At 34.9% G+C, this 115343-nt stretch carries 117 protein-coding genes (2 of these 117 cut by a window edge); 62 read left to right on the forward strand and 55 right to left on the reverse strand.

Going from position 1 to position 115343, the window contains the following annotated elements; all coding sequences use genetic code 11:
• The 4 genes in view from NG806_RS08870 to NG806_RS08885 are tightly spaced (at most 17 nt apart) and all read right to left on the reverse strand, a layout consistent with a single transcriptional unit that may run on beyond the window.
• On the reverse strand, positions 1–399 hold the start of the coding sequence (locus NG806_RS08870; protein WP_214826236.1) for a hypothetical protein. Its footprint begins 411 nt before the window's first position; only the first 399 of its 810 coding nucleotides appear in the window; the start codon lies at positions 397–399; its stop codon lies beyond the left edge, outside the window.
• Positions 377–628: a hypothetical protein gene (locus tag NG806_RS08875; protein WP_214826238.1), complete on the reverse strand. Its 252-nt coding sequence runs from the start codon at positions 626–628 to the stop codon at positions 377–379. Before NG806_RS08875 ends, NG806_RS08870 begins: the two co-directional genes overlap by 23 nt.
• Positions 625–1125 (reverse strand): hypothetical protein, encoded by a 501-nt coding sequence (locus NG806_RS08880; protein ID WP_261512750.1) that lies wholly within the window; start codon positions 1123–1125, stop codon positions 625–627. The genes NG806_RS08875 and NG806_RS08880 overlap by 4 nt, the downstream gene beginning before the upstream one ends.
• 17 nt (positions 1126–1142) lie before the next feature.
• On the reverse strand, positions 1143–1358 hold the full coding sequence (locus NG806_RS08885) for a RebB family R body protein (protein ID WP_047400697.1): 216 nt from the start codon (positions 1356–1358) through the stop codon (positions 1143–1145).
• A gap of 617 nt (positions 1359–1975) precedes the next feature.
• On the opposite strand from NG806_RS08885, the gene NG806_RS08890 reads away from it, so the two are divergent.
• The 8 genes from NG806_RS08890 (at position 1976) to NG806_RS08925 (ending at position 9350) form a co-directional block, all read left to right on the forward strand.
• Positions 1976–2422 (forward strand): hypothetical protein, encoded by a 447-nt coding sequence (locus NG806_RS08890; RefSeq protein WP_261512751.1) that lies wholly within the window; start codon positions 1976–1978, stop codon positions 2420–2422.
• Between the two features lie 184 nt (positions 2423–2606).
• Positions 2607–3416, forward strand: coding sequence for a hypothetical protein (locus NG806_RS08895; RefSeq protein WP_261512752.1), 810 nt, complete (start codon positions 2607–2609; stop codon positions 3414–3416).
• 198 nt (positions 3417–3614) lie between these two features.
• Positions 3615–4919, forward strand: coding sequence for a spondin domain-containing protein (locus NG806_RS08900; protein ID WP_261512753.1), 1305 nt, complete (start codon positions 3615–3617; stop codon positions 4917–4919).
• A gap of 91 nt (positions 4920–5010) precedes the next feature.
• Entirely contained in the window at positions 5011–5484 is a 474-nt protein-coding gene (locus NG806_RS08905; protein WP_214833857.1) for a thioredoxin family protein, read from the forward strand.
• A gap of 52 nt (positions 5485–5536) precedes the next feature.
• On the forward strand, positions 5537–6406 hold the full coding sequence (locus tag NG806_RS08910) for a helix-turn-helix transcriptional regulator (RefSeq protein WP_261512755.1): 870 nt from the start codon (positions 5537–5539) through the stop codon (positions 6404–6406).
• A gap of 369 nt (positions 6407–6775) precedes the next feature.
• The gene (locus NG806_RS08915) at positions 6776–7429 is read left to right on the forward strand and encodes a hypothetical protein (protein WP_214833863.1); all 654 of its coding nucleotides are present in this window, start codon (positions 6776–6778) and stop codon (positions 7427–7429) included.
• A 111-nt stretch (positions 7430–7540) separates the two neighbouring features.
• Positions 7541–8560, forward strand: coding sequence for a S1 family peptidase (locus tag NG806_RS08920; protein ID WP_261512756.1), 1020 nt, complete (start codon positions 7541–7543; stop codon positions 8558–8560).
• A gap of 256 nt (positions 8561–8816) precedes the next feature.
• Positions 8817–9350, forward strand: a complete 534-nt coding sequence (locus NG806_RS08925) for a hypothetical protein (RefSeq protein WP_214833869.1) — start codon at positions 8817–8819, stop codon at positions 9348–9350.
• A gap of 97 nt (positions 9351–9447) precedes the next feature.
• On the opposite strand, the gene NG806_RS08930 is transcribed toward NG806_RS08925, so the two are convergent.
• Positions 9448–10356, reverse strand: a complete 909-nt coding sequence (locus NG806_RS08930) for a CPBP family intramembrane glutamic endopeptidase (RefSeq protein WP_261512757.1) — start codon at positions 10354–10356, stop codon at positions 9448–9450.
• A 222-nt stretch (positions 10357–10578) separates the two neighbouring features.
• On the opposite strand from NG806_RS08930, the gene NG806_RS08935 reads away from it, so the two are divergent.
• Positions 10579–11145, forward strand: coding sequence for a helix-turn-helix domain-containing protein (locus tag NG806_RS08935; protein WP_261512758.1), 567 nt, complete (start codon positions 10579–10581; stop codon positions 11143–11145).
• An 88-nt stretch (positions 11146–11233) separates the two neighbouring features.
• On the forward strand, positions 11234–12304 hold the full coding sequence (locus tag NG806_RS08940; RefSeq protein WP_315941770.1) for a serine hydrolase domain-containing protein: 1071 nt from the start codon (positions 11234–11236) through the stop codon (positions 12302–12304).
• A 315-nt stretch (positions 12305–12619) separates the two neighbouring features.
• Here NG806_RS08940 and glsA read toward each other — a convergent pair whose 3' ends face one another.
• The 8 genes from glsA to NG806_RS08980 all read right to left on the reverse strand — a co-directional run bounded on the left by glsA (position 12620) and on the right by NG806_RS08980 (position 21178).
• Entirely contained in the window at positions 12620–13630 is a 1011-nt protein-coding gene (gene glsA / locus NG806_RS08945; RefSeq protein ID WP_261512759.1) for a glutaminase A, read from the reverse strand.
• Positions 13631–13643: 13 nt separating this feature from the next.
• Positions 13644–14192 (reverse strand): hypothetical protein, encoded by a 549-nt coding sequence (locus NG806_RS08950; protein WP_261512760.1) that lies wholly within the window; start codon positions 14190–14192, stop codon positions 13644–13646.
• A 117-nt stretch (positions 14193–14309) separates the two neighbouring features.
• Positions 14310–17105, reverse strand: a complete 2796-nt coding sequence (locus NG806_RS08955) for a COG1470 family protein (protein WP_261512761.1) — start codon at positions 17103–17105, stop codon at positions 14310–14312.
• A 3-nt stretch (positions 17106–17108) separates the two neighbouring features.
• Positions 17109–18137 (reverse strand): hypothetical protein, encoded by a 1029-nt coding sequence (locus NG806_RS08960; protein ID WP_261512762.1) that lies wholly within the window; start codon positions 18135–18137, stop codon positions 17109–17111.
• Complete coding sequence (locus NG806_RS08965) at positions 18130–18933, reverse strand: fimbrial biogenesis chaperone (protein WP_261512763.1); 804 nt, start codon at positions 18931–18933, stop codon at positions 18130–18132. The genes NG806_RS08960 and NG806_RS08965 overlap by 8 nt, the downstream gene beginning before the upstream one ends.
• Before the next feature lie 83 nt (positions 18934–19016).
• The gene (locus NG806_RS08970; RefSeq protein WP_214833891.1) at positions 19017–19541 is read right to left on the reverse strand and encodes a hypothetical protein; all 525 of its coding nucleotides are present in this window, start codon (positions 19539–19541) and stop codon (positions 19017–19019) included.
• Positions 19542–19860: 319 nt separating this feature from the next.
• A complete protein-coding gene (locus NG806_RS08975; protein ID WP_214833894.1) occupies positions 19861–20268 on the reverse strand; it encodes a hypothetical protein in 408 nt (135 codons plus the stop codon).
• Between the two features lie 79 nt (positions 20269–20347).
• Entirely contained in the window at positions 20348–21178 is an 831-nt protein-coding gene (locus tag NG806_RS08980; RefSeq protein WP_261512765.1) for a helix-turn-helix domain-containing protein, read from the reverse strand.
• Between the two features lie 413 nt (positions 21179–21591).
• Here NG806_RS08980 and NG806_RS08985 point away from each other — a divergent pair, with 413 nt between their 5' ends.
• Together NG806_RS08985 and NG806_RS08990 are read left to right on the forward strand one after the other, a co-directional pair.
• The gene (locus tag NG806_RS08985) at positions 21592–22734 is read left to right on the forward strand and encodes a vWA domain-containing protein (protein WP_261512766.1); all 1143 of its coding nucleotides are present in this window, start codon (positions 21592–21594) and stop codon (positions 22732–22734) included.
• A gap of 88 nt (positions 22735–22822) precedes the next feature.
• A complete protein-coding gene (locus NG806_RS08990) occupies positions 22823–24277 on the forward strand; it encodes a sigma 54-interacting transcriptional regulator (RefSeq protein ID WP_214833903.1) in 1455 nt (484 codons plus the stop codon).
• 78 nt (positions 24278–24355) lie between these two features.
• Here the strand turns inward: NG806_RS08990 and NG806_RS08995 are convergent, their stop codons facing one another.
• The 4 genes from NG806_RS08995 to NG806_RS09010 all read right to left on the reverse strand — a co-directional run bounded on the left by NG806_RS08995 (position 24356) and on the right by NG806_RS09010 (position 31422).
• On the reverse strand, positions 24356–27229 hold the full coding sequence (locus NG806_RS08995) for a glycosyl hydrolase (RefSeq protein WP_261512767.1): 2874 nt from the start codon (positions 27227–27229) through the stop codon (positions 24356–24358).
• Between the two features lie 203 nt (positions 27230–27432).
• Entirely contained in the window at positions 27433–28488 is a 1056-nt protein-coding gene (locus NG806_RS09000) for a serine hydrolase domain-containing protein (RefSeq protein ID WP_261512768.1), read from the reverse strand.
• Positions 28489–28671: 183 nt separating this feature from the next.
• On the reverse strand, positions 28672–30138 hold the full coding sequence (locus tag NG806_RS09005) for a serine hydrolase domain-containing protein (RefSeq protein ID WP_261512769.1): 1467 nt from the start codon (positions 30136–30138) through the stop codon (positions 28672–28674).
• Positions 30139–30291: 153 nt separating this feature from the next.
• Positions 30292–31422 (reverse strand): helix-turn-helix domain-containing protein, encoded by a 1131-nt coding sequence (locus tag NG806_RS09010; RefSeq protein ID WP_261512770.1) that lies wholly within the window; start codon positions 31420–31422, stop codon positions 30292–30294.
• Between the two features lie 225 nt (positions 31423–31647).
• Between NG806_RS09010 and NG806_RS09015 the strand changes: the two genes are divergently transcribed.
• Entirely contained in the window at positions 31648–32004 is a 357-nt protein-coding gene (locus NG806_RS09015) for a response regulator (RefSeq protein ID WP_214833918.1), read from the forward strand.
• A 77-nt stretch (positions 32005–32081) separates the two neighbouring features.
• A complete protein-coding gene (locus NG806_RS09020) occupies positions 32082–32648 on the forward strand; it encodes a GNAT family N-acetyltransferase (RefSeq protein WP_214833921.1) in 567 nt (188 codons plus the stop codon).
• Between the two features lie 91 nt (positions 32649–32739).
• Here NG806_RS09020 and NG806_RS09025 read toward each other — a convergent pair whose 3' ends face one another.
• Positions 32740–33357, reverse strand: coding sequence for a phosphatase domain-containing putative toxin (locus tag NG806_RS09025; RefSeq protein ID WP_214833924.1), 618 nt, complete (start codon positions 33355–33357; stop codon positions 32740–32742).
• 827 nt (positions 33358–34184) lie between these two features.
• Between NG806_RS09025 and NG806_RS09030 the strand changes: the two genes are divergently transcribed.
• The 8 genes from NG806_RS09030 to NG806_RS09065 all read left to right on the forward strand — a co-directional run bounded on the left by NG806_RS09030 (position 34185) and on the right by NG806_RS09065 (position 40955).
• Positions 34185–35456 carry a T9SS type A sorting domain-containing protein gene (locus tag NG806_RS09030; RefSeq protein ID WP_261512771.1) on the forward strand — a complete coding sequence of 424 codons (1272 nt, stop codon included), beginning with the start codon at positions 34185–34187 and terminating at the stop codon, positions 35454–35456.
• 222 nt (positions 35457–35678) lie between these two features.
• Positions 35679–36095, forward strand: coding sequence for an acyl-CoA thioesterase (locus NG806_RS09035; RefSeq protein ID WP_214833929.1), 417 nt, complete (start codon positions 35679–35681; stop codon positions 36093–36095).
• 171 nt (positions 36096–36266) lie between these two features.
• A complete protein-coding gene (locus tag NG806_RS09040; RefSeq protein ID WP_261512774.1) occupies positions 36267–36965 on the forward strand; it encodes a DUF1826 domain-containing protein in 699 nt (232 codons plus the stop codon).
• A 134-nt stretch (positions 36966–37099) separates the two neighbouring features.
• Positions 37100–37570 (forward strand): cupin domain-containing protein, encoded by a 471-nt coding sequence (locus NG806_RS09045; protein WP_214833934.1) that lies wholly within the window; start codon positions 37100–37102, stop codon positions 37568–37570.
• Between the two features lie 106 nt (positions 37571–37676).
• On the forward strand, positions 37677–39128 hold the full coding sequence (locus NG806_RS09050) for an MBL fold metallo-hydrolase (RefSeq protein WP_261512776.1): 1452 nt from the start codon (positions 37677–37679) through the stop codon (positions 39126–39128).
• A gap of 59 nt (positions 39129–39187) precedes the next feature.
• Entirely contained in the window at positions 39188–39535 is a 348-nt protein-coding gene (locus tag NG806_RS09055) for a VOC family protein (RefSeq protein ID WP_261512778.1), read from the forward strand.
• A 107-nt stretch (positions 39536–39642) separates the two neighbouring features.
• Entirely contained in the window at positions 39643–39948 is a 306-nt protein-coding gene (locus NG806_RS09060) for an ArsR/SmtB family transcription factor (protein WP_261512779.1), read from the forward strand.
• A 44-nt stretch (positions 39949–39992) separates the two neighbouring features.
• Complete coding sequence (locus tag NG806_RS09065; RefSeq protein ID WP_261512780.1) at positions 39993–40955, forward strand: zinc-binding dehydrogenase; 963 nt, start codon at positions 39993–39995, stop codon at positions 40953–40955.
• Positions 40956–41205: 250 nt separating this feature from the next.
• On the opposite strand, the gene NG806_RS09070 is transcribed toward NG806_RS09065, so the two are convergent.
• Positions 41206–41559, reverse strand: coding sequence for a winged helix-turn-helix transcriptional regulator (locus NG806_RS09070; protein ID WP_214833948.1), 354 nt, complete (start codon positions 41557–41559; stop codon positions 41206–41208).
• 93 nt (positions 41560–41652) lie between these two features.
• Here NG806_RS09070 and NG806_RS09075 point away from each other — a divergent pair, with 93 nt between their 5' ends.
• From NG806_RS09075 to NG806_RS09105, 7 genes are all read left to right on the forward strand, one after another.
• Entirely contained in the window at positions 41653–42390 is a 738-nt protein-coding gene (locus tag NG806_RS09075) for an SDR family oxidoreductase (RefSeq protein ID WP_261512781.1), read from the forward strand.
• A 371-nt stretch (positions 42391–42761) separates the two neighbouring features.
• Positions 42762–43688, forward strand: a complete 927-nt coding sequence (locus tag NG806_RS09080) for a sensor histidine kinase (RefSeq protein WP_251040658.1) — start codon at positions 42762–42764, stop codon at positions 43686–43688.
• The gene (locus NG806_RS09085) at positions 43685–44440 is read left to right on the forward strand and encodes a LytR/AlgR family response regulator transcription factor (protein WP_214833957.1); all 756 of its coding nucleotides are present in this window, start codon (positions 43685–43687) and stop codon (positions 44438–44440) included. The genes NG806_RS09080 and NG806_RS09085 overlap by 4 nt, the downstream gene beginning before the upstream one ends.
• A gap of 255 nt (positions 44441–44695) precedes the next feature.
• Positions 44696–45616, forward strand: coding sequence for a DUF6268 family outer membrane beta-barrel protein (locus NG806_RS09090; protein WP_261512782.1), 921 nt, complete (start codon positions 44696–44698; stop codon positions 45614–45616).
• A gap of 3 nt (positions 45617–45619) precedes the next feature.
• Positions 45620–46495, forward strand: a complete 876-nt coding sequence (locus tag NG806_RS09095) for a lysophospholipid acyltransferase family protein (protein WP_261512784.1) — start codon at positions 45620–45622, stop codon at positions 46493–46495.
• Positions 46496–46716: 221 nt separating this feature from the next.
• The gene (locus NG806_RS09100; RefSeq protein WP_261512785.1) at positions 46717–47133 is read left to right on the forward strand and encodes a hypothetical protein; all 417 of its coding nucleotides are present in this window, start codon (positions 46717–46719) and stop codon (positions 47131–47133) included.
• A 79-nt stretch (positions 47134–47212) separates the two neighbouring features.
• Positions 47213–47698, forward strand: coding sequence for a hypothetical protein (locus NG806_RS09105; RefSeq protein WP_261512787.1), 486 nt, complete (start codon positions 47213–47215; stop codon positions 47696–47698).
• A 132-nt stretch (positions 47699–47830) separates the two neighbouring features.
• On the opposite strand, the gene NG806_RS09110 is transcribed toward NG806_RS09105, so the two are convergent.
• Positions 47831–48625: a phosphatase PAP2 family protein gene (locus NG806_RS09110; RefSeq protein WP_261512788.1), complete on the reverse strand. Its 795-nt coding sequence runs from the start codon at positions 48623–48625 to the stop codon at positions 47831–47833.
• Between the two features lie 507 nt (positions 48626–49132).
• Between NG806_RS09110 and NG806_RS09115 the strand changes: the two genes are divergently transcribed.
• Positions 49133–49735, forward strand: a complete 603-nt coding sequence (locus NG806_RS09115) for a hypothetical protein (protein WP_261512789.1) — start codon at positions 49133–49135, stop codon at positions 49733–49735.
• Positions 49736–49890: 155 nt separating this feature from the next.
• Here the strand turns inward: NG806_RS09115 and NG806_RS09120 are convergent, their stop codons facing one another.
• On the reverse strand, positions 49891–50298 hold the full coding sequence (locus NG806_RS09120) for a hypothetical protein (protein ID WP_214833978.1): 408 nt from the start codon (positions 50296–50298) through the stop codon (positions 49891–49893).
• A gap of 402 nt (positions 50299–50700) precedes the next feature.
• Here NG806_RS09120 and NG806_RS09125 point away from each other — a divergent pair, with 402 nt between their 5' ends.
• The 6 genes from NG806_RS09125 to NG806_RS09150 all read left to right on the forward strand — a co-directional run bounded on the left by NG806_RS09125 (position 50701) and on the right by NG806_RS09150 (position 58749).
• Positions 50701–51105 carry a hypothetical protein gene (locus NG806_RS09125; RefSeq protein ID WP_214833981.1) on the forward strand — a complete coding sequence of 135 codons (405 nt, stop codon included), beginning with the start codon at positions 50701–50703 and terminating at the stop codon, positions 51103–51105.
• Between the two features lie 164 nt (positions 51106–51269).
• On the forward strand, positions 51270–51758 hold the full coding sequence (locus NG806_RS09130; protein ID WP_261512790.1) for an RNA polymerase sigma factor: 489 nt from the start codon (positions 51270–51272) through the stop codon (positions 51756–51758).
• Positions 51759–51841: 83 nt separating this feature from the next.
• Complete coding sequence (locus NG806_RS09135; protein WP_261512791.1) at positions 51842–52672, forward strand: FecR family protein; 831 nt, start codon at positions 51842–51844, stop codon at positions 52670–52672.
• 88 nt (positions 52673–52760) lie between these two features.
• A complete protein-coding gene (locus NG806_RS09140) occupies positions 52761–55883 on the forward strand; it encodes a SusC/RagA family TonB-linked outer membrane protein (protein ID WP_261512792.1) in 3123 nt (1040 codons plus the stop codon).
• 10 nt (positions 55884–55893) lie between these two features.
• Positions 55894–57627 carry a RagB/SusD family nutrient uptake outer membrane protein gene (locus NG806_RS09145; protein ID WP_261512793.1) on the forward strand — a complete coding sequence of 578 codons (1734 nt, stop codon included), beginning with the start codon at positions 55894–55896 and terminating at the stop codon, positions 57625–57627.
• 18 nt (positions 57628–57645) lie between these two features.
• Positions 57646–58749: a metallophosphoesterase gene (locus NG806_RS09150; RefSeq protein ID WP_261512794.1), complete on the forward strand. Its 1104-nt coding sequence runs from the start codon at positions 57646–57648 to the stop codon at positions 58747–58749.
• Positions 58750–58889: 140 nt separating this feature from the next.
• Here the strand turns inward: NG806_RS09150 and mnmE are convergent, their stop codons facing one another.
• From mnmE to NG806_RS09180, 6 genes are all read right to left on the reverse strand, one after another.
• The gene (gene mnmE, locus NG806_RS09155) at positions 58890–60275 is read right to left on the reverse strand and encodes a tRNA uridine-5-carboxymethylaminomethyl(34) synthesis GTPase MnmE (RefSeq protein WP_261512795.1); all 1386 of its coding nucleotides are present in this window, start codon (positions 60273–60275) and stop codon (positions 58890–58892) included.
• A gap of 90 nt (positions 60276–60365) precedes the next feature.
• Entirely contained in the window at positions 60366–61292 is a 927-nt protein-coding gene (locus tag NG806_RS09160) for a DUF4421 family protein (protein ID WP_214826734.1), read from the reverse strand.
• A gap of 172 nt (positions 61293–61464) precedes the next feature.
• Positions 61465–62043 carry an NAD(P)H-dependent oxidoreductase gene (locus tag NG806_RS09165; protein ID WP_261512796.1) on the reverse strand — a complete coding sequence of 193 codons (579 nt, stop codon included), beginning with the start codon at positions 62041–62043 and terminating at the stop codon, positions 61465–61467.
• Positions 62040–63056, reverse strand: a complete 1017-nt coding sequence (locus tag NG806_RS09170; RefSeq protein WP_261512797.1) for a saccharopine dehydrogenase family protein — start codon at positions 63054–63056, stop codon at positions 62040–62042. The genes NG806_RS09165 and NG806_RS09170 overlap by 4 nt, the downstream gene beginning before the upstream one ends.
• Before the next feature lie 55 nt (positions 63057–63111).
• Complete coding sequence (locus NG806_RS09175; protein ID WP_261512798.1) at positions 63112–63678, reverse strand: Crp/Fnr family transcriptional regulator; 567 nt, start codon at positions 63676–63678, stop codon at positions 63112–63114.
• 881 nt (positions 63679–64559) lie between these two features.
• Positions 64560–66329 carry an aminopeptidase P family protein gene (locus NG806_RS09180; protein WP_261512800.1) on the reverse strand — a complete coding sequence of 590 codons (1770 nt, stop codon included), beginning with the start codon at positions 66327–66329 and terminating at the stop codon, positions 64560–64562.
• A 432-nt stretch (positions 66330–66761) separates the two neighbouring features.
• On the opposite strand from NG806_RS09180, the gene NG806_RS09185 reads away from it, so the two are divergent.
• From NG806_RS09185 to NG806_RS09195, 3 genes are read left to right on the forward strand one after another with little or no spacing between them, the layout of a single operon-like run.
• The gene (locus tag NG806_RS09185; RefSeq protein WP_214826743.1) at positions 66762–67199 is read left to right on the forward strand and encodes a DUF6526 family protein; all 438 of its coding nucleotides are present in this window, start codon (positions 66762–66764) and stop codon (positions 67197–67199) included.
• A 25-nt stretch (positions 67200–67224) separates the two neighbouring features.
• Complete coding sequence (locus tag NG806_RS09190; RefSeq protein ID WP_214826745.1) at positions 67225–67392, forward strand: phosphatidate cytidylyltransferase; 168 nt, start codon at positions 67225–67227, stop codon at positions 67390–67392.
• A 12-nt stretch (positions 67393–67404) separates the two neighbouring features.
• Complete coding sequence (locus NG806_RS09195) at positions 67405–68508, forward strand: DNA topoisomerase IB (protein WP_214826747.1); 1104 nt, start codon at positions 67405–67407, stop codon at positions 68506–68508.
• Positions 68509–68805: 297 nt separating this feature from the next.
• Here the strand turns inward: NG806_RS09195 and NG806_RS09200 are convergent, their stop codons facing one another.
• The 13 genes from NG806_RS09200 to NG806_RS09260 all read right to left on the reverse strand — a co-directional run bounded on the left by NG806_RS09200 (position 68806) and on the right by NG806_RS09260 (position 80205).
• The gene (locus tag NG806_RS09200; protein WP_214826751.1) at positions 68806–69690 is read right to left on the reverse strand and encodes a helix-turn-helix domain-containing protein; all 885 of its coding nucleotides are present in this window, start codon (positions 69688–69690) and stop codon (positions 68806–68808) included.
• Between the two features lie 200 nt (positions 69691–69890).
• The gene (locus NG806_RS09205) at positions 69891–72143 is read right to left on the reverse strand and encodes a TonB-dependent receptor (RefSeq protein WP_261512802.1); all 2253 of its coding nucleotides are present in this window, start codon (positions 72141–72143) and stop codon (positions 69891–69893) included.
• Between the two features lie 19 nt (positions 72144–72162).
• Positions 72163–73056: an urea transporter gene (locus NG806_RS09210; protein WP_261512803.1), complete on the reverse strand. Its 894-nt coding sequence runs from the start codon at positions 73054–73056 to the stop codon at positions 72163–72165.
• A gap of 123 nt (positions 73057–73179) precedes the next feature.
• Positions 73180–73881, reverse strand: a complete 702-nt coding sequence (locus NG806_RS09215; RefSeq protein ID WP_214826759.1) for a hypothetical protein — start codon at positions 73879–73881, stop codon at positions 73180–73182.
• A gap of 10 nt (positions 73882–73891) precedes the next feature.
• Positions 73892–74680, reverse strand: a complete 789-nt coding sequence (locus NG806_RS09220) for an urease accessory protein UreD (RefSeq protein WP_261512806.1) — start codon at positions 74678–74680, stop codon at positions 73892–73894.
• The gene (gene ureG / locus NG806_RS09225) at positions 74681–75319 is read right to left on the reverse strand and encodes an urease accessory protein UreG (protein ID WP_261512807.1); all 639 of its coding nucleotides are present in this window, start codon (positions 75317–75319) and stop codon (positions 74681–74683) included. It lies immediately after the preceding gene.
• A gap of 40 nt (positions 75320–75359) precedes the next feature.
• Positions 75360–76049: an urease accessory protein UreF gene (locus NG806_RS09230; RefSeq protein WP_261512808.1), complete on the reverse strand. Its 690-nt coding sequence runs from the start codon at positions 76047–76049 to the stop codon at positions 75360–75362.
• A 1-nt stretch (position 76050) separates the two neighbouring features.
• On the reverse strand, positions 76051–76563 hold the full coding sequence (ureE, locus tag NG806_RS09235; RefSeq protein WP_261512809.1) for an urease accessory protein UreE: 513 nt from the start codon (positions 76561–76563) through the stop codon (positions 76051–76053).
• Positions 76553–77218 (reverse strand): hypothetical protein, encoded by a 666-nt coding sequence (locus NG806_RS09240; RefSeq protein WP_214826774.1) that lies wholly within the window; start codon positions 77216–77218, stop codon positions 76553–76555. The genes ureE and NG806_RS09240 overlap by 11 nt, the downstream gene beginning before the upstream one ends.
• 69 nt (positions 77219–77287) lie before the next feature.
• The gene (ureC, locus tag NG806_RS09245) at positions 77288–79009 is read right to left on the reverse strand and encodes an urease subunit alpha (RefSeq protein ID WP_214826778.1); all 1722 of its coding nucleotides are present in this window, start codon (positions 79007–79009) and stop codon (positions 77288–77290) included.
• Position 79010: 1 nt separating this feature from the next.
• Positions 79011–79379, reverse strand: coding sequence for an urease subunit beta (gene ureB, locus NG806_RS09250; protein WP_261512810.1), 369 nt, complete (start codon positions 79377–79379; stop codon positions 79011–79013).
• A gap of 9 nt (positions 79380–79388) precedes the next feature.
• Positions 79389–79691, reverse strand: coding sequence for an urease subunit gamma (gene ureA / locus NG806_RS09255; RefSeq protein WP_261512811.1), 303 nt, complete (start codon positions 79689–79691; stop codon positions 79389–79391).
• A 151-nt stretch (positions 79692–79842) separates the two neighbouring features.
• Positions 79843–80205, reverse strand: coding sequence for a hypothetical protein (locus tag NG806_RS09260; protein ID WP_261512813.1), 363 nt, complete (start codon positions 80203–80205; stop codon positions 79843–79845).
• 391 nt (positions 80206–80596) lie between these two features.
• On the opposite strand from NG806_RS09260, the gene pruA reads away from it, so the two are divergent.
• Entirely contained in the window at positions 80597–82222 is a 1626-nt protein-coding gene (pruA, locus tag NG806_RS09265) for an L-glutamate gamma-semialdehyde dehydrogenase (protein WP_261512814.1), read from the forward strand.
• A gap of 491 nt (positions 82223–82713) precedes the next feature.
• The gene (locus NG806_RS09270) at positions 82714–82935 is read left to right on the forward strand and encodes a cytochrome C551 (protein ID WP_214826785.1); all 222 of its coding nucleotides are present in this window, start codon (positions 82714–82716) and stop codon (positions 82933–82935) included.
• Between the two features lie 191 nt (positions 82936–83126).
• Here the strand turns inward: NG806_RS09270 and NG806_RS09275 are convergent, their stop codons facing one another.
• Positions 83127–83939 carry a helix-turn-helix domain-containing protein gene (locus NG806_RS09275; protein ID WP_261512815.1) on the reverse strand — a complete coding sequence of 271 codons (813 nt, stop codon included), beginning with the start codon at positions 83937–83939 and terminating at the stop codon, positions 83127–83129.
• A 563-nt stretch (positions 83940–84502) separates the two neighbouring features.
• Between NG806_RS09275 and NG806_RS09280 the strand changes: the two genes are divergently transcribed.
• The 3 genes from NG806_RS09280 (at position 84503) to NG806_RS09290 (ending at position 87049) form a co-directional block, all read left to right on the forward strand.
• A complete protein-coding gene (locus NG806_RS09280; protein WP_261512816.1) occupies positions 84503–85213 on the forward strand; it encodes a hypothetical protein in 711 nt (236 codons plus the stop codon).
• Positions 85214–85486: 273 nt separating this feature from the next.
• Positions 85487–85699: a hypothetical protein gene (locus NG806_RS09285; protein WP_214826789.1), complete on the forward strand. Its 213-nt coding sequence runs from the start codon at positions 85487–85489 to the stop codon at positions 85697–85699.
• Between the two features lie 189 nt (positions 85700–85888).
• Positions 85889–87049, forward strand: a complete 1161-nt coding sequence (locus tag NG806_RS09290; RefSeq protein WP_261512817.1) for a thioredoxin family protein — start codon at positions 85889–85891, stop codon at positions 87047–87049.
• A gap of 68 nt (positions 87050–87117) precedes the next feature.
• Here NG806_RS09290 and NG806_RS09295 read toward each other — a convergent pair whose 3' ends face one another.
• Positions 87118–88140: a 3-oxoacyl-ACP synthase III family protein gene (locus tag NG806_RS09295; RefSeq protein WP_214826792.1), complete on the reverse strand. Its 1023-nt coding sequence runs from the start codon at positions 88138–88140 to the stop codon at positions 87118–87120.
• A gap of 73 nt (positions 88141–88213) precedes the next feature.
• On the opposite strand from NG806_RS09295, the gene NG806_RS09300 reads away from it, so the two are divergent.
• From NG806_RS09300 to NG806_RS09330, 7 genes are all read left to right on the forward strand, one after another.
• Positions 88214–89113: a magnesium transporter CorA family protein gene (locus tag NG806_RS09300; protein WP_214826795.1), complete on the forward strand. Its 900-nt coding sequence runs from the start codon at positions 88214–88216 to the stop codon at positions 89111–89113.
• Positions 89114–89313: 200 nt separating this feature from the next.
• Positions 89314–90900, forward strand: a complete 1587-nt coding sequence (locus NG806_RS09305; RefSeq protein WP_261512820.1) for a patatin-like phospholipase family protein — start codon at positions 89314–89316, stop codon at positions 90898–90900.
• Positions 90901–90944: 44 nt separating this feature from the next.
• A complete protein-coding gene (locus tag NG806_RS09310) occupies positions 90945–91199 on the forward strand; it encodes a DUF2199 domain-containing protein (protein WP_261512821.1) in 255 nt (84 codons plus the stop codon).
• Positions 91183–91443, forward strand: a complete 261-nt coding sequence (locus tag NG806_RS09315) for a DUF2199 domain-containing protein (RefSeq protein WP_261512822.1) — start codon at positions 91183–91185, stop codon at positions 91441–91443. The genes NG806_RS09310 and NG806_RS09315 overlap by 17 nt, the downstream gene beginning before the upstream one ends.
• Before the next feature lies 1 nt (position 91444).
• Positions 91445–91918, forward strand: a complete 474-nt coding sequence (locus NG806_RS09320; RefSeq protein WP_214826804.1) for a hypothetical protein — start codon at positions 91445–91447, stop codon at positions 91916–91918.
• A 246-nt stretch (positions 91919–92164) separates the two neighbouring features.
• Positions 92165–92635, forward strand: a complete 471-nt coding sequence (locus NG806_RS09325) for a hypothetical protein (RefSeq protein ID WP_261512823.1) — start codon at positions 92165–92167, stop codon at positions 92633–92635.
• Positions 92636–92674: 39 nt separating this feature from the next.
• On the forward strand, positions 92675–93178 hold the full coding sequence (locus tag NG806_RS09330) for a TlpA family protein disulfide reductase (protein WP_261512824.1): 504 nt from the start codon (positions 92675–92677) through the stop codon (positions 93176–93178).
• A 152-nt stretch (positions 93179–93330) separates the two neighbouring features.
• Here NG806_RS09330 and NG806_RS09335 read toward each other — a convergent pair whose 3' ends face one another.
• Positions 93331–93861 carry an NAD(P)H-dependent oxidoreductase gene (locus NG806_RS09335; protein ID WP_261512825.1) on the reverse strand — a complete coding sequence of 177 codons (531 nt, stop codon included), beginning with the start codon at positions 93859–93861 and terminating at the stop codon, positions 93331–93333.
• Positions 93862–93953: 92 nt separating this feature from the next.
• On the opposite strand from NG806_RS09335, the gene NG806_RS09340 reads away from it, so the two are divergent.
• Both NG806_RS09340 and NG806_RS09345 read left to right on the forward strand, forming a co-directional pair.
• Entirely contained in the window at positions 93954–94325 is a 372-nt protein-coding gene (locus NG806_RS09340) for a winged helix-turn-helix transcriptional regulator (RefSeq protein ID WP_214826814.1), read from the forward strand.
• Between the two features lie 76 nt (positions 94326–94401).
• Entirely contained in the window at positions 94402–94911 is a 510-nt protein-coding gene (locus NG806_RS09345) for an LptA/OstA family protein (RefSeq protein WP_261512827.1), read from the forward strand.
• A 96-nt stretch (positions 94912–95007) separates the two neighbouring features.
• Here the strand turns inward: NG806_RS09345 and NG806_RS09350 are convergent, their stop codons facing one another.
• From NG806_RS09350 to NG806_RS09365, 4 genes are all read right to left on the reverse strand, one after another.
• Positions 95008–95559, reverse strand: coding sequence for a DNA-3-methyladenine glycosylase I (locus tag NG806_RS09350; RefSeq protein WP_214826821.1), 552 nt, complete (start codon positions 95557–95559; stop codon positions 95008–95010).
• Positions 95556–95876, reverse strand: a complete 321-nt coding sequence (locus NG806_RS09355) for a nucleoside triphosphate pyrophosphohydrolase family protein (RefSeq protein ID WP_214826824.1) — start codon at positions 95874–95876, stop codon at positions 95556–95558. The genes NG806_RS09350 and NG806_RS09355 overlap by 4 nt, the downstream gene beginning before the upstream one ends.
• A gap of 4 nt (positions 95877–95880) precedes the next feature.
• A complete protein-coding gene (locus tag NG806_RS09360) occupies positions 95881–96795 on the reverse strand; it encodes a helix-turn-helix domain-containing protein (RefSeq protein ID WP_214826827.1) in 915 nt (304 codons plus the stop codon).
• Positions 96796–96927: 132 nt separating this feature from the next.
• The gene (locus tag NG806_RS09365; RefSeq protein WP_214826830.1) at positions 96928–97755 is read right to left on the reverse strand and encodes an SDR family oxidoreductase; all 828 of its coding nucleotides are present in this window, start codon (positions 97753–97755) and stop codon (positions 96928–96930) included.
• A 126-nt stretch (positions 97756–97881) separates the two neighbouring features.
• On the opposite strand from NG806_RS09365, the gene NG806_RS09370 reads away from it, so the two are divergent.
• The 3 genes from NG806_RS09370 to NG806_RS09380 all read left to right on the forward strand — a co-directional run bounded on the left by NG806_RS09370 (position 97882) and on the right by NG806_RS09380 (position 100281).
• On the forward strand, positions 97882–98796 hold the full coding sequence (locus NG806_RS09370; protein WP_261512829.1) for an alpha/beta hydrolase: 915 nt from the start codon (positions 97882–97884) through the stop codon (positions 98794–98796).
• 85 nt (positions 98797–98881) lie between these two features.
• Entirely contained in the window at positions 98882–99217 is a 336-nt protein-coding gene (locus NG806_RS09375) for a hypothetical protein (protein WP_261512831.1), read from the forward strand.
• Positions 99218–99270: 53 nt separating this feature from the next.
• Entirely contained in the window at positions 99271–100281 is a 1011-nt protein-coding gene (locus tag NG806_RS09380) for a TQO small subunit DoxD (RefSeq protein WP_261512833.1), read from the forward strand.
• Between the two features lie 48 nt (positions 100282–100329).
• Here the strand turns inward: NG806_RS09380 and NG806_RS09385 are convergent, their stop codons facing one another.
• The 6 genes from NG806_RS09385 to NG806_RS09410 form a co-directional block, all read right to left on the reverse strand.
• Positions 100330–101907: a DHA2 family efflux MFS transporter permease subunit gene (locus NG806_RS09385; protein ID WP_214826840.1), complete on the reverse strand. Its 1578-nt coding sequence runs from the start codon at positions 101905–101907 to the stop codon at positions 100330–100332.
• A gap of 155 nt (positions 101908–102062) precedes the next feature.
• Entirely contained in the window at positions 102063–103175 is a 1113-nt protein-coding gene (locus tag NG806_RS09390) for an HlyD family secretion protein (RefSeq protein ID WP_214826842.1), read from the reverse strand.
• Between the two features lie 15 nt (positions 103176–103190).
• Positions 103191–104510, reverse strand: a complete 1320-nt coding sequence (locus NG806_RS09395; protein ID WP_214826844.1) for a TolC family protein — start codon at positions 104508–104510, stop codon at positions 103191–103193.
• A complete protein-coding gene (locus NG806_RS09400; protein WP_214826846.1) occupies positions 104494–105120 on the reverse strand; it encodes a TetR/AcrR family transcriptional regulator in 627 nt (208 codons plus the stop codon). The genes NG806_RS09395 and NG806_RS09400 overlap by 17 nt, the downstream gene beginning before the upstream one ends.
• 375 nt (positions 105121–105495) lie before the next feature.
• Positions 105496–106716 (reverse strand): tail fiber domain-containing protein, encoded by a 1221-nt coding sequence (locus NG806_RS09405; RefSeq protein WP_261512836.1) that lies wholly within the window; start codon positions 106714–106716, stop codon positions 105496–105498.
• Positions 106717–106949: 233 nt separating this feature from the next.
• Positions 106950–108068, reverse strand: a complete 1119-nt coding sequence (locus NG806_RS09410; RefSeq protein ID WP_261512837.1) for a DNA polymerase III subunit — start codon at positions 108066–108068, stop codon at positions 106950–106952.
• 217 nt (positions 108069–108285) lie between these two features.
• Here NG806_RS09410 and NG806_RS09415 point away from each other — a divergent pair, with 217 nt between their 5' ends.
• The 5 genes from NG806_RS09415 (at position 108286) to NG806_RS09435 (ending at position 113421) form a co-directional block, all read left to right on the forward strand.
• Positions 108286–108714, forward strand: coding sequence for an organic hydroperoxide resistance protein (locus tag NG806_RS09415; protein WP_261512839.1), 429 nt, complete (start codon positions 108286–108288; stop codon positions 108712–108714).
• 104 nt (positions 108715–108818) lie between these two features.
• Complete coding sequence (mdlD, locus tag NG806_RS09420; protein WP_261512840.1) at positions 108819–110138, forward strand: NAD(P)-dependent benzaldehyde dehydrogenase MdlD; 1320 nt, start codon at positions 108819–108821, stop codon at positions 110136–110138.
• A 308-nt stretch (positions 110139–110446) separates the two neighbouring features.
• Positions 110447–111775, forward strand: a complete 1329-nt coding sequence (locus NG806_RS09425; RefSeq protein ID WP_390882585.1) for a hypothetical protein — start codon at positions 110447–110449, stop codon at positions 111773–111775.
• A 1-nt stretch (position 111776) separates the two neighbouring features.
• Entirely contained in the window at positions 111777–112370 is a 594-nt protein-coding gene (gene lptC / locus NG806_RS09430; protein ID WP_214826865.1) for an LPS export ABC transporter periplasmic protein LptC, read from the forward strand.
• 7 nt (positions 112371–112377) lie between these two features.
• A complete protein-coding gene (locus NG806_RS09435) occupies positions 112378–113421 on the forward strand; it encodes an anhydro-N-acetylmuramic acid kinase (RefSeq protein ID WP_261512842.1) in 1044 nt (347 codons plus the stop codon).
• 29 nt (positions 113422–113450) lie between these two features.
• On the opposite strand, the gene NG806_RS09440 is transcribed toward NG806_RS09435, so the two are convergent.
• Complete coding sequence (locus tag NG806_RS09440; RefSeq protein ID WP_214826871.1) at positions 113451–113840, reverse strand: SRPBCC family protein; 390 nt, start codon at positions 113838–113840, stop codon at positions 113451–113453.
• 29 nt (positions 113841–113869) lie between these two features.
• Here NG806_RS09440 and NG806_RS09445 point away from each other — a divergent pair, with 29 nt between their 5' ends.
• On the forward strand, positions 113870–114481 hold the full coding sequence (locus NG806_RS09445) for an NUDIX hydrolase (RefSeq protein ID WP_214826874.1): 612 nt from the start codon (positions 113870–113872) through the stop codon (positions 114479–114481).
• Here NG806_RS09445 and NG806_RS09450 read toward each other — a convergent pair.
• On the reverse strand, positions 114474–115343 hold the 3' portion of the coding sequence (locus NG806_RS09450) for a UDP-N-acetylmuramoyl-tripeptide--D-alanyl-D-alanine ligase (RefSeq protein ID WP_261512843.1). 402 nt of this gene lie beyond the right edge of the window; the window shows 870 of its 1272 coding nt (coding positions 403–1272); its start codon lies beyond the right edge, outside the window; it ends in the stop codon at positions 114474–114476. The two genes, NG806_RS09445 and NG806_RS09450, sit on opposite strands and share 8 nt — an antisense overlap.

The raw sequence follows: 115343 nt of genomic DNA on the forward strand, positions 1-115343 counted from the left end.
CAGATTTACTGTAAGCAGCTTTGATTCCGTTTCGGGCTCTGCAATATCTGAGAGGGTACTCAGTGGAAGAATTCTTACGTTGCATAGAAAAGTGTGATGCTCTTCGAGCTTGATCATGATCACAGCTATTCCCGTAGATTTGTCTTTCGGCTCTATCACAAATGACTGATAACTATTAGACCTTCTCCCTTTGGTACAGATCACCTGTCTTAAAATAGGTTGTATATTGATACTTGATGTTCCCAGACTAAATACCGCACGGTCATTGTTATTTTCCAGTTTCTTAACACTGAAATAGGCATTGTCATTGGTTCTTGTCAGATAAATACTTTCGTTCAATTCTTTTAGGGAACGTAAGTTTAAAATTTTGGCAGGTTTAATTTCGCTTGAATAATTCATCTCTTATTTTTTTAAGTTTATCGATTAGTTTTGTTGTTATCGTTTTCTTGGTATGTTCACTTATATGTTGTTCTACAGGAACCACCGCTTCTTTAATCTCAGGTTTTACAAGGGGTTGGGTTAATTTTACAGATTTAAGCACAATTCCATCCCCATGGTCAGCCGCGGTTACATTTTTTCTCATACTATCTTTCTGTGATGAGGTTTCTTCCGTAACCGGTAGGGTCAATCGTTTTTTTTTTCCATATCCTCCTCTTCAGCGGAAACATCTGTAAAAGAGGGCGGACTCTGGATCATGCCGGGCATCGGTGAAGCACTGCCATTAAAGATCGCACCGGAAATTTTCGTTTTTGCTTCAGCATAATCACTTACTATCTTAAATAAGTCCTTCATGATTTCATTTCCGTTTCCTCCCATTGGATCCTGGGCAGAAGCCCCTTCAGCCTTCGCTCCGACACCTCCCGTTGGTGGAAAATAATTTCCATAGGTTAAGAAATTATGAGCTAATTTGCTTAATGCGACTAAACCCACCTGTTCAAATCCTTTTAAAAAGGACTGTAAATCCTGAACCATCATTCCGGTAGACTGATCAATCATAATTTTCGCAGCTCCGGTCATGGGATCGGCCTTCGGCGGCGATAGTACTTCGGTGTTCACAAACACTACCGCTTTCTCTGCCGGAGTGGTAGGATTGGCTTCCTGTTTCTCAATGTTGTTCTCATCCATCGTTGTAAGGTTTTAGATTATCCTTTTAAAATCTTAATGGCATCTGCAACAATCGCAGGGTTAAGCTGATTCAAGTTTTGCTGATTCGTCACCGAATTCTGAATGGAAATCCCACTTGCATGGGTGGCCATCTGATAAAGCATACTCATGGCCTGTGCCGGAGACTCACCAAGCACGGTAACATTAGTCTGCGTAACTGCATCTGTAGTCTGATTGTTTACTGTATCTGCCATATTTTTTGTTTAAATGGTTATTTTAGTTTTAGTTTTTTCTGACATTCTCTAAGATTTCTCCCATCTCAATTCAATCTTTTATTTTATATTGTGATTGTAATCGCAAGTGCATCGTTACTTTCTCTCTTTTGTCTGTTACAAATGTCTTAAACTAAAACAAGTCAACACTCGGGGAAAAAACTGATTTTCAAAAACTAGGGAATTCTCCTAAAGGTGAAATGAATGGTAAAATAAAGAAGCGCTCATAAACTTGGATCTCCCTCTGGGTGGGCTTTTGCTGAAAAAAGCACCTCATAAAAAAAGACCATCAATCCCTAAATTGACGGTCTTTTTATTCTTTTATTTACAAAATAACGAGCATAACATACTGTAAAACAGTTTAATAATGTTTTTATACATTCAAAATACAGATTTTATTTTAAAAAATATGCCCTTCAAAATAAGATTTTCATCCTCCAAATAAAAAATTTTTTTCTCATAAACATCGTATTAACCAAGCAGATACCACATTTATTTTTTTATTTATTAAAAAAATAAAATTTAACATATTAAATATAAAATAATCTTATTATTTTTGTTGAATAAACAAAAAATTTGGATAAATTAATACTAATTTCATGATTGTAACAAATAAACAAAAAATTGTCTTTAAGATGAGGCTTCTTTTGACACTTTTGATACTGAATATCTTCTTAATGATAGCAGGATATGTCTTAAGGTCATTGATCCATGAAGATTTACAATTACCTTTATTGGGTGCCTCACTTGTATTTCTGTTACTGATCATAAGCCGTATCATCCGTTTAAGGGTATTTCATTTTGAAAATACGGGAGCTGTATTTTCAATTAAATCCTACCATCCTGTAAAAAGAGGGATTATATTTCCATCGGTAGATTATCCTGTTAATCGATTACGGGCTTTTAAGATCGAAAAGTCTCTTATGGCAAAGAATATCGTTGTCGAGGTGAACACCCAGCAAAAAGAAAATCCACTCAGAGTAAAGCTTAAAGCTTCAAACATCACTGATAAAGACTATATGCGTATGATCAATTCCTTTACTTAATATTATTTATTTTAAACCACTGATATTTATTTAAATAGAAGTGGTTATTTAATTTTACACCCTTTTTTCGTAAGTTAGCCTCCATAAGAGCACTTCCATTTCAGTGATTATTGAATATGCATAAAGAGTGAAATATAAAGTAATATTTCCACGTGTATTAATTTCCTTACCCATAATTCTGTTTATGGGTTGCAGCACCTCGGGTAACTTTGTCAGATATTCGAGAAGTTATGTTGAGGTTGGAAAGATCATGGATTCGGTTCATCTACCCTATATTATTGATTTAGAACAAGGTGACAAGCACCTTATCGCGATGGGTGTTTCCCATACTTACAATGATAATGATCCTCAGATATCCGAAATAAAACAGACTTATCTTCAATTCAAGCCAGATATTACAATCAATGAAGGTGGGCAGATCACAAAGAAATTTGATTCTGAAAAAGAAGCTGTAGAGCAAAATGGAGAAGTAGGCTTGCTGAAATATTTAAGTGACATAGATCATAAACCATTAATAAATGGAGATATTGAGGACTCACTTGAATTTAAACTGATGTTAAAAAAATATTCAAAGGAAGATCTCCTACTCTACTATATCATGGAACGCCTCGTAATCCCACATCTAAATGGTGCTTATGGCAATAAGACAATTGAAGAGCTGTATACAAAAGCGATCCAAAAATGGTTTATTCAGGAAGGTTTTCCCGTTAATAAGGAATTACAAAACTTTGAAGGATATAAAAAATTGTATCAATCTAAAATGGGTCATCCTTTTCAATTGAGTATGAATCCTGATATTGAACTTTTTGACTATGTAAATCCAAACTGTACCTATTGTACAATAGGCAGAAACTCTAAAATACTCCGCGATTCTATATTACTGGAAAAAATCTCTTCTGAATTGAAAACACACGGTAAGGTGATGGTAGCATTCGGGCACGGTCATATCTTAGCCATTGAACCGGCTTTAAAAAAAATGATGAAAAAGTTATAATACTTCATCACTCAATTTCAACTTTCAACTTTCATTTTTACATTCTATTGTAACAGATCACCTTTTTATGATCAGGCTTTTATAAGAGTTCATTCACATTCGGGAAATATCGTCAACACAACGGGAAATGCAGGTACTTATAATAATAGGGCACAACGATACCTTTGCTCTACAATATAAATATCTAAACAGATGAAAATGAATAAATTAAAATCGAGCTGGTTGGTACTGGCTGCCATACCGTTTTTTTTATTGTCGTGCGACGACAATGATGATAATCCTATGGAAACCGGAATGCCGTCAACGATTACCATAGAAAATGTACTCGACTCTAAGCCTTTAGTGGAATCGGGCGTTTTTCAACACAACGGAGCTTCTCCTGTTATTATGCCTGGAGAATCTACTTCTTTTCAGTTTTCTGCAGCAAAAGGACAGGCGATAAGCTTTGCAACCATGTACGGCTGGTCAAATGACCTTTTCTTCGCTCCTGAAAATCCGGGAATAAAATTATACCAGGATAATGGCACCCCTATTGAAGGTGATGTTTCTTCTCAGATCAAATTATGGGACAACGGAACAAGAATTAACCAGACTCCGGGATCTACAGTAATGCATCCTGGAACAGCAGAAACAACGGCTCAGAATATCACTGAAGTATCGGGAACTGATGCGCAAGGTCATACCTATGCAGCTGCCTCATCATTAATGAAAGTAAATCTGCATTACGAAGGCAATTCAATGTTTACCTTAACCATTACCAATACATCGGGTAATACCTCTAATCCAACCCCCTTCAGTCCGGGAGTATGGGCTATTTCATATATTGCAGGTGGGAATCTTCTTAATCCAGCGCCTCTTTATAAAAAAGGAAGCCCTTCTGTTAACGGTTTGACCAAAATTGCTGAAGCCGGTGATCCTATGGATCTGGGAAATTATATCAAAGGACAAACAGGAATTTTCACTCCACTTTCTCCAATACTGGTGGTCGTTTACAATGGAATCGATAACCCGATTTATAAAACCGGAGAAAATGACAAAGGACAGGGATTAAAAGAACTGGCTCAAAAAGGAGATGCCAGTATATTAGCGGAATATTTAAAGAAAGTTCAGGGAGTTAAACAGGTTTATGTTCTTCCGGCAGCAGGTTCTACGGTATTACTACCAAAAATTGCAGGCCAGTCCGGAGGTAAAGTTTCCCAACAGCTTAATGTAACACCTGGTGATAAAATTGCCATTGCCACCATGTATGGTTTCTCCAATGACTGGTTTTTTGCAACAAAAGGAAGTGGTATAGATGCAACTCAGAAAGGAGATATTTCATCTTCAATCGCTCTATACGATAACGGAACAGCACTTAATCAGTTTCCCGGTGCCGGAATCACTCAATTTAATTTAGCAGGTACGCCATTAACGGAAAGTAAACCTATACAAGAGGTTCCAAACCCAAATGCATTTACCACATTGCCTGCTATTTCAAATATAATAAAGGTAAATCTTCAGTAAACGAAACTGATTATTAATAAAAGATACCTAACAATTGGACATTCAAAAAGTGTCCAATTTTCTCCTAATAAATTGTAAAAATTTAATTCAGATGAAAAATCCAATACGACAAATAAAAACAACCGGCATAGTTGCTTCATTATTCTTTCTGATGCTCACTTCATTGCATGTTCAGGCACAACAAAAAGCGGCTAAAAACATGATACAAAAAGAGGAAATCAGTTTCAAAAACAGCAGCTGGAAGGAAGTAACTGCTGAGGCAATGAAAAGTGGCAAATATATCTTTGTCGATGCCTACACGAGTTGGTGTGGTCCCTGTAAATTATTAAAGTCAACAACCTTTAAAGATAAAACCGCTGCAGCATATTTTAATAAGAACTTCATTAATTATACCGTAGATATGGAAAAAGGAGAAGGTATTCCGCTTGCTAAAGAATGGATGATCAACTCCTACCCTTCCTTGATTTTCTTTAAACCAGATGGTAAGATGGCATTAAAGCAGATAGGATATGTAGACGGTAAAAATCTGATTGAACTGGGACAACAGGCGATCGCAAAAAAATAGTTAATTTTAAGTCATCGGTATGACAGTTTAAATAATTTACCAAAGGAAAAAAATGATCCGGAAATACGAAGAAAAATCAACCCTCGCCCGTTTTATCATGCATATAAACAATGAGGATCTAAAAGGGATTGGATTACGGAATGGCATACCGGTTCCGATAAATACTTTTGTGTACAATAAAGGTGAAGCGCAAACGGTAACCATAGATGAAATCGAGTATACCATGCCCGAAGCTTCTATATTACCATTAGTTGCCAGTCTTCATTTTGTTTTTGAACATCCGGATCAACTTATCGCATGGCAGTTTAATCGCGAATTTTATTGCATTGTAGACCATGATACGGAAGTTGGATGCGTTGGTTTTCTATTTTATGGAATACAGCACCCAATGTTTATTAAACTGGGTACAGTAGAGAAAAAGGCAATGATCCAGCTTGAAAAATTATTTCATGATGAATGGAAATCGAGTGATAATTTTCAGGGAGAAATGCTGCGAACACTACTTAAACAGCTTATCATTAAAACAACACGTATCGCAAAACAGCAATGTGAGAGCTATCAGCAGTTTCCTGATGAAAAAATGGATATTGTAAGAAAATTCATGTTGGTTCTTGAGGGAAACTTTAAGAATGAACATGGTGTTAATTTCTATGCAGCTGCACTCAATAAATCTCCAAAAACACTGAGTAATATTTTTGCTATTCTAAAACAACCTGCTCCATCAAAAGTGATACAAAGCAGAATTATTTTAGAGGCGAAACGTTATCTCCATTATTCGGATAAATCGGTAAAAGAAATCGCCTATGAACTTGGATTTGAAAGCTCGGCTCATTTTAGTCGGTTTTTTAAAATGTATTCCGGAACCAATGCTTCGGAGTTTAGAAGCTCATCAATGACCTTACCCACAAAAATTAATCCTTAAATTAATTTTACAACTTTACGTCTTTCCTTTTATCATATAATTCTGAAAAATGTCTATACTATAAGTATAGTATAACTATAGAAAAACAGTCTCCAGAGGTATGCTGTCTATAAAAATCACCCTTCAGTATGCAGCAGAACTGGAATTCAAAAAAGAAATTCCCGGCAGCATAATATTAAATTCAAATAATTAATATTCAGATAATTATAATTCATAAGTATTTCTACGGACCATCTTATTTGGTTATTTCTACTCTAAAATTCACTTCTTTTTGTTTGTTACTTTGAATTGTTCAATCAGAGTAAAACACAGGCCAAGTCAAAAAAGCCTTTTCATAAAAGAATAACAATTAACCAAAAAAACAAAACCATGGACACTATTGAAATTATCAAAACCGGAGTGGGTTTCAGCGACCCTTTTGAACCTATTGTTTCAGATCTAAAAGGAGAAGCAAAAGAATCGTATTCAATCGAAGTATCAGGACAGGGACAGCTTACAGGACTTTCCTATACCATTCCTGCACACACTGAAGGAAGAATCACAGCAACGCTTCAGATATCTGCTTTATCAAGTCAGGATGTAAAAGATCTTAATAACCTGGCACTGGGTATGCTGGAAGCATCTTACCAAGAAGAAGTTAAAGAATATGAGAAAACATCGGCCAGTGCCAACCTATCCGTTTGGACCTGGTTCTTTGGCGGTGGTGGTGCTTCTGCTTCTTATGAAAAAACAAAGGATTCAATGAAATCTAAAGGCCTTACTGAAGCGCAGATCACTACTTTAATGAATGCATTCCTTGAAAAGGCAAAAAACATGTCATCAGTAAAAATTGACTTCTATGTTAATAATTCTGCGAATGACTATTCTGTTTCTGGAGACCTTTATTTATATACCGTTTCAGGATCTATCAGCACTGAAAAAGGAACATCACAATACCGTATGTTAGCTGATCAGGCTTCAGCCGGCGGTCCGCCTCCATCAGGTGGTGGGGCTCCTTCTTCAGGAACGATCAAACTGAACTAACACTCACTTTTAGTGAAAATCATTAAAATTCGGGACAGCATCAAAAAAGCTGTTCCGAATTTTGATACTGGTCATATCATCCTATCAACAACCCAATTAAAAACCAAAATCATGAAACTAAGTAACGAAGAGCTGGCATTACATGATGTAATGGCTGCAAAACTACCTGACCTTATTGAGGAATACTTCAAAAGACCTGAAATAACTTCTGTTGGCGTTTCCCTGAAAACCGTTAATGATGAACTTACCCATCAATTGAGCTATACTTTTGGTGTAAAAAAGAAACTTCCGCTAACAAAAGTATCGAACCCGATTCCGGCCACCATTTCAGGATATCCGACAGATGTTATTGAGCTTGATGTTCAACCTAATACTTTAGCTGAACCTAATCCCGTCATCGAAGCTACCCGTAATGAGAAGACCGATCCATTGATCGGAGGAATCAGCATTTCAGCCAATGGTGCACTCATGCATGGTGGAAGAGAAATAAGAGGTAATGGAACTTTAGGGGTAATGGTCAATAAAAAGAATGATGACAATCCTTATATGATGACCTGTGCCCATGTACTGGTAGGTACTACCACAAAATTGGATGCCGATGTATGTCAACAATCAAAATGGGAAACCACTTTAGACTACTGCCATGATTGTGCTGCTTTAAAGAGCTATTATCACGAAAATGTTTCTTTTCAAAGAGGCTCATCAACCATCAGCGCATGGCTAGACTGTGCCATTGCAAGAAAAGGATGGTTTAGAAATGCTACTATAGGAAAAGTGTATGGCATAGGAAATGTGATTGGAGGGTTTGCAATAATCAACGCATCTATCATCGGTGAAGAAGTTTGTAAAAGTGGGATTACTACAGAAGTTACCACAGGAGATATTACAAGCATCACAACGTCACTAAGACTTGACAATTTTGATGGAACAGAGGTAATTGCCACCAATCTGACCATGGTAAGAGGGAGATCAGGACGTTTTTCCAATTCAGGAGATTCCGGATCAGCTGTCTTTACAACAAATGGTTCTCTATTGGTAGGCATACTTGGTGGGTCAACAGTTTCCGGAGATCAGGCCTTTGTCTCTCCTTCCGATGCTATTCTCAGCAAGTGGCCAGGCCTTAGCTTTTAGAATTAAAAATCCTTTTCAATTATATCATTTATACTTTGAAGGTGAGCCAATAGGCTCACTTTTTTTGTTTAAATTTCTTTCAAAAAAATGATTCATATTCTTTTTCATTTTTAAAATAAGGGTAAACCCCCAATTTCCAAAAATGGATGTTTACCCTGTGTAATACCAAAAATTTTAATTTGAAATTTGTGATACAAGTCTATCATTTAAAAAGTTAAATCCTATACTACAGATCATCATTAAAAAATATAACCATATGCCAAATTACAAACAACTTTTAGAAACAGCCACTGCTTATTTGCCAACATCCTTATGGGGATGGATTGCCACCATTGGTGGTACTGCAGCGGCAACTATCATTCCCTCTACCATTTATGATTTTTACCAACGGTATAAGCGTTATGTTCTTCTTGCAGATAACAGTGCTGCTTTTTTGACAGGAGGTGGAATTCACGGTATGGACAATAATGCAGGCAACAATATCGAACAGCATCTTGACACATTCAGACAAATTAATGGTCTAAGGAATCAGAGACAAGATGATGCCCGGGCTCATCTTTCTCCTTTTGGATTATTCTATTCACAATTTTTAAGGGAGGGACATTCGGACATTGATGAACTTATTGCAAAAAATATAGCAACCATAGCTGCTGGAAGAGATTCCATAACGGATGAAGAGTTTGAATTAGCCCTTCAAAATGCTATTATGGGAGCAACACGCACAAGAGGATCACTTACCTATTTTGCAAGAAAAATAGGAGGACCAATATATAGATTGCTAGGAAGATAATGCTTTTTACCCTTCTATGAGAAACAGCGCTCTGTGATGGAGCGCTGTTTATTTTTATTATGGATTAAGGAAAAATCCGATAAAATCCTTGATGGTCTTAAGTCGTTATGGTGGTTTGTGATACAGGGGGTTCATTCCTTTGTTCCGGCAACTCTTTTCTTCTTCGCCAGAAATAATAGGCAACGATGACCGTTGCAATGGGTACCGCTATACCAAATTCATCCATATAATAATTCGTATGCCCTTTATCTACCGTAAGTGGTGTAAATATTGACTGTATAAAGAGATTATGACTGGCATGAAGGATCGCTGCAGTCCAGAGGCTTCCGGACTTTAACCGGAACCATGTAAAGATGAAACAACAGGCAAAGATCATTACTGTAAAACTGGTAAGGGCTAACCATTTAGGACCACCTGTATTGTAGTTTGAAAAAAGAAGAAGTGGATAATGGTAAAGAGACCATATCACTCCCATCCACAATGAGGTACCGGTATATGAATTGATCTTAGCCAATTGTGGTGTCAGAAAACCACGCCATCCAATTTCCTCACCTAAAGCTGAACCTACGGAGCGAACCATCCCAAAGCTGCTCATCAGTAAAACATAAAGGACAATGACCATTCCATCCGGTAGGTCCCATCCCATTCCTTTACCTATTTCTGCTACAAATTCATGATTATAAAAACCACCGGCTCCACTGATCCAGATAACCAGGTAAGGAACAAGAGCATATAAAAGGGGAATACAATAAGCTAAGAGCTGATATTTCGTAAGTCCCCACTTCCAACCCAATGAGGAAATAGGAATTCCTCTTAAACGACAGGTAAGCAATGCTGCTATAGCAGGACACCACATAACTATTGTAGCGTAAGATACGGCTCCACCGCCGAGTTTTCCGGTACGGATGCACATATAATAAACAGGCAGACAAAAAAGTAAAGTTAGTCCCAGATAAAGAGCAACATTCTTTCTGGTCTCGGGTTTAGAGATTGAAGTATTTTCCATAAAAATATTGATTGGTGTAGATTCATAAAAAAATGATAATTAAATAATTAATAAAAGTTTGATATGAATCATTTGAATAAAATTACATTTATTTTATTCATGTCAATCAATTTTTATATTTATATTTTTCCCGTGCTTCTGATTCTGTTTTTACTATTGAAAAAAATGTAAATTAGCCCTCGAAAATCAACTAAAAAATACCTCAGTAGAATAACCAGCGCTATGTCTAAATTAAAGGCCCTTAGAGAAAATAAAAATCTGACACAGGAAGAGTTATCAGAAAAATCAAGAATTTCTGTACGTACTATTCAGCGAATAGAGTCCGGAATTGAACCAAAAGGACACACACTAAGAGCACTGGCAAAAGCATTAGATATACGGGAAGATTTATTACAGGATACAGAGGTCATCATTGAAAAAGATGATGTAAATACAGAATTAAAAGAAGAACAACCTGACATCAATTATTCCCTGATAAAAATAATCAACCTTTCATCACTTCTGTTTATTGTAGTACCACCAATTAATGTATTGGTTCCACTGTTACTCATGTTCACCATGAAGCAAAGAAACAGTATCGCCAAACAAATCATTTCTGTTCAGATTCTATGGACCGTATTCGCTCCGATTGTATTTATGTTGGGAATCTTTTTAAAATTGGGGAGACAGTTTACATTGATCATTATGATCGCAATAGTTCTTTCCAATGTATTTATTATTCTTAGAAATGCAGCAGAAATTGACAGATATAAAAAACTTTACTATAAACTGAAATTCAATATGATATAATTCCTGTCAGGACTTTGTCGGGTTTTTGTCGGGCTCATTTTTAAAGCGAAAATATATAAAAATATAATCTTTGTCAAAAATCTTAACAATGACAAAGTATATCCAATACATCTTTTTATTATTAGTTGTTTCCATCAATAACATCTATGCACAATCAGAGAAAAAAGCTACAAATAATGATGAAATGATCTTTAGTAATGACCAGTCCATCGAAAATTGGCTAAAAGAAAATAAAATTCCAACTCTGGGATTAGGTATTATTGAGGACGGTAAACTAAAAGAGGTAAAGGTCTTTGGTGAGATAAAAAAAGGTATTTCAGCACCTAATAACACCTATTTTAATGTAGCTTCACTCACCAAACCAGTAACAGCAATGGTTGCATTACGTCTGATAAGCCTGGGAAAATGGAAACTGGACGAACCCCTTGATCAGTATTGGGTAGATCCAGATCTTGCAAACGATCCAAGACATAAAAAACTGACCACCCGAATAATTCTGAGCCATCAGACAGGTTTCCCAAACTGGAGATGGATGAACACTGATAAAAAACTGAATTTTCAGTTTGATCCCGGTACAAAATGTCAATATTCGGGAGAAGGCTTTGAATACCTAAGAAAAGCACTTGAAAAAAAATTTCAAAAATCTTTGGATCAACTCGCTCAGGAATTGATTTTCCAACCTCTCAAAATGAATGACACTAATTACATTTGGGATCAAAATATCAATGAGTCAAGATTCGCCATTGGCTATAATAAAGAAGGACAGCCTTATCCAACAGAAAAAAGGGAAACAGCTAATGCTGCAGATGACCTTCATACTACTGTAGAAGACTATGGAAATTTCCTGATTAGTGTGATGAAAGGTAAAAGCCTGAAACCTGAAATTTTTCAGGAAATGGTCAAAAAACAGGTAAAAGTAAAGGACGATCTTTATTTCGGATTAGGCTTTGCAATGTATGATTTAGGAAATGGTAACTATGCCTTATCGCACAGCGGATCTGATCCCGGTACACGATGCATTGCTTTTTTACTGCCCAATTCCGGAAAGGGAATTCTCATATTTACTAATGTAGATGAAGGACAAAAAATATATGAGAAACTAATTATTCATTACTTGGGAGAAGACGGAAAAAAGATTCTTGAAATAGAAAACAGGTAAATTGGATTTACATTAAAATCCCGAGCTAATGAAAAACAATATTTTAAAAGAAAGGACTTTTTTAAACACAAAGTTTTTGTGATTCTACTGTTTTATTTAAGCTAGCAAAGATGGCTTCGCTTATTAAGCTTGTAGATATCAAAATTCAAAGATTTTTGATAAACTGAAGTGATCTTTTTATGCGGCATTCTGGTGCTTAAAATAGCTTAGTGTTTAAAATCTTTGCGATCTTAAATAAGCGTTACCAAACTCCTTCTTTGCATTAAAAATAAAATCTGTACAACCCATGACTAGCACCTATTGGCTAAAATATTTTTAAAATATACTTAAATCATATGCTTTCACAAAGTCTAGGATCATGTGATAGCCCGCTAATGAATTTCCGTGTTGATCTAAAGCCGGACTAAAAACACCAATCCCCATTTTACCGGGAACACTTACTGTAATGCCACCTCCAACACCAGACTTACTCGGGAGACCCACAGTTCGGGAATATTCACCGCTGAATTCATACATTCCGGCAGTAAGCATTTGTGATTCTATCAATCTTGCGGTTTCTTTATTTTTATATTTAGAATCCCCATCAAACCTGGTACATTCATTAGCAAAGAAATAGCCTATTTTAGCAAGATCTTCAGCTGTCAGTTCAATGGAACACTGCTTGAAGTAATTATCCAGCTGATCTTCATTTCCAGAAATCAATCCGTTATTTTTCATCAGATAAAACATACCTCGGTTACGATTTCCAGTAGACTTTTCGGATTCAAAAACAGATCTGCTGTAATCAATTGCCTGATTTTTGGTTATATACCTTACCAAATCCAACACTTTAAGAAATGGCTTTTCGCCTTCTCCTGAAATTAAAGAAGTCGTCAGAATGGCTCCGGCATTCATCATTGGATTAAGTGGTTTACCTATTGTTTCAAGGTTTGAAAAATGATTAAAAGGCTGTTCAGATCCGAAGTATCCTATTTTATCAAAAACATTCGCTTCTCCTCTTTCATTCACAGCAATCATTAAGGCAATGATCTTTGAAATACTCTGCATGGTAAATTTCTTGCTTACATCACCACTATTAAGTACTTTACCATTTTTATCAACCACTGAGAACGCAATTGCTTTGGCATCCATTTTTCCCAGTTCAGGAATATAATCAGCTACTTTACCCTGAGAATAGTACGCCCTGTTTTTATCAAGAATATTGGTTAATGTTTTTTCGGAAATCGTTGAAATATCTTCTGTTTTCTGAGCGTAAAATACTGTATTTAAAGAAAGAAAAGCTGCAATAAAAATTCCTTTTGCAGATAACAAACCACTATTTTTCATATCGGACAGAGCTCTATTTTACTTTTTCTAAAAGATATAATTTAGCCCCTGAAAATGCCAGTTTAGGCATCAGATTTCCCTCCAGAACCATTGTTTTATTATTAACATCAATAACCGAAAGATAATTATTGGAATTATATTCTATATAGTTTTCCTTTTCTTTTGTTATAGGGTTTTTTCCAAACTCCATTGAATATTTTACCCAATCCTCATCCTTATCAGAACTGCAATGTACCGGTTTAAATTTTGATCTTTTAGCTTTAAAAATAATCTGATCGAAACTGTCGACACAGTCTGAAGTAAATGAACTTTCAGGATTCTGATCTTTTGTAAAATCTTCAAAAGAACCACGGTAAGCTCCTACCACCTTCCAGGTACCATCTATACGGTCTTCATCAATTTTCCCTTTTGCTTTGCTTACTGCCCAGCTAATTCCATTTACAGTTCCCTTTACCACTTTATAGCTTACATTTACAGCTCCTTTTACTACTTTGGCCGCAGTAGATACCACGCAAGAGTTTAATATAAGAACCGCAGAAATCAGAAATATTATTTTTTTCATCATTTTAACTGTTTACTATGGACAAAGATAATATTTTGTAAAAGACTATTTTAAAATTTCTGCTGATATTGTAGCTCAATTACTTTCTCGAGCAATAATCACTTTTCTGACAGACATTTAGTTACCAAACTTCTTAACGCGAATGTTTTTATCTTTTACTTTAATAATAAACGGTTCAAGATTGATTATTTTTCCTACTTCCACTTTAAAATCCGAGCTTATACGCTCACAGTAAGTATTCACAGGTAATGAATTCACATTAAGCTCCATTTTGTAATTACCAGATTCTAAAAAGGATACAAATTCCCCATTGTCATCGGTAATAACACGCTGTAAGAACTGATCATTATGGTAAATATTAAAAATGATCCCTCCAATTTTAGGACTGAATTCCATTGCTGTTTTTGTATCAAACTCGTAGATTACTTTTCCTCTGGAAGTTCCGTTTTGATGAAGCGGAATTTCTAAAAAATGATGGTGTTTACTGACTTCAAATTCTGCTTCATCATAATACCAGCCTTGTTGGATAATCTGTTTTAAGGTATATTTTCCAAATGGAATCGATTTGTAAACAATATTTCCTTCCTTATTCGTCCTGAAGGAAGTATTATTAAGCATAATCAAATAATCTTTTGCCTCTTTATCTCCTTCATCATAGAGGTTGTTATTGTTATGATCATAATATACAAAAGCTTTTATCTCCCCTTTTTTACCCGGATCAAGCGCAGTAGTCTGAAAATTTAAACTAACACCAACTTCAACTGTCAGAAGATTATTATTGAAACTGTTTGAAGAATAATTAAACCATGAAGAATTAAGATAGATGCCGTAACGTTCTTTCGAATATTTAAGGTTTATAAAACCGGAAGGTGATTTTCCGTATAAGACATCGTTGGTATACGAGATTCCTGAAGTTAAATTTACTTTTTCACTAAAAAAACTCTTATTGACGAAAGCAGAAAGGGAAAGTTTTTCATAAGAATTATTTGTATTTACCATTTTTGAAAAAGCATATTCAGAAAGAAAATAACTTCCATACTGATAAATGCAACTTAAATTCAGCCATTTATAATTATAATTCCCACTGATTTTCATCTGATATTCAGGATGAATAATATTAGGGTAATTAACAAGCCCTGTTTCTATTCCTATGACAGAAGAATGCTTTTTATTGGGGCTAAACCATGTGATATACTCTGTAAGCCTTTGTGCTTTCAGTTGTTTTGACTCTTGGTTTCCGGGTACATTAAAAAAATTGTTATAGGTATTGGAACTTTCTTCCTGATATTGATATCCGATACCTAACCCAAAATCACCTTTTTTAGGAAAGTTAATCCCGGTATCCAATCTTATGTTATCAGACTTCAAAGTATTATTGTAAAAATAGAATTTAGGGGAAAAGTTGGCTATGGTTATATTAGCATAAACATAGTGATCTTTAAAAATATTCGTGGAAAAGTTTTGTTGAATCTGGAGCATACCCCTCCGGTTTCCAGGATAATAATCTGTACTGTAAAAATAATTCCCATTCAGATTTACTTTTTTTATCATTCCTGAATATTGAGATTCCAAAGCTAATGAAGGTTTTGTCACATTGATCCCTTCGTAAACGCTGAGCCCACTGTATATTTTGGAATTCATTTTCCAGTCCTTACCAAAGGCATACTGTATATCGGTTCCCAACAAATTATGCTTCCCTTTATCATAAGGATCATTCCTAAAAATATAGGTTCCCGAAATACTATGGGATGCGTTCTGTGCACCAAGGATTCCTTTAGCATAAAAGCCATACCCATTTTTTAAAAATGAATTTTTTTCTATCAGGCTAAAACTTTGGTCAATAAAACCAACTTCAATTTTCTTGTTTTTATCTGAGGACGTAAAAGCATATTCTGCTCCCCTTCCAAATAGGGAAAGTTCCAGTAATTTACTTATATTTCCTAAGGTAAATTCATTATTTTCCTGGTGATAAGAAATGTAGGTATTATTGATAATAGGATCACTTTGGTTATTCATCGTGTAGATATTCCCTCTGATAAAAATGTATCCTGATGGAAGGTTAAATCCCCCTGATCCCATTAACTGGTACATATCAAGATTTTCACCGACATGTCTGTAACTTGCGGTGATGCTGTTCTTAGTGAAATTTGAAAACATATCAGATTGTATATTCTGGTAACGCTGGGTCGAAGATATATTCTGAACTGAAACCGATGCATTTCCGAATATTTCTTTATCCGGTTCCCTGAAGCCTGCAATATTAACTGTAAACTGGGAACTCCGCATCAATATTTTAGAAGGCAAAAAGCGAAATACAAACACAGAGTCTTTTTGAACCCCTATATTTCCCGTTTTTTCTACGAAAACACTTCCCTGAGAAGTTTCCGGAATTTTAAAAACGACACTAACATTCTGTTTTTTATTCCCCAGATTGGAAACTCTCGCTCTTACTTCAATAGAATCGTTAGTGTTGTTCATGTAAACCACAGGAACTTCTGCGGATATCCGCATCGCATTGTTTTCAGCGATCGTATAAGCTATCTGTTTTTGTACAACGATCGTATTTTGTGAGTCCGTAAGCTTAAAAATAATTTGAGATTCTCCAGCACCGGCATTGTTATTCACCAATATTTTTACAGGTAAAAACAGATTGTCACCGGAATTCATAGCCACTTCAATTTTGTTTCCTGAAATACTTCTGAAACCGGATGGTGTATTAATTTCAATTTTTCCCTTAAAAGAATGGTTCCCTTCATTTTTTAAAACTAAAGTAAGATCTACAATATTTCCTTTATCTGCTCTGGATTCGTTGCGGATATCCAAACTGATCCCTGCGCTGTTTTGCGCGGGGATAAAAACAAAAGCAGATATCAAAAAAATAAAAAGTACTTTTTTGAAGAGATCGTACAGCATAGGTTATTGAGGAATTATCTCGTATTGAAGTGTAGTCGAATATTCTTCCGTTCTGGCATTAATAAACCTTTCATCACCCGCATTTGTGGAATATTTGATATCGTAATAAACATTGGAGCCTTTAGTAGAGCTTCCGGTAGCGATAAGTTGTGGAGAAGCACTTAATAAAACAGGATACACATTTCCTTTATTATCTGATACCGGAGACAAGCTCATTTTTACGGTTTCCAAAGGAATGCTATTTCCTTTTGGAGAATTAAACTGACCCTGAAGAGATTTTAGTTTAATCTGATAATTGGTATTACTGCTTACAATTAAGGCATTAGAATACGTAACACTAACCCCTTTTATATAGTCTTCTATACTTTTAAATTCCAGTGAACCATTGACTGCATTGGCGGAAAACTTTAAAGAAAGTTCCGGAACTTCAGTGGGACTCCCGGAAAGGGTACCGATCTGAAACTGGAAATTATGATCCATTTTGCCAATGATATTGTTATACTGATCGTATGCCGTAAATTGAACAGGTGCAATAAAAGTGATCCATGAAGGATAGTTACCTAAATAAGCTCCACCCATAACATTCAAGCTGTATTTTATCTGAAGGTTATAATAACCGTTAGGCTGGGCAGGCTGATTGTTTAATGAGGCATTCGACTGTGGAATCAAAAAGACTTCTTGCCCTTCCTGAAGAAATACATTAAGGGGCATTCCTATCTGAGGAATTGTAGGTACCGGATCAGGATAAGCTTGTCCCGAAGAGTTGACCGGCTGAAAAGAAATTTTGTTAGCGGGCATCATATACTTACCATCATTGGAAGTGATAGGCTGCTTCAACCTCATAGATAATCTCCAATGGGGAATATTGATTTTACCATTACCTGCCAGAGTAAAAGTATAAGCATCAGGATTGGTATTGCCACTGTAAGAATTGATCTGTAAATAACTATTGACCCAGGAACTGTACGTAACCTGCGAAAAACAATTCAGGGAAATCAATAATAACAGATAATGGAATTTTTTATTATTCATAGGTGAAGCTTAATTCTCCTAATTCAAGATTGTTAGTATCTCCATAATCTATCATTACAGAAGCAGTATACTTCCCTTTTTCAAGTGCTGACGGAAGTTGAATAGTCATTTCTCTTTTATTTCCGGGCATTGTATAAAAGACAATCGGATCAACAGAGATTTTTTTTCCGTTTTGTACATTGACAAGATCTGTATATACCTTTCCATCTACCCAAATATCTCCCTGATTTTCAAAAAACAGACTGAGTATATTTTTAGATTTTTCATACACCAGATTCTGAATTTCAATTTTCTTACTTTTTGCTAAAGGTAATTTGTGAAAAAGCTTGATTCCTGAGCGTATACTCACTTTTATATTAGCTCCTTTATTGTCTACATCCTCCACGGGATTCATTTGACTTACAAACAAAACAGATGAATGAGCAGATAACTTGTCCACCAGGGTAGTTGGAGCCGTAAGGGTAACATCAATATCTTTTTTCTCTCCGGGAGCCAGTGTAAAGTAAGTATCTTCTTTTTTTACAGATGCCCAGCCGGCACAGGATATTGGACGTGTGTTTGCCCCGTACATCATATTTTCCCCTTTATCATCGTACTCCCAATCACCTAAACTTATAGCCAGATCCAGAGCATTTTTTGCACTTACATTGGTAACCGTTATTTTTTGAGTATTACTATTGCCTAAATCTGATTCAAAATACAGCCTGGGTGGAGAAACAGAAATTCCTGTCTGTGCATATCCTTGGGAAAGTAAACAACAGGTTAGGGATAAAGAGAGAAAAAACAGTTTTTTCATTACAAATACTTCATATGACAGAAAAAGATAAAGTGCAACAAAAGCCTGTAACACCTTATCTTTTTAACAGTATTTTAATTATTTTATTGGGAAATAATAGTATACGTTAATTCAGTAGTATACACTGTAGGAGCCTGACCAGCAATATAATTATCCAGGTAAGCATTAGCTCCAGCACCTTTATACTCAATACTGATTTTTTTATCTACACCTCCGTTGGGAGAAGTAACCAAGGTAGTTTCAGTGGCAGATAATTGTATATTCTGCGCATATTGCGCTCCATTTACAGCTTCAGATCCTGCACTTGCTTTGATCTGTACGGTATTGGCCTGAATATTTTTAGCTCCATTTTGTAAAGCTGCATTGGCACTTTTTACTTTTACCTGAAATCCTCCGGTACTGTAGATACTTAAATGGTCTGCATTCACAGAAGAAACTCCATTTACATAGTCATCCTTGGTCACATAGTCAAGGTTAACGATTTTCTGAGCATTGTTCACCACAAGAGTTTGAATAGGTTTCAATCTCACATTGAGTGTTACATTTTGTTGAGCTTGTAATGCTGCAAATCCTAATAGAGCAAAAGAAGCTAAGATACATTTCTTCATAATTTAAAACGGTTTTCTTGTATTAATAATTATTAATTTTTAGAATTTGCCGCAAATGTAGATAGAAAGATAGCTTATGCTTTTGTGAAAAAATACTTAAAATTTGTGATTTTATGTAGTGAATTATTTACACACGGAAAGAGCCTTTTATGAAAAAATCATAAAAAGCATCGAATGTCAACAAAAAAATACCGTTAAAAATTAAAAGATATATTATATTATTATTAAATAATTCACTTTTATACGTTTATCGGTAAAAAAGACATTATGGAAAATTTTAATCTATACATGATAATTTCCATAAAGCTTTGTATATTTTTTATTGAGAAATTAGTGTTAGCACTAAATGATCAGATTGAAAATCAACTTCGCAACCTAATTTTTTTATCACTTTTTCTATATTCTCATTTATTTTATACACTTTCTGAATAACTCCTTTCTGGTGATCTATCAGATTATATTCTTTATAACAACTGTTTTCAAGGTTTTCTTTTATATTGTTATTAGTTTCCTGGTGCGCTTTAACCTCAAAACCTGAGGGACTCGATACCGTCACAGATTGGAATTCAGGTGACCGGGATCTTTTTTTATCAGATACATCAGAATTAATTGAAAGGACTTGCACCGGATATAAGCGGACATTTAGCCTCAAAGCATCAGACATCTGAGCAAAATATTTTGCACTTGCAAAAAATAAAACAATTAATAAAAACCTTGTAAAAAGCATATAGCCTAGATTTTTCACCAATCGGTTACTTAGGTAAATATACAATAAATTCTATAACTTCATACAATAAGTTCTAGAATTATCTCAATTCTGAGGGATTTTTTCCGGTGTGCTTTTTAATGAAGTTCGTAAAATTCCCTTCATTACTGAAACCCAGTTCATAAGAGACTTCAGAGATTGTACAGTTAGAAAAAACAAGTGCTTTTTTACATTCATTCACCAACTTTTCAATAATAATATGCTTGGCAGTTTTTCCCAGAACATATTCAGTCATTTCTGTTAATTTTCTGGCAGAAATATTCAGTTCATTAGCATAATAGGAGACCTTCTTTGCCCTTTTATAATCTCTTTGTAAAATGACTTTAAACCTATTGACATAGTACATATAGTCGAATTTAAAATCTTTCTTTATCTCTTCGGTAGGTATATGTAAAAATGCATCCAGGATAAGCCTTTCTATTGCATTGTGAGCTGCAGAAATATACAGGCTCTTATCTTTACGCTGAAAACTCTCCATCCGCTCCATAAAAACTACTTTCATTTGTTCAATATTAGTGAAGGGCGCAATAAATACATCTGAATCATAATTGAAGAAAAGCTGGGAATTGATGAACAAACTGTCTTTTGTTGATCGTTCATAGAAACTTGCTGAAAAGGCAATAACAAAAATTTCATATCTTATCACTTTACCAAAAAGCACTTTCTTTTGAGGGCCTACGAATGCAATATTACCTGCCTGAATGTCATAAGATACATTCTCAACGGTTAGTTTGATATCTTCTAAAATGATATAGATACAAAAGTAATCCAGCGTGCTAAATTCTCTATTATTGTTATTTCTTTTTATAATAAGATCTAATCGATTGATACTAAATCCACTATCCTTTAACTGCTCCGTTATTATATACATACAATTGCTAATTCTATCAAGGAAAATCCCATTCAACAAACTATTATATAAATATAAAATTTTTACTAAATATTGTTCTACTAAAGGAAAAATGTACTAAAATTAACACATCACGGATTATTAACTAAAATCATTTTAGTTTTATAAACTTTACATATAAGCGAATTAAACAATCATTTACTACCCCTTGTCATGTATATTATATTTTCATTTCTTATCACTGTCATTAGTATTTTCTATTTTTCCCGATTGTATATTTTCATAACTTGTCTGTTTTAACTTAAGGAAGAAATACAAAAAATCTACAAATAAATTTGCTTAAATTTAAAGACAATAACAATCTTTAATCCATTTAATTCCAGACAAATACAACAAATATTTAAAAGCAATTAGTAGAAAAACAGCAACGTCTCATGACTAATAAAGATTTTAATTTTCACAAAGGATTTACATTCAGCAAACATATTCCGGAAGAAGTATCAAATTTTGACCGGGTTTTTGATATTTTCAAAGATTTGCTTACCCATACTTCCGGAGATATCGAAGAAGCCTTTGAATGGCTCGATATGCTGAATAAAGAATATGACATTTTCGACGATGGATATACCATTGAGGATTTTGAAGAGGATTTAAGAAAACGCGGATACATCAAAAAAGAAGATGATCCTGAAGATGGGAATTCCGGATCAGGAAAAGGTAAAAATATACTGACTGCCAAACTGGAGGCTGCTTTACGGGAATATGCTTTGGATCAGATTTTTGGAAAGCTGAAAAAAAGCGGCGTCGGAAACCATCGTACATCGAAAACGGGTGTTGGTGATGAAAGAGATGGTGAAAATCGCACCTATCAATATGGAGATGATCTGTCGTTGGTGAATATGACTGAAAGTCTAAAAAACGCACAGATCAATAACGGAATTTCTGACCTGCGCCTCACGGAAGACGACCTCATCGTAGAGGAAACCAAACATAAAGCGCAGATGAGTACCGTATTGATGATTGACATCAGCCACTCCATGATCTTATATGGTGAAGACCGTATCACGCCTGCTAAAAAAGTGGCCATGGCGCTGGTAGAATTAATTAACCGAAAATATCCAAAGGATTCCATTGATATTATTGTTTTTGGAAATGAAGCCTGGCCTATTAAAGTTAAGGATCTGCCTTACTTAAAGGTCGGCCCTTATCATACCAATACAGTCGCCGGTTTAGAGTTAGCAATGGATATTCTTCGCAGAAAAAGAAATACCAATAAGCAGATCTTTATGATCACTGATGGAAAACCAAGTTGTATTCAACTGCCTACAGGTGAGTTTTATATGAACAGCAATGGCCTGGACGAAATGATTGTTTCCCAATGCCTCAACAGAGCAGCACAAGCCAGAAAACTGAAAATTCCAATCACTACTTTTATGATTGCTCAGGATCCTTATCTGCGTCAGTTTGTGGAAGCCTTTACAGCACAAAATAAAGGGAAAGCCTTTTTAACGGGTCTTTCAGGTTTAGGGCAAATGATTTTTGAAGATTATGAAAAAAACAGAATTAAAAGAATTTAGATATAAGATGTCAGATGTTAGACATTAGATGTCAGACCTATAATTAAGATAAAAGTATCATTAAATAATTGTTATTACTTACAAGAAAATGAAAAACGATATTACATTTAAAGAATTAAAAAAATCCGGTTATACTGATAAAACGATCAATGAAGAAATTCAGGCAAACTTAATTGCAAGAATTAAAGCTAAAGAACCTGTATTTGAAGGTCTTTTAGGTTATGAAGATACGGTAGTTCCGCAATTGAAAAAAGCTATTCTTGCCGGTCATCATATTAATCTATTGGGTTTACGTGGCCAGGCAAAAACGAGGATTGCAAGAAGTATGGTCAATCTTCTTGATGAATACATGCCTATTGTAAAAGGATCCGAGATCAATGACAGTCCGTTTCAGCCTATCTCAAAATTTGCCCGGGATCTTATTGCTGAACATGGTGATGAAACCCCTATTTCATGGGTACACCGCTCCAACCGTTTCTTTGAGAAACTGGCAACACCGGATGTGAATGTTGCTGACTTAATTGGGGATATAGATCCTATTAAAGCGGCTACTTTAAAACTCCCCTATTCCGATGAGCGTGTTTTACACTATGGAATGATTCCTCGTGCCAACCGTTCGATATTTGTATTAAATGAACTTCCGGATCTACAGGCACGGATTCAGGTTTCTTTATTTAATATTTTGCAGGAAGGTGATATTCAGATTCGTGGATTTCAGTTGAGAATGCCACTTGATATCCAGTTTGTCTTTACAGCAAACCCTGAAGATTATACCAACCGTGGAAGTATTGTAACTCCTTTAAAAGATAGAATCGGATCGCAAATTTTCACCCATTATCCTCAGACGATTGCGCTTGCCAGACAGATTACAGAACAGGAAGCCAGGGTTTCAACCGAAGACCGATCAAAAATACAAATTCCAGGTCTGGCAAAAGATCTTCTGGAAGAAGTTGCTTTTGCAGCACGTGACAGTGAATATGTGGATGCAAAAAGTGGTGTAAGTGCGCGACTTACCATCAGTGCTATGGAAAATTTAATGGCGGCTGCAAAATTACGTCTGATCGAGTCTGGTGCCGAAAAAACGACAATTCGTTTGCTCGATTTTATGTCGATCATTCCATCAATTACAGGAAAAATAGAACTTGTGTATGAAGGCGAGCAGGAAGGTGCAGATTATGTAGCGAAAATATTAATCGACAAAGCGGTTATGGTACAGTTTGAAATGCTGTTCCCACGTATATCCAAGCTGGAAAAAGAGAGTATTAAAACACCATATACTGACTTGATCAAATGGTTTAACAAAAACCACCTTGAACTCAATTATGCAGATTCAGATGAGGAATTCTATGCTAAACTAAACAGCATAACCCCTCTGGTAGCAGTGGTTGAAGAAAATACTTCAGGACTCAGCCCTGAAGATCAGAATTTTTGCAAAGAATTGGTTTTATGGGCTTTAACCATTAGTAAAAAACTGGATAAATCTGAAAACCAGACTGCTTTCACTTTTGATTCAGCAGATGTAGGTCAGTTTTTCCGAAACTAAACTATACAAACAACAGAAAGTATATGCAAACAACAGCTTCAGATTTCTCTGAAGCTGTTGTTTTATTTTTAAATTTTTCTAATAAATAGTGACCGGACCTGCCAAACCCATGGATTGAAGTGGCTGGTCCTTCTTTTTTTGATTCGTCCAGTATTGTGCAACAACATTATCTTTAAGGGTTTTCATATAGTTCACCATGACGGTAACCACCTTAATTTCGATATCATTCATTCCTTCCCTGATTAAACCTTCCAAAGGATAAATTCTTCTACCAAACCACTGTGTTCCCGCTTCTACTCCATTGATACGTACCTCACAGATCCCATATACACTTCCCAGATTCAGATAATTTATTGTTGACTTATCTCCTGATTGAAACCTATTCCGGTATACTACCGTTCCTGCAAAATTTGCATATGCAGGCAGTTCTTTAAGATCAGCCAGTTTATTCAGTTCTTCTTTTTTAATGGTTCCATCATAGTGTCTGAATTCAACATCCCAGGTATTGTTAAGTTCTGTTGAGTTATTTCCAGTTAAAGGACTGTCTTTCCAGACTATTCCTTTTCTATCATGATCAAAAACAATCAGCTTGGAATCGGCAGGGCCTAAATCGATATGAAGGCGTCCTTCCGGCAGCTCCAGTCTGAAACGTTTACCTGTTGCAGCATCCCATAACCAGGCCCGTTTGTGTCTGATCACCTCTTTTTCAAATGTAATATCCAACGGCGCATTGTGTTTACTGCTGGAATTATTAAACAGGAAAAGGTCCGCTTTATCTGTCTGATAACGCACCTGGGTGACAAACGTCTTTGGGGACTGAATCTTCACATAAGGCTTAATATTATACTTTTCCTGAACAGTTTTATACCAACCCAGGAAATCAGACGCTGGCTTTTTTAAGAAAATAAAGCGGTCAGGATAAGCCTGCATTTTCGTGACCCAGTCTCTTACTTCCCGATCTCTTTTCTCATAATTATTCCAGCCTGTAGACCGGTCTGGTGTGGCTTCAATACAAAAGATTCTTCCGCCACTGCTAACAAAATCATGGAGTTTACTGGCGGTAGCTGTATCTAAACTATGTACTTCGATCAAAAATAAAGTATGGTATTTTCTCTTTCCATAAGTAAGGAAACCTTTCTTGACTTCCGAGTCGTTGATGACGCGTTCAGAGACATAATCACAGGCATTACCATTCTGATGAATAGATTCCCAGATCAATGCCTGATAAGCTGGCGATACCATAACAGGGAAAGGTTCCATCTGCGCCCCATATTCCGACCACTGATCCGCAAAAGGTGCCAAAAGTGCAATATCAGCAAACATACTTGCCTGCTGTAATACGGCTGATAATCTTGCCCGGTAATCTGTATAATGTTTAAAATACGGCCACATCGTATTCTTCTCATTGAAATATCCACCATAGGTTATCCAGCCGGGAAAAGCTGCTTCCGGTGGCGAATAATTAAATCCATGAAAAATAGGATGGGTAACTCCGGATATCGTACTCTGATCTCCGGCTATTTTAAAAATTTCCAGCGATTCATTAAAGACCATATCCGTATTGGTAAGCTCTTCTGAGCTGATCAGCTTTTTATCCTTTAAATGTGCTGCGGAGGAAACCAATTTATTGATCATCGTATTTCCCCTACCCAGATGCCAGGGATATTGCGTGAATTTTTCCTCACTGATATCTTCTCCTATTCCATATTTCAGCCAGGTCTCACATTCAGGGATATCGATATCAAAACTTCCTTCCAGTGGAAAATAACCGCGTCCATAAGCTTGTGCTCTTGATTTTATCTTATTGTCTTTACACCACTGTACAAAGGTATGTACAAATCTTTCCTCAAATATTTCAGCTTTTGTCAGTTCAAAATCGTACCGCATCCGGTCGATCATCTTTTTAAATTCCGGACCTGATTTTACGGGATAAAGGATATTCTGACCGGTCGTATTTCCCATTCCACCAATTTTAAATAAAACAAAAGGCAGATAAGGATACAGGTCATATCCCCTTCTCCGTTTAAACTCGCTCATCATATCATTGCTCCAGTTCGTTCCTTCCGTCTCCAGACTGTCGACGAAGAAAGATCTGACATTTGGAGCAAGCGGTCCTATTTTTTGCTGAATGCCGTCACTCATCCTGTTGAGGTATTTCTTTACTGCCTCAGTATCGTAATGATTCAGTACAGGTCCCATACCACCCGGAGCACCCTGGATCACACTCATAAAGCGCTGTATTTTTACCAATCCGTAAATGGCATAATCACCTTTAGGTATAGAAACTTTGATCATCCCATTTTTAATCTGATCCGACAGGTTCATTACTTCATCCATACTGTTTAAAGGATCGGGAACAAGCTTTACTTCCATCATTTCCATTGTTCTTCCGCTATATGGACTTGTAATGGCCGGATCAGCCTCTTTGTAAAGATCAAAAAGAGAGAACTCTGTGGTAAGGGGACCTTTCAATTTTTTTACAGCGATCACCACGATCTGTGAACATTCTTCCTTTTTCAGGAAATCACCACCCATAGGGAATCCGGTACCGACAAGCAAATCGCAGGTCATCCCTAATGATTTAGCTTCTTCAAGGGTGAATTTCAATAATTCAATCCACTCATCACTCATCCAGTCTACACTGGGTTTATTCATATCATCAGTTCGTGAGGGAAATGATATGGGATTGATCTCTACACCCCCTATTCCTGCATCTTTTAAAATCCTGAGTTCACGGGCAAGTTCTGATTTTTCTATTTTATCGCCGTTCCACCACCAACGGACAAATGGCCGGTAATGATTTTCCGGGTTACTGAATATTTCAAATAGTGACTTATTAAGGGGTAAATTTCCTTCTTTCAGCATTGCATGTGCATATGACGGCAATACATTCACTAAAACTAAACCGGATGCTGCAACTGAACAATGTTTCAAAAAGTCTCTTCTTTTCATGAATGGCCTGTGTATTAAAATTGATAACACTTATACAAACAGATTCCCTTGAAGGAATCAGATAAGCGGGCGAACCAAATTTAATAGATTTGCCAACAATAATACACTTTTGTTGGAAAAATAATAGGAGATATTTAATGATGATAAAAAATCCAGGAATTCTATTTTCCTGGATCAGTTAATACTTTACGTAAAGAACAGATTTATTTCAATATTTTTTGAGAAATTTCATTAAATAAGTTCTGTCTCATCTTTGAGTTTCTTTGACTTAGAAGTACGATAACGCCCCAATTTTTAACCCTGTTATAAAATATGATCGAAGATTGTCCCATAGAATCACCTGTTTTTACATATACGGTATTTTTATCATCCGCTATAATGTTTGTCCCCAGTCCCAATTCTCTATTATTATCTTTATAGAAGATCTTTTCGGTCAGCATTGCTGCCTGAGATATTTTATTTCCTTTAGTCAAAACCGCTTTCAAATAGGTGATCATATCAGAAGTATTGGACTTTATTAATCCTGCAGGTGCCGTAACATTCCATTTAAGAAATTCCTGAACACCACCATTAGGATTGTAGCCTGTTGTTTTATTTTTTACATTAAAATCTTTTGTTAGGGTATGATTCATTTTTAATGACTTGAGTATTTTCTCACGAATGATCTCATCATAAGTATTTTCATATACCTTTTCTAAGATTTGCCCCAATAAAGTGTAACCAAGGGTTGAATAACGGTATTTTCCATAATCAGTTAATTCAGTGCAATTATTGACAATATCAGTTAATGTTTTTTCAGTTACATTATTGATAGGTTGTTGCGAATCCAGCTCTACAAGTTTTGCAAAATCGACATCAGGCAAGCCAGATTGATGGGAAGCTAAATCCGATATTCTTATTTTATTTTTAAGATCCTTCTGTAATACATATTCTTTAGGAAGGTAGTTGTCTATATAATCATCTAATTTTATTTTATTTTCAATAGCTGCCTGTGCAATTAAATTTGAAGTTAAAATTTTAGTAATTGAAGCAATTTCAAACAGGGAGTTTTTATCAATATCCATTTGATTTCCCTTACTCAGTTTACCATATGCGATATAATGTTCTTTATTATTATTGATGTAACCAACACTGATCCCTACATCCGGATTATTTTTATAGTTACTTTGAATAATGGAATCGATCTTTTTAGAATAGTCCTGCCCAAAAGTAAAGTTGCTTATTAATAATACGGCTACCATTTTTAATGCGTTTTTCATAGTTTTTTATTTAGGTTAAATTTATATTGATGCAAATGTGTGAAAGAAATGATCTTCCCGCGACCGACTGAAAAAAGTCGAACGCATTTATTTAGAAGAATAGGTTTGATAGATTACAAACGGAAGTACGACTTTTTACAAACAACTGTATTACAGTATACTTAATCCCATTATAATCATTATTTATTTTTTGTTAGTGAGCTGGATTTTAGTATTCAGATGATCTCTTATTAAGGTTACAGAACTTGGTTTTCCATTGCTGAAATCGAATTTTAATACATTAGGATAATCAATTATTTTAAATAATCCATTTTTCAGATACACCAACTCATTGTCATTTTTTCCTTTAAAAAATTCCAACAATGGAGACTCAACATACAGGCGATTGTTCTTTTCTACTATTTTAGTTTCCACTCCTTGCGAATAAAGGAAATCGTCATATGTTCCGATCAGTTTCTCTTTTAAGGCTAAAGGCATTTCCTGAATATCTTCATCAGTTCCTTTTTTGTTCCAGTTCATCAGTTGCAAAATCTTTCTTTGAGCCTGAGTTATCACAGGAATACGGTTTGGCTTTTCACCATTAGCAAGAAAAACAAAGCCATTACCATCTGTCATTGTTGCGAAAGTACTCCCACCCACTCCAGTGTTAGAGCCATTACATGAAAACCAACTGTAGTTATTATAGCCAAAAGACTTCTGCCATCCATAACCCCATCCACCAACTGCATTTTTTAAAGCAGAGACTGCTGTTACTTTTTTTGCAATACGATGAGAAATCACTTTGTTATTTTTGTTACGCAGGGCATTTTGTATCTCAATAGAGAGCTTAGCCAGATCACTTGGTGTCGACCACATGCCTGATGCTCCAACCTGCGGAGTAATTGGTAAACCTGTTTTAATTACTTTTTTATCTTTATCGTGGACAAGAGCAACATTGGTCGGAAATCCATTTTCATCAGGCTGAATCATTGTCGTATTTTTCATACCAAGAGGTGAAAAAATATACTCGTTGGCAAGCTCTGCAATAGATTTATTTAAAGTATCTTCTAATGCCATTTGTACAATTACGTAACCGCCACCGCTGTACTGCCAGTCAGTTCCAGGCGTAAATAAGAATTCAATTTCTTTATCATATCTTGGAATTTGACCTAAAAGACTTTGTTGTATGCTTGGAATTGTTTCACCTTGATAATAGTCTTCAAATCCACTCTGACTTGTGCCCGCCGTATGATTAAGAAATTGTCTCCAGTTTGGACTGTTGTTTTCCGTAAACTTACTTTTTGGCAAATGCCAGCGTTTTAGATAATTGTCTATAGGATCATCTAAATTAATCAGTCCTTTCTCCTCAAGGATATGACAAAGAAGTGCAGTAATCGGTTTTGAAATAGATGCTGTAGAAAAAGCTGTGTTTTGATCTATTTTCTGTCCTGAGTTTATGGATTTTACACCAAATTGTTTTGAATAAACGATCTCATAGTTTTCAAAAACCACCATACTAAATCCGGCAAGTTTGTATTTTTCTAATTGTTGCTCAATATGTAAACTGTCGGTAAGAATGGTATAGTCTTTTCTTTGGGTCAATGCTTTGTTGCTCGTATGACAACTAGACATTATGATCATTAAAATTAATAAATAAACAGAACTTTTCATTGTATCGTTTTTTGGGTTAAAAAATTATTTCGATACAAATTTGGGATAACGATCAGCCTTGTGCGACCGACTAAAAAAAGTCGGCCCTATTTCATCAAAAAAATACGTATGATTTATGTATTACAGAAGTGCGACTTTTTACAAACAACTATATTACAACTGTTTACGATATACAGTAGGTGTAAAACCTGTATGTTTTTTAAAAGCCGTATTAAAAGATGATTTTGAATTAAAACCCACTTCATACAGGATCTCAAGAACCGTTACTTTATTTTTTGTCGGATCTTTTAAAATGGTCTTTGCATTTTCTATACGATAGGTATTGATAAAGTCAAAGAAATGTTGACCCAGCTGATGATTAATTAAAAGGGACAGATCACGAACAGGAATTTTAATCTCATTTGAAATATCCTGAATGGTTAAAGAAGGATTAAGAAATGGTTTTTCTTCTACCATGTATTTCTTTAATTTCACTAATTCTTCGTTGTATTCTTTTTCATTTACCGTTTCCGGCTCGTTCTTCTTTTCTTCTAAAATAATATCCGAAACGAGTTTTAATTTTGAATCAATATTTCTGAATAATCCGGGATTGTTGAGCGCCTTAAACAAATACCAACACACTATAAACAGCTGAAGTACCAGGATTCCGATTTTTATCCATTCAGAAATGTAGGGATAATCTGAAAATTTGAAAATGTTTTTGAAAATGACGATCACATATAAAATAGTGAGTACAAGTGTAAACTGAAACAGCCAGTTATAAGAATTAATGCTTGTACCAGCGTTGTTTTCAAGATATAGTTTTTTTGCTTTTCTCAACAGTATAAAAATAGCTACAAAATAGATAAGTACCTGAATATGGAATAGAATATGGGTTAACTGCAGTTCTATCCTGGTTTGACGATTGATAATAAAATCAATTTTAGAAGCGATATCTACTGTGTAAAAACGAGGTAACAAAATTATATTCGCTATTAAAAATGGAAGCAGATGTATGAGATATTTGGGCTTAAACTTAAAATCTGAATAACAAACCGACAGTATATAGAGGTAAAAAACAGGAATTTGTAGAAAAGCCAGAGTCGTTTTCAGCATTCCCAGATTCGAAGGACGGTCAGTTAACAGGCCTAATATTGGATCACTTGTATCAATTGCCGTGATTATAAGAAAAACCGCAAAAAGAATATTGCTGGTCTTGTGTTTTGTTTTAACGGTGAGTAGAAAGAATGCAAGAAACAATGAAATGAATAAGGAGATTACTGTTACAATAATTAATAAATTCATTTTATCCATTCTATATTCTTTTTGTTTATTGCTTTTTAGGAAATTAGTTATTTAAGGCTGACCCGTGCAAATATAGAAATTAGAATGGAGCTGTCTGTTTTTTTTATGAAAAAACCTGGTATCAAACCTCATTTTCACAAGTTCTCTGATGACACTATTTTTGTTTTACTAAACTGTTAGTCCTTCATAAAGTTTTCTTATATTTATATAACTTATTAAGAATATATGAAAAAGAAGGTTGTCCTTATTCAGGATAATGAAGAAATCCTGGAGATCATGGATGAGGTATTACAGGATGAAGGATTTGATGTCACTTCATCATTAACAACCGAACCAATTGAAAAAATTGACGAGATTGACCCCGATGTCGTCATTGTAGACGATAACATCAAAGGAGATAAGAAAGGAGCAAAAGTGATTGAAGAATTAAAGAATGATCCTCAAACAGAAGAAGTTTCTGCTGTCCTCACTTCTACATCACATGATTTACCACAAAAAGCAAAAGATTGCAAAGCTGATGACTATATCGAAAAACCATTTGATATTGATCATATGATCAATGTGGTTAAAAATAATTCCTGATCAACTTGTTAATTTTTTTTGAGTGTTCTCATCAGCATGATTAGCATTGAAATAAACAATTATATTTTAGATAACTGATGAACGTTAATTTTTCAATATTTCCAGCATTAGAAACTGAGCGTCTTAACTTAAGAAGATTGTCCCTTGAAGATGCTCAGGCAATTTATGAACTACGATCAGATCATGAAGTAGCCAAATTAACAGGGAGGGAACCTGCCAATAGCATCAGTGATGCAACAGCTTATATCCAAAAAATTGAAAATCTGTTCAATGAGAATTCGTGTATATTTTGGGCAATTTCCTATAAAGATCAATCTGCTTTAATAGGTGCCTTATGTTTTTGGAATTTTGACTTGAGCAACAAGTCTGTCGAAATAGGATATGAACTGCTTCCTGAATTTCAAAAAATGGGGATCATGGGAGAAGGCTTAAGAGCAATCATCAATTTTGGATTCGAAAATATGGGCGCTGAAACAATTACAGCCTTTCCTTCTGCTCATAACCCGTCATCAGTTAATATATTAGAAAAACTAAATTTTAAAATGGTGCATGATACCTTCCAACATACCCACGAAAATATTGAAGGGATGCTTACTTATGTTCTTCACCATTCTGAACATTCAGATTCCAAATCGGAATTTTAACTGAGAGTTTCTATTCCATTATTGGTTTACGATTAAAATAAAAAGCCCAACATCTCTGATATTGGACTTTTGCATATTCCTTAAAATCAAGTTAATTAAATACTTGTGTCTTAATATAATTAACATCCACATCCCTAATATAATTAACCAGATTGGTATATTGTGAATGGAAATTATAACCTCCCTCCTTCATCTCTTTCGTAGCATCTTGCTTGCTCCAATTCTGGAAAACAATACGGTACATTGCCATAGTAACTCCAGTCCTGTCACTCCCATGTGCACAATGTATGTCTATTGGTTTGGGAGCTGTTCTTATAATTTTTAAAGCCTGGATAATTTCTACATCCGAAACATCTGAAGCCACCATAGGAACATTGTATAAAGTGCCTGTATAGTTGGTTCCTGAAACGTTGTCTATGTGACCTGACCTCAGATTAAGAATTGAGGCTACATTCTTTTGTTCAAGGTAGTTATAGCCATCACTATCGGGCTGTTCACTTCTATAAACATCATTATTGACTTTGTACAGATTATCAAAAGGTGATCCTGTAACTTTCTGAGCCCAGTTTTGAGGTCGCGAACTTTTAGAAGCAATAGCCAGTTCAGAACTTTTGGAGCTGTAAGCTGATTTAGACAGTGAATCTTCGGAATTTTCAGGAGCACAAGCTATTGTACCCAAAGCCAAAATGATAAAAATTACTTTTTTCATGTTTTTTATTTTATTTTAAAAATGGTCTGTTTTACTGGTTACTACTATATTAATTATCGAGCTCTATTTCACTTTTTCACTTTGCTTACAATGTAGGTTAAAGTATAGTGCAAATTGCCGCAATAATTTATCATATATTCTTCGAAACAAGCGGGTACAAATCTGAATAGAATGACTTATAAATTCTTATAATCATCTAGTAATAAACAGCAAATGTATGAATAAAAGTATTATATTTCAATAAATAGGGATATATTTTTATTAATATTGCAAAAAGACAAAACATTGAGAATGTAAAATATTAATTTATATTTTAATAAGTTATTATGAAGTAAATAAAAAATCCAAATAAGATTAAAATTTAAAATGATATTATATTATTTAATGCATAATATATTATAAATTAACTATCTTTGAGTGTATTGGAAAATGAAAAATATATCCCATAAAATGGAAAACATTTGATCATTTATAGTATAGTTACCGTTTATTATAGGGTGTAAGTTTAAAATTCAGGAAGAATCTGAGGTTTAAGTTTGGAACAATTCCAATCTTTTTTGGATCTTCATATTTTCCAATCTGGCAAGATCTTTTATTTCTGTCTTACTACATTTCGGTAATTCAGCAGTTATTTCCGATATCGTTTTCGATGCGGATTATTTTTCAGAAGTATTATTTTTCTTAGTTAGAGCTATTAATTTTTTGGGGTCGTTTTACATGAAATTAAAGTAATGAATACACCCATTTATATAGGTTATTGTTATGATAGATTATTGTATGTGAACTAAAGCAGTTCAGGGTAATTTATCTTTTATTTAAAAAATAATATGAGAAAAAATCTACTTACGTGTCTATTTATATTAATAGTCACTCTGGCAAATAGCCGAACCTTTTTAGATTTAGAAACTATTCGGTTCCCGACAGCACCAACGATTGGCCAATCAGCGAATGTTCATTCTGCTGGGATTGTTCCACCACCTGCCAATGATGAATGTTCAGGTGCGGTATTGCTACCGATAAATCCTCCGCTATCCTGCACTTCTGTTACGCTTGGAAGTACTGTTGGAGCCACTCAGTCTATGCCCGCAACCTGCGGCGGAAATGGATTAGCCACTGACGATGTTTGGTTTAAATTTGTTGCAACAGCAACTACACATCTCGTTGAAGTATCGAATACTGTTCCGATAGCAACGCCTATGAATTTCCAAGTATTCTCCGGAAGTTGTGGCAGCAGTATGACAAGTCTGTTCTGTCATGTATCTGGGATTTGTGTTGGTACTGGCCCAGATCCCGGACCACCTATCTGTCCAATGAAGGGTATTCTATCAGGTTTAATCGTTGGACAAACTTATTATGTTAGGGTATATGAATCTTCTTCTATTCCCGGATACAATGTAAATTTCAATATCTGCGTACGTAACCTGCCTGTTAATGATGATTGTCAGGGAGCCTTGATCGCTTCCTCTTTTCCCTATTCTTATACTCAGGTGGATGGTCCGGCAGTAAGTGAGGCAACAACAAGTAATCCTTTCTGCTCTTCATCAGCAACTCCTGTTTTTATAAGGGATGGTACCTGGTTTAGGTTTATAGCCGATGGTAGTTTGTACAACATTACTGTTACAACACCATCTGGAAGTACTTTTGACCCTGCAATTGGTGTTTATGGTGGCGTCTGTTCAAATTTTACATGTTTAGGTACTGTGAATAACGGATCTGGAGGTCAAACTGAAATACTCACAATACAGACTAATGCTGGTACTGTTTATTATATAAACGTAGGTGGGGTTCAGTCGAGTACTGCTCCACCCGGAATATTTACCATCAACATTACCAAAGGTCCTTCTCTTGGTATTTCTGAAGCTTTACAAGCCAAAAATACCATCGATATTTATCCCAATCCTTTTATAGATCTATTAAATATTTCTGATATTAAGAATGTAAAATCTGTTTCTATAGTGGATATTTCAGGGAGATTGTTGAAAACGATTGATAAACCATCTTCAGTTCTTCAGCTAAAAGAATTAAAGTCGGGCACCTATGTAGTGGTTGTTTATATGAAAGACGGATCTAAACAAACCTTTAATACGATTAAAAAATAAGTATTATAAGTAAAGAACATTTATAATAATTATCACATAAAAGCAAAAATTGAATTGAATATTGAATAATTAAAAACCACCGCAATCGCAGTGGTTTTTGTTATTTCATGATATCAAATGGACTACATTTTATATATAATACCCCACTCAAGATAGATCGATTCAATTTTGATTTAGAAAAATTTATAATTAGATTTATCTACTAAATATAGAATGGTCATTATGAAATATTCAAAAGAATATGTGACTCAAGATGAGCACATTGACGTACAGGGAATTATGGATGGTTTATACTATCCTTTTTACATGGAAGAATGCAGACATCAGTATATTGATGAAATTTTGGGCTTCAATCTGGAAAACGAAGCAAAAAATGGCGTTAATATGGTTTTATCCGGGTACACGATCAGTTTTCTCAGATCTTTAAAACAAGGAGATACCTTCACTGTAACCTGTGAATTATTTCGCGACAAAAGTGATGCTCCTAAAATACATTTTAAGCAATCCATTATTCTGAATGGTAAGGTAACGACAAAAGCTACTTTTACAGGTACATGTGTGCCATCTACAGGTGGAAGGCCATTTCTTCCCGAGGCCATAAAAACGCTTATTGAGAATGCCCCTACTTTGGAAGATTAAGTCGTTGTAAAATTAAAATATACCATATAAAAAGCGAGTTATTAAACTCGCTTTTACTTTTTACAATAAATCAGTTATGACTTACAAAAACAAAATCAATGTTAGCATGTTCTTCTAACCTATTCCTTATTTTTGTAAAGAATTAAGCAACTAAATTATCTATCCTAAAATATGGACAATACATTTTCTGACAATGAACAAATTGGAATAGTTTCTACTTTTTCTGAACTTGTATACACCCATTTTCAGGGAGCTATGAATGCTATTTGCTGGCACAGAAATTTAGTTGGAGATTTTAACGAGATCGTATCTAAGCTTCATTTAAAAGAGAACGTCACAGAAGTTTCCATTGAAGACCTTTTAGCTCTACAACTATCAGAAAAAGGTAATGAGGCAAGGGAAATCATCTTAAGTGATATACAGTTATTAACTGATTTTGGAGCATTACCTTCTCTCAATCTGCTCAAAAGTTACGAACGGGATGAGGAGTTCGATTTCATTTCAACAGATGTATATTCGTATCATGTCGATCGATCACCGATTTTAACGGATACTTTTTTGTGTACCTATCATGGTACTGCAAGTGAAATCTTACCCAATGATCAGGTTGAACAAAAAATTCTGATCCCTGAAATCCGGGATAAGCTTAAAAAATTACACAATGGTCCGGAAGAGGAATTTGAAGACTTCCTGAAAGACTATTTCTTCGATCTGCATTATCAGCCCAAACCAAATGCTGAACCTGTCAGTTTAAAAGCTGGACATCTTTGGCGACTGGCGGTAGATCATCCAGAACAACAAGTTTTACCCTGTGTTCATAGAGCTCCTATTGAAAACGATAGTGAATACCGACTGCTTCTGATTTGTTAAGGAGTCTATTTGGTATTCCAGGCTGCTATTTGTTCACAATAAAAAGAACTCTTCAATGAAGGCAATTTTGCTTGTGTTACAATGTAATTTTTGGTACATTGATCTTTATTATTATCAATTAATATTTAACTCACATGGCTGATACCGTTATATTATCTGAAGGAGCAGAATTTGATCATGTTATACAAGAGGTTTCAAAATATATCCACCTGTATGTAATGGCCTTTGAAAAGAATGAACGAACCATTACACGAATCGATAAACGTGAAAAAATGTATGGTGGAAAAGGAACAGTATACATGTTACAAATGTTCGACCAGAATGAATTAACCAATAATCGTCTGGGAGCTTATATGGTCTTATTAAATAGAGGCGATGAATCGGGATTTCACACCCATAATGAAAGAAACGAGGAAGAATTGTATGTTGTAGTGCATGGAACCGGAGAATATCGTGAAAGAACCGGAACGCAGGGACCAGAACGTAAAAAAACGCTTCAAAAAGGAGACATTACGGCCATCAGCTCCATAGGCTATCATTCTATAGAAAACACTGGAGACGAACCTTTAATCATGTTTGTTATTACTACGAATAATCCACACTAACTTTGCAATGTTATTTGTTAATACTTTATCATAGAATTATTTACCATGTAAATTGATTACATTTGTTTCATCACATACATGTGAAAAAAATCAAACAAATTGATCTATGGAAAGAAAATTTTTATTCATCATTGGATGGTGCCTGAGTCTTACTATTTCTGCACAAACAACTACCAATGTACTTCAAAAAAGTATATCAGCATTGGGAAACTGGGAAACAGTGAATGATTTTGAATATGCGACTAACAGGATAAATATAGATAAATGGCAAGGATATGATTTCGACCATGCTCTACCGGAAAAAGATTCATTCCATCTTTTTGTTGACTTAAAAGGCAGCCATTTTTTACACCATACGCAGAATCATTATCCTGGAGGCTATGTGTTTGACACCTACAGATTGGGACGGGACTCAACCTATTATGTATATGATGGTATTGGCAGTAGAACGGGAAAAGACCTACTGAATCTGGGTTCAGCCTCTTTCGATAAAAGGAAGAATAGCCTGTTGAACAATTTCCCTTATTTTATACTTAAACAATTACTTCAGGAAATTAAAGACGAGTCCGTGCTTACAGAAGGAAAGGATTTGATTGTCTTAAAAAAGAATCCAAGTGGAACTGAAGAATACAGATTTGATACAATCACTTTTCTTTTGAAGAAAATCACCAGAATACAGGGACAAGACACCATAGTACAGCGTTTCGAAGATTACATACCGACTGATGGATTAATGATTGCGAAGAAAAGCAGCCTGGAGCGCAATGGAAATATTATTTATTCAGATTCATTAAGCTTATTTAAATACAATCAGAATTTCGCCAGTCTCGTTTTTGATTTTCCTCCAGGATATAAATCAACTAGTGAAAGCACTCCCGTACTTTCTGCAAAAATGATCGCTAAAGATGTTTACCTGATTGAAAATGTAGATGGAGACCGCAATATCATGTTTATTAATATGGGAAATTATATTGTACTTACAGAAGCACCCATATCATCAGCAACGACCAAATCTATACTGGATGTTATTCATACCACACTCCCTGATATTCCTATCAAATATGTTCATCTTTCTCACTTCCATAACGATCATATAGCCGGTATTGCTGAAGTTGTGAAAGAAGGGGCTACTATTATTTGTGCAGAAAACATGAAGCAGCCGGTTATGAGCATGCTGCAAAACAGCGATAGCAGTCTTTATAAAAATGGAAAAGTAAATTTTGAAGTATTTAATAATAAAAAGGTATTAGAAAATGATCATAAAAAGCTGGAATTTATTGAAATACCTAATAGTCATGCAAAAGGAATGTCATTTTTATATCTGCCTCAGGAGAAAATGATCTATCAGGGAGATCTGTTATCATTGCCTGCGGATTCATACACCACCCCCGCAATAGCTGTAACAAAAGAATTCAGCGATTTTTTACGTCAGAAAAAAATAACTTTTACAAAAATTATTGGCCATCATGGACTTTCTGTAATTTCTAAAGAAACGTTTAATGAGATTGTCAAAATGAAGAAGAAAGATCCGCTTTTTAAAAATACATTTGAGCATTAGAACGGGTAAACGTATCGAACAATTGCTAAATTTATCATTAATAATCCTAACTACATTATATGGACTTAAAAATACTTTCAATTGTATGGGGAGTACAGGATCTTGACAGAGCAATAACCTTTTGGTGTAAGGCATTGAATTATAAATTGAAACGGAATCCAGATCTGGATTTTGCCATTTTGATTCCCCAAAATGGTCAGGGAATGCAGTTATCGTTGAAACTCACCAGCTCCGAGGAGCCAAGAAGACACCATATTGACCTGATCACTGAGAACCAAAAAGAAGAAGTAAAACGGTTACTTAGTATAGGTGCTGTAAAAATGCAAAATTGGGATTATGAACAGGATGCTGATTATGTAGTTTTGCTTGATCCTGAAGGAAATTCTTTTTGTGTTGTCCAAGCATAAATAGGTTTGTGCAAGGTAAATCTCTTTAAATGCACAGGTGCTAATATGGCAATATAATCTTCAAATTTTAATTTCGGTATTTCGGAAAATATCGATATCTTTGTTCCATGGAATTAATTACAGTTTTTAAAGCGCTCAGTAACCAAGCTAGAATCAACATACTTGTCTGGCTTAAGCAGCCTCACCTCCACTTTACTGCTGATGAATTGAAGGACTATGATTCCAATCTTGGTGTTTGTGTAAGTGACATTACAAAAAAAGCTGGTTTATCTCCATCTACCACCTCAGACTATCTGAGTTTACTACAAAAATGTGGGCTTATCGAAGCTACAAGGATGGGTCAGTGGACCTACTACAAACGTAATGAAGGAGCGATTGAGACGCTTAACAAATTAATTCAAAAATCATTGTGAATTTTTTTAACTAAACATTTCGAAAATAAGCGAAATATCTAATTATGAAAGCAATTGTAATTAAAAATTATGGAGGACCGGAAGTTCTCCAGTTAGCGGAAGTGACGACTCCTTCCATAACAGATCCTTCTCAGGTATTAGTGAAGGTAAGAGCTACCTCAGTAAATCCCCTTGATTATCAGGTAAGGCGGGGAGATTATACGTCAGTGTTTGATTTACCAATTGTAACTGGTCACGATATCTCAGGTGATGTTGTAGCAGTAGGTGAAGCAGTAAAAAATTGGCGGCCTGGTGATAAAGTTTATTATTCACCGCGTTTTGGTGGCTCCGGCAGTTATGCTGAATATCACCTTACAGACGAAGCCTCATTATCCAGGATGCCTGATAATCTTAGCTACGAGGAAGCTGCTGCTGTTCCGCTTATTGGAGGAACGGTTTGGGAAATGCTTGTGGTACGGGCTCAACTAAAAAAAGGAGATACCATTCTCATCCTCGGAGGAGCAGGTGGTGTTGGAACATTGGCAATTCAGGTCGCTAAATCATTGGGTGCTTTTGTTTATACAACAGGACAAAGTATTTTACATGAAAAACTTCAGAATCTTGGAGCAGATATAGTCATTGACCATCATCAAAAAAACTATATTGAAGAAATACTGGCCTATACTGAGGGAAAAGGTGTAGATGTAATTATTGATACTGTAGGAGGAAGCACACTTTCGGACAGTCCCCTAGCCTTAGCGAACTATGGTAAAATTGTAACGCTTGTTGACATTCCCCAGCCACAAAACCTGATCAACGCATGGGAAAAAAACGCTACCTATCATTTTGTTTTTACGCGGCAAAACAGAGATGAGCTTCATCATATTACCCAACTAATTGAATCTGGACATGTAAAACCAATTATAGATAGTATATACCCCATTGAAGAGGTGAAAAAAGCCCATCAAAGAATAGAGGATACAAAACGGGAGCGGCCTTTATTTGGTAAAATTGTACTTTCATTGTAAAAATGCTTTTTGTAATAGAAAATTATTTGAAATCCGTATATGATCGGAATATAATAGATAGATCCCTATTTCTGGTGAAATCACAGCTTTTTCATTAAGTTAATTTTCTAAAATATATACATATTCTCTGGAATTGCTCTGGAAGCACTTTTCAACTGTGAAAAGTGCTCCCAGAGTTTTAATCAAAGTAAACAATAGAGTTAATATAGTTATAGCCTAATTAGCATTTGTAGTAGATATGATGAAATCATCACTTATTCTTGATTTTCTCACGATGTTTCAGGCCAAATTCAATTAAAGCATTGATAACAGGAAGAGTCTCTTTAGCATGATCGGTAAGTTCATAAGACACCGTTATCGGTTTTGTATTGTTTACTGTCCGGGTGATCAGTAAATTTTCTTCTAACTGTTGTAGTTCCTTTGACAATATTTTTGGTGATATGCCCTCTATGGTTTCCTGTAAATCTTTAAAGCGCATAATTCCATAAAGATATAAACTTCTCAAAAGAACTATTTTCCATTTACCACTTAATAATTCCAAAGCGTCATTCAGCGCTAATTTTCTGTTAATGTCGGGTTCTGAATTACATTTTGTTTTTCCCATAATTATAGTAACTATCCTAAAGGTAATGAATAGTAAAATTATTATGAATGATTGATAGTTTTGATATTATAAACATAAAATTTACTAAAGATTATGGAAAATAAAAGTGAAAACAGTCTGGCTGGTAAAAAAGTTGTTGTATTAGGCGGAACATCCGGTATCGGTTTAGCTTTATCACTGGCTACAGCTGCGGATGGTGCAATAGTAATTGTTGTTTCAAGTACACAACAAAAGGTAGACGAAGCATTACATTTATTACCGAAGGAAAGTACAGGTCTTGTTGCTGATCTAGGAAACGAAAAGCAGATCGAACTACTTTTTAAAAAAATAGGTGAATTTGACCACCTTATTTTTACAGCAGGCGACACCCTAAAGTTTAACGAATTAACTGACCTGAACATTCAAGAGGCAAAACAGTCTATTAATCTTCGCTTTTGGGGAGCAATAATGGCTGTAAAGCATGCTACTCCGTTGATAAAAAAAGGAGGATCGATCACTTTGACAACGGGTGCACTCGGAAGAAAGCCAAGGAAAGGGACAGCAATAATTTCAGGAATGGCAAGCGCTATTGAAGGACTTACCCGTGCACTTGCTTTTGAGCTTGCCCCTATAAGAGTTAATGCAGTTTGCGTAGGAACAGTAAGAACCAATCTCTTGACAAACGTACCTGAAGCAGATAGAGAGGCTTTCTATAGTCAGATTGGAAGTAAATTATTGACAGGAAGGGTAGGTAATGCGAATGAAATTGCCGAAGCTTATCTGTATCTGATGCGGGCCACCTTCAGCACCGGCCAGATCATAGTCGTTGATGGAGGGAGTCTGCTGGTATAATTGATACTTCTATAAGCTTTTTAATTTATTATATAACTAATTAGCCCATCAAAAATTTTAGAGTATATTGTTGGTATTCTAAGATTTATCAAAGACTATGAAGGTATTATCAAATGTTATCCTTTTGGAATAATTATTCAACATTATAACCTGTCTTTTTATTTTTAGATCTAAGATATTCCTATCTTGAAATTCATCCTTCAAAAAATGAAGTTCATCAGAAAAGTACTAGATTTATACTTAATTTCCTGTGGAAATTTTATTTTTGAAGGATGATTCAACTAAAAAAAATAGATATAAAAAGGTTATTCATTTTTTTTGCTTCCACATTGATCTATGCATTATGTCAGATGCTTTTTAGCATTATTTTAATGAAGGAAGATCTATGGAATAATTTTCACATCCAGTTATCAGCCCATTATATTGTAATCTTTACCATGTGTATCGCTGATTATGGTTTATTACTTTTATTGAACAAATATCTACCCTACTCAAAGAGTATATTACTCCGTATACTGGCTGGACTTACTGGACTTACTGTAATATGTATGATGTTGTTAGGGATATTTAATTATCTGATATACGATGTATTTCATGTTTCTAAAAATGGTATGCCTTCTTTCCTAATAAAGTTCGCATTCGGAATGGCAGCAAATATTCCGATCCTATTGGTATTTGAACTGATCTATTATTTTCAATCTGAACAAAAAGCGATTGCTGATTCTGAAAAAGCCAAACGTAAAGCCCTTTTATTTCAGCACGAAACACTGAGAGCACAGATAAACCCACATTTTTTGTTTAATTCTTTAAATGTTCTGTCTTCATTAATATATATCAATCCCGACAATGCCAATAAATTCACAAAGGCTCTTTCCAAAACTTACCGATATGTACTTTCCCTTAATCACCATCCTTTAATTTCTGTTGCAGAAGAACTGGACGTATTGGACTCATATATCTTTCTAATGAAAATGAGATTTGAAAACTCTTTTGCTTGTACTGTAGATAAAAGATCTGATCTTGAAAAAAATAGCATTATTCCTCTTACCTTACAATTACTTATAGAAAATGTATTTAAGCACAATACTGCAACAGAAGAAATGCCATTAAATATAAAAATCACAATGAATACTGACTACATCATCGTAGCAAATAATATTCAGCCATCAACTGATATAGAAAAAGGTGGAATCGGACTGAAATATCTTACAAAGCAATATTTATTGTATGAGAAAGAAGTTATCGTTGAACATACTAAGCAAACATTTATTGTTAAAATCCCATATATTCAATTATGAAATTCCTGATCGTAGAAGATGAAAGGTTTGCATACGAAGAGCTGAAACGTATGATGACGAAATTACGTCCTGGTTACTCTTTGGAAAAACATACTAAAACAGCCATAGAAACCATTGGATTTCTGAAAGTATCCAAAGTTGATTTGATTCTTATGGATATACGACTTGCTGATGGTAACTGTTTTGAGATATTCAATCATGTGGAGGTTTCCACTCCTGTTATATTTACTACGGCTTATGATGAGCATGCCATCAAGGCATTTAAGCTTAACAGCATCGACTATCTTTTAAAACCATTTGATGAAGAGGAATTAGAAACTGCATTAATCAAATTTGAAAATATTTTCCATAGCTCCCCATTTAAAACCGATCTCAAAAATTTAGAACAAACAAGCTCTCTAAAAACCAAAAACCGATTCCTCATATCGAAAGGAGAAAACTATCATTACATAGAAACAACAGATATTGCCCATTTCTATAGTGAAGAAGGAGTGGTATTCCTGCACACGTTTCAGGGTAAAAGACATATTATTAATTATACATTAGACCAATTGGAGCAACAGTTGGATAACCGCTTATTCTTCCGTGTGTCGCGTAATTGCATTGGTAATGTAAAAGCTATTGAAAATGTTATTAAGTATTTTAACAGCCGTCTGAAACTTTCCTTTTCACCTGAATGCCCACATGAAGTTCTGGTGAGCCGGGTACGTGTATCGGATTTCCTGAAATGGATGGACGGTATAATTGAATAACATGAGCTACCATACATTCCATATTCCACTCTTTATTCTCTGTTCTTTTATCCAATACAAAATTCTAATGTCTAGCTTATAGTTTGTCTATCATCTCATTTCTATTTATTTAGTTTTAAAATAAAAGAATTCATTTTATTCCACTCATTCTAAATTTCATTCTGTAGATTCTGAAGCCTGCAACTTACCACTTTCTACTCCACTTCATTGATTGTTATTTTGTACAAAATATTACAAATACAAATTTAAAATCACATGAAGTTAACAGCATTATTCCTAACGGCATCAGCAACGCTGCTATGTTTAAAAGGAAAGGCGCAGGAAGTATCCTTCAAAACAGAGTACATCGGAAATTCAGGTTACTACTATCTACCCCCAAGCGAGAAACCCAAGGAAAAAATTGGTGATGGCAAAGGGTCTGCAATGGTCTACCAGGGAGCGGTCAACATCCCATTATCTATGAAATCAAATAAAAACAATCGTTCTACTACCTGGGGTATTGGTTTTGGCGGGGCATATGTTGCGTTGAATAACAAAAACTTCAAAGAAAACATGGTATCTGAAATCATGAATTTGCAATTGGGTATTTATCATCTTCGTCCATTGAATGACAAATGGTCTCTGAGGGCAAGCGTTGGGATAGGAATATTTACTCCCTCTACCGATTTTTCTAAGATCAACTTTAAAAATATTCTCGGAAGTGGAGGTATTGTTTTTATCCGACACCTTAATCCCAATCTTGACCTCGGCGGAGGTATCGCTATAAATAGTTCTTTAGGCTATCCAATGGTATTTCCTGCTGTTTACGTTAAATGGAAACTCGACGGGAAATTTGACATCAACGTTGAACTTGTTGAAGGTCTGGAAATATCAGCTGGTTATGATTTTAATGAGAAATTCAAACTATCCTATGCGATAGAAATGAACGGACAAGTGGCTTTGTTAGAAAAGGACGGTAAAAATGTGATCTTCTCTCATCAATATATAGTTACGGGGTTTCGTCCTGAACTAAAGTTTGGCACAACCGGATTCTCTGTGACTGGTATGGCTGGGCTTAATTTGTATCGACCGGCTTCCTACAGTGACAGAACTTTAAAAGGAGTGTTTGCATCGGATAATGATTATTATTTTTCCGTTTCACCATATGTATCGGTTGGTTTAAAAATGAAATTTTAATTTATGAAAATAAACCAAGCCGTACAAATTCTTGCATATAGGAGTCTTTATATGATTGTCTATACTTTAAGTTTACTACCTATGACATTTCTATATGCAATGGCTTCTTTTGCTTTTTTCCTTTCTTATTACATTATTGGTTATAGAAAAGAGGTTGTATTTCAAAATATTACACGCTCTTTTCCTGACAGGCAATATGGAGAACTCCATCGTATTGCAAAAAAGTTTTATACTTGTTTTGCGGCTTATTTTGCTGAAATCATAAAAAGCGTATCTGTTCGGACAGAAATAATGGACAAGAAAATCATATTTGAAAATTTAGAATTAATAGACCAATATGTAAACTCAGGCCGAAATGTTATTTCTTGTATGGGGCATTGCGGCAATTGGGAAGTGTTGAATTTTATGCCATATAAAATTCAACACGATATGTATGCGGTTTATAAACCATTAAAGTCGGCAATAATAAACATGCTAATGATTAAGCTCAGGTCACGTTTTGGTATGAAGCTGATACCCGACCAATCAGCCGTACGACACATTTTAACCAAAAAGCAATCTCCAGCCATTTATCTTTTTCTAGCTGACCAATATCCCCGGATAAAAGAAAACGGATACAGATTCAAACTACTAAATCAAGATACCTATGTATTTTCAGGGATGGAAAAATTGGCGCTTACTACTGGATCAGCAGTTGTTTACCTGCATATTGTTCAAGTATCAAAAGGAAATTACAAAATAACCTGCGTCCCCATATGCTCTCAGGCGGAAATCCTAAATAAGAGAGAAATAACGCAAAGGTATGTTGATTTATTGACAGAAAATATCAACGAAGAACCATACGGTTGGCTATGGACACATAAACGGTGGAAAACATAAAATAATGATTTACCTACTTTCAATCATCGTGATCATAGGATTGATACTTATTAGCTGTTTTATCAGCTGTTTCCTCTTTCTGTATATCTTTATTAAAGTTCTTCATGAAGAGTAAATAATTTCTCTCAATTTAGATGAAATTCTATTTTTGAACACGATTTTATAATTAGAGTTATAGTCTTTAACAACAAGACTAAAACACAAACTAAGCATTTTTGATAATGAAATATATAATTATAGAAAATAAAGAACAGCATGATGATGAATTACATGATGACATCGCAGATTTCTTATGGAATAGAGGAAATGAGGTATTTATCAGAAATAATACAGCGATTGATTTTCAAAACATTATAAAATATTGCAACCATATTGTTTTGCTGATTCAAAATTCTTCTTCAGAACTTCACTCTGAAAGAGACCTAAAAGGGTTTATTAGATTTTTTGAATTAGAAAATTGCCAGAACAAAAAAACAATTTTTGTCTTTTCAAATAACGGAGTGTATTCGAATGCTATTCCCTTCCCTCATAAAATTTTTCATTTTGAGCAACTAAACAAAAATGAGCTAATACACTTTTTTAGTTGGTCTAATAAATTTAATTTATTTAATACAAATAAGGAAACAACCAACCAATAAATTAACTTAGATTATTAAACAATGGCTTTCTGGTACAACCTTTTTTAACTAATTTTATCTGATAATATATAAATCATACATGAGAAAAATCGTATTTACAGGAATAGTGGCTTTAGGAGGATTTCTAACAGCAAATGCACAGTGCAAAACTGTATCCACACTTGTAGAAAATTTTGATACCTGGAAAGATATTAACAAATGTTGGACTGCTCAGTCAGGAAAAGCAATGCTTTACAATAATGAAAAAAGAATCGTATTTTATTCGATGACCAATCCCGGAGAAAATATGTATTTGATTACTCCAAAAATTAAAGCAGGAACATATACCCTTAGCCTTGATATTTCTGACAACGGTGGAGAAACTACTTTGGAACTGTTCTCAATAAACAATACAGCTGATACCAAATCTTATGTCTCAATAGCTAAATCTTCAAAAATAACGGGAGATAAAAAAGTCTTTACTATTTCTTTAAAAAAAGATTCAAATTTAGGCCTGAAAGTTTTGCTGAATGGAGTACATCAGGCAGTATATGTGGATAATTTTTCTTTGAAACCAAAAAAATAAATCATTAAAAATATGTACCAAACCCCCAGCTAATTTAAACTGGGGGTTTATTTTTTTCACCATTTCCGTATTCAAGATCTGGCTCAATTCCATCGATCTGAAAAACTCAGCATATCATTTGCTGAATAATTATTAAAAGGTCCCATTTAAACCAAGCATATTAGGTGACATATTTACCTTCCATGAAATCTTTTTTTCCTTACGGTACTCATTCTTCTGCATATAACTATAGGTGCCATCTACAATGAAATAGCTAATCGCAGTGCTCAGAAATATATCTGAAAAAAAATGGGCACCTTCCCACATTCTTGATAAAGGCGTTATAAAACCTACGCTATAGATCCCGGCTTTCACCCATGGATTTGAAAACTGTTTGGCCAATGCAAACATAGTAGTGGAAACCAACACGGTATGTCCTGATGGGAATGATCGATATTCAGCTTGTCCACTAAAGGGTTTAAAGTAAGATTTTCCTTCACCTGTTCCCGGTCTCGCCCTTCCCACTAATGTTTTAGATAATGTCTGGATCAATCCGGCTGTTGTTGCAGAAGAAATCATAAGAACTCCTGTATCTCTGATTTTATCATTTTTTGTAAAAAGTCCTGTCAGATAAACTACACTTGTAATGCCATAATTATTCTGTGGACTCCCAAAATAGTATCCGAATTTTTTGATAACACTGGGCACTTTTCCACTTTGATCTATAAAATACTGACTGGTATTATTGTCTACAGAATACAATAATACTGTTCCCAATGCAACTCCGCCCACATCAATCCAATTATCTTTTTTCCATGAAAATGGACTCAAATAGCTGTGTGCCATATTATTGAATATCTGTTTACCGTCAACTACCAGCTGCCTACCAATACTATTTTTCTTAGAAATGATTAAAGTATCTGTTATTGACTGGTTAGTAATGTCCAAACTATCAGCTTTTTGGGAAAAAATAAAATTGAAAAGTAAAAATTGGAATAAAATAAAAACCCGCTTCATTATTTCTTTTTGAGAAGGGCAAAATTACAAATTAAGGAGATCAAAGGCTTTTTCCTGGTGATAGAAAAAAACAATTTCCATCATTATGTTTTATTTCCAAAATATAATGATGGATATTTTTTAATGTGTAGAAATTTTTTTTAGAAGTACAGATTTTAGCAAATAAGTTTACTTATTTTTTTATTGACACAAGATTTGCAAATTCGTTGGGTTACTTCACTGATGCCACCTGTTTATATTTTTGCTAAAAAAAGACAAAAAATCAGGGTAACATAAAGTAGTTAGAAGATTCCATAACGTCTGATAATCAGTTTTATGCCGAAAGCATTCCTTATCAAATAATTTATTTTCATGACTCATCTTTAAACCAAATATTTTTATATTTTTATGGGTAAAAACGTATAGATTATTAATCCAAATAAAAATAGTAATCAAATCATGAAAGCAAAAATCCTTATTTCAGCAATGACCGTCTTAGCGATCACCGCCTGCAGTCAGAGCAAGAAGAATTCACAAGAATCTAAACCACAGAAAAAAGAAACCACAACGGGCACTAAACCTTTAAAAAATGTAGGATTCGACATAAACAGCATACCCGTTTCTGACAAGAAATTGGGTGATTTTCCATACATTTCTCTTCCTGAAGGATATGATAATGTAAGCGATAATCCAATATCTGATAGCGATAAAGCTTATTTTTGGGTTGGAGATCATTTTGAACAACCTGTTGGTAAAATCTTTTTCAGCAGGATAAAGGCCAAGGATGGAAAGACCTATTCTGAAACCGAATTATTAAAGGGAATACATGAGAAAATTATTTCTCTGGGTGGGAAAAAGATAAACGAATCTAAGGTGACATCAGATATTTCAGCGACTGATGAAGCAAACAAGGTAAAATATGTGAGCGGATATGGATTCATTGGTTATGCAACTACATATACCTACCTCATACGTAATGCAGATAAAAATGTTTGGATACAAATAACCCCAACGGATGACGGCGCATCTGTCGGCTGGATTATTTTGGAAGCAAAATCGTAAATTTTTCCCATATAATTATAAAGCAATTACCGGTTTTATTTTTTCACTGGACGTCAATACACGAACTTTAAAATCATGTAATTAAACTTGTAAAAAAATAAAACCGGCAATTGAATAGTATGGACTCGCCTTACTTAAATTTTTTTTACACTCCGTTATCTTTTACACATGGCATCCCATGTTGTCCAAAAGTGCGCATTAATAGCACCTGGAGGAGGATTCGTACTGTCTGCAACAATGCCTACCATTGAGGCACAGTTGGAATTACAGCCTATTTCATTATAACTTCCATGTTGAGGTGGAATCTGTCGCCATGTACCCGTTGATCCGCTTAGCAATTCTACTTTAATTTCAAAGATACCTGATAGATTAGGTGTCTGAATTTGTTTCGTTGGGTCTTCACTGGAAATAGAGTCGCTCCAGCTGCCTTGCGAGAATGTGACACGCCATGTTGAAATCATTTTGGCTGTATTGTTCTGAGGTGAAAGATAAACCCAGAATTGAGCTCCACCACCCAATTGAAGTTGGCCGGAAGAGTTTACGTTTACATTTGCTGTTTCCATATTGAATGTATTTTTGGTTGATTAGTTTCTGTTCACGATAGCTTTTCAGAATACATCATTTTAGGATCTGCTCTGAAGCTTTGATTTCTATCTCAAAGTAACAAAGATGTGAGAATCTGTGGTAGCGTACAATTGACCAATTATAGCTCTAGGTAGAAATACTTAATTGAAAGTAAGTAGGCTTGGAACCTTGCCAAATAAATTAATATTGTAGAAATACATGAACTACAACAATAAAATGAGTAAGAAAAACTGGATAGCATTATAAGGCATTTTGCGTTTATAAATGTCTAATTTTCAATAAACCATATATTTTTGTTTGTAGTATTATAGGCAATTACTTCCCAATACAGAATTTAGAACCTTCAAAATGAGTATATTTATAATACAAATCAGACAGATATGAAAAATCTACTATTCTGCATTGCACTCATACTTTCCTCAACAGCTTTTTCCCAAAAGGTTATCCCTTCCCTGAACGGAACATGGAAAGCTGTTTCAAAAATTGAGACAGAAACAAAACAGGGCATCGTAACGGAGGAGGATAAAGAAATTTACAAAGCCGGAGAAAAAACCTACACATTTACTTCAACAAATGTTAGAATTACTCAGGGTTTTGGTAAACACACTGAGAAATTGCCACTTCGGGTTCAAGCTAATAAGTTGTTCATAGGTAAGCCTGAAAAAAACAAAGAGCCTTATATAATAACAACCAATGGTAAGCGCTTGATTTTAACAAAAACAGAACGTAAACTAAAAAAAGGCAAATCTGAGATCGAGACAGAGGTGGTAACACTGGAAAAATAATTCCATCTTAATTTTTTATTATAAACTTAAGCAAGAAGTTTAAATATTATTTGTTAAAGTAAATGCAGATTAAATAATCTACGTTAAATTTAATATATACTTTATATTAGCCCGACACGAATTGATTACTTTTGCCATGCATTGAAACCGTTTGGTGCTTTATAATGGAGTATTTTAAAAAAATATATTTAGATTACAAACATCAGGTATACTTTTTTGTCAAAAAGTTTATTTCAAATATTGAAGATGTGGAAGACGTTGTGCAGGAGATTTTTGTACATCTCTGGAAACATTCTTCATCTCTTAAAAATCCACAGACTTTAGAATCCATTATCTTCAAAACAGCCCAACAGGAAGTTTCTAATTTTTATAGAAAAAATAAAATGCTTTTCTCTTTTTCCGATGAAAGTTTTATAATAGATGAAGCCGATTCAGAAAAAACGAATACTGAATTTAAAGAAGAACAATTACGAAAAATACAAAACCTTCTCGAAGAACTTCCTGAAAGAAGTAAAACTTTTTTTTATAAAAACAAATTAGAAAAAATAAGTTATTCTCAGATCGCAAAAGAAAATAATCTCTCCAAAACAGCTGTAGAAAAACAAGTCAATAAAGTCGTCCGATACATAAAGGCGAACTTAAATCTATTTTAACTAAATATTAATCAATATAAACAAATTATTAAATCCATCTCTCCGGGGTGGATATTTTTATTTAACCGCGTAATTATAATTGTATGAAAGATTCTCAAAAACATTTTGAAAAAATTTGGAAAACAGTCTCCGAAGAAAAACAGGAAATGGATTCTACAACCGATTCCAGAATCTGGAAAGGAATAGACAGGAGAATTAAGCAAAATAATAAGCGAAAATATTACTGGGCGGCTGCGGCAGCTATTTTGGTTCCTTTATTCGGAATACTGCTTTTTTATAAAGATTTTGCACCAAAAGAAACAAAAAATGACTTGTCAGCAATCGTATTACAAACCAATGAATTTTCTAAAACTTTCAGACTATCAGATCATAGTGTTATAACCTTAGAGCCTTACAGTAAATTATCTATAAATAAAGATTTTGGCAAAAAATATAGAAATGTAAAATTTCAGGGGAAAGGTTTTTTCTCGATTGAAAAAGATAAATCAAGACCTTTCATAGTAGATGCAGGTGGCTTCAGTGTTGAAGTTTTGGGAACAAAATTTTCAGTTGATCAGAAGTCGGAAGAAAAAAAGGTAAAACTGATTGAAGGGAAAGTAAAAATAAAACACAATGGCAAACTAATATATCTTTTACCTAATGAAAACTGGAGTACTTCTTCTACAAAAATAGATCTTCATTATTATGCAATGAGTATGGTAAGGCCTTTCACTTTTGAAAACACAACTTTCGAGGATGCCATAATTGAAATAGAAAATACGTATGGAGTCAACATTACGTATCCAAAAAACATTGCTAAAAACCAAGTATCAGGTTCATTCTCAGGAAATCTGAAAGAAATTCTTTCCATTATAAATTATCCCTTTAACCTAAAAACTGTTTTTAAAAATGAAAATGAAATAACTCTGTATTAAAATAAAACAGCACCAATAATGTGGCGTTATCAGTGCTTGTAATTAACTCAAAACTCGCAAAAGAATAATAAATTAACTCTTCAAATTTATGAAAAAAACTGCAATTTCTATTGCTTTACTCGTAGCTATGGGACTGCCTGTGCTAAATTATGCACAAACCCAAGCTAACATGCCTATCACCAACAATCAAAAACAGGTACTATTAGTCAAAATACTTAAAAAATTAGAGAAATCTACCCATACTAAGTTCTTTTATTCTGCTTCAGATTTTAAAAATATTTGGGTAGATGAAAGCAAAATCAACTATTCATCATTACAGCAAAGTTTAGGATACCTGAAAAAGAATGTTCCTTTGGATTATCAAATTCAGAACAACACGGTCATCCTTAGAAAATTAACTTCTAATAATTCTTTTACTGAAAATGAAATAAAACCCAAAAACGATACTGTAAACCAACAGGAGAAAAAAATAGAAGAAGTAGTGGTGGTTGGATATGGTACACAAAAGAAATCCATTATAACAGGATCCGTATCTGTTGTGAAAGGTTCATCAGCAAACGGACAACCAATACTTTCGGCTGGAAATGCTTTACAGGGTCTTGCACCCGGTGTTACGGTGACCACACAAACTGGGGCACCTGGCGGTGATGCCGGGAATATCAGAATCAGAGGGATCAACAGTTTTGGAGGCTCCGACAGCAATCCACTTGTTATTATTGACGGTGTTGCAGGAAACATCAATGATGTTGATGTCAATATGATTGAGTCTATTTCCGTCCTTAAAGATGCTGCTTCTGCTGCAATATATGGTTCCAGAGCAGCTGGTGGGGTTATTCTTGTAACCACAAAACGAGCTAAGGGGAATAAATTATCTGCCCAATATAGAGTGTATACAGGCTGGCAAATGGCAACGGCAATACCAAAAGTTACTGATGGTCTTACCTACATGAAAGTATTTAATGATGCCAGTATGAATGACAATGGCACAAAGATCTACAGTGATGAGGCTATAAGTGCTTTTACAGAAGCATACAACAAAAATCCCAGCAACTATGACTGGCAAAAAGCGATCCTTCAGGGAAGTGGATTCTTGCAGGACCATTATTTTTCGTTATCCGCAAAATCCGGAATTATCAGTGTATCACCATCGTTCGGGTATTCAAAACAGGAAGGTATTATTAAAAATACCGACTTTACGAGATTTACTTTCCGTAATAATATGGATATTACCCCTAACGACCAATGGAATATCAGACTGGATATGTCAGTGGTAAACAAAGACAGAAAACAGATTGCTGATGAAGGCACCATCTGGAATTATCTTGGAAGAATGCCTACAAATATTCCAATTTATTATGGCAATAACTATTCTGACGGATGGGTAAAAATCAATCCGGTTGGTTTTATCGAAAATGGTGGAAATCGCACCCAAAACGACTTAGAGTTTATAGGAAATATGAATATTTCTTACAAACCTACCGATTGGCTGACCTTAAAAGGTCTTGTTGCTCCACGATATCATACTACCAATATCCATCTTTTCAGAAAAAGTGTACCCACCTATTATGAAGACGGAACTGAAGCGGGTTCTGCCAACACTTTTACAGAGCTTACAGAATCTGGAAGACGTCAGTTTTATGGAACATATCAATTCCAGGCCGATGCAAAAAAAGAATTTGGTAAGCATAGTTTTGAGCTTCTTGCCGGAACTTCAAGAGAAACTTATAATGAAAAAATACTATCCGGATACAGAAGGGACTTTCTATATGATAATTACGAACAGCTGGATGCTGGTGCAGATAATGAAACCAAGGATAATGGAGGTTCGGAATACGAATGGCTATTGGTTTCTGCTTTTGGTAGATTAAATTATAATTACGATCAAAAATATTTATTTGAAGCTAACGTAAGATACGATGGTACTTCAAGGTTTATTGGTAAAAACCGTTGGGCAGTCTTTCCATCATTTTCTGCCGGTTGGGTGGTTTCGAGAGAAAGCTTTTTCGAAAGCTTAAGAGGAACAATCAGCCAATTAAAACTGAGAGGATCCTGGGGTAAATTAGGAAATCAGAATATCAGTTCTTCTTACTATCCGTTTTCAGAACCATTATCATTGGGAAGTACTTCTATGAACGGACAAGTATATCAGACCATACAGCAATTAATTATGTCCAATCCCAATTTGAAGTGGGAAGAAACAACCATGTCAGGTGTTGGTGTTGATTTATCCTTATGGAAAAAATTAGACCTTTCTTTTGATATTTATGATAAAAAAACTGATGGTATTCTTTTAAGATTAAACACATCTCAGCTTACAGGTTTACAGGCCCCCGTTCAAAACGCGGCAACAGTAAGCAACAAAGGTTGGGAAATAGGTGCACAGTATAATGAAAAATGGGGTGATTTTAAAATGAATATCGGCTTTAATCTTTCTGACGTCAATAATAAAATTGTTGATATGAAAGGCCAGTCTTCCGGAACACTTCTTCGCCAGCAGGTTGGTTCTTCCGTGAACTCCATTTATGGCTTTATCGCTGATGGCTTATACCAAAGTCAGGCAGAAATTGATGCCGGTCCAACACAATTTGGAACTTTAAAACCGGGAGATATCCGATACAAGGATATTGCCGGAGCTTTTGATGCTAATGGTAACCCAATCGGTGACGGAAAAATTACTGATGCTGACAGAACCATTATCGGAAGTACAATTCCCCGATATACATACGGTTTTAATATGGATCTTTCTTATAAAGGCTTCAGGTTATCAGCACTAATACAGGGTGTTGGAAAAGTTGACGGGTATTTGGATTCACACTACGTAATTCCTGCCGTAAACTCAAGTGCTGTGAAACCTTGGCAACTCGATTATTGGACCCCGGAAAATACCGATGCTCAATTTCCCCGTGTTTCCCTAACCTCAACAAACAATACACAAAACTCGACAAAGTGGATGAAAAGCGCCGCTTATATGCGTCTTAAAAATGTACAGGTCGGATATGAATTACCTAAATCTTTTATAGACAAAACATTCCTGCAGAGTGTTTATATCTACCTCAATGGACAAAACCTCTTCACTTTCACAAAATTCTATGAGGGCTATGACCCGGAAATCAATTACAATCTGGGTAGTTCTGACGGTGTTGCTTTGGGAGGCGGAAACTATTATCCACAGGTAAAAACATTCTCATTCGGTATCGATGTTAAATTTTAATTTAAAAAAAATGAAAAACTTTTTAAAAATATTTTTATTAGCCATAATCACCTCGTGCACAAGCGCCGATATGGATTTAGAACCGCTTAACGGACCAACATCCGGGACTTTTCCCGCATCTTATGAAGAAGGAAAAATGGGTCTTTTTGCAGCTTATAGAAACTTAAGTACCTTGGATGCTGCCAGTACTCCGATGTGGCACGTAATGGATAATATTACAGACATTGGGTATGCAAGACCTGGAACCAATTATACATCGCCTATCACAAGTTCTCTTACTACAACCAACGCATTGGCTATAAAACCATGGGAAGTTCATTATCAGACCATTGCAAGATGTCATGCTGTACTCGATAAATTGGATGGAATTTCAGGACTTACCGAAGGGCAAAAGGCGGAGCTTGGTTCGGAATTGAGATTTATTCGTGCTTATTGCTATTCTCAGCTTATTGAGCTTTACGGAGATGTTCCATTAATAAAAGCAGCTGTTACGCTTGAAAATGCTAATGTTCCCAGAACACCTGTTACTGAAATTCAACAATTTATTATTAACGAACTTGGAGCGGTTGCACCACAACTTCCGATATCACAGTCGCAGTTCGGAAATGTGCGCGCATCCCGTATAGCCGCCTTAATGTTAAAAGCCAGGGTTGAACTTTATTCTAAACAATACGCGGCAGCGGCGATCACTTCAAAACAGGCCTTAGACTTAGGAGCAGGTGTTTATAGTTTAACACCATTCAATTCTTCTGTGAATTATGCCGGTAAAGATCATACCGTAGGAGAGCCGGATCCCAGCAATATATTTGGGCATAGTGGCTTTGCTAATAGTAAAGAATGGATTTGGGTGGCAGAATACAATATGAATGTACCAGGATACCTGCATAATCAGCAATATTATGCAGCATCCCGTTTGGGTAAAGGAGTTTGCTACTGGGGACCTACTCAAAACCTTATAGATTCTTATGAAATGACAGATGGTCTCTCAATAATTGAGTCTCCGCTGTATGATGAAGCGAACCCGTTTAAAAACAGGGATCCGCGTCTTGATATGTATACCGCACGACCACACTCAAGATATCTCGGATACCAATTTGAACCGAATACCTCTTTCGCAAAAGTAAACAACTACTGGTCAGTTGGCGCACCAACACAGGTTACCAATGCCGACGCTACGAATGCGTATCGATCTTTCAGTGGCTATCTATGGAGAAAAGTGGTTGATATTGCTGACTTTAATTCGACCTCTGTAAGTGGAAATTCAGATTTAAATGTTGGAATTTTCAGGTTACCGGAATTAATGTTGATTTATGCAGAAGCAAAAATTGAGTCGAATGAGTTGGATAATTCCGTTTATGACGTGATTAACCAAATCAGAGCCCGCGCAAAAATGCCCGCTTTAAATACCGGAATGTCACAAGCTCAATTGAGAAAAGCACTCCGATATGAACGAAAAGTAGAATTAGCAAATGACGGATTAAGATGGTATGACATCAGACGTTGGAATATCGCCAATAATGTGATGAACGGCTATTTATACCTAAACCGTAATGCAAACAACTGGACAAAATCAGTAGTAACAGGCTTTGATGAAAGTGCAAATCCTATTTATAATCATTCACAAGCTTCAGTATATTTTTCAACACAGGAAGTGGTTTACAGAATAAATAAAGATGAGTACTGGCCGATACCACAATCGGAAATGGATGCAAATCCCTCGCTAAAACAAAATCCTGGATATTAATTATAAAAAAGAGAATATATGAAAAAGAATATATCGCTATTTCTGTTACTGCTATCTGCAGTACTTTTTGCTCAAGAAAAATTTCAAGCTCCAAAATTAGACAATGAAAAATCATGGAGTATCATTCTGATCCCAGATACGCAAAACTATGTGAAATGGAATAAAAATCAGCCTATTTTAGATCTGATGGTAAGATGGATTGAGGACAATATCTCTCCACTTAATATTAAAATGGTTTGCCAGGTTGGGGATTTGGTGGAACATAATAATATTCTTAATCAGGGATATGATGGAGACCAAAGTGCGGATGACCAATGGAAATCCGTGCAGTCAATCCTGGGAAGGCTCAATGGAAAAGTACCGTACGTAGCTGCAACAGGAAACCATGACTTTAGTATTAATGATGAGGGCCGAAGATTTTCCCGCTATAATGAGTTTTTTCCTTCTAATTTTAATCGTTTAAATCAAAAATATCTGGCACAAAACTTTTTTAATGACGCTGGTGCTCCAAGCATGGAAAACTCTGTTTTGGAACTTAAGGGATTAAATGGTGTCGATTATTTATTTCTTAGCCTTGAATTTGCGCCGAGAAATAAAACGTTGGAATGGGCTAAAAAAGTGTTGGATATGCCTCAATACAAAAATCATAAATCAATTTTAATAACCCATGCTTTCCTGAATGAGAAAGATAAAAGAACAGATAAAGATAATTCATGGTTCATGTATGAACCTTTTTTAATAAACAATGTCCCTCAAAAATCCAAGACCATCGTTCTTCCAGAGTCTAATAACGGCGAACAGATATGGCAAAAACTCATACAGCCGTCGCAAAACCTTGAGCTCGTGCTAAGTGGTCATATCTCCGGTGAGGGCTTCCGTGTAGATTCCAATAGTTACGGGAAAAACGTGAATCAGATGCTTTTTGATATGCAAAGTGAAGGCGGTGGCCATCGTGATGGTAACGGAGGTGATGGCTGGCTCAGAATTATTGAGTTCTATCCTGATAATAAAACCGTAAAAGTAAAAACCTATTCCCCTCTTTTTAGTATTTCACCGGTTACTCAAAAAAATGCCTATAAAAAAGACCCGAGAAATGAGTTTGTTTTTAAACTTTCAGAATAACTCCGGATATATAGCACACCCATTGCTTTATTTTTAGCATCGAAATTTAAGCTAATATGAATACATTAGAGGCGAGCTATTAGCTCGCCTCTATTTTTATAAAAGACTTTGAATCCTATTAGAATTAAATTTACATAATTCTACTTTCCGATACAAAACTTAGAGAAAATATTCCCTAGCACCTCATCATTCGTAACTTCTCCGGAGATCTCCCCAAGATGTTCCAGCGCATTACGAAGTTCATAGGCCAATAATTCCGTAGAGATCCGGAAAGTGATCGCTTCGTTTACTTTGTGTACAGCACTTAAGGATTTGTGTAATGATTCAAAGTGACGTTGATTGGTGATAACCACATTGCTTTCCTGAGACTGTAACTGTTCTACATAAGAAGACAATTCATTTTTAAGATCCTGGATATTTTGATTTTCAACTGCAGAGATGGTGATAAAATCAAATTCGTGGGTGATTTCATTTCTGAAAATATTCTCAACGTTTTCATATTTTGTTGGAATCACCTCATCAATTTTGGTTGCACAAATGATGAGTTTTAAATCATCCCTCACTAAAGACCGGATCATTTCAATATCTTCTGAAAAGTCTTCTGTGGCAGCATCTGCTAAATATACCAGGATATTAGCGTTTTCTACTTTCTCTTTTGCTTTTTTGACACCAATTGCTTCAATTTCATCTATCGTTTCGCGAAGTCCTGCGGTATCTATTAAACGAAATGCGTGACCTTTTATATGTAAAACTTCTTCGATCGTATCTCTCGTCGTTCCAGCTATACTGCTTACAATTGCTCTTTCTTCTTTTAGTAAAGCATTCAGCAAAGTTGATTTTCCAGCGTTCGGTTTGCCGATGATCGCCACAGCAGTTCCATTTTTAATGGCATTTCCATATTGGAAACTTTCGATGAGAGAATTTAATTTTAATTCTATTTTGTTCAATAACTGATTCAAAGCTGACCGGTCTGCAAATTCTACATCTTCTTCAGCAAAATCCAGTTCAAGTTCGATCAATGAAACGAAGTTTAACAGATCAGTTCTCAGAATTGATATTTCATTCGTAATTCCACCTTTCAGCTGATTGATGGCGACTTTTCGGGAAGCTTCATTTTCAGAAGCTATTACATCGGCAATTGCTTCAGCCTGTGAAAGATCTATTCTTCCATTGATAAAAGCACGAAGGGTAAATTCTCCTGCTTTTGCCATTCTCGCTCCGTTTTTAGTCAGGGTTTCAAGAATACGTTTTCCAATATGCGGAGATCCATGGAAAGCAATTTCCACAGAGTTTTCAGTCGTAAAACTTTTAGGAGCTAAGAAAATAGATAGCATCACCTCATCAATAGCCTCATTACCATCCATAAAATACCCATAATGAATGGTATGGGATTTTTGCTTCTCAAGATTTTTTCCTGGAAAAGATTTCTGAACCACGGATAAAGCATCGTTACCCGAAACTCTGATAATGCCTAAAGCTCCTACTCCATTGGCCGTAGCCAGTGCACAAATGGTATCATTATTCATGCTGCAAATTTACGTTTTTTAATGGAAATTTTTATAGTAAATGGTTATACGGATTGTCTATAGCACCGATTGAGATCAGAGGTAAATCTCCTATTTTCTTTTAGACTTAAAAAGATCATCCAGATGTTTGACGTAAGAAAGCTGCATGGTAATCGCAGTCAGACTAAGTTCTTCTCTCTTTACAGGATATACCATCTTATTGTTGATGATGATTGCCAACGAAATCCCCCAGTTATTTTTATGATAATTTCCGGCAATCCGGGCAAAAGCTGTCGGATAAACTTCAACTTTTCCTTTTTTCAATAATTTCGGAGCATTTCCAAAATTAGCACCAGCCTGAATGGTTCCTGTCATCATCCAACGATCACTCACCACCCAGGAATAAGCATATCCTCCATTTACCCCCAACTGGAAATTTTCTAATTCGTATGTTCCATCAGAATTACTTCTTTCCATTCCTTTTAGTTGATAATAATATCCCCCAGATCCTACAAGCCAGCTTCCCGCTGAGTGCAATTGTATTTCATCAAGATCAAAAGCTGCTTTAGATGAAAAACGTTTTCCATTGAACAGATAAGTAGCTTCCATACCAATCTGTTTGACGGACATATTCCGGAACATTTGCGGATTTTGATCTTTATCTTCTTCAACATAAAAACCCCTATAGTCCTGAAAAAATATATCAAATATCATTTTTCTGCCATAGTGATGGATCTGAAAATCCCGGGTTTTCGTTTTTCCGTATTTCTTTTTATCGGTTAAGGGAATAAAACCATAACCCAACTGTACGCCTACAATGGTATTTTTGATCGCGAAACCTATACCGGTATTTAACGGATAATTTGGTGTATAATGCCGATCTGTATCGTCCACTTCTAAGGAACTGGTAGAAAGGTATCCTGATATTCTGTATTTCTGAGAATAGGGCTGAATATACAGGGTATCTATTTGCTGAGCACGAATGCATGAACCGGATAATAGTACGATTAAGCCGATTAAAAGTTTCCTTAGACCCATGTATTATATGACAACATTATTTTCAACCATCTGTTCGCTATAGTTTCTTTAATAAAAGGTATTATTTTCAGTTTTATCAGGTAAAAATAATATAAAAAAAAGGATTCAGAAAAAATATTAGCACACTTTTAACTATTATTAATGATTTATAGAAGCTTCCCCATTTAGGTATTTATTTCCTTTTCTGTCCTAACATCTGTATTTTATTGAGCCATTCAAGACGTTGTTTTTCATCAGAAGTTTTAATGATTCCAACATAAGTAACTTTCACTGGCTTTACTCCGCAAAATTCCAAAGTTGATTTCTTAAGCTGATTAACGCTGGGCCGGCCATAGAACAACCGGTAATACCATCCCGGCTGATCTAAAGTCGTTATAATATGTGCAGTTTTCCCTTTTAAAAGTTTATCCCACCAAACAGAATTCTCACGGTATTTAAAAGCCATACCTGGTAGAAAAAGCCGATCTATAAAACCTTTAGTAATAGCTGGAAGACCACCCCACCAAACAGGATGAACCCAAACCAGGTGATCCGCCCATTGTATTGTTTCCCAGGCTTTAAGTAAATCAGCTTCAAGTTCTATTCTTTTCTGATACCCGAATTTCAGATTGGGGTTGAATTGTAGATCTGATATAACAATTTCCCTAACTTCAGCTTCTGATTTGTCAGCTCCTTTTTTATAGGCTTCAGCAAGAGCGAAACCGAAGGAATCTTTATTGGGATGTCCGTTAATGATTGCTATTTTCTTCATTCTCTTGTTTGTATATTGATGCTTTCGTAAGAATTTAATGAGTCTAATAATACTTCAGGTTTGTGCAGCTGATGACTAAAATAAACTTTATTCTCATGGCGGCTGTTTAGTAATTCTTCAGTATGTAAAACTGCAGATAAAGCCGTCAGTTCAGCCTGTCCTTTCGCACTTTTCAGACTGATTGTCTTACTGCCGTTTTTACTTGTGATCACAATATCAAAAACAGACTGATCTCCTTTGCCACTGGAACCAAAGATCATTTTCCGTTCTTTTAAAGATAAAATATTAAAAATTCTTATTTGTTGAAAAGCACCTAACAACCAGGTTATGAATTTTGAATTATAGGTCATTTTTACACTTACGTCAGGAATCTTTTCAATTTTATTTAAAATATATAAATCCGGTACATCAAAATTGTAAGCTGTTCTTTTTCCTATTCCAAAGGAATAAGTAAATGGTTCAGAATTTAAAAAATGTTTTACGGAAACAGGTTTGTTATTCTTGTACATCGAAAAGGGTTTAGAAACATTTTCCGCCATAAAATGTGCTGAACTTTCCCCTGCCAGATCTTTTACGGAATAATAGACAAAAAGCTGTACTGCATCAACCGCATTTGAAAATGTATTGACCAATCCACCAACAATACCTCCCATCCAACCAGAGCTGAAAACAATTCTGCTTTTCACCGGTTGTGTTCTAGCGAAATCATAAGCACGCATTAAATCTGGCGTAGGCTTAGTGATATCCAGATAATCGATATTGTTTTCAATGGCAAAACGAAGAATATAATCTTCTTTATCATTTACGGACAGAATAATCAGGTGAATCTTTTTATCCAGAATAGTTTGAAAGGTATCTGGTTTTGTCACATCAATAACTAAGTCATGATCTGTTTTTCCTGGCTTACGACCCCCAATAAAAATAGGGTGTTGAGGGTTTCTTGATTTAAAAATTCGGGCAATAGTTTTACCGACCATCCCATTTCCACCGATAATTAAAATGTTTGACTGCATCTCTAATTTTTTGACAAAACTATAGCGCAGCGCGATCAATTAACAGGACAAATGTCTAAAAAGTAATTTCCTTTCGGATACGGCTTAAATGTCTTTGGGTAATTCCTAAATAAGAAGCCAGATATTGCAAGGGAATATCCTGGATATAATTGGGCTGATTCTGTAATAGGGAAAGATATCTTTGAGTAGCATTATCCCTCTGTAATTGAAAAAACCGCTTTTCAAGTTCGAGGTATTCCTGCTCTGCAATCATTTTTAAAAATAGGATCCACTTAGGATTTCCATTCACTAATTTTTCAATTTTCTCTTTTCTTAAGACCTGAAGATGAGCTTCTGAAATCGCCTGCATGGTTTCAACACCGGGATTTCCAGAAATAAATGAAGAATAAGAGGCAATAAATCCATTGGGAAATCTAAAACAATAGGTGTTATCTTTTCCTTCACTTGAAGTATAATAGGATCTGAAAATACCGGATTCTATAAAGGCTATCTCTTTACATTGATCTCCTTCCTGTACAAAATAATCATTCTTATTTAATTTTCTTGCTTCAAAAAGTTGCAAAAAGCTTTCAATTTCTTTTTCAGAAAATATATTAAAACTTTGGAAGTAGTCCTTTATCATCTTGAGCCGATTTATGGTCTTTAAAATTCCTTCAAAATTAAATAAAACTAACCTTTTAACAATAGACAAAAAAAATCATCCCATTGCTGCGATGATTTCCCGTTTTAATTTATTAAATGTAATATGAAGATATGAAAATGATGTGCTTATTATTAATTCAAAGATAGTTTCCATCATTTTATAATGTTTCAGGGAAATCACTAAAAATATATCCGGGAAAATACGGTAGTGTAATTAAAAAAAATATTGTATAGAATATTTTTTTAAGTATCAACACTAAAATAATAAATTATTGATACCCTTTAAAACCTTAGGATTTTGATAAAAGTATATTATTTTTTATTAAAAAATCGCCTCATTGCTGAGGCGATTTCTACTGTCTGTGTTTTTAAAAATATAAATAAAATGAAGTGGTGTCTGTTTTGATTGATACAAAAGTAGAATATAACCCGAGCTGAACCATCAGGGTAATCCCTAGAAATACATCCGGGAAAACCCGGATACCCATTTTTTTTAATTCATCATACTGATTGACGTCATTGCGAGGTGCGAAGCGACGAAGCAATCTCTTACAGATTGAAGTCGTTATGGTAAAGAATTAGTTCACCTACGGCTCTCAATGACAGTACTTAAGATTTATTGCATATGGTACTTTAAGAATTCATACATTTTAGAAATCTTTGAATTTTATAACCTGCTTAATCTGCGAGATAAAAAATTATACCACAAAAGTTTTTAAACACTTAAGTTTTTTAAGTTTAATACATGCTGCATAAGAAGAACACATAAGTTCTTTTAAAAATCAAAGATTTTTCTGCAAATAAATTAAAAAAAGCCCCGTAAGAAATTCTCACAGGGCTTTTAATGTATCTAACAAATTTTTACAGTGGACTTACCAGTTGTAAGAACCATTCTTTAACGTCACCTTCTAAATATGGAGACAATTTTTGTTGACAAGTTTGGTGATATTGATTTAACCACGTTATTTCTTTGTCAGAAAGAATTTCTTTTACAATCGTATCTTTAAAGAAAGGACAGAATGTAAGTGTTTCAAATTCATAGAAAGTTCCTGAACCTGTTTTTTCTGATTCTTTTACAGCGATAAGGTTTTCATGACGAATTCCGTAATCTCCTTCCAGATAGTATCCAGGTTCGTTAGAACAAACCATTCCGGGAAGAAGATCCTGTGGATTCAGATCTTTTCTGATACTATGAGGCCCTTCATGCACATTCATAAAGCTTCCTACTCCATGACCTGTTCCATGGTTAAAGTCTTTCCCTTCCATCCATAACGGAAGTCTTGCAATAGCATCCAGATGAACTCCCTTCGTTCCCTTTGGAAATTTTACCATTGATAAACGGATCATTCCCTGCAATACCAAAGTAGAGTTTCTTTTAAAATCCTCAGAAACTGTTCCCAATGCAAAAGTTCTTGTGATATCGGTCGTTCCTTCTAAATACTGACCTCCTGAATCTACCAGGATGCTCGCGTCATTGGTTACTTCTTTACTGCCTTCACTTTTTGCTGAATAGTGCATAATAGCACCATTGTCTTTGTATCCAACAATACTTCCGAAACTTTCACCCACAAAATTTTCTCCTGCTGCACGGAATCCTAATAGTTTCTCACCAATAGAATATTCTGTCATGGCTTCTTTTCCAGCATTATGAGTAAGCCAGTAAAGGAATTTTACCATAGCTACTCCATCTCTCACCATCACCTTTCTGAAACCCTCCAATTCAGTTTCATTTTTCTGAGCTTTCATTAAGTTCCCGGGAACCGGAGCTTTTAAAAACTGATTATCTGCTTTTAAGGTCTCAAAAATAGACTGATTGCTGTTTGGAGAAACTAGGACTTTTTCATTTTTAACCATTTTTAAATGATTATAAAACTCCTCATAAGGCATCATTTTTACAAAAGAATCATCAAGTTGTCTTCTTGAAACCACCTCTAATTTTTCAAGATCTGTAAACAAAATCGCATCATTCTTTGTGATAATGATATATCCTAAAAATACAGGATTACTTTCTACATCACTCCCTCTTAAGTTAAGGGTCCATGCTACATCATCAAGACTTGAAATGATATGAACTGTTACTTCCTGTTCTTCCATTTTCTGACGGATAGCAGAAAGCTTATCAGTTACAGATTTCCCCGCTCTTTCTACGGGCTGGATATATATTGGATTTTTTGATGGCATTCCTCTTTCCTTCCAAACTTCTTTCAGCAAAGGAGCATCTACCAAACTTATATTTTTGTTGCTTAGTTTTTGAGAAAGTAATTCCCAGTTGGCATTGGATGTTGCTACTGCATTAACGGCTACTTTCCCGCTTGCAGGAATTTCGGAAATAATCCAATCGATATAGTTGGGAGTTCCTTCAACTCCATCTTTAAAAAGATCAATCCCAGAGCCTTCCAGCTCTATGGCAGCCTGGGTAAAATATCTTCCGTCAGTCCAAAGTCCGGCTTTATCTTTTGTGACAACCACAAAACCTGCTGATCCTAAAAATCCGGAAAGCCAAGCTCTTTCCTGCCATTCTTTCGGTAAATACTCGCTCATATGCGGATCTGCAGAATATACTATAAATGCATCAACATTATTTTTCTGCATTTCTTCACGAAGCGCAGCTACTTTTTCCTTTGAAGTCATTTTTTAAATTTTTAAGAACGGAAAGTTACAAAAAATTTGAGGTTTCGAATTCAAATTATTAACTGATTTTTCAGGAATTGATGGTATTTTTTCTTTTTTAAAATAAATTAAAAACAAGAGTTTCATTATGCTTTTAAGGCGCAAGGATTTTATCGTATATAAAAATGATTAGCGTTATTGCGAGGAGCGAAGCGACGAAGCAATCTCTTACAAATTGAAGTCGTTATTGTAGACGATTGCTTCGTCTTCGGCTCGCAATGACGATATCTACTTTTATATTCCCGGCTTGTCTAAGTAACAGATACCACACTTCTTTAATGATTAAACAAAGAATCAACCATTTAACTTTAAATTAAATATTATAAAACTCAAAAATCACAATTATTATTAAAAATATAAAGCTTTGGAAAGATTCTTGCTATATTGTTTTCCATGGGAAAGCAGAATTATAAAAATCATAGAAAATTCTATCCACCACATCATTTTATTTACCTTCCATTGTTATTGGTTTTAGAAGGTATTGGAATTTATAACATCTGGAATGATCCTGATAATAAATTGATCTGGATATTATTTTCAATTATTATTTTTCTTATTCTCTATTTAGCGATCATGCTAAGACAGCATTATGCATTGGGCAATCAAAACCGCATTGTGAGACTGGAATTCAGGCAGCGATACTTTGAGATCTTTAATAAAAGATCTGATGAAGTTTGTGAGAAATTAAGTTTTGATCAAATGGCTGCATTGAGATTTGCTTATGATGATGAGTTTAAAGAGCTTTTATATAAAGCATTAAACGAAAATATTTCCGGAGATCAGATTAAAAGATCTATTAAAAACTGGAAGCCTGATCAACATAGAATTTAGAACTAAACACCAAAAATAAATCAATATGAAAAAGTTAACCTTATACAGTATTGCCATATTCAGTTTATTGTTACTAACAAGTTGTGAAGCCATTGAAACCATCTTTAAGGCTGGAATGTGGTGGGGAATCCTTTTGGTGGTGGCAGTTGTCGTTATTCTATTATTAATTTTTTCGAAGGGTAAAAACTCTTAACCATTTTTCATTATGGATAATGACGATTTTGAATTGATCTCCCATCTTAGGCCTTCTAAGATTGTAAAGATTATGAAAGATCCGGTAGCTTCTGCAAAAGCAGTGAATCTTATTTACACTTCTGATACAGAAACTGCCGGAATTATTCGCAAAAGAAAGGGTAAGAAATATTCATATTTTAAAGATGGTGAAAAGGTTAAAGATCAGGATGAAATTACCAGGATCAATAAACTGGTCATTCCTCCGGCGTGGGAAAATGTATGGATCTGTGCCTTGGACAATGGTCACCTTCAGGCAACTGGATTTGACATAAAAAAAAGAAAACAGTATAAATACCATTCTCTTTGGAGCGCCTTAAGAAATCACACCAAATTTTACAGAATGCTTCAATTTGGGTATGCTCTACCTGAAATTCGCCTGCAGGTGGAAAAGGATCTTGCTTTAAGGAATTTCGAAAAAAGAAAAATCCTTGCGCTGATCGTCAGCCTCATGCAACGTACCAATATCCGTATCGGAAATAATGCTTATGAAAAACTGTATGGATCTTTTGGACTGACTACTTTAAAAGATAAACATGTAAAGATAAACGGACAAAAAATGACCTTTTCCTTTAAAGGAAAGAAAGGGGTTATGCACAATGTGGATCTTAAAAGCAAAAGACTGTCCAGACTCGTTCAGAAATGTAAAGATATTCCGGGAAAGGAACTTTTCCAGTTTTATGATGATGAAGGAAACAGACATTCTATCGACTCCGGAATGGTAAATGATTATATCAAAGAGATCAGTGGTGAAGATTTTACCGCTAAAGATTTCAGAACCTGGTCAGGTACTGTGAGTGCTTTAATTGCCTTTAAGGAAATAGGATATGCTGAAAGTAATACAGAATATAAAAAGAAAGTAAAAGAAGCTCTTGATATCGTAGCCTCACATCTTGGCAATACCAGTACAGTATGTAGAAAATATTATGTTCATCCTCTGGTCATTAATCTTTACGAAAATAATACGATTAAAAAATACCTTGACGAATTGGAAGATATAGAAGTGAATGATGGCAAAGCTGATCTCACTCAGGAGGAAAAACTGGTTTTAAAAATTCTCGAGAACGAAAAAATGTAATTTGCTATTTAGACATAAAAATAGCTGGTAGAAATTCATACTCTTTAATTTCAATAACAGATTCTTCTTTGTCAAAGAAAACATCAAGATTTCTTTCTAAGAAAAAAGTTAATCTATCCATGCATTTTTGATTTGTTGCGTAGGTAACTTTAAAGGGACGTTTACCAAAAGTGGCTGCAGCCCCTTTCATAATCTGATAGGTTCCTTTAATGATACTTTTACAGTTTTCCTGATTGATATTAATTTGAAAATGAGTTAAATATAATTATTCTTAGAACGAATAAATTACAACATTGGTCACAATTTTTCTTTGTGTAAAAACTGAACCCGGTATTCTTTTGGGGTAATTCCTGTTATTTTTTTAAATAATTGGGTGAAATGCGAAGCGGTATGAAAATTAAGCTCATAGGCTATTTCTGCAATATCTTTACTGGAATGCAACAGTGCTTTGCTGTAATTGATATCAATCTCATTGATCCATGTTTTTGGAGATTTCTGAGTTACATTTTTCACACACTTATTAAGATAGTTTTCTGTCACCGACAGTTTATCGGCATAAAAAGCCACTCTCTTTTCCCCTACATGATATTTAAACAAAAGATCCCGGAACTGCAATGAAATTTCCATAGAGCGGGTGGCAAGTTTGTGATGACTCTCCAAATCCGTACTCAGCATTTTAACGAGAATAAGGTGTAACATCGTGATGACGACTTCATTCACATTGAAATTATTCAGCCATAATTCCTGTTCCATGATAGGGAGAAGCTGGGTGATAGTTCCGTAAGTCAGCGTATCTAATTTCAGAAAAGGCGTCATGAAAAAAATACTGGTTTTATGTTTGGGAAGCTCCTGTTCGGATAAAATACTGTTTTCATACGCAAGGAAAAAACCTTCTGCATCATCTGACAATTCTATGGTTGCCGTAATTGTTCCCTGCTTAATAAAAATAACACCTCCTTTTTCAGCCTGATATTCTTTATTTTCAAGATATTGTTTGATATGACCATTGGTAATGAATATAATGAAATTAAAGGTCGTCCGGTATGGGATTACCGGCATCAGAATCCCTTTAAGATAATTCTCAAGCCGGTAAAGCTGTATATCCGCATTGTTAGCTAATATTTTCTCGGTAATATTAGGGAGAAAAAGTTTTTTATACTGAAAATTGGATAATACCTCCATATCCTTGATTATAGGTTATTAAAATTAAACAAAATAATATAATGCATAGTGTAACAATATAACAGTGTACCAATGTAACAATGTCATAATGAAACTGTGTGATAATAATGAAACAGTAGTCTTTTATAGACTATACTGCAATACAATCACAGTCCAAAATTCATACACACTAACACTTTCAACTCTCAATTTTCCACTTTTTAAAACTTATAATAAACCCCTACTTTCAGCCCAAAAGGACTTCCAGGGGTGTACGTAAGATCAGTAGTCGATTCCGTTTCGTTTTTCAATTGGGTCTCAGTTGCAAACTGTGCTTCGTTCCATTTTACATTGAAAAGATTGTTTACCTGAATATTAGCACCCCATTTTGCCTGATTATACGAAAGCATCAGATCATTAACAAAATATGCTTTTGTTCGTATACTGTTATCTTCAACGGCAGGTCTTGCTCCCAGATAACGGTACTGAATCCCTAATGAGAAACCGTGTAAAAAGTCCCAATTCACAGAACCTGTACTGGTAATAACCGGAGCTAAAGGCACATAATCCTTCCCCTTTTCTTCTTCAGTAAATCTCGCGTGTGCATAATTGACATCCGCATTCAGATAGAAATTTTCCAATGGCTGAAAACGAATTCCCAAATCGGCTCCAAGACGCTGAGATTTACCCGAAGGTTCTACTACCGCATCATCTCCCACATATACAAATTCCTGCTGTAAGAATAAATACCATACTGTAGGGGTAATGATCAATGATTTAAAAGGATGCAAACGTAATTCGAAATCTCCACCGACCGAATAAGGAAGCGTCTTCTGTCCCTGTTGCTCGATTACAACCCTCATATCATTAGAATGAAATCCCATTCCGGTTTTTAAAAACCACATCACATTATCACTGGCTGCATAAGAAAAATTAAGTTTCGGACTTAACCGTGTTCCTTCTGAAGACTGGCCGGAAGGCAATTGTTCCGGATCCAACAGGTTATGCATATTAAAGATAAAATGATCTATCCTTAATCCAGGATTAATCGTCCATTTTCCCGTTTTCCAAACCAATCCAGTATAGGCGTGAAGATTGGTTTCCGTTCCATTAACGTTAGATAATCGGTCTAAAAGCAAATCCCTGTGATAGACATGATTCAGCTGAAGGGTATTGATATCATCATTTCTGAATCCCACTCCTGATATCCAATCTAAAGTTCCATTTGGTAATGAAAAATTCTTGGTATACTTTATTTCTGAACCGTAGATATTTCTTCCGTCTGTCTGCTGAATTTCATCTCCATGATCCTTATCTTTTAAATAAAAAGTAAAATCTGAATAGAGGTTAAAATCATATTTAGAATACCAGGCCATTGCATCAATCTGTTCAGACGGTGAGATGATATGCTTGTAATTCATCTGAAGGTTGGTTCTGGAAGTACTTCCGCCTTCTGTAGGATCAATACTTCCCCATCTGCCGATGATCCCCTCATTTACCGCACGCTCAGGAATTTGTCCTGATGCATTCCATGAAGAATTAAACGTAGAAAACTGAATATTAAAATAATCCTTATCTGTTAACCATTGATTGTATTTACCAAAAATATTGACCCTGTTGAAGTTTTGTTTTACATCGAAAGGACCATCTGTATAATTATATTCTGCGGCTAAATAAGCACTCTTTCTTCCGGCAGCATCATTAAGAATATTAAACATTCCTAAAATCCTTTTACTGTTAAAAGATCCACCCTCTAATTTAATCATACTGTTGGCTAAACGGTCGTAGGTTTTAAAATCTACATACCCTGAAGTATTAAAATCTCCACGATCCATATAATAAGCTCCTTTTCCAAAATCGATGTTATTTACCGTTTCAGGAATCACAAAATGCAAATCAGAATAGCCCTGTCCATGGGCATGAGACACCATATTCACTGGCATTCCGTCAACATTTACGCTTACATCTGTCCCATGATCTGAATCGAACCCTCTAAGGAAAAGCTGTTCTGCCTTTCCACCTCCTGCATGCTGAGCGATAAAGAGCCCAGGTACTTTACGAAGTAGATCCTGTGCGGAATTAACCGGAAATTTATTAAGATCTACTTTGGTAATCGCAGACAAAAATGAGCTGTGATTAATCGCCACTTCTGAAATCTGAAAAGGTTTATGCTGCATAAAAACAACTTTATTCTTTTCATCATCATTACTGATCACCCACTTTACGTCATCATATCCTTTATGGCTGATCAAGAGAGTATCAGGAAAGGAAGCAACATTTAATTTCACCGATCCATCGGCTCCTGAATGTGTATGATTGTTTCCATGGTCAAATGCTATTAAAGCTTCTGAAATAGGAAAATGATCATCAAAGTCTTTAATTAACAATTGTTTTTGTGATCCTGCCTCTTGTGCTGCTACTTTTACATTCACCAACATCGCCAAAAGGACGATCATTACTTTTGTTACTTTCATGAATAAAACTGATATTTTTTTAATTATTTTTTGTCTTTTTTATAAAAATTTTCCGGATCAGCAGAGTGATCCATGTTCCCACCACAAATGGAAATGTAAGAACTCCCCCTACTTCATTAAGGACATTATAATCAATTAACAGATCATCTATTACCACAGTAAGGAATACAGCGATCAGCACCCATAAACCATCAGCTTTTTTAAAACCCGAAAAAGCAATGGCAGAAAGAACTGCGTTGAAGCCAAATAACCCCATATGAATTTTATCTATCGGTTCTCCGTTGATGTGAGAGATATAGGCACCAAGGACTGATCCCGCCAAACCATATAATGCAGCAGCAGGAGAATTAATAAAAACAGCAACAAAAAAAATAATCCCTGAAAGAATTCCTCCCTGAAAAATTACCTCACCAAATCCATTAGTACAGGTTAAAAAATCATCATAATCAACAGGTTCTATTTTAGCAGTCATCATCTCAGATGGTGGAATCTGTGTGAAATGATGAAGCAGACAAATACTGATCCATGTCACGATGATAAAAGGAAATGTAAATACAGGAATCTTCTTTTGGATAAAAAAGTGCTGAATGATAGTAGCCAATGCACCTCCTACAGCAATAAGAAACCATATCAATAAGGTGGTCTGAAACACAAAAGACAGGGCAACACCCACTAAAGCTGCACTAAACCCATACAGCCCTGCATTAATTTCCGATTGGGGATACCGTAACTTCATGGCTGTAAATGTACCAGCAGCTGTTGATAATAAAACGGCTACACCGCCTTGCCAGCTTCCCATAAAAATTCCAACCAGAAATAACAAACCTGTCCATCTGTTTTCCTGAAGCATGATCTGCCCGATTCCTTTTAATACATGATCAATAAAAGGGAATTTCTCAAAAAATTTGTTCATAGTTTTTTAATTAGATATTAGATGCTAGATGTCAGATGTTAGATCTGATGGTTCGAGGTTAGAGTTACGGGTTACATAACTAAGAATTATATTTCCAGGATCCTACCCCCACAACTCGTACCACTACCATCCCAGAAATACCATTCCAATTCCACAAACCGTAACCACTGCTCCACTTACCGCTCCCATATAACGTTCCAATTTTTCGGTATTGAATAATGTGGAATATCCATAACGTCCCAATAATACCATCCCCAACATCGTTAAAACGGTTGTTATGGTAAAAGAGGTAACGAGCGCAAAAATTTCGTACGTAGAATGTTTTACTCCTGAATAGAATAAAAGTGGAATTAAAGGCTCGCTGGGTCCCATTACAAAAATCATAAACAAGACCAGTGGAGTTACTTTAATCCTTGTTTGAGGCATTACCATTTCAGTGTGATTGTGTTCATACACATAGACATCGTCTCCCATCACATCAAAATGCTTGTGAGGCTTATTTCGAACAGCTTGAATTAGCCCATAGATCAGATAAATCCCACCTACAATAAGCAATGCCCAGCCTGAAAAATTACCTCTTATATCCTGAAACCATGAAATTTTATTCAGCTGCCAGCCTAAGAAAACGCCAATAAAACCCAATACTAAAGAGCTCATTACGTGCCCAAATCCACAAACTATTGTCAAAACAGCTGTTCTCATTCCACTCCATCCCTTTGATTTCGAAAGTACGATAAACGGGAGATAATGATCCGGCCCCGATGCCGTATGTATAAAACTTATAGAAATTGCACTGATTAAAAGTGCCCAAATCGTTGTATCCATTAATTAATTTTTATGGTAAGCTCCAAAGCTTTTCCTGTACATAAAGAAAAAAGTTATACATCAATTCCCCTCCATTTCCAAGGGCTCTGATGATAAACCCATTATTTTCCATTGCCGAAATCCCAATTTCCATATCCTTATTGTTTGCTTCGCTTGTTGCTAAAATAGATTCAATTAAAGCTTCTTTATCCACATTATCCTTTGTACTGTAAAAGATCAAAGTTCCCTGATGGGTAAACTGCTCGAGATTACCAATCCCATTGATTGGAATAAGCTCCGGCTGAATAAGCACATTATCTTTGATCATAAGTTTATTTTCATGATAGATTTCCATCAGATTCTGAAATCGTTTCAGCTTGAATACTTCTCCGTAATGCTTTCTTCCACAGGTGATAATTTCACTGATAATGATCTGACTGTTCTTTCCAATATGAATCTGTGCTTCACTTTTAAAATTTGAACTTTCATGAGGAACGATCGGATGCGGAACATATGCGAAGGAAGTATGATCCTCCATGGAAACATTTAAAAGCTGGACAGCCTTATCTTCCATATTGAATAATCTTTGGTATGACTGTGATTGCAATTGCAATGAGGCTCCTTTTTCCAGTGTGATTTCCAAATGATAACGGTCTCCATCCAGAATTCCTGGCGAAGAACTCATGATCATCTGATAGAGTTTGTTGTCATTCTTACGCTGCCCTACAGATACCACTCTGAACGGAAGGGAGACATAAAGATCTTTCACATAAGATTTCCCCTCCTTATATCCGGCAGCCAATTCTAAACGGCTATTCATCTATCGTACAAGATTCGGTTCTTCACATTCTTCCAGCAATGCATATTTTTTGATCCAGCCAATCACTTTATCCAATCCTTCATCGGTTTTAAGATTGGTAAAAACAAAAGGACTTCCGTTTCTCATTCTTCTTGCATCCCTTTCCATTACTTCCAGACTTGCTCCAACATGTGGTGCCAGATCAATTTTATTAATAATTAAAAGATCCGAGCGGGTAATACCAGGTCCTCCTTTTCTTGGGATTTTTTCTCCTTCCGCTACATCGATGATGAAAATAGTAACATCAGCAAGGTCCGGACTAAAGGTTGCTGATAAGTTATCCCCCCCACTTTCTATTAGAACCAATTCGATATCCGGAAAACGGGCAGTTAATTCATCTACTGCTTCAAGATTCATACTGGCATCTTCTCTGATAGCGGTATGAGGGCAACCTCCTGTTTCTACCCCGATAATTCTTTCGTGAGGCAAAAGGCTGTTTTTAGCCATAAATTCTGCATCTTCTTTGGTATAAATATCATTAGTGATCACTCCAAGATCGTAGGTTCCAAACATTTTTCTGCTCAAACGTTCCAGTAATGCGGTTTTTCCTGATCCTACAGGACCCGCCACTCCTACTTTTATATACTTTCTATTTTCCATTTTTTTAATTTTAATTAAATATAAATTTGTTATTTAGCATTTAAGACATATACAACCTAGAGTACAGCCTTTCATGCTGCATACAGTGAATATCAAAAGACGTATTACAGATTCCCACCAGTTCCCTGTCTATTCCCATCGTCTCCTGTGCAGTCTGTTCCATCACACTATAAAGCTCAAATAGAATATCCTGTCCATCAAGCTGTCCAAGAGGTACTAATTTTACGGCATTGGTAATCATTCCAGCTACTGATGTATAATAAAACCCTAACAAAGCTTCATACAAAGGAATATTCATCAAAGCCGTGTAAATACCAAATACAATGCAGTAGTGAGAATTGACTTCTCCTTTTCGGATGACCTCTTCATATGATTCCATAAAAGAAAAATGCTCCCTTCTTTTGAAGATCTTAATCAAACGCAGTCCTAATTTCTGACTGGCCTGACGTATTTCTTTCGGACATTTTAATGCATTACATTCCTGATCAAGTTTTATGATTGTTGCTAAATCTTCTTTTTTAGCCGCTTCATAGGAGAACCTCATCAAAGCTCCATCGTTATATTTCAAATTATAGATCAGCATATTTTCTACAAACTCTTTTGCCGTTTTCAGATTATTGACAATTCTTTTCTGCACATACGTTTCCAGTCCGTTAGAATGGCTATACCCACCTATTGGCAATGTGGGATCGGCGATATGCAGCAAACCTGCCAGAAAATTTAAGTTCATATTATTCATCCTTTGGCGCTGCCATTTTAAGTATTTTAGTAAATAAAGTAGATCCTAAACTTCCATATCCGTGAGGTTCCACATTCGATTTAAGAAGGTTCAGGAGCTTTACATTCTGTAATTCAGGAGCAAACCCACTTGCCTCCAGCCATCTGTACATCGGCATTTCAAAGGGTAACAATACCTGATCATTCTGAATAAATAATGGAATATGTTTATTCCCGATCTCATAACATACCGTTCCCATCTCCAGCATTGATGCAGGCTTCATGACAATGGCTTCGGTTTCCAGAACATTTACGATAATCAATTTCCCTTCATCCTGATAGAGAATATCTCCTTCACGCAGTCTTTGCCCTTCTCTAAGGAATTTGATCGCAATATCCTTCCCCCCACGGGTTTTCTTACGCTGAATTCTTTTGGTGGTTTCAAACCATTCCAGATCCAGATAATCTATTCCTTTTTCCATCGAAGGATATTCAGAAATATTACCTAAGGTTTCATTAATAATCATTGTTCTTATTTTTTTTTCTGAAATCGATATTCTTAGAAATTCCTACTCCAAAAGTGGAAGCACTTATTCCTGCTACATACGTTTTTGTCCAGCCTTCCTGTTTTGTTTTCGTCTGCAGCATTGAGAGTTCTGCAAACTTGAATTTCAGAGCCCATCCACCACCTAAGAAAATGGCAAATAAAGGATAAGCACGAAGACGGTACCCATTAAAGTTATTCATAGCATCCGAAGTCTCTGATAATTGCTGACCCCAGACATAATGAGCGTCGACCTGACCAATCAAAGCAAAGTATTTCCCCAAACTGACAGATGGGCTGTACCAGATCCCGGCTTCATTCTGCTTGTATATTGTACGGTGATCTGAAACATTCTGAGCATAAGCATAATTAACTCCGATTACATCATTATTGTTGAAAAAATATCCTATGCCAATAGGAACACCCGCATTAGCACTTGTTCCTACAGAGCTGTTACTGCCTGAAGGCGCATTGGTTTTTGAATAATCAAAAGAGCCATACACCATAAATTGCCCTTTGGGTCCTTCTTCATCACTTTTTAATCTTTTCCCGCCCAGAAACTGTGCATGCATCTGAACAGACATAAAAGAAGTTCCAGCTATAGCTATTGACAGTGCTTTTTTATTAAAGTATTTCATCTGATCTTTAGATTTAATTGATATTCTTTGAAAGGCCCGGATTTTCACCGGGCTATATAAATGTCTTTCTTAGAACAGATAATACAACTGAGTTAAAGGAAGTTTTTCAGCAGGCTCACAAGTGATGTATTCACCATCAACAGTCACTTTATAATTTTCAGGATTCACTTCAATTAAAGGAGTTTTATCGTTGTGGATGAGGTCTGCTTTAGAGATGTTTCTACAGTTTTTTACCGGTAGGATCATCTTTTCCAGCTTAAATTCTGCTATAGAACCATTGTCTATAGAAACCTGAGAAACAAAAGTAGCACAGGTTCCGTATTTTGCTCTTCCATGCGCACCAAACATATTTCTGTAAATAACAGGCTGCGGTGTTGGAATAGAAGCGTTCGGATCACCCATTTTGCTGGCGATTACCATACCCCCTTTGTAGATCATTTCTGGTTTTACACCAAATAATGCAGGTCTCCAGATCACTAAATCTGCCAATTTCCCTTCTTCAATAGAACCTACATATTCCGAAATTCCGTGGGCAATAGCCGGGTTGATCGTATATTTTGCTACATATCGTTTAGCACGGTAGTTATCATGTCCGGAACCTTTATCCTCATCAAGCTGACCCCGTTGTTCTTTCATTTTACTGGCAGTCTGCCATGTTCTGGTAATGACTTCTCCGGGTCTTCCCATAGCCTGAGAATCCGAGCTCATAATACTGAACACCCCCATATCGTGAAGAATATCTTCAGCGGCAATCGTTTCGGGACGGATACGGGAATCTGCAAATGCAACATCTTCAGGAATATTTTTACTTAAATGATGACAAACCATCAGCATATCCAAATGCTCATCGATGGTATTAATGGTATAAGGACGTGTGGGGTTAGTAGATGCAGGCAGGACATTCGGATACATCGCGGCTTTAATGATATCCGGTGCATGTCCACCTCCCGCTCCTTCAGTATGGAAGGTGTGGATTACTCTTCCATTAATAGCACGCATCGTATCTTCAAGAAAACCTCCCTCATTCAAAGTATCAGTATGGATAGCCACCTGAACATCATATTTGTCTGCCACTTTTAATGCAGCATCAATCGTTGCTGGTGTTGCACCCCAGTCCTCATGAATTTTAACACCCAAGGCTCCTGCTTCAACCTGCTCTTCAATCGGTTCTTCAGCCGAACAGTTTCCTTTTCCAAAGAATCCAAGGTTCATAGGATATTCTTCAGCAGCCTCCAGCATTCTCTGGATATTGAATCTTCCTGGTGTAACCGTTGTCGCGTTGGTTCCGTCATTAGGACCTGTTCCACCACCAATCATAGTTGTAATCCCACTATATAAAGAAGTTTCAATCTGTTGTGGGCAGATGTAATGAATGTGAGTGTCAATTCCTCCTGCTGTTACAATATATCCTTTTCCACCATGTACCTCCGTAGAAGCTCCGATGATCATATTGGGAGCGACTCCATCCATCGTGTCAGGATTTCCTGCCTTTCCAATGCCTACAATTTTACCGTCTTTAATTCCAATATCAGCTTTTACAATTCCCCAGTGGTCGATGATCACAGCTCCCGTGATACAAAGATCCAGAACTCCTTCATCTCTTTTACGGGTTACATTTTGTCCCATTCCATCACGAACGGTTTTTCCGCCTCCGAAAACGGCTTCATCTCCATAATGGGTAAAGTCCTTTTCAATTTCAATGATCATCTCAGTATCTCCCAAGCGGATTCTATCTCCGGCGGTAGGACCTAATATATTGGCATATTGTTTTCTATCTACGTGTAAACTCATCTTACAGATTTTTAAAATTTAACTGAATCGCTTTTGTAAGGCTTTCCGCTTTCTGTTGTTCTGAATCTACGGATCCATCCACAAGATTATTGAAGCCCATTGCTTTTTTGCTTCCTCCTATTTCTACAAGCTCTACCTCTTTTTCTTCCCCCGGCTCAAAACGAACCGCTGTGCTTGCTACAATGTTCAGTCGCTTACCGAAAGCTTTTTCTCTATTAAAACTCATCGCGTTATTCACTTCAAAAAAATGAAAGTGAGAACCCACCTGAATAGGACGGTCTCCGGTATTTACAACCTTTAGTTTTACAGTTTCTCTGCCTTCATTGCAGATAATTGCACCTTCTTTTACAAAAATTTCTCCTGGTATCATACGTATGAATTAGCGGATTGGATTATGTACGGTTACGAGTTTTGTTCCATCGGGAAATGTCGCTTCTATCTGAACATCGTGGATCATTTCCGATACTCCAGGCATCACATCATCTTTGGTAAGAATTTGTGCACCTTCCTGCATCAGTTCAGCTACTTTTTTCCCATCCCTGGCTCCTTCCAACAGGAAATGGCCGATGATAGCAATAGATTCCGGGTAGTTAAGCTTAAGCCCTCTGGCTTTTCTTTTTAGAGCCAGCTCACCTGCCATGTATAGCATGAGTTTCTCTGTTTCTCTGGGTGTTAAATGCATTGTATGTTATTTAAAATTGAACATGCGATATCCTGTCTGCCTTTTAGAAAAGGCAAATCGAAATGCTTTTAGTATTAAAAAATTGAAAACGGATCTTATGAATCTGTATAGAAATACAGATCGTATAAGTATCGATTAATAAAAAGAAAAATTAGCAGATGTCTATCTGTAAAGAATGATATAGAATATATCTTGGTGTTGTAATGTACACAGGTTCATGAACAACCAGAGACTTTGTTTCATAAGAATAAGTACCAAAGAAAAGATTGATGCACTGTTGTACGATTGCTGAATAATCAAATTTCACTTTTTCCAGATCATTGAGATCAGGCTCATCCTGATTATCTAATAATGCATACCCTTCGTCTGGAGTTTGATGATCAGATTTCTGTGAAATTTTATTTTTTGAAATGGTATTAGAAGACGATTGAATCTCTCCTCTGTACCCATAAAAACAGGTGCACAAAGCCGTGAAGAAAACCACGATAGAGAATAGTACAATCTTTTTATTCATATCCATTATTGATGACGTAAAATTAGGCTAATGAAATCTCCTGCCCTATCAAAAAGATCATTTAAAATGTTCAAAATCGTGACAAATGGAAGTGATCTTTATTTTTAAATATCTTATAAGTCTTTTATAGATAGGGTTATCCTTTATTATAAAAATAGGACAACTTATATGAGATGATATTAATTACTATTCACATTAGATACATTCTCTCATTTAATTATAAAATCGAAATAAAAACAACCTAAACAATTTATTTTCATTCATGAATTAATGCAATTATTATAGAGTATATTAATGTAAATGATATTTTTTAAAAACTATGGTTTATTTTTTCTTTGCACGAATTATCGTAAATTTGTGGTACAGACTTAATTAAAAACAATTTAAATATATGTCAAAAGCAATTTCGCAAGTTCCACTTGCAGTGAATGAGCCCGTAAACTCTTATGTACCAGGTTCAGCTGAAGTAAAAAGCCTTATTGCCACATACAAAAAAATGTGGGCTGAAAAAATAGAAATCCCAATGGTCATTAACGGAAAGGAAGTAAAAACTGACGAAAAAGTTCAGCTTCAATCTCCTCAGGATCATGCTCATGATTTCGGATTTTACTACAAAGGAACAATGCAACATGTGGATGATGCGATCAATGCTGCATTAGCTGCTAAAAAAGAGTGGAATGAGCTTGGATGGGAACAGCGTGCTGCCATCTTCTTAAAAGCTGCTGATCTATTAGCAGGACCATACAGAGACGTGATCAATGCTGCAACAATGATCGGACAATCTAAAAACGTGCACCAGGCTGAAATTGATGCAGCTTGTGAGTTTATCGATTTCCTACGATTCAATGTTGAATTTATGACAGAAATGTATTCTGAGCAGCCAATTTCTGATAATGGAATTTGGAACCGCGTAGAATACAGACCATTGGAAGGGTTCTGTTTTGCAGTAACTCCATTTAATTTTACAGCGATTTCAGGAAACCTGCCAACTTGTATGGCAATGCTTGGAAACGTAGTGGTTTGGAAGCCTTCTGATAAACAGGTTTATTCTGCTAAAGTGATTATGGATGTATTAACTGAAGCGGGTCTTCCTGCAGGGGTTATCAATATGATCTTCACTGATGGAAAAGATACAGCTGAAAAAGTATTGGCACACCGTGATTTTGCAGGACTTCATTTTACAGGTTCTACAAAAGTATTCCAGGGAATGTGGAAAATGATCGGAGATAATATCCATAACTACAGAACCTATCCAAGAATAGTTGGAGAAACTGGTGGTAAGGACTTTGTTATTGCTCACCCTTCTGCTAATGTTGAAGCTGTAGCTACAGCTTTAGTAAGAGGAGCTTTCGAATATCAAGGTCAGAAATGTTCAGCTGCTTCGAGAGCATATGTTCCTAAATCTCTTTGGGAAGATGTGAAAAAAGTAATGGAAGCTCAGATGAGTACTATAAAAATCGGTTCCCCTGAAGATCCTTCTAACTTTATAAATGCAGTAATCGATAAAAATTCTTTTGAAAAATGCAAAGGATATATCGACAGAGCTCAAAACTCTAGTGAAGCTAAAATAGCAATTGGTGGGAAATGTGACGATTCTAAAGGTTGGTTTGTAAGCCCTACCGTTATTGAAACTACAAATCCTCAGTATGAGAGCATGATTGAAGAAATCTTCGGTCCTATCTTAAGTATTTATGTATATGAAGACAAAGACTGGAAAGAAACTTTACAATTAGTAGATTCTTCATCTCCTTATTCATTAACAGGTTCTGTTTTTGCACAAGATCGTTATGCTGTAAACGAGGCTTTCAAAGCATTGGAAAATGCTTCAGGAAATTTCTACATCAATGATAAGCCAACAGGTGCTGTAGTAGGACAACAACCTTTCGGTGGTGGTAGAGCATCAGGAACGAACGATAAGGCAGGTTCTAAAATGAATCTTCTAAGATGGACGTCTGTAAGAAGTATCAAGGAAACTTTTGTTTCTCCTAAAGATTACAAATATCCATATTTGGGATAAAATAATAAGTGATCATTGATCATTAACATAAGCCCCGGAATTTTACTTTCGGGGCTTTTTTGTGCTTGTCCTTTTGAAGAATATTCTTTTATGCTTTCGTAGATTTTGCGAATTAAGCTGATGTGTTTATTCTATCTGAGAAATCTCCATAATCTGCAAGAATGATAATCATTGATAGAAATTTAAATGGTATTATGTATATTTTGATTCTTACAGAATGACAAAGTTCGACATAATTTATAAAAACATGCTATAGATAAGAACGAAACCTATCATTGCAAGCCAAAAGAAATCTCTAACTATTTCTTGTTATGTAGCTTTTATTGTTGCTCGTAAGTTTCCGACACAATCAGCAGTCCTCTATTCTTCCATATACCAACTTTCCGTCCATTATTAACAAAATTTTAATCATTTTATTATTTTTTTAATAATTTATAAACCCAGTTAGGAACAATTCTTGAACTTTTACTAGTACACCAAAATAGGATAATATGAAAAAGTTAGTGTTATTAACCCTAGGTTTAGGGATATTTGCAGTGAGTTGCGGAACGAAGGAGCCACAGATGTCATCAGGAAATAAAGATTCTACAGCAGTAGATCAGTCCGTAAAAACGACAACACCATCTACTACTGATACAATGAAAACAAAGATGGCGACTCCTGATAGTATCAAGATGAAAACTGATACGGTTAAAGCTCCAGCTACTCGATAATCATTTTTAAACTAAATATGGAAAATCCGCAGTTGAAACGCTGCGGATTTTTTTGATATATGAAGGCTTTATAAAGGGGCTGATCTTTTTTATTTCATTAATAACATATTAATTTTAGTTTTCATGGTCATTAAATATGTATCAAAAATAAAGATCAGGAAAACAAAAAAATTGTAAAATTGTAAAGTAAGCTAAAGAAATAACCATTTCACTTTTCCTTCACTATAGACTTTAGCAAAAAAATTCTTGGGCGTTAAACCGGTTAATGATTTAAAATCTTTTATCAGATGAGATTGATCGTAAAACAAATGATCATAACTTAGTTCTGTGAGTGTTTTTTTATCTACACTCTGTATAAGTGTTTCACGAAAGCGTTGGATTTTTCTGAAATCTGAAGGGCTTTTACCTAAATGAATATCAAAAAGTTTATTGATCGTTTGCCTACTGGTTTTATACTGAGTGGCATGGCTTTCCAGCGATTTATCCAGATCTTTCATTACATCATCTACCAAATCAGTAAAAAAAGAATGATTAAAACCAACGTATTTAGACATCCAGAATTCTTCGATCATGTCGATTTGCTTTTCATTATTTTTCTCATTCAAAATAGAAATCATGGATTCCTTATAATCATCATAAGGTAAAAAAACTTGGGAAAAATCTTTGGTATATTCTTTAAGTGGTTTTATTAAAAAAGCATTAAGCCCTAACGGCTTAAAATAAAAAGTGATCTCATTGAAGTGACCTTGTATAGAGACTTTTATAGGTTTTTTGTAGTGACATATTAAATCGGATGAAAATCTACCATTATTAATTCCTATTGCTTTTATCTCATTTTCACCGAATTTCAATTCTATATTTTGTGATACAGATAATATACTATAATTATTTGGAAAAGTAAGATATTCTATATCCTTAGAACTGCGGTCTTTATTAAGGAAATAATATCCTTCCATGTAATTAGCCAGCGTTTTGTCCTTCGGCCTCATTAATTTCAGTTCCATTTTTTTTCAATATAATAATGTGATATACAATGAGTCTCAAAAATAGTTTAAAAATTACATGCTATTTTCTTTTTTTATAATTAATGCCCATTTAATTAAACTTGTCTAAAGTTTCCTGATTAGAATACAGTAAAAAGCGATGAGGTGATACATTGAAGTTCAATAAAATGGCACCATATTATCTAAAGGAAAGCCCAAAATACAAATGATCCTTCTCATTAATAATATTTTCAGCGAATTTAACCCTCTTTGATACAAAAAAGCTCAACGATTTCTAAAATCAGATAAAAAAATAATTTACCTATCCTACTAAGAAAATTGGGATATTTTTTTAAAATTAAAAAAAATCACCACTTATTGATTTATAATTTACAATATCAATCAATTATAAATTATAAATAAAAAAGCAGTTACAAATACCTTCTAATAACCATTATTTATAAATTTTGAATCTATTACTCATTATAATAATTCAACTACATTTGAATTATTATCACAAATATTTCTTGAAAAAAAACATGCTTTTTAAATTTAAAAATAACAAAACAATTAAAAAAATCAAAATGATGAAAATTAAAACTTGCACTCTGATTTTAGCTGCTTTCTCAACTTCATTATTTTCCCAAATAGGGATTAATACACCAACTCCAACAGCTTCTTTAGACATTAATGGAAACACAAAAATCCGAACGGTTCCACAGGTTCCCTCTATATCTGGCTATCAACTTTTAGCAATCAATCAAAGCACTAATGAGGTCTCAAAGATGGATCCATCGATAATCAATACGCTTGTCAATACAAATGCCACTGCTTATGCAGCAAAAAAAACTTCAGGTATCAGTCTTCTTAGTCTGGGATTATTTCCTGCTGGGTTTAGAGCGGTAAATTTTGTAACAACTGAAAGAACAGTTGGAAATATCGCTTTATTTTCTAATACTGACTATACATATACAGTACCATCAGCCGGAATTTACGCTATAGGCTACACCTTTCGCTATGGCACTGGATTGCAGGCATCTGTATTAGCTAATTCGCCTGGTATTGGCATATTGAAAACGACAGGTACAACAGTCACTCTTTTAGACACACGGGTTTTTAGTGGGATCAATCTACTTCTCCTTAGCTTAACAATATCCGAAAGTAATATTAATTCAGTATATCCTCTACAAGCTGGTGATAAGATCACTTTTGGACTTACAGGCTCATCTCTTTTAGATCTTGGGCTATTAGGCTCCAGCGCCTCTTCTTTTTACATTTATAAAATCTCCAATTAAGTAACATCAAATAATTGTGTATATAGTCTAATCCATCATACGAAAAATGTGATGGATTAATTTTTTCTGTATTTGACTAAACAAACTTAAAATAGCCTATTTTCTCATTATCATATTTAGTTACAGTTTTTCTATATCCTGTCTAACGCAGCTTTTTTTGAAAGAATGAATCTCCATTTGAAAAATGCCATATCATCATTTCTTTTACTTTAGATAAATTCAATATTAATATTTTTCTATATTTGATTGATACAAACATTAAAAGAATATACTATGAAAAAATTATGGATAGGAGCGGTTTTAGGTTTACTTTTTTTAGGTAGCTGTGCTCAGAACAAGGAAAAACGTGAAGAATTTAAAGATGAGCATGATAAAAATGCAATGCGAAATACGATGGGAGATTCTGCGGTAGCCAATTCAGATCAAGCTCCAGCCACAAAATCAGATACCGTAAAAATGAAATCAGATTCTACAAAAACAAAATAATAAAAGATCCGCGGAAATTCTGCGGATTTTCGCTTTCAGTGACGTGGTTAAAAAAATCAAATCATTAGTCAAATAGCTCAATCATTAGAAATAATTTTTAAAAATAAAAAAACATCGCAACTATTTTCACTTAAATGCGACTTACACATTAACATAATTATTACATTTGCAATCAATAAAAAAGTATTTATGAAAAAGTTAGCTATACTCTCTTCCATTTTTATCGGAATTGTCGCATTTGGACAAGGGATAAAATTTGAAGATACCAGCTTCGCAAGCGTTGTTGCCAAAGCGAAAAAAGAAAACAAACTTATTTTTATCGATGCCTATGCTTCTTGGTGTGGACCATGTAAACTAATGGTAAAAAATATCTTCCCATTAAAAGATGTTGGAGACTATTATAATGCTCATTTCATCAATGCAAAAATTGATATGGAAAAGGGTGAAGGGATCGATCTGGCTAAGAAATATAATGTAAAAGCTTTTCCAACCTATCTATTTATCAATGGAAATGGTGAAGAAGTACACAGAACTTTAGGATATGTAGAAGAGAAAGATTTTATTCAATTTGCTAAAGATGCTGAAGATCCTAACAAGAGATTGACTGCTTTAAAGCAAAAATTTGAAGGTGGAGAAAAAGATCCTGAATTTTTAAAGAATCTTGCAGGACTTACCATTTATAATGACAGCGAATTTGCTGGTAAAGTCTTAGACCGTTATTTCCAGGCAAAACCAACTTTGGACCAGGAAGATATTCAATTGTTACTTTCTGGAATTCAAAGTACGGATAGCCCTTTATATAAAATCTTTAAGGATAAAAAAGCTTCTATCATTGCTATCCTCCCTGTAGATAAGTATGATAAGATTGATAAAAACATCAAGCTAAACAGTATTCTGAAAAAATCTTATAATGCAGATACTAAAACCTGGGATGAGAAATACTTTTCAACTGAAACTCAAAAATTCATGAGTAAGGATGAAGCTGATAAAGTATTTAAAAAAGTAAAAGCGAGCAGGGCTTTAAAAAATAAAGACATTCCAACTTATGAGACGTTAACTTTAGAATTATACAAAGATTATTCTACTGCATCTTCTGAGGAGTTAAACTCTATTGCATGGGATTTCTTTGAAAATGTAACCACAAAATCATCTCTTGAAAAAGCTGTTCTTTGGGCTCAGGAATCTGTAAAGAAAAGTGAAAATTCTGCCAATACTGATACTCTAGCCAATCTTTATAACAAAATTGGTGATAAGAAAAATGCGAAACTTTGGGCTGAAAAAGCAATAGCACTTGCTAAAGCTTCAGGTGAGGATGCTTCAGACACTGAAAAATTACTAAAAAGTCTTTAATTAAACTTTTAATAAAACAAAAAACCGTAGAATTGCTCTACGGTTTTTTTATTTTTAATAATTAGTCATTAATATTGGAACAGCACACTTCCCCAGGTAAATCCACTTCCAAAAGCAGAAAGAAGAACCAAATCTCCTCTTTTGATCTTACCCAGCTCAATCGCTTCATTTAAAGCAATTGGAATAGATGCTGCGGTTGTATTTCCATATTTCTGGATATTGTTATGAATTTTCTCATCGGGCAGTCCAAATTTCTGCTGTACAAACTGTGCAATTCTTAAATTCGCCTGATGTGGAATAAACATATCAAGATCTTCAATTGTCTTTCCTGCTTTGTTTAATGCTTCCTGCATCGTTTCAGGAAATCTTGTTACCGCATGTTTAAATACAAAATTTCCATTCATAATTGGATACACTTCCTTGTTGGTGACATTTTCCGGTTCTTTTCTCATCCTGTCACTCCATCCGTATTTTGAACCTGGAAATTGTGTACACAATTCATCAGCATATTTCCCTTCAGAATGCATATTGAAAGCTAAAATATCTCCAGCATTCTCATCTTCAGTAGCAGAAAGTATAATAGCTCCTGCTCCATCTCCGAAGATCACAGAAACGCCTCTTCCTTCATCAGAAAAATCCAGTCCAAAAGAATGAACTTCAGCACCTACTACTAAAATATTTTTATAAGCTCCTGTTTTAATAAAAGCATTCGCAACGCTCATTGCATATACAAACCCTGAACATTGATTCCTTACATCAAGGGCACCAATGGTATCACAACCCAACATATCCTGAAGCAGTACCCCACAGCCTGGAAAATAGTAATCCGGAGAAAGAGTAGCAAAAACAATATAGTCTATATCCTTAGCCGTTAAACCAGCTTTTTCAAGCGCTTTTTCAGAAGCTTTGAAAGCTAAATAAGCGGTAGTTTCCTGAGAATCGTTTCTGTTTTTTCTATGTCTTCTTTCTTTGATGCCTGTCCTTTCTGTGATCCATTCATCATTAGTGGTCATTAATTTCGCTAGATCATCATTCGTTACAACATTATCCGGGACATAAAATCCTATTCCTTTTATTGTACTTTTAATCATATAGTTTTTTTAATTTTGGCAAAGATAAACTTATTTAATCCATAGTATTTCAAAATATTAGTATTTTTACTTTATGCCAATTGACACTATATACAGAGATTCCCACTGCGAATGGGTAGACGTAGAAGCTCCTACTGCAGAAGATCTGCAATTTCTTCATGAACGATATGAGATCAATAACCTTCTTTTGGAAGATACTCTGGATCCTAATCACTTACCTAAATATGAAGAGGATGGAAATGTAAAATTCTTTTTATTAAGGGAAAGTACTGAATTGGAAAGAAAAAACCTGAATACAATAAGTGATATCAGCACCAAAATTGGAATCTTTATTTTAGAGAATACCATTATCACTGTTCACAGGATGAAAACAAGAAGTATCTCTGAAACGAAAAAACAATTATCTCAAAATCAGGAAAACACATCATGCGTAAAAATAGCATTAATGATCGCTTTACTGATCATGAAAAGTTTTGATGATGAATCGATCAGTTTACTGGAAACCATGGATAATATCGAAAATGAGATCTTCCTGAAAAATACCAACCATACGACACAGATCCGCAGACTTTATAAACTAAAAAGAAAATCGGGATTAAATTCCAGAGTATTGATTATTTCTACAGATGCCGTGGATAAGTTTAAGCTGTTAAACCTGCAGGATTCTGAATTTGTAGACCTGAAAGATAAACATAAGGATGTAGTTGCTGATTTTGACCATCTGAATATCCAGATCACCAACCTTATTTCAATGTTCCTGGCACTTTCCGATCAAAAGGCAAATCAGGTAATGAAAGTACTGGCCATCTATTCAGTTTATTTCTTACCTATCACTTTTATCGCCGGAGTATACGGAATGAACTTTGACAATATGCCTGAGTTGCATCATAAGCATGGATACTTTTTCACTCTTGGATTAATGGCCTTAATTGTCATCGTAACCTTTATTTATGCAAGAAGAAAACAATGGTAATTTCACGGATGAATTAGGGGGAAAACACCTCTGTTTTAGATCGTAATTATTATTATTTTTATATCATCATAATTAAAAACATCAGTTAATCACAAGGAACATTGTCATTGCGAGAAGCGAAGTGACGAAGCAATCTCTTGCAACAATGGTTCGCAATGACAGTTGAGATGTTTAACAATTTAAGCAAACACCAAACCACCATGAAAACCGATCTTCTTAATAAAATTCTGGATGAGAATGTTCTTTCAAAGGAATCTAAAGATAAGCTCATTGCTTTGCATGAGAATATTTCGTCTAAAGAATTTTCTGATCTACTGGATGCTCATGGTAATCAGTATGTTGAATTTGTACAGGAAGGAGGTGGAGTCTGGGGCAGTGCTCTGGTTGGGTATCTGTATGGTCTTGAAATATTTGGTATCCGTTTCCTGAAAGTTGCAGGAACAAGTGCGGGAGCAATTAATACCATGCTAATCGCTGCATACAAAACCAAAGAGGAAGCGAAAAGCGAAGCCATCAAAGAAATTTTGTTCAACTGGAATTTTGCAGACTTTATGGATGGTAAACCTTATGTACGAACCACCATTCATGCGATGCTCAATAACAAGAACTTTCTTAAAATAAATACCATTATTGCAGCAATTATTTTAATTCTTTTAATCATCACTCCTTTTGCTGTTCCCTCCGGAACGATAACGCAGGCAAAGCTTCTTTTCCTTGTACCCGTTATTCCTTTAATCATACTTTTTTTCTGTATTAAAAAGTTTTACAATGATTTCCGAAAACAAAATAGCGGACTGAATCCAGGAAATACTTTTCTCAATGCAATGAAAGATGTTCTTGATGGTTTTGGAGTAAAAACGGTGACCGAACTGAATCTGAAATTTGCTCCAAAAGAACGTGATCTCAACCTGAATTACCGTTATGGAAATAATCAGGAATATTATACAATTGCACTCGAAAGTATTGAAGAGATCAAGACCAATATGCGGGAACATATTGATGAAACCCAATATAAAATATTTTATGAAAGTGCTGTTAACAATAACCATTATAAGGACAACCCTTTCTATCAGCTAAAATCAGAATATGTGGTGATAGCAACCGATATCAATGCTAAGATAAAAGTTGAACTTCCTACAATGGCTAATTTATATTGGTCTGAAGAAGAATTGAAACACAGCAGCCCTGCCGAATTTGTGCGTGCTTCTATGTCGGTTCCTTTCTTTTTCGAACCTCTACAGAAAAGGATCGATAAGGATGATGATTCCGTGAAATATGCCTGGAGATTCTGGATGAACACAAAACCAGAAAATATCTACCCTGTGGGAGTTTTCATTGATGGTGGAAGTATTTCGAACTTTCCGATTGATCTTTTTCACATGAATGATGTTTTTTATCCCAGAATGCCTTTATTCGGAGTACAGCTGACCAGTAAATCTGAAACCGATACCGAAAAAGGAAAAACAAGTGCTGAGATCATGAAAACCCCTTTTTCATATGCCGGAAATATGATTAATACCTTGAAAGGATTTAATGATAAATCGTTCCTGACTAAACATACATTCTATAGACTTTACAGTATCCAGACTGTAGATTGTGGAACCAGCAGCTGGCTTAATTTCTTCATGAAAAGAGAAGAAAAGGAACAGCTCTTTAACGCAGGTTTTCTCGCCGCCCTAGATTTTCTTAATCAATTTGATTGGAAAAAATATAAAGCAGAACGGATGCTGATCTCCATGAAAGAGAAAAAAATATTGAAAGAAGAAGATACGAAGACTGTGGGGTAAGAGATTTTGAGTATTTTTAGGGACTACTATTTATAAACATATTTATGAAATACGTCTGCGAATGTTGTGGTAAAGAAAAGGAAGATTGGCCAGCGCTTGCTTACAAATCTCCGGCAAGCTATATGGAATTAACCAAAGAGGAATTGAAGAATGCTGAATTAAGTTCAGATTTATGTGTTATTGAGCACCCTGAGCAAACTGATAGATTTATTCGAGCCGTACTTGTACAGGAAATTATTGATAGCTGCCAAACTCTTGAATATGGAGTTTGGGTAACGTTAAGTGAAAAAAGTTTTTAATGAATATGTAGAAAACTACAACAATAAGAATTTTGAAGCAAAATATTTTGGATGGTTATCAAACTATCTTCCAGATTATGATTTCTCAGAAAGTATTCCAACAAATGTTGTTGTTAACAACGGGATAGGACGTCCTTTTGTTTATCCACAAGAGCGTTTTGAGCATCCGTTTGTAAATGATTTTTATGACGGAATCACAGAGAAAGAAGCTGAAAGTCGGATTAATAAGATTTTAAATAAATAAAGTGAACTGGATCATAAGAAATACAAATATGGTGAAATTTCACACGAATTTATTTGAAATTTTAAAACCAATTTGGGAAAACCTTTCTAATTATGACTGGGTTTTAGTTGATCTGGATTTTATGTCAGATGATGTTCTTCCCATAAATTTTGATAATGACTTTTTTATTTTAGACCATGATAAATTTGAGCACATTTACCAAAGTAGTACTCAGATTATCTGGGGAATAATTTCCGCTATACCAACAAACACTACACTTGATCATAGCTTTATCTCCAATTTATCTTCAGAAAACCAAAAAGTATGGGAAAGCGATCAATTTTTAATTCAAGAATCTTTTCTGGAAATTATAGCTTTTGATAGTTCTTATACAATCATAAAATTTAAAGATGAAAACCTTTCCAACACTTTTCAGCATTACTTTCAAGAACAGGCTTTAGATTTACAAGAGTTTAATAAAAAATATAGTACTTGAAAAAGCCAGTCTATAAATACCTTTTAGTTACAGGTCTCATAATGATTCCTCTTTCCATCGCTATGTTTATAATTTCCTTGGCGGTGTTTACAGCCCGAGGGGAATTCCCTCAAATAATCATAAGATTATGGGAGTGGTTTTTCATTCTCTGGCTCCCGTTTTTAATAATAGGAATTCTTTTTTCTGTTGTAGGTGGGGTAATGTATTCTAGAAAAAATAGTTTATAATTAAGAGAATTATCATAATATGAAAAAATATATTTTAGAAAAATTTCATATAATTATTTTAGTTCTCATTGTACTATTATTTTTGTTTGGCTTTATTCACGAGAATTTATGGATAAAACAAATGCTAAAAAGACCAAAATATACAATTGGAGAAGCTACGACTGACTGGCATCAGAAAAATGATAACGGTGTAGGAACTGATTATAAATATCAAGTAAAGGACAAAATATATTTTGGAACTACAAACTGCTCTTATAAAAAAGGTAATAGATTTCTAGTCATTTTTGATTCTGTGAAACCTAAGAATGTAAAGGTTCTTGGAATTTATTTTATTGAGAATCATTTTACTAATTTAAAGGTCCCCATAAAAGGATGGAAATATCAGGATGTACCATTTGATATTGATTCTAATACAATAAAAAAGTACGTAAATGACTGGAATGCTGAACCATATGAATATGAAAAAGAAATATCACCTTCCCTTCAATGAAAATTTTCATAAAACACCAACCTTACAAAACCTCCAAGAATGAAAAAAGCAGCGACCCTGTTTCTTCTAATTATTAGTTTATATTCAATTGCACAGAATAAATCTTTACGAACATTTCCTGATCTTGAAAATAGATTGGATACTCACTTTCCAATCGAAAAATTTAAAGATCAGAACGGTAAAAATTACAGTGCAGATTATTTAAAAGGCAAAATAACATTACTCAATTTTTGGTTCACCACCTGTGAACCATGTCTAAAAGAAATACCGGATCTGGTTAAACTAAAAAAATCTGTAGGGAATAAAATAAATTTCATGGGAATCACTCCAGACACTGAAGAAAAAGTAACCCAGTTTTTATTAAAACATGATTTTGATTTTCAGCAAGTAACCAATGCCGGTCAACAATTAAAGGAGCTATTTGTTGTTCAGCGATATCCCATGACTTTTATTGTAGATAAAAACGGGAATATCAGAGAAATCATGGGTATTATTAGTGAAGAAAAATTTGATTCAATTAAAAAAAGGTTTGATGAATATTAAGGAAAAAGGTTTACAAACATATAAATCTTTACAGTAGCTCCCTTCGACTCCGCTCAGGATGACATTTCTAATACTAGCTGTTTTTATCAGACGGTAAAAAAGAATACACAGTACATACTGAACAGAGTTGAAAGTACTATCATATAAAAAGATTACAAGCTATCAATAAAATCCAGATACATGGAAACACTTTTTTCAACCCATTCCTGAGTGGTGTTGACCTCCATTCCAAAATAGGTAAATATTCCTTTATAATCGGCTTTAATATATTCAAAACTCAACTCATAAGGCCTTGTCAATTCTTCCATCGTATATTTATATTCGCCTGTTGCTGAATAGTCTTCTTCGTTTACTCCAGCACTGACTGCCAACGCTATTTTCTTCCCTCCTACTTTATAACCACTTTTGCTTCCATATGCCCAACCGTACGTAAGGACCTCATCAAGCCATTTTTTCAAAAGTGGCGGACTGCTGAACCAATAAAAAGGAAACTGAAAAATAATTTTATCATAAGATTCTATTAATTCCTGTTCCTTAATCACATCAATTTTTTCATCAGGATATATTTTATATAAATCATGGATCGTATATTTTTCCGGATACTGAGCCAGTGCTTCCATCCATCTTTTATTGATCAGAGAATCATCCATATTTGGATGGGTTACGATAACTAATGTTTTCATTTTTAATTAAATTTCTATTGCAAAAATAATTCATGTAACTTACATTTTGTACATTAGCAACTAAATGTATGGTACTATAAAAAAGGTAAGTAATGGGTAAAATAAAAGAAACATCAACAAATTTCGCCAATAAAAAAGTACTTTCAGATGAGTGTTCGGAAGTATATGCTTCAAATGTCATTGGTGGACAATGGTCACTGGCAATATGCAGCTGGCTAATGAATGGAAAATTAAGATTTGGAGAATTAAGAAAGCTCCTTCCTAATATCACAGAACGCATGCTTACACTGCAGCTTCGAAGACTGGAGGAAAGCAAGATCATTACGCGAACAGTTTTTGCTGAAGTTCCGCCCCGCGTTGAATATGAACTTACATCAATCGGTTATAAGCTGAAGCCTATTATTAAAGGACTGGAACAATGGGGAGAAGAACATAAAGAAATTGTTCGCAAGGCCAATAATTAAAGTACATAGTATCATTTTTATGAACATTTTTTGTACTTTTAATCATAGGACACTTATATCTGAAAACCATTATACCATGAAAAATAAATTTCGTTTATTATTACTGTTTGCAGTAATAAGTCTAAGTACCTCTATTAATGCTCAAAAAATAACTGATGGGCAATCTGTTGATCTTAATGGAATGAGTGTAACTTTTAATATTTTAAATAAAGAAAGTATTGAAGTGGGCGGAAAGCCATTTGATCGTTACAAAGTTTCAGCTACTGTTAAAAATACTTCCGATAAATCATACAATATCAGATTATCCTCTTATCCTCAGGTTACAACCAATATCGGCATTGTAGAATTAGACTGCATCAATGCAACAGGATCAAAGCTTACTTCAAAAAAAATCCAGCTTAAAATGAAAGCTCAGATGATCAATGTGACCTACACCGCTTATGACAGATCCGGAAAGCTGACTAATGGTGTGATTCCTGTAATAGGCAGCTATTATTTTGATGCCGGAGATGCGATAAGTGACAATGCTATTTTCATTGTTCCTCAGGGAGAAAAACCAGAGGTTTCTGTAAGAAGTCTGAAGTAACATTTCATTGTTTAAACGCTAAGATGATGGTTATTAATCATTCCTGCTTAATAAAATAGAACATAAAAAAGCCTCCCTAACTGGGAGGCTTTTACTTTATCCTTTTTGCCACATGGGCTTATGTTTTATTATGATACTGTAAACAGAACAATTTTCTGTATGAGCTCCTTTCAGGTAACCAATACTCATTAAAAATTCGTTTACAATTTCACCGCCAGTAAATTTGAATGTTTTTTTAAATAGCTTCATCCATTCTTCTAAAGTTTTGGGATGGTTATGTTCCAGCCATTTTTCAAAAGAACCAAATTCTTCCTGTAACTGAATAATGGTCTTTGCATTTTCAATCGCGGCATTTACTTTTAATTTATTTCTAATAATTCCAGGATCGCTCAATAGTCTCTCGCGATCCTCTTCCGTGTATGCTGATACTTTTTGAATATTGAAATTATCGTATGCATTTCTAAAACTTTCTTCTTTTTTTAAGATCGTTTCCCAGCTCAGTCCAGCCTGATTGATTTCCATAATCAATCTTCCAAACAATTCATTATCATCATGAATAGGAAATCCGTAATGATTATCATGATAATTCTTATGCAATATTTTTCTGCTTTCCGGCTGCATTCCTTCTATGGCTGAACAATAACTCATTTAAATAAATTTTCTGTTTTAGTTAAAAATTTTTCTAAAGCATCTTTAATATCAATGCCTGTTCTATCTGCTAAGATAATCAACCACCAGATATTTTCTCCTAATTTATGTTCCAATTCTGACGCTGAATCTTTTTTCAGCCACGTTTTTTCATATGACATGATATCTCTTCCAATAAGTCCAGCATCGGTAAGGTAGCCTAATGTATCTTGCTCCAACGTCCATTCACTGCCATTTTGCTTAGTTTCCAACTCGTGGTACTTTTCTCTGATATTCAAAGAACGCTTTATGATTTCATCTAAATTATTCTGGTCCATTATTTTAATTTTTGAGGGATTGCCTGTATTGGTTAGGAGTCTGTCTCGTTTTATTTTTAAAGAGTTTACTGAATGATTGGGGATGTTCAAATCCAAGCTGATAAGCCGTTTCAGAAACTGAAAGTTGTGCTTCTGATAAATACTCTTTCGCTTTTTCAATTAACTTCTCATGGATATGCTGTTGTGCATTTTGCCCTGTATGATGTCGAAGCATATCACTCAGATACCTTGGTGTAAGATTGAGTTGTGAGGCTATATATTCCACTGTCGGTAAACCTTTAATTCCTTTCTCTTTATCAAAATAATCATCCAGTAAATTTTCCATTTTGGATAAAAGATCATTATTCGTCGCTTTTCTGGTAATAAACTGGCGGTTATAAAAGCGATTGCTATAGGTAAGTAACAATTCTATTTGTGAAATAATAACATCCTGACTGAACTGGTCTATTCTTTCATTTAATTCATTCTGAATATTTTCAAAAACATCCAGAATAGCTTTCTTCTCTTTCTCGGAAAGGTAGAGTGCTTCTGAGGTGGCATAGGAAAAGAAACCGTAGTTTTTAATTTTTTTCATTAAAGAATATGGTCTTATAAAATCCGGATGAATATGTAATGACAAGCCACTGTAGCTATTTTCTTCCTGATCCATTATAAGGATCTGACCTGGTGACACAAAAGACATCCCACCCTCTTCAAAGTCATAGTACCCTTGTCCATAACGAATTTTACCGTTAAACTTTGTTTTAAAAGATATTTTATAAAAATCCGATTTTGTCCCCTGCTGGAAAGCTTTTGGGTCAAAGCTTACTTTATCATAATCAATAATAGTAATGAGAGGATGCAGGGGTGCAGATAATCCCATTGCCTCATGCAAAGCTGATAATGAACGGAAATGAACAGGTGAATGATTCGTTTTCATGATACAAAGATAAGATTGGGTTGTGACAACTGTTAGTCAGTAGGAAATTTTTAATAAATGGAAAGTGGAGAATTGAAAATTGAGAGTAATTACCTTAGAATTATTTACTTTTCATCTTTCATGTTTCATCTTCTAATTTCTAGCCTCTAATTTATCAAATACAAAACCGGATTTTATTTTCTGGACATGATTTTCGACTCCAATTGTATTCCGGTCATTATATAAAGCAATAGCATCCTTCCCGGCAACATATCTCAGCTGATCTTTACCATCTGTAGCGGCCTCATAAATAACACTGGCAATATCTTCTGATTTCGAATAATTGGCAATTTGTTCCGGGCTGTAACCTTCCTGTACTTTTTCAGCCAATTGTTGATATGCTTTATGTTGAGCGGCATCTAATGAACGGCCAGCAAAATCAGTCTGAATTCCTCCTGGAGCGACCACTTTTACCTGAACCCCAAACTGAGCCAGTTCATAGCCCATGCTTTCCGAAAAACCATCCACAGCAAATTTGGTGGCACTATAGATAGAACATGTTGGAAATCCCATCAGTCCAAAACTGGAAGTAATATTGATCAACACACCCTCTTTTCTTTCTCTGAAATAAGGAGTGAAAGTTTTCGTAATACGAATCACCCCCATCAGGTTGGTGTCGATCTGTTTTTTGATCTGTTCGTCTGTAAAAGCTTCTAGTGGACCAACTAATCCATAACCTGCATTGTTAACAACGACATGGATTTGAGTTTCGGTAAGAACCCGTGCGATAGTTTCTTCTAACTCTTCTTTATTAGTAACATCCAACTTGATAACAGACACATTTTCCAAAGCTGTAAGTTCAGTCTCGCTTTCAGGATCTCTCATCGTGGCAATAACATTCCATCCGTGACTTTGAAATAGCTTGGCGGTAGCTTTTCCCAAACCTGACGATGCTCCGGTGATAAAAATTGTTTTTTGCATTGTTATAATTTTATACTACAAAGGTCTTCAGAAATTGAAAATTAAAAGTAGCCATATTGAGTATCGTTGTAGCTATTTTGACGAAATATCAGAAATGACTAGTTTAGCAAAAATAATCAGCCACTTATGAAATGGATCTTGCTCCTTCTTTTTACTCTACCTTTTAGCTCTGTTCAAGCTCAAAATATCTATTCTAAAGATTACGGAAACAAAGACAACCCACCTATTATCTTTATCCATGGTGGCCCCAGTGGCAATGCCACATTATTTGAAGCTACTACCGCTGAAGCTTTGGCTAATAAAGGATTTTATGTAATTGTTTATGACAGACGTGGTGAAGGACGTTCTAAAGATGACAATGCAACCATGACTTTTAAAGAAAGTTTCGATGACTTATTGCAGATTTATAAAACCTATAACCTCAAAAAAGCCAACATCCTCGGACATAGTTTCGGGGGGATCATAGCGACTTTATTTACCGATCAATATCCTCAGAAAGTCAGCTCACTGACGCTTGTCGGTGCTTTATTTTCCCAACAGGAAACCTATGATCATATTCTACATCAGGCTAAGGAAAAATTTAAAAACGATCCTTCAAAACTGAAGCAGATTAATGATATTGATAGTTTAAATAAAAACTCTGCCGAATACAGAAAAAGCTGTTATGATATAGCCAGTGAACTTAATTTTTTCACGATGCCCAATCAAACTCCAAAAAGTCAGCAGTTAAGGAATGACTATAACGCCAGCGATTTTTATAAAAATAATTTCCGCAATCCCAGTTCACCACTAAAGTTTTATAAAAATGAAGCTCAAAATAATCTAGACAATAAAGATATGTTGAAAAACATAAAAAAGAAAGGGGTTCCCATTTTTGCAATCTATGGAAAAGATGACGGGATATTCTCCGAGAAACAAATTAACGATCTTATACATATTACAGGAAAAGAAAATTTTAAACTCGTAGATAACTGCTCTCACTACCTGTTTGTTGATCAACAGGATGAATTTTTGAAATTTATTGTTCATCATAGGCATTAAAATTCTCTCATTGCATTTTAATAGACTAGTTTTGTAAAAGATGTCGGGTCTAATAATACATAAGAAGATTTCCAAAGCAATCATAATGATGCTTGTTTTGATGTTTTCATTATCTCCATGCTCTGTTAAAAGAGATTTGCTTGGTATTTTTGACATCGAACATATCAGCTCTTTTAATAAAGTTAAAGTTACTGCGAGTCAGAGTTTCAGCTGTGACAGCGCAACGGAAACCTCATCAAAAAGAATTGTACTTTTAAAAGTAAATTCCAGATCTGGAAAAGATTTTACTTTTCAGTTTAATTCTGTTTTAAACTTTTCTAAAGAGGATAAAACATTCTGCAACCCATATTCCGGAGCAACTTCCGGAAGTAGCCCTCCAAAATATATTCTATTTAAACAATTGAAGTTAAACGTGGTTTAGACTAAGTTCAAAGATCATTTTTTAATTCAATTATTAAGTAAAATATACATTCAATGAAAAACAATACCAATCAGCCTGCTGATATGGCTGGTTTATATACATTATCTATCCGTATGGTTATCGGATGGACTTACTTTTCAGCCTTTTGGCGACGTCTGATTCTTGAAAATAAGCTCGATCCTGATGAAGGAGGATATATTGGAGAAAAATTCAATCACTTTCTTCCAAATGCCTTAGGAATCAAACCGGTCATAGAATATCTGATTACTCATCCCAATGCTTTACATACTTCCATGGTAACCTTTACAATCCTTGAAGCTATTGTCGGACTATTTATTATTTTAGGATCATTCACAAGATTAATGAGCATTGGAATCTTCGGTCTGGCTTTTGGAATTTTATTGGGCTCCGGCTGGCTTGGAACTACCTGCCTTGATGAATGGCAGATTGGTGTATTGGGAATTGCCGGTGGATTCACATTGTTTCTTACTGGTAGTGGACTATATTCACTGGATCATTATTTTTTAAAGAACAAGGTTGGCTTTACCAATAAGAAATGGTTCCGATGGATTGGTTCCGGTAATTTTCCTATTAAAAACCCAAAAATCTTAGTATTGGTTATTTCCCTGTTTATTTTTGGAATGACTCTTTATACCAATCAATATTTTCATGGTGGGGTCTGGGGAAGTTTGCACAATAAATCAGTGAAGCCAGAGATTGAAATCTCCAATCTCAATTTAACCCACTCTGATATAAATTTTGAAATTTATCGAACTGAGGGTGCTGATGTTTATGGTTCATTTCTTATCGGAATTCATATTATGGATAAGAACGGAACTGTCTTAAAAGCATTGGATCATCATGAGCTTTCGAAATTGAAATCAGAAAACATCAAAAATCACTATGTTGCCAAAGTAAAACCAGGCAAACACAGTTTGATCATTCCATTGGGAGCCAAAGCTGACTTACGCCTTAGCATTGAAGATATTCTCCATCAAAAAGATAAGATCTACAGTATAAAACTGATTGATATCAGTGGTATCGAATGGGTATCTAAACTTTAATTACTAATAAAAAAACCTCCGAAGATCTTCGGAGGTTTTTGATTAAATTTAGTGCATGGCTTCACTCAAATCTATTTTTTCTTTACTCTTTCTTTCTTTTACAAATAAGATAAACGGTATACAAATTAAGAAAGCGATTCCTAAATAAAGGAAAACATCCATATAAGATAGTACCGTTGCCTGTTTGGTTACTGAGAGATCAAGCATTTTATAGGCAGCATTTAATGCATTATCAGGAGTCATCCCTTTAGATATAAAACTGGCTTTCAGGGCAGCTAATCTTTGCTGTACCTCAAAACTGTCACTATCGAGATGGGTAATAAGGTTTACCCTGTATTTCTGACTCGCATTAGCGATGAAGGTAGTAATAGCAGCAATCCCAAAAGATCCTCCTAACTGTCTCATCATCCCTGTAAATGCAGCTCCCTGTCCAATTTCCTGACCTTTTAATGTACTTAAGGACAAGGACGTAATGGGTATGAATAAAAGTCCTAATCCAGCTCCCCTCACGATCAACATCCAGAAGAATGCTTCTTTACTGGTATCCGGTGTAAGGATCTTATACCCCCAGAAACTGTAAACAAAGAATATAAATAGTCCCAATGATACCAGAATCTGCTGTTTGGCTCCTTTTGAAAGCAATTTACCAATAATAGGCATCATAAAAGCAGTTGTTAAAGCGGCCGGAATCATTAACGCACCCGACTGTAAAGCCGTCCATCCTAAAATACTCTGGGTATACAACGGTACAATAAACGTAGAACCATATAAACCAAATCCTAATACAAAGGACATAGCGGTTCCGATCCTCAGGTTACTGTTCTTTAAAACCCGTAATTCTACAATAGGATATTTACAGGTAAGTTCCCGCCAAAGGAATAGTATAAATCCTAATACTGCAGATACAGTAAAGGCTACGATCATTCCACTTGCAAACCAATCTTCTTCGTGTCCTCTTTCCAAAATAAACTGTAATGATCCTACCGTAACAGCTAACAGGGCAATTCCCAGCCAGTCGACATCAGACGCTTTTCGTTTCTCAGCAAATTTGGGACTTTTTACAAATTGTAAAGTCATCAAAGTTGCAGCAATACCAATTGGAATATTGATATAGAAAATATATGGCCAGCTAAAATTATCAACAATATATCCTCCCAATGGCGGACCCAAAGTCGGACCAATGATAACTCCTAATCCATATATCGCCTGAGCCATACTTCTTTTTTCAATTGGGTATGATTCTGTAATGATTGTTTGTGAGGTTACCAATAATGCTCCTCCTCCAATACCCTGGCATAATCTAAAAAAGACCAGTTCCCAGATATTGTCAGCATTTCCACATAAAAATGAAAATATGGTGAAAATAACAATAGAAGCAGCAAAATAATTTCTACGTCCGAACTGTTGTGAAAGCCAGCTGGTCATTGGTACGATAATTACGTTACCTATTGCATAAGCCGTAATTACCCAACCTACCTCTGAAAGTGTCGATCCCAGGTTACCCTTCATTTCATTCAAGGCAACGTTCACAATCGTGGAATCCACAATTTCAAGCAGAGCACAAAGAATAGCCGTAATCGTAATGATTACTCTCCGGGCTCCATATTCTACTAATGAATCTTGCATAGTAATTTTGTATGATGTACAATTGTATTCATGTAAAATCTAATAAAGACTGATTTAAAGATTGAGATTTATTATTAAAATAAAGTCAGTTAATCAATGGCTTTAGCCATCATTTAAATCATAAATACATTTTACATGAATACACAATACATATTTTATTTTAACGAAACTTCAGCTTTCACATTCATTCCTGTTCTTAGTTTTTTAGCGATATTCGGATCTAGTTTTACAAAGTCAATTTTTATAGGAAGCCTTTGTACTACTTTTACGAAGTTACCACTTGCATTATCTGGAGGCAGGATAGAGAATGTAGCTCCTGTTGCTGGTGAAAAAGAGCTTACTACACCTTCAAACTCCTGGTCAGGGAAAGCATCAATTTCAATTTTCACTTTTTGTCCTTCCACCATTTTATCAACCTGAGTTTCTTTAAAGTTCGCTACCACCCACTTTTGGTCATTTTTCACGACACTGAATAATTGCGCTCCTGCCTGTAAATATTGTCCAACCTGAATAGGAACTTTTCCAACATATCCATCTTCTGAAGCTAGGATTATAGTGTATGATAAGTTTAATCTTGCATTTTCTACGTCTACCTGTCTTTGTTTAGCGACTGAACCTGCAACGCTTATTTGCTGAGAGCTCGCTTCTGTTTGAGAAGAAGCAATCCCTGTCTGCTGAGCGATCTGATTTCTTTGCTCTACTAAAACCTGTAATTGCTTGTCAGCAGATTGTTTTGCAGCCAAAGCCTGCTCGTATTGCTGTTCCGTAATAGAATGGTCTTTTACCAGATTAGCGTATCTTTTTAAATCTAAAGAAGTTTTCCACACATTTACTTTTGCTGCTTCGATCTGAGCATTCGCTGTTGCAACAGCTGCTTCTGAACTGCCAATATTTTTAGAAGTTGCAGTAGTTGAAGCCTGTGCAGTAGAAATATTACTTTTTGCGGTAGATAATGCTGCTTCAGCTTGTTCTAATGCCATTTTCTGATCTCTGCTATCTAAAATAACCAAAGTATCTCCTTTCTTTACAAACTGGTTATCTTTTACTTTAACCTCTGTTACATATCCTGAAACTTTAGAAATAACAGGACTCATATTGGAAGCAATTTGTGCATCGTCCGTTTCTTCGTGAATCTGCCCGTAAGAATAAGTTCTGTATCCGTAAATTCCACCTCCAATTAATACAACCGCTAAAATGATAGGAAAAACTAAACTTTTCTTCTTTTTTGGTTCTAAGTTCTCGATTTGTTCTGTTTTATTATTTTCCATTGTGGTATTATTCTTTTATTTAATAGTTAAAGTTCCTGTAGTTTGTAATAGTTTTCTGTAGGCTAATGCGGCATCTGCTTTTGCATTAATCACCCCAACATTTGCTGAAATCTGTGCGGCATCTGCATCCAGAAGCTCTGTCATTGTTGCTAAACCGTTATCAAACTTATTTTTAGTAATTCTATAGTTTTCATTCGCCTGAACAGCTGATTTTTCAAAAACAGCAATTCTTTGTTTTGAATAGTCTGTATTTTGATACTCTCTGTTTACATCAAGCTTAATATTATCATTTAAAAGTTCATTGCTTGCTTCCAATTGTTTTTCTCTGGCTTGAGACTGTCTCAATGATGAATTCTTCTTCCAGATATTAGCCAGATTATACTGAATTCCCACTCCAACATTTACCGCATTATAAACTGTTAAAAAATCAGGCGCATCTGCTGCAATATAACCACCTGTCAATGCAATTGTAGGTAAGTTCTCTGCTTTTGCCGCTTTGCTTCCAAGCTGTGCCGCTCTTCTTTGTTGACTTAGAGCCTGTAAATCTTTACGGTTTTGCTGAGCTTCAGTTAAATAATAATCTACAGGTTTAGCATCCTGAGCTTCATCTATATAATTAGGATCAACTTCAATGATTGTCGCTTCCGGAATTCCCAATAGTAAATCCATATTGATGTTGGCAATATTGTAATTATTTTTAGCCTCCAACAACTGTAATTCAATATTTGAAGTCTGAAGATTTGCCTTTAAACGGTCATTTCTTGCGATCAAACCATTATTTTCCATTTTTAGGAACGTTTCGTCCCTTTGGTTTGAGGCAGTAAGGTTTTCCTCTAAAACTTTAATAGATTGGTTTGCTTTAAACAGGTTATTATAAGCCTGTGCAACATTATAAGCAATTGCTATTTTATCGTTTTCAGTGCTTAATTTTGATGCTTCTACAAGGTATTTCGCAGATTCAATTCCATACTTTATTCTTCCTCCTGAATACAAAGGCATTGATAAATTGGCTTGACCTAAAAATACAGACTTCGGAGATGCCATACCTCCACCTCCAGATCCAGATTCATTTAAAAATTTCAAATCTACTTTTGCATTTGTCAAACGCATATACTGCCCCGAAAGTTTAAAATCAGGCAGTTGTTTGTTTTTTGCTTCCAAAAGATCTGCTGTAGCCTCTTCAATCTTAGCCGCATCGATCTTAAGATTCTTGCTGTTTTGGATTCCCAACTGAACAGCTTCATCGAGGCTGAGTTGTTTTTTCTCCTGAGCATTTGTGTTTGCAATTCCTATAAATAGAGAAAGTGCAATAATGGAATTATTTATTTTCTTCATAACCTAAAAGGTCTTTTAGTATATGTTTAATATGTTTATTAAGTTCTGCGTAATATTTTTTATCAAAAACTTCTTCATCTTCCGTGTCATTTAAGAATTCCTTATACATTTCCTTCCCATTAAATGCATAGAACAATGTTCCACTTACCGTTGCATGTAATAAATAAATAGGTGGATTTTTTGTAAAAATTCCTTTTCTCAATCCGCTTTCCAGTATTTGTGAATACGTAGAGATAAAGACCATTTTTGTTTGTTTAAGGAATTCTACAATCTGTGGATTTTCAGCATGTAATTGCTCCCGCTGCATAATTCTGTAAAAACATTTTTGATCTTTTATTTTCGCTGAAAACTTATCTACTATCTTCTCTATTTTCTCCCATTCATTGATGTCAGTTCTTTCCAGAATATCTTTCGAAAAAAACTGGCCTTCATTCATTCTGTATTCAACCAATTTCTCGTACAGTTTTTCTTTTGAACCAAAATAATAGGAAATCATGGAAATATTTACATTCGCTGCCTTAGAAATTTCTCTGGTAGAAGTTCCTTCAAAACCCTTTTCTGCGAAAAGTTTTTCTGCGGCAAATAATATATTTTCTTCTTTTGAAATCATGTCACTATTCATTTTTGAAGCCGCAAATTTACATAAGTTTTTCACAAAATCAAACGATTGATTGATTTTTTAATATGTTTTTAATTTCAGTTAATATAACTAACTGAAAATTAATACACTTTGGCTAATTAAAAATACTAAATTTCCATAAAAGGTTTAAATTTAATTTACAAATACGTGAATTAAATTTAAAATATTTAAACTAAAATCAGCAGGTCCGCTTGTGTCGGAAGAAAAAAAATATTACGCTAAAAGATTAAATAAGATGAAAATTATAAAAATTCATTAGAAAGAAAAATATACTTGGCAAGGAATTAAATATTCAACTCCGGCAAATAGCCGGAGTTGAATATAATTAATGGTATCAGTTTAAGATCAATTGGTTACGATCATCTTTTTTGAATCTATGATCTTACCATTGGCAACAAGATTATAAATATAGGTTCCTGCTGTCAACGTACGTGCAGTAATACTGATTTGTTTTTCACCTTTTTTAATAGGAATAAGTTGCATTTGTCTCCCACTCAGATCATATATTCCTATCGCGGCATTTGTGTCACCTGCATTAAATCTGATCACCGTTTCCTGATTAAACGGATTAGGAGCATTTTGTTCCAGAGAGTAAGATGTGGATGTATTCACCATAGATGGAGAAGTATTTTTATTATCACCCATAGCATTCAGCTTTGCTTCTATTGCATCCATCTTAGCCTTCAGATCTTTAATTTCATTTTTCTGATCTTTTAATTCATTGATTAATAGTGGAATTATTTCAATATAATTAAGTGCATAATTTCCTTTTTCATCTATAGTAACTAAGTTTGGAAATTCCTTTTCAACTTCTTGAGCAATAAGACCAAAATGCAGTTTAGTATCAGCTTTACCTTCACCTTCTTTTTTAGGTTTAAAAGTATAAGAGTATGTATTAAGGTTGAATAGATTACCCGGAATGTCTTTAAGAGGTTTAATATTATCCTTTAATCTTCTGTCGGAAGTTGAAATAAAAGACTGAGCTCTTGCCTCAAATGAAACCTGTAAACGTCCATCTACATAAAGTTCGTTATTTCCATTTCCCAAAACAGTAACCCCTCCGGTTGGAGAACCATTACCCCCATTCAGGAAATTTAAATAAGCCACTCCCCTTATTGAGTTGATGATCGTTCCGTTACCAAAACTCGGACTAGAGTACATGGCAATCCCTGAAGACCTTACATTACCTAAATTATCATTGTACATCATCCTGCTTTCATTTACGGTATTCGATAAAGACTGAAGCCCAAAAACGCCACCATAGCTCAACCAGTTGATTAATACTGGATTTACCGGAGGTATTATATTCGTAACCTGGTTGTAGACTTCTATGATATTAGGAACATTAGTTCCGTTAAACACTCTATATCCATGATTGATCTTTAATGCAGAAATAGTACTTCCTGAATTAATATCCAATCTCGCCGTAGGAGCTGTGTTACCTATTCCTACTGCACCACCAGTTGTAGTTGGTATAGCTGTACCTGTCCACACGTTCTGTGCAGAAACAGAAAAAGTTGCACCTAATACAAATAAAAGGCATAAAGAAGTTGTGATTTTTTTCATAGTATTAATTTTTAGTGATTGGATTTATCCATTTGTCAATAAAGATACTATCATGTCAAACTTTTCACATCCTTAAAAAAAGTAAGTGTGGCAATATTCTTAGTAAGTGTCACTATTTTATAATAAGTGTATAATTCTGACTCGTTTAAAAATAAAAAAGTCCGGTAAGATACCGGACTCTTTATTATGTAAATTGTTTTTGATATTATATACCTTTAACCACTGTGAAACTTCTATGTTGTTTTATGAATATACCTTGAAAGCTTGATCCCAAGGTCGGTCCATATAATTTTAGGATTTCCGTTTCGGGTGAGATGCAGATCAGCAGTGCTTATTTCTTCCAAGATACTTTCAATATTTGCTCCACTGATAAATTTGGAAAAACCTGTCCAATTGAAACCATTTGCATTAATTTTTTTATAAACCAGACTTTCCGATTGGTAATTTTGCAATAGAGCCAGCCTGAATATTTCAGAACAATAGTCTAAAAAGTTTTTTTGTTTCTCCCTATTCCATCCTGCAATTTCCCTTGCCCAAAGAATAATATTTTTAAGAAATTCAGGTTTCTTTTTTACCTGAAAAGCATCTCTCACCCACTGAATGAAAAGCCTTTCAAATTCTTCATTTTTATTCTCTGACTTTAAAAGCTTTATTGCATCATTAAGATTTCCTTGGGCTTCATGGACTATTTCTCTGGATTGATCATCTGAAACGGAAAAACTGTTCTTTAAATATGCTTCAATATCCGTATCATTAATCCGGGGAACTTCCACGATCTGCGTTCTGGAAAGTATGGTAGGTAAGATATCATTAGAACTTTCTGCCGTAAGGAGGATAATGGTTTTTGCAGGTGGTTCTTCTAAAAATTTCAAAAACTTATTGGACGCTGCAATGTTCATTTTATCTGCCCTCCAGACAATTAGAATTTTAGTTCCACCTTCGAAACTCTTAAGAGAGAATTTCTGGTTTTGGTCATCTACTTCATCTGCAGAAATAAAAAGCTGCTTATTCTCTGAATCTAAAAATGCCGTCCAGTCATCATAGCTTGCATAGGGTGATGCAAGGATCATTTCTCTGAAATCCTCAAACTTATTTTTACTTAATGAATTTTTATTATCCGTATAAACAGGGAAACTAAAGTGGAGATCCAGGTGATTTAAATGTTCAACTTTTGAAGCAGCATGTTCATTTTCCCTTTGTAAGATATCTTTTGCATAAGCCAATACAAGTGGGAATGTCCCATATCCCTCTTTTCCGACAAAAAGTTGGGCGTGGCTTACTCTGTTTTCTTTAATACTGTCTTTAAGAAGTTTTTTCAGGCTCTCTTGACCGGCAATGTTCTCCCAATTCATGCTCCAAAGATAAAAAATCTTCTTTCAATTTCCGGAAATTTAATACACCGTATTTGTTAAAAAAATAATCTCCGGATATGATTTTTTAAAACAAAGGATGTAATTATAGTTAGCATCAATAATCAATTTAAAATAATTCATTTAATTAAATTGTATACAATTTAATTTTTAACAATACATTTGCTTAGCAATTAAACAAAAAAATAAATTCAACATTATGAAAGTATTATACAGTACAGTGGCTACAGCAACGGGAGGAAGAAATGGACATGTAAAAAGTGAAAACGGAGTTTTAGATCTTGAAGTAAGGATGCCAAAAGGCCTGGGTGGTGCTAACGAGGATTTTACAAATCCAGAAATGTTATTTGCAGCAGGGTATTCTGCGTGTTTTGACAGTGCTTTGAATTTGGTCATTAAACAAAGCAAAATAAAAACAGGCGAAACAAAGGTTACAGCCAAAGTAAGTCTTGGTCAATTGGAAAATGGTGGTTTTGGTCTTGCCGTAGATCTACATGCCAACATTCCTGAAGTATCTTTGGAAGAAGCACAATCCCTGATTGAAAAAGCACATCAGGTTTGCCCTTATTCCAATGCAACAAGGGGAAATATCGAAGTAAAATTAAGTGTTACAAATACCGAATCCTAAAATTAATCATAAAGCAATAATCTAAATATTAATTAAAAATCAATAATTTAGATAAAACTTTCAGCAACAATAAATAGGATCCAATAATATTAACAAGAAAAAAAATGACACCAGAACTAGACCAACACATCAGGAATGTATTTGAAAAACAAAAGGCATTTTTCAAGACGAACCAAACTAAAGATATTGAATTTAGAAAAGCGCAATTAAGCAAATTCCGTGACGTATTTCTAAGTCACACAGATACTTTATGTGAAGCTCTAGATATTGACTTGGGTAAGAGCAGAAAAGAGGCAGAATATGTAGAAATTCAAATTGTATCAAGCGAACTGGATTATCTGTTAGAGAACATTGATGAATGGGCAAAACCTACTTTTGTAGAATCAAAACCACACCCATCAGGTGGTGAGATCGTGAGCAAAATAATGTATGAACCTTACGGTGTTAATTATATTATCGGTCCTTTCAATTATCCTGTTCAGCTTACTTTCAGCCCTTTGATTGGAGCATTGATCGCCGGAAATACGGCAATTATCAAACCCTCTGAAAATACACCTCACGTGGCTAAAGTAATTGAAGATATTGTAAACGAAGCTTTTGATGAATCATATGTAAAAGTGATCCAGGGAGCAATAGAAGAAAATACTTTATTATTAAGTCTTCCTTTTGATTATATATTCTTTACCGGAAGTCCAAACGTCGGTAAGATTGTAATGAAAGCAGCAGCAGAACAACTGATCCCACTAACTCTGGAATTGGGGGGTAAATCACCAACTATTGTTCATAAGGATGCTGATCTTGATAAAGCTGTGGCTAAGATTTCTTATGGAAAATGGATCAATTGTGGGCAAACCTGTGTAGCACCGGATTATATTTATATCCACGAATCCGTAAAAGATACATTTATCAGCAAGTTTACAGCCTATCTAAAGGCTACCTATCCTGATGGATCTCTGGGAAAAATAGGAAAGATTGTAAATCCAGGACAAATCAAACATTTAGCCAGCTATTTGGAAGCAGCTCCTGACAAAGTAATTTATGGTGGCAGATATAATCTTGATAACCGTCATTTTGAAGCTACACTAATGGATAATGTAACCTGGGATGATCAGGTGATGCAGCAGGAAATCTTTGGCCCGATATTACCCATTATGACATATACAGATATTAATGTTGTTTTGGAAGAGATCAATAGCCGTCCAAAACCTTTAGCGCTTTATGTCTTTTCGGAAAGTCAGGAATTTGCAGATGATGTTTTGAACAGAACAACAAGTGGTGATGCTGAAATCAATAGTGCTATTATTCATGTTGGTTCACATTTTCTACCTTTTGGTGGTGTTGGAACTTCCGGAATGGGAAAATATCATGGGAAATTTAGCTTTTATGCCTTCAGCCATAGCAGATCTGTACTGCAGGTTAAATAAAAAATCCTTTATTTCTATAAATAAAATAAGATGTAAAGAGACAGTTTTCAATGATGAAAGCGGTCTCTTTTTTTATCTTTTAATGAAAAAGAAAACTTATAATAAAACCCCAGCTAACCGTCTAAATCATTATGCTAGTGAAAGATGTACCTTTCAATTTAATGAGTATATTTTATAATTACAAAAATAAGCAGCACTCCTTATATATTTAATTTTGTAATAAAAAATTCTGTTTAAGTTTAAAGATAATCTCCCTTAACAAACTTTAACCTCATGAAATTTTTACAATTCATTAATATTTAAGATATTTGCGCATTATTTTAAAAATAAAGAATGAAAAAATCTTTGTACTATCATTCATTTCTGTTGGGTATTTCCTTAATGCGCAGAGTTTAAGCAATTCACCATATGCAACTTACGGAATCGGAGATGTAAAATATGATAATACGATTGAAACAGCTTCTATGGGTGGCATTTCAACGGCTTTTATAAGTGATTTCACTAGTAATTTCAACTTTGCCAATCCAGCAAATAATACGAATTTCGAACTTACGAGTATTAAGCTTGAAGCAACCAACGAAAACAACTATTTCAAAACGAATTATAACAATACGAAGTCTACCAAACATTCTACGTATTTATCTAATATTTCATTAGCATTTCCTATCTCTTCGAGGGTTAAAATGGGATTATCCTATCAGCCTTACAGTTCAAAGAGCTATGATATTCAAAATATAGAGAAACGACCTGATGGTGGCATTTATCAGAATAATTTTAAAGGAACCGGAACTTTAAATACTGCTCAGGTTGCCGTATCATATAAAGTAAACAATGAGTTTGCCTTAGGTTTAAGAGCTAACTATTATTTTGGAAACCTTTATGATACCAATGAATTTTCAAATCCATATCAGGTATCTAACCCAAATGCTCCTTATTCTGAGTTGATCAATGCTTATGAAACCAAAAACAGCATTAAAAATTTCAACTTTACATTAGGGGGGAGCTATCAACACCTAAATACCCGTACTGATAAAAAACTGACAATTGGTGCAACTACTACTTTTGGTAACACTAGTAATATGACCACTGATTATAAAAACAGTACTTACTTCTATTCAGCTGTGGACACTAAGGCTTATGAAACAATCATTGAGCAGAAAAGCACAAGTTCTAAAAATCTCTTACCGATACAAGCATCATTTGGGGTAGGATATGGAAGTGAAAACCAATGGTTCGTATCTGGTCAGTTAGACTATAAAAAAGGTGAAAGTATTTCCTATTTTGGGAAAACAGTAGATTTCGATGATACATACAGAATATCTGCCGGAGGATGGTATTTACCTAACTATAATAACTTCAGAAACTATTTCTCCAGAGTGGTATACCGATATGGAGCTTTCTATGAAAGAGGAGGTTTAAAAATAGGCAGTAATAACATCAACAAGTTTGGAATTTCTGCAGGGGTAATGCTTCCATTCAAAACAAGTAGTATCACAAGAATGAGTGGACTTGAATTAGGTGTAGAAGTTGGTAAACGTGGAACTTTAGATAACAACCTGATCAATCAGAATTTCATCAACCTAAGAGTAGGGTTCAATTTTGCTGACAAGTGGTTCAGAAAGAGTTTATACAACTAGAATGAAACTGTTTAAAAACTTATCATATAAAAAAAATATAGCATGCCTTTTTAGTTGTGCTATATTTTTTATATTGATATCCTGTGAAGAAGACCTTACAAAACGAAATGGCAGTCAAAGTAAGAATTTTCCATCACAGATCATTAATAATGCCAATATCATACAGAGAGATTCAGGATTTGTTACTTTAAAAGCACTAGCTCCCATTATTGAAAAATATGAGCTTATAGACAGTCCTTATGTTGTTGCCAGAAAAGGGATCAACATTGAATTTTTTGATAAGAAAAAGCCAAAAGTCCCTGGAAAGATCACCGCCAAATATGCAAGAATTTTCGAATATAAAAAATTCTATGAAGCGAAAGGTGATGTAAGAATTACGACCAATGAGGGGCAGAGATTTGCCATGCAAAGCATTTATTGGGATCAAAGAAAAAACCGCATTTACACCAAAGATACAGTATTTGTAACGATGGCAGATGGCTCTACACTTGTGGGAGCCAATGGAATGACCGCTAAAGACGATTTCTCTGAATATACTTTCTTCAACAATTCCGGAGATTTCAGTTCCAAACAACTATCCGAATCTAAAAAATAAATCTTTAATGATTCTACGAGCGTTAGGTCTAATGTCAGGTACCAGTTTAGACGGATTAGACATTTGTTTTGTACAATTCGAAAAACAGGATCAATGGAGCTTTCAGATCTTGAAAGCTGAAACCATTCCTTATCCTAAAAACTGGGCGGATAAACTTAGAAATTCCATTTATCTCTCAGCTGAAGAATTACTGGAACTAAATGCCGAATATGGTTTTTATCTGGGAAAATCAGTTCGTCGCTTCATTGATGCTTATCAATTAAAAAATATTGATATCATCTCCTCTCATGGTCATACTGTTTTTCATCAGCCTCAAAAAAAAATTACGCTGCAAATTGGAGATGGAAGGGCTATAAAACTTGAGACAGGCCTCCCTGTCATCTATGATTTCAGAACCCAGGATGTCTTAATGGGTGGAAATGGTGCGCCACTCGTCCCTATTGGAGATGAACTACTCTTTTCTCACTATGATGCCTGTCTTAATTTGGGTGGGTTTTCAAATATCTCATTTAAATACAATAATAGACGAATAGCATTTGATGTTGTACCCGTAAATATTGTACTCAATAAATTAGTTCAGGAATTTGGTAAAGACTATGATGAAAATGGTGATCTTGCAAGAACAGGAACAATTAACGAAAAGTTACTTGACCGACTTGGTTCGCTTCATTTTTACAGACAGGGTCACCCAAAATCTTTGGGAATTGAATGGTGTAATGACCATATTTTCAACAGTTTTGAAAATATAAAGGCGATTGATCTTTTAGCAACCTTTACAGAACATATTGCCCAACAGATCTCAAATGTAATTAATGATAATGCCCTGAAGAACATTCTTTTTACTGGCGGTGGAACTTACAACACTTTTCTTATTGAAAAAATAAGAACGAAAACCAGCGCTGAGATTATTATCCCCGAAAAACAGATCATTGATTACAAAGAAGCATTAATCTTTGCCTTAATGGGTGCTTTAAAGCTCACTAATGATATTAATATACTTTCCTCAGCTACTGGAAGCTATAGAGACCACAGTTCTGGGATTATCGCATAAAAAAACCTTCATTTCTGAAGGTTTAGTTATTATTTATAAGCTTCTATTTTATCCGTTAATGCATTAATGAAATTCTGTAAAGGCTTCTCTACCATCATTTTTATAAATGGATTGAATTTACCTTCAAAAAGCATTTGTACTTCTGTCTGGTTTTCATTGAGAGGATTTAAAGTGGCTGTTAATGAAAAATCCAGACTTGAACTTGCCGATTTTAAAACAGCTTTTTCATCTGTAACTTCATCTATCTTTAAAGCTATTTCCGGCATTCCCTGCAATCCGAATTTAAATCCATCTTCTCTGCTTTCAAACTTTTGAAGTCCGTCCGGCATAAATTCTTTATAGTTGTCAGGTGTTTTTAGCAGTTCCGCCAACTCTTTAGATGATTTATTGACAATAATTTTTCGTCCTTCTAAATTCATTTTTTATTTTTGTATTTAAATTCCTACAAATGTATAAAGTTTTTGTGAACGAAAAAAAATTATTGCTGTCTAAACAGTCTGAAAACCTGGAAAAAAATGTTAGGTATGAAAACTTCACAACTTTTGAAATCGCATTGGATCTTCTGGAAAATACATCTGTAAAAGAATTAAATGTATTTGGAGATGATATCGATACAATTTGGGAAGAATTTAAAAACCTTTTCAGGATTATAGAAGCGGCTGGCGGATTGGTAAATAATAGCAAGGGAGAGATTCTTTTTATCAAAAGACTCGGAAAATGGGATCTTCCCAAAGGTAAAATGGAAAAAGGAGAATCCAGAGAGGAATCTGCTGTAAGGGAAATTGAAGAGGAAACGGGACTAAAGGATGTTGAATTACTGGAATTCATTAATACAACCTACCATATCTATGTAGAAAGAAATGGTGATAAGATCCTGAAGTGTACCCATTGGTTTGAAATGAGCTTTGATGGAGAAGATACCTCAAAGCCGCAGATCGAAGAAGGCATCACTGAAGTAGCCTGGAAAAACGCTTCTCAGATAGAAAATGAAGTTTTTCCAAACACCTTCAAAAACATTCAGCTGATTGTTAAAGAATTTCGGAATAGCAAGACTAAATAAAGTCTGCTGCCTTTTCCAGAGAAATGCCTCTTGATGCTTTTAATAGAATATTTTTTGATTGAATTCCATTTAGTTTTAAATATTCTATTAGCTCTTGGGTATTATTAAAAGATAATGTTACACTATTTACTTTCTTAAAGTTTCCACCTACTGTAATAATTTCATCAAAGCCTAGTTCCAATGCTTGTTTTAAAATATTCTGATGTTCGGCTTCACTCTCCACTCCTAATTCAAGCATATCTCCAATAATAATGGTTTTACTTCCTTCAAAAGTTACAAAGTTATGTAAGGAAGCTGTCATTGAACTCGGATTGGCATTATAAGTATCCAAAACCAATGTTCGCCCCTCCTTCTTTACAATCTGAGAACGCATATTAGTAGGCGTATAATTTTCAATAGCATGTTTTATTATTTCGATATCAATTCCAAAATGAAGTCCAAAACTTACTGCTGCACAAAGGTTCGTAAAATTATAATTTCCAGTAAGTTTAGAGAGAGCTTTTGTATTTTGATAAGACAGCCCAACACAATGATCTTCAGAATAAGCTTCAAAATAATAATCTGAAGTTGGTTTTCCAAAAGTTATTTTCGGTTCATAGCTTTCACTTTTACTCACCTGAATGTCATCATTCTCATTAATGATGATCGTCTTATTAGATTCTTTTAAGTAATCATATAATTCAGACTTTCCTATAATAACACCTTCGAAACCTCCGAAACCTTCTAAATGAGCCTTTCCGAAATTTGTGATATAACCATAATCAGGTTTTGATATAGAACACAGAAGTTCAATTTCCTTTTTGTGATTAGCACCCATTTCTATAACAGCCATCTCATGATCTGGCTTAATTGATAAAATCGT

The organism is Chryseobacterium paludis (genome assembly GCF_025403485.1).
Classification (GTDB): Bacteria; Bacteroidota; Bacteroidia; order Flavobacteriales; family Weeksellaceae; genus Chryseobacterium; species Chryseobacterium paludis.

Coding starts and splice junctions, on each gene's coding strand:
- NG806_RS09395 (WP_214826844.1), bottom strand. CDS start 104,510: ATGAAGAAAATAAATAATTCCATTATTGCACTTTCTCTATTTATAGGA.
- NG806_RS08940 (WP_315941770.1), top strand. CDS start 11,234: ATGACAAAGTATATCCAATACATCTTTTTATTATTAGTTGTTTCCATC.
- NG806_RS09355 (WP_214826824.1), bottom strand. CDS start 95,876: ATGGACCAGAATAATTTAGATGAAATCATAAAGCGTTCTTTGAATATC.
- NG806_RS09375 (WP_261512831.1), top strand. CDS start 98,882: ATGATGCTTGTTTTGATGTTTTCATTATCTCCATGCTCTGTTAAAAGA.
- NG806_RS08965 (WP_261512763.1), bottom strand. CDS start 18,933: ATGAAAAAACTGTTTTTTCTCTCTTTATCCCTAACCTGTTGTTTACTT.
- NG806_RS09390 (WP_214826842.1), bottom strand. CDS start 103,175: ATGGAAAATAATAAAACAGAACAAATCGAGAACTTAGAACCAAAAAAG.
- NG806_RS09080 (WP_251040658.1), top strand. CDS start 42,762: ATGAAGGAAGATCTATGGAATAATTTTCACATCCAGTTATCAGCCCAT.
- NG806_RS09150 (WP_261512794.1), top strand. CDS start 57,646: ATGAAAAAGAATATATCGCTATTTCTGTTACTGCTATCTGCAGTACTT.
- NG806_RS09210 (WP_261512803.1), bottom strand. CDS start 73,056: ATGAACAAATTTTTTGAGAAATTCCCTTTTATTGATCATGTATTAAAA.
- mnmE (WP_261512795.1), bottom strand. CDS start 60,275: ATGAATAATGATACCATTTGTGCACTGGCTACGGCCAATGGAGTAGGA.
- NG806_RS09105 (WP_261512787.1), top strand. CDS start 47,213: ATGAGAAAAATCGTATTTACAGGAATAGTGGCTTTAGGAGGATTTCTA.
- NG806_RS09020 (WP_214833921.1), top strand. CDS start 32,082: ATGAACGTTAATTTTTCAATATTTCCAGCATTAGAAACTGAGCGTCTT.
- NG806_RS08880 (WP_261512750.1), bottom strand. CDS start 1,125: ATGGATGAGAACAACATTGAGAAACAGGAAGCCAATCCTACCACTCCG.
- NG806_RS09045 (WP_214833934.1), top strand. CDS start 37,100: ATGGCTGATACCGTTATATTATCTGAAGGAGCAGAATTTGATCATGTT.
- NG806_RS09005 (WP_261512769.1), bottom strand. CDS start 30,138: ATGAAAAGTTCTGTTTATTTATTAATTTTAATGATCATAATGTCTAGT.
- NG806_RS09305 (WP_261512820.1), top strand. CDS start 89,314: ATGAAAACCGATCTTCTTAATAAAATTCTGGATGAGAATGTTCTTTCA.
- NG806_RS09285 (WP_214826789.1), top strand. CDS start 85,487: ATGAAAAAATTATGGATAGGAGCGGTTTTAGGTTTACTTTTTTTAGGT.
- lptC (WP_214826865.1), top strand. CDS start 111,777: ATGAAACTGTTTAAAAACTTATCATATAAAAAAAATATAGCATGCCTT.
- NG806_RS09175 (WP_261512798.1), bottom strand. CDS start 63,678: ATGATAAAGGACTACTTCCAAAGTTTTAATATATTTTCTGAAAAAGAA.
- NG806_RS09070 (WP_214833948.1), bottom strand. CDS start 41,559: ATGGGAAAAACAAAATGTAATTCAGAACCCGACATTAACAGAAAATTA.
- NG806_RS09075 (WP_261512781.1), top strand. CDS start 41,653: ATGGAAAATAAAAGTGAAAACAGTCTGGCTGGTAAAAAAGTTGTTGTA.
- NG806_RS09310 (WP_261512821.1), top strand. CDS start 90,945: ATGAAATACGTCTGCGAATGTTGTGGTAAAGAAAAGGAAGATTGGCCA.
- NG806_RS09360 (WP_214826827.1), bottom strand. CDS start 96,795: ATGAAAACGAATCATTCACCTGTTCATTTCCGTTCATTATCAGCTTTG.
- NG806_RS08890 (WP_261512751.1), top strand. CDS start 1,976: ATGATTGTAACAAATAAACAAAAAATTGTCTTTAAGATGAGGCTTCTT.
- NG806_RS08910 (WP_261512755.1), top strand. CDS start 5,537: ATGATCCGGAAATACGAAGAAAAATCAACCCTCGCCCGTTTTATCATG.
- NG806_RS08920 (WP_261512756.1), top strand. CDS start 7,541: ATGAAACTAAGTAACGAAGAGCTGGCATTACATGATGTAATGGCTGCA.
- NG806_RS09400 (WP_214826846.1), bottom strand. CDS start 105,120: ATGATTTCAAAAGAAGAAAATATATTATTTGCCGCAGAAAAACTTTTC.
- NG806_RS09415 (WP_261512839.1), top strand. CDS start 108,286: ATGAAAGTATTATACAGTACAGTGGCTACAGCAACGGGAGGAAGAAAT.
- NG806_RS09135 (WP_261512791.1), top strand. CDS start 51,842: ATGAAAGATTCTCAAAAACATTTTGAAAAAATTTGGAAAACAGTCTCC.
- NG806_RS08930 (WP_261512757.1), bottom strand. CDS start 10,356: ATGGAAAATACTTCAATCTCTAAACCCGAGACCAGAAAGAATGTTGCT.
- ureC (WP_214826778.1), bottom strand. CDS start 79,009: ATGAGTTTACACGTAGATAGAAAACAATATGCCAATATATTAGGTCCT.
- NG806_RS09100 (WP_261512785.1), top strand. CDS start 46,717: ATGAAATATATAATTATAGAAAATAAAGAACAGCATGATGATGAATTA.
- NG806_RS08905 (WP_214833857.1), top strand. CDS start 5,011: ATGAAAAATCCAATACGACAAATAAAAACAACCGGCATAGTTGCTTCA.
- ureG (WP_261512807.1), bottom strand. CDS start 75,319: ATGGAAAATAGAAAGTATATAAAAGTAGGAGTGGCGGGTCCTGTAGGA.
- NG806_RS09295 (WP_214826792.1), bottom strand. CDS start 88,140: ATGATTAAAAGTACAATAAAAGGAATAGGATTTTATGTCCCGGATAAT.
- ureB (WP_261512810.1), bottom strand. CDS start 79,379: ATGATACCAGGAGAAATTTTTGTAAAAGAAGGTGCAATTATCTGCAAT.
- NG806_RS09270 (WP_214826785.1), top strand. CDS start 82,714: ATGAAAAAGTTAGTGTTATTAACCCTAGGTTTAGGGATATTTGCAGTG.
- NG806_RS09240 (WP_214826774.1), bottom strand. CDS start 77,218: ATGAAATACTTTAATAAAAAAGCACTGTCAATAGCTATAGCTGGAACT.
- NG806_RS09440 (WP_214826871.1), bottom strand. CDS start 113,840: ATGAATTTAGAAGGACGAAAAATTATTGTCAATAAATCATCTAAAGAG.
- NG806_RS09200 (WP_214826751.1), bottom strand. CDS start 69,690: ATGGAGGTATTATCCAATTTTCAGTATAAAAAACTTTTTCTCCCTAAT.
- glsA (WP_261512759.1), bottom strand. CDS start 13,630: ATGAAAAATAGTGGTTTGTTATCTGCAAAAGGAATTTTTATTGCAGCT.
- NG806_RS09365 (WP_214826830.1), bottom strand. CDS start 97,755: ATGCAAAAAACAATTTTTATCACCGGAGCATCGTCAGGTTTGGGAAAA.
- NG806_RS09340 (WP_214826814.1), top strand. CDS start 93,954: ATGGGTAAAATAAAAGAAACATCAACAAATTTCGCCAATAAAAAAGTA.
- NG806_RS08900 (WP_261512753.1), top strand. CDS start 3,615: ATGAATAAATTAAAATCGAGCTGGTTGGTACTGGCTGCCATACCGTTT.
- NG806_RS09185 (WP_214826743.1), top strand. CDS start 66,762: ATGGGAAAGCAGAATTATAAAAATCATAGAAAATTCTATCCACCACAT.
- NG806_RS09085 (WP_214833957.1), top strand. CDS start 43,685: ATGAAATTCCTGATCGTAGAAGATGAAAGGTTTGCATACGAAGAGCTG.
- NG806_RS08925 (WP_214833869.1), top strand. CDS start 8,817: ATGCCAAATTACAAACAACTTTTAGAAACAGCCACTGCTTATTTGCCA.
- NG806_RS09205 (WP_261512802.1), bottom strand. CDS start 72,143: ATGAAAGTAACAAAAGTAATGATCGTCCTTTTGGCGATGTTGGTGAAT.
- pruA (WP_261512814.1), top strand. CDS start 80,597: ATGTCAAAAGCAATTTCGCAAGTTCCACTTGCAGTGAATGAGCCCGTA.
- NG806_RS09275 (WP_261512815.1), bottom strand. CDS start 83,939: ATGGAACTGAAATTAATGAGGCCGAAGGACAAAACGCTGGCTAATTAC.
- NG806_RS08950 (WP_261512760.1), bottom strand. CDS start 14,192: ATGAAAAAAATAATATTTCTGATTTCTGCGGTTCTTATATTAAACTCT.
- NG806_RS09445 (WP_214826874.1), top strand. CDS start 113,870: ATGTATAAAGTTTTTGTGAACGAAAAAAAATTATTGCTGTCTAAACAG.
- NG806_RS09160 (WP_214826734.1), bottom strand. CDS start 61,292: ATGGGTCTAAGGAAACTTTTAATCGGCTTAATCGTACTATTATCCGGT.
- NG806_RS09260 (WP_261512813.1), bottom strand. CDS start 80,205: ATGAATAAAAAGATTGTACTATTCTCTATCGTGGTTTTCTTCACGGCT.
- NG806_RS08895 (WP_261512752.1), top strand. CDS start 2,607: ATGGGTTGCAGCACCTCGGGTAACTTTGTCAGATATTCGAGAAGTTAT.
- NG806_RS09180 (WP_261512800.1), bottom strand. CDS start 66,329: ATGACTTCAAAGGAAAAAGTAGCTGCGCTTCGTGAAGAAATGCAGAAA.
- NG806_RS09125 (WP_214833981.1), top strand. CDS start 50,701: ATGAAAAATCTACTATTCTGCATTGCACTCATACTTTCCTCAACAGCT.
- NG806_RS09370 (WP_261512829.1), top strand. CDS start 97,882: ATGAAATGGATCTTGCTCCTTCTTTTTACTCTACCTTTTAGCTCTGTT.
- NG806_RS09280 (WP_261512816.1), top strand. CDS start 84,503: ATGATGAAAATTAAAACTTGCACTCTGATTTTAGCTGCTTTCTCAACT.
- ureA (WP_261512811.1), bottom strand. CDS start 79,691: ATGCATTTAACACCCAGAGAAACAGAGAAACTCATGCTATACATGGCA.
- NG806_RS09095 (WP_261512784.1), top strand. CDS start 45,620: ATGAAAATAAACCAAGCCGTACAAATTCTTGCATATAGGAGTCTTTAT.
- NG806_RS09405 (WP_261512836.1), bottom strand. CDS start 106,716: ATGAAAAAAATCACAACTTCTTTATGCCTTTTATTTGTATTAGGTGCA.
- NG806_RS09300 (WP_214826795.1), top strand. CDS start 88,214: ATGCCAATTGACACTATATACAGAGATTCCCACTGCGAATGGGTAGAC.
- ureE (WP_261512809.1), bottom strand. CDS start 76,563: ATGATTATTAATGAAACCTTAGGTAATATTTCTGAATATCCTTCGATG.
- NG806_RS09060 (WP_261512779.1), top strand. CDS start 39,643: ATGGAATTAATTACAGTTTTTAAAGCGCTCAGTAACCAAGCTAGAATC.
- NG806_RS09040 (WP_261512774.1), top strand. CDS start 36,267: ATGGACAATACATTTTCTGACAATGAACAAATTGGAATAGTTTCTACT.
- NG806_RS08975 (WP_214833894.1), bottom strand. CDS start 20,268: ATGCTTTTTACAAGGTTTTTATTAATTGTTTTATTTTTTGCAAGTGCA.
- NG806_RS09195 (WP_214826747.1), top strand. CDS start 67,405: ATGGATAATGACGATTTTGAATTGATCTCCCATCTTAGGCCTTCTAAG.
- NG806_RS08955 (WP_261512761.1), bottom strand. CDS start 17,105: ATGCTGTACGATCTCTTCAAAAAAGTACTTTTTATTTTTTTGATATCT.
- NG806_RS08885 (WP_047400697.1), bottom strand. CDS start 1,358: ATGGCAGATACAGTAAACAATCAGACTACAGATGCAGTTACGCAGACT.
- NG806_RS09140 (WP_261512792.1), top strand. CDS start 52,761: ATGAAAAAAACTGCAATTTCTATTGCTTTACTCGTAGCTATGGGACTG.
- NG806_RS09220 (WP_261512806.1), bottom strand. CDS start 74,680: ATGAATAGCCGTTTAGAATTGGCTGCCGGATATAAGGAGGGGAAATCT.
- NG806_RS09435 (WP_261512842.1), top strand. CDS start 112,378: ATGATTCTACGAGCGTTAGGTCTAATGTCAGGTACCAGTTTAGACGGA.
- NG806_RS09330 (WP_261512824.1), top strand. CDS start 92,675: ATGAAAAAAGCAGCGACCCTGTTTCTTCTAATTATTAGTTTATATTCA.
- NG806_RS09025 (WP_214833924.1), bottom strand. CDS start 33,357: ATGAAAAAAGTAATTTTTATCATTTTGGCTTTGGGTACAATAGCTTGT.
- NG806_RS09190 (WP_214826745.1), top strand. CDS start 67,225: ATGAAAAAGTTAACCTTATACAGTATTGCCATATTCAGTTTATTGTTA.
- NG806_RS09120 (WP_214833978.1), bottom strand. CDS start 50,298: ATGGAAACAGCAAATGTAAACGTAAACTCTTCCGGCCAACTTCAATTG.
- NG806_RS09090 (WP_261512782.1), top strand. CDS start 44,696: ATGAAGTTAACAGCATTATTCCTAACGGCATCAGCAACGCTGCTATGT.
- NG806_RS09115 (WP_261512789.1), top strand. CDS start 49,133: ATGAAAGCAAAAATCCTTATTTCAGCAATGACCGTCTTAGCGATCACC.
- NG806_RS09055 (WP_261512778.1), top strand. CDS start 39,188: ATGGACTTAAAAATACTTTCAATTGTATGGGGAGTACAGGATCTTGAC.
- NG806_RS09215 (WP_214826759.1), bottom strand. CDS start 73,881: ATGGATACAACGATTTGGGCACTTTTAATCAGTGCAATTTCTATAAGT.
- NG806_RS09335 (WP_261512825.1), bottom strand. CDS start 93,861: ATGAAAACATTAGTTATCGTAACCCATCCAAATATGGATGATTCTCTG.
- NG806_RS08980 (WP_261512765.1), bottom strand. CDS start 21,178: ATGTATATAATAACGGAGCAGTTAAAGGATAGTGGATTTAGTATCAAT.
- NG806_RS08990 (WP_214833903.1), top strand. CDS start 22,823: ATGAAAAACGATATTACATTTAAAGAATTAAAAAAATCCGGTTATACT.
- NG806_RS09030 (WP_261512771.1), top strand. CDS start 34,185: ATGAGAAAAAATCTACTTACGTGTCTATTTATATTAATAGTCACTCTG.
- NG806_RS08935 (WP_261512758.1), top strand. CDS start 10,579: ATGTCTAAATTAAAGGCCCTTAGAGAAAATAAAAATCTGACACAGGAA.
- NG806_RS08970 (WP_214833891.1), bottom strand. CDS start 19,541: ATGAAGAAATGTATCTTAGCTTCTTTTGCTCTATTAGGATTTGCAGCA.
- NG806_RS09325 (WP_261512823.1), top strand. CDS start 92,165: ATGAAAAAATATATTTTAGAAAAATTTCATATAATTATTTTAGTTCTC.
- NG806_RS09010 (WP_261512770.1), bottom strand. CDS start 31,422: ATGAATTTATTAATTATTGTAACAGTAATCTCCTTATTCATTTCATTG.
- mdlD (WP_261512840.1), top strand. CDS start 108,819: ATGACACCAGAACTAGACCAACACATCAGGAATGTATTTGAAAAACAA.
- NG806_RS08960 (WP_261512762.1), bottom strand. CDS start 18,137: ATGAATAATAAAAAATTCCATTATCTGTTATTATTGATTTCCCTGAAT.
- NG806_RS09350 (WP_214826821.1), bottom strand. CDS start 95,559: ATGAGTTATTGTTCAGCCATAGAAGGAATGCAGCCGGAAAGCAGAAAA.
- NG806_RS08995 (WP_261512767.1), bottom strand. CDS start 27,229: ATGAAAAGAAGAGACTTTTTGAAACATTGTTCAGTTGCAGCATCCGGT.
- NG806_RS08985 (WP_261512766.1), top strand. CDS start 21,592: ATGACTAATAAAGATTTTAATTTTCACAAAGGATTTACATTCAGCAAA.
- NG806_RS09050 (WP_261512776.1), top strand. CDS start 37,677: ATGGAAAGAAAATTTTTATTCATCATTGGATGGTGCCTGAGTCTTACT.
- NG806_RS09290 (WP_261512817.1), top strand. CDS start 85,889: ATGAAAAAGTTAGCTATACTCTCTTCCATTTTTATCGGAATTGTCGCA.
- NG806_RS09015 (WP_214833918.1), top strand. CDS start 31,648: ATGAAAAAGAAGGTTGTCCTTATTCAGGATAATGAAGAAATCCTGGAG.
- NG806_RS09380 (WP_261512833.1), top strand. CDS start 99,271: ATGAAAAACAATACCAATCAGCCTGCTGATATGGCTGGTTTATATACA.
- NG806_RS08915 (WP_214833863.1), top strand. CDS start 6,776: ATGGACACTATTGAAATTATCAAAACCGGAGTGGGTTTCAGCGACCCT.
- NG806_RS09065 (WP_261512780.1), top strand. CDS start 39,993: ATGAAAGCAATTGTAATTAAAAATTATGGAGGACCGGAAGTTCTCCAG.
- NG806_RS09230 (WP_261512808.1), bottom strand. CDS start 76,049: ATGAACTTAAATTTTCTGGCAGGTTTGCTGCATATCGCCGATCCCACA.
- NG806_RS09410 (WP_261512837.1), bottom strand. CDS start 108,068: ATGAATTGGGAGAACATTGCCGGTCAAGAGAGCCTGAAAAAACTTCTT.
- NG806_RS09000 (WP_261512768.1), bottom strand. CDS start 28,488: ATGAAAAACGCATTAAAAATGGTAGCCGTATTATTAATAAGCAACTTT.
- NG806_RS09130 (WP_261512790.1), top strand. CDS start 51,270: ATGGAGTATTTTAAAAAAATATATTTAGATTACAAACATCAGGTATAC.
- NG806_RS09385 (WP_214826840.1), bottom strand. CDS start 101,907: ATGCAAGATTCATTAGTAGAATATGGAGCCCGGAGAGTAATCATTACG.
- NG806_RS09345 (WP_261512827.1), top strand. CDS start 94,402: ATGAAAAATAAATTTCGTTTATTATTACTGTTTGCAGTAATAAGTCTA.
- NG806_RS09145 (WP_261512793.1), top strand. CDS start 55,894: ATGAAAAACTTTTTAAAAATATTTTTATTAGCCATAATCACCTCGTGC.
- NG806_RS09165 (WP_261512796.1), bottom strand. CDS start 62,043: ATGAAGAAAATAGCAATCATTAACGGACATCCCAATAAAGATTCCTTC.
- NG806_RS09170 (WP_261512797.1), bottom strand. CDS start 63,056: ATGCAGTCAAACATTTTAATTATCGGTGGAAATGGGATGGTCGGTAAA.
- NG806_RS09035 (WP_214833929.1), top strand. CDS start 35,679: ATGAAATATTCAAAAGAATATGTGACTCAAGATGAGCACATTGACGTA.